Below are 108,907 nucleotides of genomic sequence, written 5' to 3'. Positions count from 1 at the left end.
GTTTCCCTGACGTTTCGACGGCTTATTTTGCCTATTCCACCAGGCTGCTCGCCGAAATGGCGCAGGTGCTTGGAAAAGCCGAGGAGGAAAGGAAGTATCGGGAGCTCTATGGAAAAATCAAGCGTGTGTACAATCAGTATTTTATTAAAGAAGACGGTCAAATTCTTGAAGGCAGGCAAGCGCCGAATGTCCGAACGCTTGCATTTGATTTAGCGGATGATAATAAAAAGCAAGCCGTTGCAGACAGCTTGGCGCAATTGGTCAGGCAGCAAGACTTTCATCTGAATACGGGTTTCCTGTCGACGCCGTTCATTCTTCAAGTGCTGGCGGATTACGGATATGCGGATATTGCTTTCAAGTTGCTGGAGCAACAAGCGTGCCCGTCATGGCTGTATGCCGTCAGCAAGGGAGCGACGACGATCTGGGAAAGCTGGAGAGGAATGAAAGAGGACGGCGAGTTCTCGGGATCGCTTAACCATTATTCGTACGGAGCCGTATGCGATTTCCTCTTCGCGGGCATAGCCGGAATCCGTCCGGTTTGGGACGTGCCGGGCTATAAGCACTTTATTTTGAAACCATTGCATGGGGGAACGCTTACGCAAGCTTCCGCTACGTTCGAATCTCTCTACGGGACTATTGGGTCGAGCTGGGAAAAGACGGGACAAGAGATCGCCTATCGATTCGAAGTGCCGGCCAATACGACAGCGACGATTATGCTTCCGGGCAATGAAGACGACCTGAAGAATGGATTCGAGAATTTCCAGGATGCGCGTTTTGAAGATGGACGAATCCTCTTTACGGCGGGAAGCGGCGAGTATCGCTTTACCATTTCTGCGCAAAATTCATGAATGAACACATCTTGTGACCTGAACAAGTCGCGAAAGCGTTATCAGAAAAGTCGTCAAAGTGTTAGTCGGCAATAGGGGCATAGCGATACGATGTAGGTGTAAGCTAACGATAAATGAGGGGGATTGCAATGAGAAAGAATTTGAGATTTATTGTTTTGACACTTGCAGCGGTCATGTTGATGGGGTTGTTCAGCGCATGCTCGTCGTCTAACAACAACGAAAAAAACGCTGCAACAAACAATCCGTCGAATACGGGCCAGGAGTCCGGCGGCAGTTCGAACGAAGCAATAAAAGATCCTTTCGAAATCACGCTTGCGTTGCCAATCATTGGAGCAACTCCGGCTGATATTGGGTTGGTTCAAGAAGAAATGAGCAAGATCACGAAAGAGAAAATTAACGCAACCGTAAAGATTTTGCCGATCAGCATTGGCACATGGACACAGCAAATGAATTTGATGTCATCCAGCGGCGAGAAGCTGGACTTGTTGTTCGAATTTGGCCAAGGCTACAGCGCCGCTATGGCAGCAGGGAAAATTATTTCGCTGGACAGTCTCTTGGATCAATACGGCGCGGGCATCAAACAAGCGATTGGGCCCGAATATTTGGCAAGCGCTAAGCTTAAAGGAGAAACGTACGGCGTACCTGTATACAAGGACTATACAACCGGAACAAATTCGATCCTCATGGACAAAGCGCTGGTGGAAAAACATAAGATCGATGTAACCTCCATCAAAGGACTCGATGATCTGGATCAGGTATTTAAGACGATTAAGGAAAACGAGCCCGGCATTGTACCGTTTGCGGTAGGGTTATCCGTTCCTTCGGATAAGTATGGCGAATATGACAGACTGGGTAATCGATTTGGAGTTCTGCCTGGATTCGACAACGGGCTTAAGATTRAAAACATATTTGAGTCCAAAGAGTACGAAGACTATTTGAACAAGATGCATAGCTGGTTTAAAGCGGGCTATATCAACAAAGACGCGGCTACAAGCCAAATCAACGGTACGGAAATGGTTAAGGCGGGCAAAGCCTTTTCTTACTTCGATGGGCTTAAGGTCGGCGGAGCGGAAGTACAAAGCGCGGCAGCAGGCAAAGAACTCATCGCTGTACCGATTTCGTCGAACACCTATGCGACAACAACCGATGCAACGGCGGGATTGTGGTCAATCTCCAACAATTCCAAAAATCCTGAAAGAACGATGATGTTCTTGGACCTCATGTATACGGATAAGGATCTTACCAATTTGTTCTTATGGGGCATTGAAGGCAAACACTATGTGAAGGTAAACGAATCCACGATTGATTATCCGGAAGGCGTAGAAGCGACGACGGTAGGATATTCCCTTCAAACCTGGATGGTTCCTAACCAATCCATCGGCTATATTCGGACGACTGATTTGCCGAATGTATGGGAATTAACAGCAGAAGCGAATAAAAACGCTATCAAATCGAAAGCGCTTGGCTTCGCATTTAATTCGGAGCCAGTAAAGAACGAAATTACAGCACTCCAAAATGTCGTTGAACAATATAGAAAGGCCCTGGAGTCGGGAACGTTCGATCCGGCAGACAAACTTCAAGAGTACAAAGAGAAGCTTAAGTCGGCAGGGATTGACAAAGTCATCGCGGAAAAGCAAAAGCAGTTGGACGAATGGGCGGCAACCAATAAATAATGTAAGTTAGAAAAGTTCTACCTCTAAGTCACCGCAGGGCTTAATGGGGACGCTCCAAGCGTCATTCATTAGGCCCTCTATATTTTAAATAAAAAGGGGAATAAGCTATGGCATCATTTAAAAATCCGGTTATCCCGGGCTTTCATCCCGATCCCAGCGTTTGCAGGGTCGGAGAAGATTACTATCTGGTCACGAGCTCCTTCGATTATTTTCCGGGCATTCCGATCTTTCATAGCAAGGACTTGGTAAACTGGCGTCAGTTGGGGCATGTGTTGTCAAGAGAGAGTCAACTTCCGCTCAAGGGTATGCTCCCGCAGGGATATTCCCAAGGGATTTATGCGCCAACGATTCGTTATCACGACGGGCGCTTCTACGTCATTACAACGAACATTTCCATCCATAAAAGCTTCTATGTGTGGGCGGAAAGTCCGGAAGGGCCTTGGTCCGAGCCGATCTATCTTGAAGGATGGGGCGGCGTAGATCCGTCCTTGTTATTCGATGAAGATGGCAACGTGTATTTGACGGGTACGGCCAACTTTTATGGGGAAAGCGCAGGTATTTACCAAGCGGAGATCGATATCGCAAGCGGGACATTATTAAGCGAGCGGCGGCTGATATGGGAAGGTACGGGCGGAAGCCACCCCGAAGGTCCACATTTGTATCGGATTAACGGGTGGTATTATCTCATGGTGGCCGAGGGCGGAACGGAATACGGACATATGGAAACGATCGCGCGGAGCCGCAGCCCGTATGGTCCGTTCGAGAGCAATCCGGCGAATCCGATCCTCTCCAATCGAAGCACGCCGAAGCCGATTCAGGGGACGGGGCATGCCGATCTCGTTCAAGCAGCAGACGGCAGCTGGTGGTGCGTGTTTCTGGGCATCCGGCCGGTCGCTAACGCGAAACGTCATATCCTGGGACGAGAGACGAATTTGGCGCCCGTCACTTGGTGCGAAGAAGGTTGGCCGGTTGTCGGCAATGATGGCAGAGCTGAGCTTGAGCACGATGCCGGAAGCTTGCCGCTAGGAGATTCTGCCGAGTGGGTAGACCGGGATGATTTTGATTCGGACAAGCTGCGGCCGACTTGGAATTTCTACCGGAACCCCGTCCCGGAATCGTGGTCTCTGATAGACCGGCCGGGATGGTTGACGCTCAGGGGGCAGCCTTGCACCTTGAACGACAAAGAATCAYCGGCGTTCGTCGGCCGCAGACAGCAGCATCTCAATTGCGAGGTCAAGACGCTGATCGAATTTGGGCCGGCGGAAGAAGGCGAAGAGGCCGGACTTACCGTATTCATGAACGAGAAATTCCATTACGAGGTTGCCAAGACGATGAAGGACGGCAAGCCTAAGCTTGTCCTTAGGCGCCGTGTCGGAAGCATGTCGCTTCTCGAAGCGGAAGTGGATTACGACGAACCGACGGTTATTCTCGGTGTACAAGCGAACGAAGTAATATACACGTTCACGTATGCTGCTCCCGGCAAGGAACCCGTCATGATTGGCAAGGGAGAGACAGCTTTCCTCTCCAAGGAAGTCGCGGGCGGCTTTACCGGCGTGTTCTTTGCGATGTATGCGACCGGGAATGGGAGAAACTCGCATGAACCGGCTCATTTCGACTATTTCAACTATGCCCCTTTGGAAGATAAACCGATGGATTTTTTCACGATCATGTCATTAGCTTAGCGAATAACATTGATTCCCGTTCTTTCATGAACGGGAATTTTTTTGGTTTGCCGGATTGACGACTTCGGCTTGGGAAGTCGTGAAACCGTTAGCGGATTAGTCGCAATAACGTTAGTTGGCCCTACGGGAATTGAATATGATGAATGAGAGAGTATAGACAACACTTGAGAGGAGAAATTCAATATGACAAGTCGTTTTCCCGATGGTTTCTATTGGGGGGCCTCGACGGCCGCTCATCAGGTAGAAGGAAACAATACCCACTCCGATTTTTGGCTTATGGAAAATTTGGAGGGATCGATTTTTAAGGAGCGTTCAGGCAGCGCCGTAGACCACTATCGGCTGTTCAAGGAGGACATTGCGCTGCTCTCCTCGTTCGGATTGAATTCGTACAGGTTCTCCATCGAATGGGCGAGGATTGAACCGCAAGAGGGGCGTTTCGATCCGGCAGCCATTGAACATTATCGGGACGTATTGTTGGCATGCAAAAGCTCGAATGTAACGCCGATAGTCACGCTGCATCATTTCACGACGCCGCAATGGCTCATTCGCGCTGGCGGTTGGGAGTCGTCTGAGACGCCTGCCCGTTTTGCTCGTTATTGTGCCCATGTCATGAAAGAATTAGGCGAATGGATTCCATACGTTTGCACGATCAATGAAGCGAACATTTCTATCGGAATTGCGAAAATCATAAAGCGGCATCAATCCGGGGGAGGCCAAGCCCAGGTTGGCATCAATACGGACAATATGAGCCAGATGCAAAAATATTTCATGGCTTTAGGGCAAGCATTCGGCGTACATCCGCAAGAGGTGCACTCTTTCCTCGGTCCTCGTACGGAGAAAGGACTGGAGATCATCTTCAAGTCGCACACGGAGGCGAGAAGCGCGATTCGTCAGGTGAGCCCGAATACCCGGATCGGATTGTCTTTGTCGCTGTACGACATTCAATCGGTCCCGGGCGGGGAAGAGCAGGCGGCTGAAGCCTATCACGAAGAATTCCTGCAGTTTCTTCCGTATCTGGCAGATGACGATTTCTTTGGTTTGCAAAATTATACCCGTATGGTATACGGGCCGGATGGTCTTCTGCCGGTTCCCGAGGACGTTGAAAAGACCCAGATGGGGAACGAGTATTATCCGGAAGCGCTTGGGGGAGCCGTTCGTTTCGTCTCCAAGCATTTGAAGCAGCCGATTATGATTACGGAAAACGGAATCGCGACGGACAACGACGAGCGCCGTATTGCATTTATCGATTACGCATTGAAAGGCGTACAAGCTTGTATTTCGGAAGGAATCCCGGTCATTGGTTATATGCATTGGTCTCTGCTCGATAATTTCGAATGGCAGCTCGGCTTCTCGAAGACGTTCGGATTGATCGAAGTGGACCGGTCAACGCAAGAACGAAAGCCCAAACCGAGTGCGTATCATCTAGGAAGCATCGCTAGGAATAATTCAATATAAGAGCATTAGAAGCCGGATCCTGGAGAGGATCCGGCTTCAAAATTAAGCGGGGGGAAAAGTCGTCAAACCGTTATCGAAAAAGTCGTCATTCCGTTAGTTGGCCGTGCGGTCATCCCGTATGATAAGGATAGTCAGAAATAGAAAACAGATGAACAGGAAGGGGAACGACAATGGCACAAGCCTCCGCGGTAAATGCCCAAAAAGCCGTAAAGAAACCAATGAAAAGGAAAACCCAATATCGGAAATATGCGCCGCTTCTGATTATGATGATTCCAGGTCTTCTTTACATTCTGATCAACAACTATCTCCCAATGCTCGGGATCGTCATCGCATTTAAGGACGTGAACTTTGCCAAAGGCATTTTGCAGAGCGATTGGGTTGGACTCGCCAACTTCGAGTACCTGTTCAAGACTACTGATGCGTACATCATCACGCGCAATACGATTCTCTATAACCTTGTGTTCATTATTCTAGGAACGGTGCTTTCGCTGGCCACTGCGATTCTGCTGAACGAAATCAAGAGCAAGGTGCTGGTAAAGACGTACCAGAGCATCATCACGCTGCCGCATCTGATATCCATGGTTATCGTCGGTTATCTCGGATTCGCTTTCTTAAGCCCGGATACGGGGTTCCTTAACCGAACGGTACTGCCATGGCTCGGCATCGAGGAAGGGATTTCGTGGTATACGGAAAATAAGTATTGGCCTTGGATTCTGACCTTGGTCCATTTCTGGAAGGCCATTGGGTATTCCAGTATCGTATACTTCGCAGCGCTTCTTGGCATTGACGAAGAATATTACGAGGCGGCCAGACTTGATGGCGCTACCCGTTGGCAGCAAATTCGTCACATTACGCTGCCGATTATTGTACCGGTCATCACCATGCTGACGCTGCTAAACATCGGACGGATTTTCTACTCCGACTTCGGATTGTTCTATCAGGTGCCGATGAACTCCGGGGCATTGTTCGAAACGACTTCCACGATCGACACTTACGTCTTCAGAGGACTGATGGGCTCAGGCGACATCGGAATGTCCACGGCGGCGGGCGTCTATCAATCGATCGTCGGCTTTATCCTCGTCATCGTGGCGAATCTTGTCGTAAGGCGTTCAAATAAAGATAATGCTTTGTTCTAAGGAGGTCCTGACATGAAAAACGAAGACAGATTTATAACCTGGTTTAGCCATATTTCGATGTTTCTATTCGCTGCGGTTTGTCTCATTCCGTTCCTGCTGCTCATTTCGGCATCCTTGACGGATCAGAATGCGATTACCGCTCACGGTTATTCCTTCATTCCTCAAGTGTTCAGTACGTCGGCTTACGAATACTTGCTGGACAGAGGCTCAGACATCGCGAGAGCTTACGGCATTACGGTATTCGTTACGGTCTTCGGTACCGTAGTCGGGTTGGCCATTACGATATTGCTGGCTTATCCGCTATCCAGAAGAGAAACGCCGCACCGAAATCTGCTCATGTTCATTATTTTCTTTACGATGCTGTTCCATGGGGGGCTCGTGCCCTCGTACCTGGTGTACGCCCAATTGCTCGATTTGAAAAACTCGATTTGGGCGCTTATCGTACCTGGGCTGCTCACGAACGGTTTTTATATCATGATGATGCGAACGTTCTTTCAGACGACGGTGCCGCCGGCGTTAATCGAATCGGCACAGCTGGACGGAGCTAATGAGTACCGGACGCTTTGGTCCGTTATACTTCCGCTGTCGACGCCCGTCATCGCGACAATCGGCTTGTTTACCTGCATTATGTACTGGAACGACTGGCAGAACGGGATGATTTACATCACCAACCCTGAGCTGTTCAGCGTACAAAATCTGCTTAACCGAATTATGCAAGATATTCAGTTTATTACGACCAATTTGAGCGCTAACGCGGGCGAGGCCATGCAGCAGATGCCGACCGATTCGGTTAAGATGGCCATTGCGGTAATCGGCGTGTTGCCGATACTGGTCGCCTACCCGTTCTTCCAGAAGTACTTCATTAAAGGAATTATGATCGGTGCCGTAAAAGGGTAAGATCGCAAAAGAGGTCCAAACGCCGCAGCCTTGCACGAGGTTGTGGCGCTTGGACTTTCATTTCGTATAAGATGGAGGAAACTGATTAAGGAGCTAGGAGCATGAAGATAAACGGATTGTTGCGGCAACGGGGTTCCCTGAATTTCAAGTTGATCTTAAGCGTGCTGATCATGACGGGACCGCTGCTTGGCATGCTGATATATAACAACTTTTATGCGATTGATGTCGTTAGGGAGCAGGTCGCGGATTCGTATAAAAACATGCTGACTCTATACATGAATCAGATCGATTCCGGATTATACGATGTGGATGCCTATTTGAACTCCATGTTATCGGGCATTGATTTGGTTTCTCTTGATCAGGCCGAATCGGATGCGGATTATTACAGTTCGAAGGTGTATTTGTTTAATAAATTGAGCAAGGATATTCCTTTATACGATTCCTTAAGTTCTTTTTTCGTTTATGCGGATAAAAGGCAGGAGCTTATGGATGTGAATAAGACGCAAAATTTAACGTTTGAGGAAAAGGATCACATTCAAGAGTATGTCTCCGATCTGATCCGATCCGGCAGCATTCCGGGTAATTCAACGCAAAGATGGCATTACGCCCGGATTGGGCAAAACGATTATTTCATCGATATCGTCCGATCCGGCAGCGTGTATTTGGGCGGCTTGGTGAGAACCGACCAAGTGCTGGCGCCCCTCCAATCTCTTCAGATCGGAGAAGGGGGGAGCGTATTGCTTGCGAATGACGAAGGAGAACCGATTACGGACACGGAGCTTGTCGACGAGAACGAAATCCGGTTGCACCAAAGCGAAGGCGACTATTATTTGACCGGTTCCGACCGGAAATATTTGATCGTCGATTCGGCTTCCGTCAGAGGCAACTTCAAGCTGGTTGCCGTCATACCGGATCACCACATCTTGGATAGACTGCCGTATTTGCAAGGAATCATATGGTTCATTACCGCATCTTCCCTGCTTTTTATTCCGATGGGACTATATTCCATCAGACAGGCCATACTCGTGCCGTTATACAGGGTCCTTATCTCGATGAAGAAGGTCCGAAGCGGGGATTGGAGCGTYAGGGTCGACATGCAAAAGGGCGGTTCGGAGGAGTTCAGAATACTCGGAGAATCGTTCAACTCCATGATGACGGAAATCGAAACGCTTCGCGTCAACGTTTATGAAGAACAGCTAAACAAGCAGAAGGAAGAGCTGCAGCGGCTGCAGTTGCAGGTTAACCCTCACTTTTTCCTAAATTCGCTTAATATCGTTTACAATTTGGCTAAGGTCAAAAATTATGAATTGACGATGAAATTGACGCGGTCATTAGTTCACTATTTCCGTTACATGTTCAGAAGCAATACGACATTCGTCCCTTTGAAGGATGAGCTGGAGCACACCCGCAACTACTTGGGAATTCAAGCGTTGCGTTTTCCGGAGAAACTGAAGTGGTCCATTGAAGCTCCCGACTACTTGACGGATACGCCGATTCCTCCACTCGTCATTCAGTCGTTCGTCGAGAATTCGATTAAACACGCGGTTACGATGGACAGGCTCGTCCATATTTCCGTAAGGATCGACTTTCTGGACGAAGACAGCGAAACCTGGGTGCGAATCAGCATTAAAGACACGGGCAGCGGATTCGGCAAAGAGGTGCTTCGCGAACTGCAGGCGGGCAGAAGCGTCGAAAACGAACGAGGAGAGCATACCGGAATATGGAACGTTCATCGACGTCTGAATTTATTGTATGGAGATTCGGTATCCATTCGTTTCGCTAACGATTCGGAAAGCGGCGGCGCGACTGTATTCATTATTATCCCGATTAATCCCCTGATGGAGGTAAAGCAATGAATGATCACTTGCTCATCGTCGACGACGAAATTCATGCCATTGAGGGCGTTAAGGCGGATCTCGATTTGCCAAAACTCGGAATCTCGGAGCTATATACCGCCAATAATATTAGGCAAGCGAAAGAATGGTTTGAAAGCGCAAGAATCGATATTCTGTTATGCGATATCGAGATGCCGCAAGGGAACGGTCTGGAATTGCTGACCTGGGTAAGGGAGCATTATCCGCACACGGTCACGATATTTCTAACGAGCCATGCCGACTTCAAATACGCGAGAGAAGCGCTAACGCTTGGCAGTCTAGACTATTTGCTTAAGCCGGTGCTGGCGGAGGAGCTGGAGATCGCGATTCGAAAGGCTCAGGCCGTAATCGACAAGAACAGCGAAAACACCCGTAACGTCAAATTCCATCAATTGTGGCAGAAGCATCAATCGTTCATCATCGAACGCTTCTGGTTGGATCTGATCCATCATTCAATCCCCAGCCATCAAGCTGCGATCCGGGAGCAGGTCGAGCAGCATCATATCCCTATTACGGAGGATTCGGTGTTCTTTCCGATCTTGATTTCCATCCAGCGCTGGAACAAAGAAATGAAGCGCAGAGACGAGAAAATTTTGGAATACGCGCTTAAAAATGCCGCGGAAGAGATGATTATCGGAAGCCACGATAACGGAATCTGTTTTCAGCTCGACAGAGGGTTGCTGCTCGTGATCCTGATGTCGGAAAGGGACATCCCCTGGAACGAGGAAAGAATAAGGGAAGCCGCGGGTCTTTATGTGGAGTCTTGTCATCGCTATTTCTATTGCAACCAATCCTGTTATTTGGGACGTTCCGCGGAAGCGCATGAGATGGCCGGAATGGTCGCGGCGCTGCGGGAGCGTGATCGGAACAACGTTGCATACTTCAATCGAGTACTGCCTCTCGACCGTGCTGTGCAAGCGGATTACCCGGCTGAGCTGCCTGAACTCGGCGCTGTGTCTTCTTTATTGAAGTCAGGTACGAAGGAAGCCGTCAAACACGAAGTAGAGAAATACATCGACAAACTCGTGAGCAACCATGAGATCAATGCGGAAACGCTGCATCAATTTAATCAAAATTTTATCCAGGTTCTGTATACGTTTCTGAACACGAATGGCATACAGGCTCACCAGTTATTCGGGGATGAACTGTCAAGACGCTTATCGGAGCTGGCTGGGCGTTCCGTTACCGATATGATTGCCTGGGTTCATCATGCCGTCAACAAAGCCATGTATCAAGCGGATGCGGTCAAGGAAAACGATACGGTCGTTCTAACCGTTAAACGGTACATTGCGCTCAACATGGATCAAGATTTGTCGCGAGAGACGATCGCTGAGCAGGTGTATTTGAATCCTGATTATTTATCCAGAATTTTCAAGAAGGAAACGGGATACTCCATTTCGGATTACGTCCTATTGGAAAGGATAAATAAAGCGAAGGAACTGCTGCTCCAAACGAGCGTGTCCGTCAGCGCCATCGCTTCTTCGGTCGGATATACGAACTTCTCCCACTTTGCAAAAATATTCAAAAAATATGTAGGAACAGGGCCGACGGAATTTCGTAATCAGCCCGGTTAACCAAGGAAGAGGCTGTCGCTTAATGCGGCAGCTTCTTTTTCTTAGGCGTCAGCCGTTTACGATTGGTCGTGAAAGTGTTATTCAGCATGTCGTCTAACCGTTAGTCCTCCCAAGAGCGAGAAGATATGATGAAACAAAGTGGCGATTCTTCGCGGGATGGCGGAGTCGTAAATACCATTAATCTACATGAAGAGGGGAATTTACATGTTGAATCAAGTGATGCAAAGAAAAGAACATCTGCTAGTCGATCAAGGAAGACCGTTTATTATGTTGGCGGGAGAAGTCCATAATTCAAGCTCGTCATCGGCTGAATATATGGAACCCATCTGGGAAAAAGCTGTCAAGCTCGGCCTGAACAGTTTATTGTTGCCCGTGACCTGGGAAATGGTTGAACCCGAAGAAGGCGTATTCGATTTCAGACTGGTGGACGAGCTGATCGGCCAGGCGAGAAGGCATGGGATGAGAATTGGCTTCTTGTGGTTTGGCGCCTGGAAAAACGCGCAGTGCTATTATGCTCCTTCATGGGTCAAGACGGATATGGAACGCTTCCAAAGAGCAGAAGTCGAGAAAGGCAAGAAGAAGACCAATTTAAAGGATTTCCATGGGATGTCCTATACGACATTGTCCTATCTTTGCGAAGCAACGAATGCGGCTGATGCCAAAGCGTTTCGGGAATTGATGTTGCATATCAAACAAGTGGACGAAAAAGAGCAGACGGTTATTATGATTCAGGTAGAGAACGAACCGGGGCTGCAAGGGGCGGCGAGAGAACACTCCGATGCGGCCGACGCCTTGTTTGAAGCGGATGTCCCGCAGCTGTTCGTCGATTATATGAATACGCAAATCGGGACCATGGCCTCGGATGTGCGCCAGGCCGTCGAGAGTGGCGCGAAGAGCGGCAACTGGCAGGCAGTGTTCGGAGATGTGGCGGAGGAACTATTCAGCGCGTATCACGTTKCAAGTTATATCGATAAAGTAGCCGCCGCAGGCAAGGAGATTTATTCCCTGCCTATGATGGCCAACTGCTGGTTGGACAAAGGTCAGAAGGCCGGGAAGTTTCCGAGCGGCGGTCCGGTATCTCGCGTGATGGAAGTGTGGAAATACTGCGCGCCTCATGTGGATGTGATCGCACCGGATATTTATGTTCAAAATTTCTGCGACGTGTGCGACGAGTACGTCAAGATGAATAATCCTCTCTTTATTCCAGAGACGGCGACCCATAGCTACGCAGGCCCGAGGCTCGTTTATGTGGTTGGGCATTATCATGCGCTCGGATTTGCACCGTTCGGTTTTGAAGATATGGGAGAACCGTTCACGGCCATCGACAGCTATCTGTTCGGGGTGGATGTTTCCGACCCTATGTTGAAAACACCGCAAAACGTAGAGGAATACTCATGGTATAACAAAACGATTAACAGCATGATGCCGTTATTGACGGAAAAATACGGAACATCGGATTTGCAGGCCGCGATCGTCGAGCGTCCGGAACGGGACATGTTGATGTTCGGGGAGTTTGGCTTCAAAGTACTGATGAATATGCCCCTTTTGACTCGGAAAGACGGAGTGTGCCTTGTGCTGAAGAGGGCCGCGGACGAGTTTTATATCATTGCCAACGGCTGTGCCGTCTTCCCGTTCTCCGCAAATCCGGCAAAGCCTAACGTAGATATTTTATCGCTGGAGGAAGGTCGTTTTGAACAAGGGAATTGGCAAATGACTCGGAGGCTGAATGGGGACGAGGTTGCGATCATGCGGTATGAGAAGCCTACGTTGCTGAAAATCAAATTGTTCGGCTACCAATAAAGAAGGCGCAGAAGTCGTGAAAGTGTCATTCGAGATGTCGTCTAACCGTTAGTCCGGCTTGGATCAAAGGGATATCATTATAGTTAGCAAGCAAACTATCGCATGACTTAAGGAGGTGAATACGACAATGAAATTCGATCAAAATTCCAAAGTAGGAGATTTGTTGGCGAATGATGCGGCGAAAGCCGTGGTGGACAAGCATCTCCCTGGATTTTCGACTAATCCGATGACCGGAATGGCTGGAGGGTTCTCGCTAAGCCAATTGGCAGCATTCCCGCAAGCAGGCGTGTCTGCGGAAACACTGGCACTCATCGTTGCCGATTTGGCTGCTATTGAACAATAAATGATAAATAATCGGGTATTTCGATGTGTCGGAACTAAGGAGGTTGAATAGATGAAACTTAAGGGTAAAGTAGCGATCGTCACGGGAGCGGCATCGGGGATGGGCAAAGCAATCGCGGAGCTCTTCGCCGAAGAAGGCGCGAAAGTGGTCGTTTCCGATGTGAACGTCGATAATGCCGGCAAAGTGGTCGAGGGAATCGAAGCGAAAGGCGGAACGGCTATCGCGGCGGCAACCAATGTCGCCGTCGAAGAAGACGTTCAGCGCTTGATCGACACCACGGTTCAAACGTACGGAACGGTGGACATTCTTGTCAACAATGCCGGCATCATGGACAATTTCGTTCCTGCGGGGGACTTGACGGACGAGCTATGGGACAAGGTGTTCGCCGTGAACACGACTGGTCCGATGCGGACGACGCGGAAAGTTCTTCCTATCTTCATCGGCCAGAAGAAAGGCGTCATCGTGAATATCGCTTCGGCCGGCGGCTTGTTCGGTTCCCGGGCTGGCGCTGCCTATACCGCTTCGAAGCATGCCGTCGTCGGATTTACGAAGAACGTCGGTTTCCAGTATGCGACGCACGGCATTCGCTGCAATGCGATCGCGCCAGGCGCGGTCGCTACGAATATCGCAATGTCCTTAACGGCACCGAATCTGTTCGGCGCGGAGCGCGCGCAGATCGGCATGGGCATCAACCCAGGCTTAGGTCAACCGGAAGATATTGCGAAGGTTGCACTGTTCCTGGCTTCCGACGATTCCAGCTTTGTCAACGGCACGACAGTTACCGCGGATGCGGGCTGGACGGCCTATTAAACGAGGAACATCGTTCCCCTTAACGAAGGCAGGCGCGGAATCCGCTCCTGTATCGTAAGGGGATTTTTTTCAAATATAAGAAAGTAGAGACAARGTCTCTGAAGGAGCGAATAGAATGAGAAAGATCAGTCCGATCAATGATGGATGGCGTTTTATACGCAATAATGAAGAGCTGGCTGAAGCCGTATCTTACCAAGACGACCATTGGAGCGTGGTGCGTCTCCCGCACACCTGGAATGCGGTCGACGGGGCGAACGGATATGAATATTACCAAGGCGCGTGCTGGTACAGAAAGGAGCTCGTCCTTGATTCTTCCGATGAGGGAAGGAAAGTATTTATCGAATTTAACGGTTCTAATAGCATAACCGATGTCTATGTGAACGGACGGCATGCGGGTCAGCACAAAGGCGGTTACTCCACCTTCAGGTTCGACATTACAGAGGGCGTTACTTTCGGAACGAAGAACGTGATCGCCGTTAAGGTCGATAATACGGTCGTAGACGACGTATATCCTCAGAAGGCAGACTTTACTTTCTACGGCGGCATTTACCGCGACGTGAACATCATTGTAACGAATCCGGTTCATTTCGACACGATGGATTACGGTTCGAGCGGCGTTTATATCGTGCAGGAACAGGTGTCGAAGGAAAAGGCCCATCTCAAAATCGATTCCAGATTGGTAAATGACAGCGACGAAGAGAAAAAGGTTAGACTTTGGGCAAATATTGCGGATGCAGATGGAGGCAGCGTAACTTATGCTGCCAAGGAAGTCGTCTTGGCCGCAGGCGAGGCAAGAACGGAAACGCTGGCTTGCGTCATCGACAATCCGATTCTCTGGCACGGAAGAAAAAATCCCTATATGTATCAGGCAACGGTTTCAATGACTAGCTTTAACGATACGGTGGATGAAATCGCGATTCCGTTCGGCGTTAGGTACTTTCATGTCGACTCGGAGAAAGGTTTCTTCTTGAACGGCGAGCATTTGCCTTTGCATGGCGTATCGAGACACCAGGACAGAAAAGATATGGGCTGGGCTATAACGGAACAAGAGCAGGTCGAAGACATGGAGTTGATTAAAGAAATCGGCGCGACTTCGCTTCGGCTCGCCCACTACCAGCACAGCCAAACCTTTTACGATTTGTGCGACAAGGAAGGCATGGTCGTATGGGCGGAAATACCTTTCATTTCGATTATGTCTCAGAACGAAGTGGAAGGGATTAATGCCAAGCAGCAGATGCTGGAACTGATCAAACAAAATTTCAATCACCCTTCGATCATATTCTGGGGGCTGCAAAATGAAATCCAAATCGGCGGAGAGCGTCCGGAGGTTAGGAGGCTCGTTAAAGAGTTAAACGAATTGACCAAAAAAGAAGACCCTACTCGACTGACGACGATGGCCAACGTTTTATTCGTCGACGAGAGAGACGAATTCAACCGCATGACGGACGTTGTCGGCTACAATAAGTATTACGGCTGGTATCACGGCAAGACAGAAGATTTTGATCCGTGGATAGACAAGTTCCATGAGATCAATCCCGACAGACCGCTATGTATTTCCGAATATGGCGTAGAAGGGATCGTGCAATACCACAGCGCTGAGCCCAAGGTGAAGGACTACACGGAAGAATACCACGCGCTGTATCATGAGGTTGCTTGGAAAATTTTCGAGAAAAAACCGTTCCTTTGGGCAACGTATGTATGGAATATGTTTGATTTTGGAGCCAATATAAGGGACGAGGGCGGAGTCAAAGGGCGGAATAACAAAGGGCTGGTCACCTACGATAGAAAGATTAAGAAGGATGCTTTCTATATGTACAAAGCTCATTGGTCCGACGACAAATTCGTCCATATTACGAGCAAGCGCTTTGTGGATCGGGCGGAGGACAGCATACAGGTTAAGGTCTATTCAAATTGCAATAAGGTTACGCTTTATTTGAATGGCGAAGAGCTGCAATCTATATCGAGTGAAGAGAAGGTCTTTGTCTTCGAGAATGTCGTACTGGCAGAGGGCGTGAATGAAATCCGTACAGTGGCAAGTGAAAATCTTGTAACCTATCAAGATATTGCTCGGTTTAGCAGGGTGGAAGAATCAAATGCAAGTTATGAGGCGCCGCAGGTTTCGGACCAAGGGAAAGAAGCCAAAAACTGGTTCGAGCTCCCCGAAACGAGCAAGGAAGAATTAGCGGAGTTACAGATTACAGACGATGTGTATTCCACTCGTTGCACCTTTAAAGAGTTGTTCGCGAATAAAGATGCGGAAATCGTCCTGAATAAGTATATTGGAGAAGGTTTCAGGGACGTGCCGCAATACCCCATGATGCAAGGCTTTACGATTGACATGCTGGCAGKCATGGCGCCGGAAAATTTCCCCGACAAGCTCTTATTCGCCATTAATAAAGAACTCACCATTATAAAAAAAGTGTAGTTCTGAATCGAAGGCTGAAGCGCTTTAATCGGGAGAACAAAGGTCTTGGCTAAGGCCAAGGCCTTTGTTCTTTTCAATCCAAATGATCTAACCTTGGCGTAAATTCAAAGTGGGGACTTGGAGAAATTTCTGGATCGCAAGGGCGCATGCACCAAGTACGCAAGACTGCTTTCCGGTTGCGGATAGTTCCATTTCGCGGTAATGACTGATTCGGGAATGCATATGTTGACGGATCTCCCCCAAAGAATTCGGGTAAAGGCGCAATAACTCGCTATCCAGCACGATGATCTCGGGATTGTAGATGTTGATAATGTTATTTAACCCGATGGACAGATAGTAAATATACGTCTTCATGGCTTCATGGACTTCGGTATCGCCTTCCTTTAGCCAACGATCTATTTGTTCATATGTAACAGCTGCGCCGTGCTTATCCGCTCTTAATTGCCCAAAGACACTTGCTTCGGAAGCGTATTTCTCCCAGCAGCCTTTATTGCCGCAACTGCATGGGTGACCGTCCGGAACGATAATCATATGGCCGATCTCGCCGGCAAAACCGTCTTGCCCGCGGAAGAAAGCATGGTTAATCATCATTCCTAAGCCAATGCCTGAGTATAAGGTAACGCATAGTAAATTATCCGTTTCGTGATGGAAAAAAGTACGCTCCGCGAACGCGCTCAGATTGGCGTTGTTCTCCAAGTGCACCACGACCCCAAGCGTCTTCTCGAGATCGTTTTTTAACGCTACGTCATGCCAATCGAACGAAGGAATGTAGTGAATGACTTCTTCAGTCGATACGAGACCGTGAACGCCGATAACGATTCCGACAATACCATACCTGCAGGATGCATACCGTTCCTGGTAGGATCGAATCGACGTAAGGAGCAGGTTTAAAATGTCCTCATACAATGTCGATTCAAGCGGAATCGTATCCGTTGCTACGATCGAGCCTTGCAGATTGGCAACTGCGAACGTGACCCGTCCAAACTCCAAATCGATACCAAGCGCATAACCCGCCTCCGCATGGATAGAGAGCATGATGGGCTTGCGTCCGACGAGGTTGTATTCCATGTTCTTCTCTATGAGCAGCTCTTCATCCAGCAGATCGGAGACCTGGGCCGAAATGGTTGCTCGTGTTAAGGCGGTTGCCTTGGATAGTTCAGCTCGGGAGATCATTCCTTCTTGCAAAATATGTTTCATAATCAAGGATCGGTTCATTTTTTTGATATAGGATGCATCACCAGTAACCATCAATACATAATCCTCCAAATCCGAACGAATAGATAAGCTATCATATAGTATAACATGGAGCATGAAAAACCTACGACTAAAGGTAAAAGATAGAATTGACAATGATTTTGAGGGTTGATACATTATTACTATAATTAATTAGTTTAGTAAACGAATTAATTATGAACGCATAATGATCAGACGTCAATAACGATAAGATCAAACGTAAGTTGAGCGGACTAGAAAAGGAGCGAGATCATAATGGGGATTCTTCAGGAGCTTGTGAAAGATATTCCGATACCGAAAATGGCGAAGGTTAAAGTGAATTTCGACGAGACCCGTATCGATGATTTGTCCAATGAGTTGCTGCCAAAGCTGCAGCGCGAGGCTATTGCCGGAAAAGTAAAGCCTGGCATGGAAATCGCGATTGCAGTCGGAAGCAGAGGACTCGACAGACTCGCGGAGATAACGGCCGTTACCGTGAAGTTTCTGCAAGACGCCGGCGCGAAGCCGTTCATCGTACCTAGCATGGGCAGTCATGGCGGCGCGACGGCGGAGGGACAGCGCGAGGTGCTGGCGCATCTTGGTATTACAAAGGAGACGGTAGGCTGCGAGATCCGGTCATCGATGGAGGTCGTCAAGATTGGCGAGCTGCCTAACGGATTACCCGTATATGTCGATCAGTTCGCCGCTGCCGCAGACGGAATGGTTGTCATTAATCGAATCAAGCCTCATACGGCGTTCCGAGGCGAGGTGGAGAGCGGCATGATGAAGATGATAAGCATAGGGCTTGGCAAGCAAAAAGGAGCGGAAGCTTGTCACCAGCTCGGCTTTAAATATATGGCCGAGAACGTACCGGCAATGGCCAAGATGATTATGGAGCACAAACCGTTCTTGTTTGGCGTCGCCTCGGTCGAAAATGCGTTCGATAAAGTGGCTCTTATCGAAACGATGACCCCTGAGGAAATTGTGGAAAACGAGCCTGCGCTGCTCGTTCAGGCCAAGGCGCTGCTGCCTAAGCTTTATTTTGACCAGCTTGATGTTCTCATTATCGATCAGATCGGAAAAAACATTAGCGGAGACGGCATGGATCCGAACATTACAGGACGTTATCCGACGCCGTACGCGCATGGCGGACCTGACGTGAACAAAATGGCGGTACTGGATGTGACCCATCAGAGCGAAGGCAACGCCAACGGCGTTGGAACGGCCGATTTCACGACGCAACGGCTGGTAGACAAAATGGACCGCGAGAAAACGTATGCGAACGGCTTGACGTCCACAGTGGTCGCGCCGACGAAGATTGCAACGACTTTGCCGAATGACAGAGAGACGATTCAGGCGTCCATCAAGACCTGCAATATTTTACATTTTGAACAAGTAAGAATGGTACGGATCAAAAACACGTTGGAGCTTGGCGTTATCGAAGTATCCGAAGCGCTGCTGGACGACGTGCGGCGTCATCCCAAGATGGAAATCGTCCAGGATTTATACGAACTGCCTTTCGATAACGAAGGCAACTTATTTTAACGGTAGCGGGGGAGATAGGTAATGGTTAATTTGTTTGATTTGACGGGAAAGACGGCGGTTGTAGTGGGAGGCAACGGCGTGCTTGGTTCTTCTATGGCGGCAGGCTTGGCCGCTCACGGGGCGCATGTCGCAATCGTTGGACGGAACTATGACAAAGCGAAATCGGTGGCTGAAGAAATAGTCGTCGCCGGAGGTAGCGCAAAAGCTTTTCAAGCCGATGTCGGTTCCAAAGAATCGCTCCGCGAATTGTCCTCGGAGATTGATGCATGGACCGGAGGCTGCGATATTCTGGTTAACGCGCCAGGCAAGAACAGTCCTACGCCGTTCTTTGAACTGGAAATGGAGGAGTGGGACGACATTATGGACGTAAATCTGAAGGGCATCGTCCTTACCTGCCAAATTTTCGCCAAACGCATGATTGAGCAAGGACGGAGAGGCAGCATTATTAACATCTCGTCGGTTTCGTCGACAACGCCATTATCCAAAGTTTTCACGTATTCCGTGTCCAAAGCGGGCTTGAACAGCGTAACGCAATTTCTCGCTCGCGAGTTTGCGGAGCAAGGGGTTAGGGTGAACGCCATTATACCTGGATTTTTCCCAGCGGAACAGAATCGGAAAATATTAAGCGAGGAACGCGTCGCCTCCATTATGAAGCATACGCCGATGAACCGGTTCGGTACGCCGGAGGAGCTGCAAGGTGCGGCGGTTTGGCTCGCGTCGGACAAAGCATCGGGTTTTGTCACCGGAACGCTCGTGCGCGTTGACGGCGGCTTCGGCAGCATGACGATTTAGAGAGGAGACTATAAAGTGATTAAGGATAAATATGCTGCCCTGCAAGAGATCCTGCGCGAGATGGGGTCCGTCGTCGTTGCTTTCTCGGGTGGCGTTGACAGCACGTTCCTGCTGAAGGCTGCCGTGGAAACGTTAGGCGCGCAGCACGTTCTGGCTGTAACGGCCGATTCCGAGACCTATCCGACAAGCGAGCTGAAAGAAGCAGAGCAGCTGGCGGATTTAGTTGGGGTGCGTCACGAGATCATTTCAACCTCTGAGCTGGCAATTCCAGGGTACGCGGAGAACAATAAAAACCGTTGCTACTTCTGCAAAAGCAGCCTGTTCGACCACTTGCTTCCTTTGCTCGAAGAGAGGGGCTTCGCCAATATCGTTTACGGAGTCATCGCCGACGATATGAATGAGCACCGCCCGGGCATGCAGGCCGCCAAAGAAAGGGGCATTCGAGGACCGCTGCTGGAAGCCGGCTTGTACAAGCAGGAGATTCGGGAGCTGTCCAGCGCGTTCGGGCTGCCGACGTGGGATAAGCCTTCTTTCGCCTGCCTGTCGTCTCGAATCGCTTACGGCGAGACTATTACGAATGAAAAGCTGCAAAAGGTGGAGCGGGCCGAGGCTTATTTGAAATCGCTTCGGATACGTCAAGTTCGTGTGAGAACGCATCAAGAAATTGCCCGAATTGAAGTAGAACCCGGGGATATGGCGGTGGTTCTGTCCAACCACGAGGCAATCGTCGAGCGTTTGCAGGCATATGGCTATAAGTTCGTCACTTTGGATCTGCTTGGCTACCGGAGCGGCAGCATGAACAAGTCGCTTAACCTGTAAGCCGAATCCATACTCGATGATTTTGTCAAAAAGGAAGGTAATCGCATGTCTACTTATGTTATGGGACTCGATATCGGAACGACGAGCGTGAAGGCATGCCTTTTCGATCGAATCGGAAATCTAGTCTCCCATGGGGAACGGATGATTGTTACACAATATCCACAGCAGGGATGGGCACAGCAGGATGCCGCCAAGATTGAACGGTTGGCGGTTCAAGCCGTAAGGGAAGCGGTCAGCAAGGCGGCGATAGACAGAGAACAGCTTATAGCGATCGGCTTCTCCGCCGCCATGCACTCGCTAGTGCCTGTGAACGAGCAAGGACTGCCATTATCCCCCGCATACATTTGGGCGGACGGCCGAGGAACGGAGCAAGCCGATCGGATGACGGATGAGAAACGGAGCCGTCTGTATGCGAAGACAGGCACGCCAATCCATCCGATGACGCCATTCATGAAGCTGCTATGGATGAAAGAGGAGCATGACGAAGCGTACCTTCAGGCTTCGTACTTTATGTCAATTAAGGAATATGTCATTCATTGCTGGTTCGGCAAACGAATAATCGATTATTCGATGGCGTCGGCTACCGGCCTGTTCAATCCATCCGCCTTGGATTGGGATGAGGAACTGCTGGAGCTCGCGGGAATTTCCGCAGATCAGTTGTCGGAGATCGTACCTCCAACGACTTTATTGGGAGATCTTAAGGCAGATATCGCTGAACAAATGGGGCTATCGCCATCGGTATGCTTCGTAATCGGAGCTGCCGACGGCCAGCTATCCAATCTGGGAACCGGTGCGCTCTTGCCAGGCGAGGTGGCTGTAACGGTCGGAACGAGCGGAGCGATCCGGCAATTCGCTCGTGAAGCGAAAGTCAGTCAAAGCGGTGAGACGTTTTGTTATTCGTTCACGAACGATTCTTATATTATTGGCGGACCAACGAATAACGGAGGCATCGCTCTGCAGTGGTTGAAGCAATTGCTGAACGACTCTAGCAGCTACGAAAGTTTCCTTGCCGAGGCGGACCAATCTCCTCCGGGGGCCGAAGGTCTATTATTCCTGCCCTACATTAACGGCGAACGGGCTCCGCTTTGGAATCAAAGAGCGAGAGGCAATTTCTTCGGCATGACGATGACGCATGCGAAAGCGCATTATGTAAGAGCCGTTCTGGAAGGCATTACGTTCAATCTCTATCAAATCGGTCGGGCGCTGGAGAAGCTGGCAGGACCTCCGAAGCAAATATACGTGAGCGGCGGCTTGGCCCGTTCACCGATTTGGCTTCAGATGATGGCAGACGTATTTAACGCCGCGATCTACGTGTCGGAGAACCATCACAGCGCAGCATGGGGAGCAGCTTGGACGGCATTGGTTGCGATGGGGGAAGAAGAACGGTTCGAGGATATTAAAAACAATATTCCGATGGGAGAGGCCATTCTTCCTATTCGTGAGAACAGCTGGAAGTACAAAGAGATTTACGGGCGATACGAGGAATTGGCAGCCCGCATTGCGCCTTTATTCTAAGCCACTCATAACGCGAAGAGGTGAACAGCGTGCTGGAAAACATTTTAAAACAGGTGCAGGACGGAAGTATGAGCGTCGAGGAGGCGTCGAAGCGATTGACTCCGTTCGAAAATCTCGGCTTCGCGAAGGTCGACCATCACAGGAAAAAACGGCAGGGTTTCCCCGAAATCGTGTACGGCGAGAACAAAACCGCGGAACAGATTATCGGCATCGCAACCTCGCTGCAATCGCAAAACAACGAGGTGCTTATTACACGGATTACGGAGGAGAAAGCCGGTGCGATTCAAAGGGTTTGTCCAGATTATGTGTATGACAGGATATCCCAGCTTCTCTATTGGAGGAGCTCCGATCAATCAGTCAGCAAGCGTGAAGGATATATTGCGGTTATCGCGGCAGGGACATCCGATATAAGCGTCGCGGAGGAGGCGGCGGTTACGGCCGAGGTGCTTGGCAGCAACGTTCACCGTATTTACGACGTCGGCGTTGCAGGCATTCATCGTCTTCTGCATCATGCAGAGGAAATTCAGCAAGCGACGGTTTCCGTCGTCGTAGCGGGCATGGAAGGCGCGCTTGCCAGCGTAGTAGGAGGCTTGGTGTCTCATCCGGTCATAGCCGTCCCGACAAGCGTCGGCTACGGAGCTAGCTTTGGCGGTCTGTCGGCTTTGCTGACGATGCTCAATTCTTGCGCTTCGGGCATCAGCGTCGTCAATATTGATAACGGGTTTGGAGGCGGCTACAACGCCGCGCTTATCCATCAACTTATTCACAAAGGGGAGGGCAAGGAGTGAAAACTTTATATATCGACTGCTTCTCCGGCATTAGCGGAGATATGTTCATCGGCGCGCTGCTTGACGCTGGAGGCGACCTCGACTTGCTTCAGGAGGAGCTGAAGAAGCTTCAAATCAACAACGAGTACGAGCTTAAGCGGAAAACGGTCGTCAAAAACGGCATTACGGCTGTAAAATTCGATGTCCTGCTTCTTCAACAAGCAAATAAGGACGCACATTTACATGAGCAGACACATGAACATGAGCATTCACATAGTCACGATCATACTCATCATCATGATCACGATCATGACCACGATCACAATCACGACCACGACCACGAACATCTTCACACTCATGATCATCAATCGAATCAGGGCCATCATCACCATGAGCACCGGGCGTATAAGGATATCGTTCGCTTAATCGAGAACTCGGCTTTGGACGATAAGGTCAAGCAAACCGCTTTAGCAATTTTCCGGAAAATCGGGGAAGCCGAAGGTAAAATTCATGGCATTCCGCTAGATCGAGTTCACTTCCACGAGGTCGGGGCGGTTGATTCGATCGTGGATATCGTTGGGGCGGCCATTTTGATTCATCAGTTGCACATTTCGAAGGTCGTCTGCTCCGCCGTTCCAGTCGGCATTGGCAAAATTCGCATCGATCACGGTATCTATCCCGTTCCTGCTCCAGCGACGCTCGAGATGCTCAAAGGGATACCGATTGAGCAGTCGCACATTAGAGCCGAGCTAACGACGCCGACGGGCGCGGCGATTGTTGCGGTTCTTGGGGAAAGTTTCGGTCCAATGCCCTCGCTCAATGTAGAGTTCGTCGGCTACGGGGCAGGTACAAAGACGTTCCAAGAACAGCCCAACGTGCTTCGTGTCATGATTGGCGAATAATTGAAGTAGAGGAGCACGCCTGATGGGAAAGCAATTGCCGCCGCCGAACGAGCATACGGATAACGAGATGGTGAAGATGGAAGTCAACTTGGACGACATGCCTGGAGAGTGGCTTGGTTATGTCATGGATTTGCTTTTTGAGCAAGGGGCTAACGATGTCTACTACACGCCGATCTACATGAAGAAGAACAGGCCGGGCACGCTGCTTCAACTGTTATGTTCCGATCACAAAATTGACGAAATGAAAAACATATTGTTCCGCGAGACAACGACTCTAGGCATTCGTTATTACCCGTTGTCCGTTCATCGTTTGGAGCGGGAATTTGTCAGTGTTCAGACGGAATGGGGGCCGGTTACGGTCAAGAAAGGCATTTATGGCGGGGACGTCGTCCAGTGGGCCCCGGAATATGAGGAATGCAAGCATATCGCGAGTACGCATGGCATACCGCTGAAGAGCGTGTATGATGCCGTTCGCAAGGCAGAAGTTTAATTTGTAGAGGATCATCGCCTCTAGGAGGTACAGAATTTTGATTATGAGTTTGTTTTCCGCATTAATGGTTGGTTTTATTTTGGGAATCAAGCATTCCATTGAACCCGACCATATTATTGCAGTATCCACAATGGTAGGAAAAAGCAAGAAGCTCTGGCGCTCGACGTTAACGGGCGTTTTTTGGGGAATCGGCCATACTGCGACATTGTTCGTCGTCGGCATGGTTCTCGTCCTGCTGAAAGGGGACTTGTCGGAGAAATGGGCGATGTCGCTAGAATTTTTGGTAGGCATTATGCTCGTTTACTTAGGTGTGAAAAGCCTGATTCTAAAGAAGGGCTTAGTCTCGAAATCTACTAACGAAGCAAAGGGTTCATTATGGAAGGTGACGATCATCGGTTTCATACATGGCCTCGCTGGCAGCGCGGCGATGGTGATCCTAACCCTATCAACGGTATCGTCCGTATGGGAATGCGCCTTGTATATACTCGTATTCGGAATAGGAACAATCGCAGGAATGCTCGTCTTTACGACTATATTGGGCATTCCGTTCGTATACAGCAATCGTAATAAAACGTGGAATACCTCGTTAGCCCGAATAGCCGGAACGGTGAGCTTCCTGTTCGGACTTTACTATATGTACAATCTAGGGGTAACGGAAGGCCTATTTGAGGTTTGGCTAGGTTGATGGAGCTCTAGGAAAGTATCGCGAACCAGAAAAATAAAGGAGCAGGATGACTATGGATAAAGTATTTATGGATGAGGATTTTTTATTGGACACCCCAATAGCAGCTGCTTTGTATCATGAATACGCCAAACAAATGCCAATAATTGATTATCACTGCCATCTGAGTCCAAAAGAGATTTATGACAATAAGAAGTATCGCAATATGACGGAAGTTTGGTTAGCCGGGGATCATTACAAATGGAGATTGATGAGGGCTAACGGAATCGATGAACGACTGATAACCGGGGACGCTGCCGATTATGACAAATTTCTTGCCTTTGCGGAAACCGTTCCATTGATGATCGGCAATCCCATGTACCATTGGACTCACCTAGAACTGAATCGATATTTCGGTATCAAAGAAACACTAAATGCTAATACGGCTCCGATGATCTGGGAGAAAGCTAATGCGCTGCTCACCGAGGAGAGTCTTGGTGCAAGAGATTTCATCCGAAAATCAAATGTGCAAGTCATCTGCACGACGGACGATCCGACGGATTCACTGGAATATCATATCCAATTAAAGCAGGATCCTGCTTTTGATGTGAAGGTATTGCCAACCTTTCGTCCGGATAAGGGGCTTGACATTAACGGCGATCATTTTTTGGAATGGATCAGAAAGCTGGAACGATCTTCAGGCATTGCCATCTTCGACTATGAAGGTCTACTCTTGGCGCTTGAAAACAGAGTGGACTTCTTTCATTCTGCCGGTTGCCGAGTCTCAGATCATGGATTAAACGATGTTCACTTCGTCGGCGGAACCAAGGATGACGCGGCGGCGATCTTTGCTAAGTCGCTTGCAGGGGGAAAGATAGATCCAAACGAAGAGAAGCTCTATAAAACTGCTATTCTCGTCTATTTGGGAAATTTGTACGCTGCACGCGGTTGGTCGATGCAATACCATATGAATGTACTTCGAAATAATAATACGCCTGCATTTAAGCGGATGGGCCCTGATGCCGGTTATGATTCGGTTAACGAYAGTGCCATAGCCAAGCCGTTGTCCTGTTTGCTGGATGCAATCGAACGCGAAGGAGGTCTTCCGAAGACCATCCTGTATTCGCTTAATCCGGCACAAAATCACGTACTCGGGTCTATGATCGGCAATTTTCAGGGTGGCGGCATTGCCGGAAAAATACAGTTTGGGTCGGGCTGGTGGTTTAATGATACGAAGGAGGGGATGATCGCTCAGCTGAAATCGCTAGCCGAACTAGGGCTTCTCGGCCGTTTCATTGGCATGCTGACTGATTCGCGCAGCTTCCTGTCTTTTACCCGTCATGAATATTTTAGGCGCATTCTGTGTAACTTGCTCGGAGAATGGGTCAAAAAAGGCGAGTATCCCAATGATATAGAGCAGCTAGGGATGATCGTGCAAGATATTTGTTATCATAATGCTCAAGCGTATTTCTGTTTCGAATAGGACATTATAGGTGCTATTTTTTTGAAACGGGGTTATTCTGAATGGTGAAAATTGGACTAGCTTTGATATATAATAAGACAGATAAAGTTGAAGGGGGAGTTTGGATTGAATTTCGGTAGTGAAGAGAAAAATGCTGCGGAGATCGATGTCAGCAACATCAAGCGAGGGCCGATCGTCGCAGCGCTAATTATTGGGGCTTTCGTCGCGATCTTGAACGAGACGCTGCTCAATATCGCATTTCCCGATCTGATGGAAGAATTCAATATTGCGGATTCGACCGTGCAATGGCTGGCAACCGCCTATATGCTCGTCGTCGGCATGCTCGTGCCGGTAACGGCTCTATTGCAGCAGTGGTTTACGACCAGACAAATGTTCATTGGGGCAATGGTGCTATTTTTGATTGGTACAGTCATCAGTGCGGTTGCTCCGATATTTGATGTACTGCTCGTCGGACGCGTCGTTCAGGCGTTAGGCACCGGATTGATGATGCCGGTAATGATGAACGTCATTTTGATCATCTTCCCGCCGGAGAAACGCGGCGGCGCAATGGGCATGATCGGTCTCGTCATCATGACGGCCCCTGTAATCGGCCCGACCTTGTCGGGATTAATCGTTGAGCATCTATCATGGCGCTGGCTGTTTTACATGGTCATTCCGCTCGCCGTGTTCTCGGTAGCGTTTGGCTGGGCTTTTATGAAAAACGTATCGACCCTTACGAAACCGCGGATTGATATTTTATCCATTCTTCTATCGTGTATCGGCTTCGGAGGCATTGTATACGGATTCAGCAGTGCAGGCGAACGTGGTTCGTGGTCGGATCCGGTTGTGGTGTGGAGCTTGGTTGCCGGTGGTATCAGCCTTATCTGCTTCGTATGGAGACAGCTCGTTTCGAAGGAACCGATCATGGATCTTCGGGCTTTCAAGTATCCGATGTTCTCACTCGTTACTGTATTGATGCTGGTCATGATGATGTCGCTCTTCTCGACGATGATCATGCTGCCGCTCTTTATGCAGCAGGTGCTGCTATTAACCGCATTCGCATCGGGATTGGCATTAATGCCCGGAGGTATCATCAACGGGATTATGGCGCCGGTATCTGGTATTTTGTTCGATAAATTCGGTCCAAGAGTGCTCGTCATTCCCGGTATTGCGCTTATGTGCGTCGCGCTTTGGATGTTTATGGGTATTCAATCCGATTGGACGCAAGGCCGCATCGTATTTATTCACATCATCATGATGCTCGGCATGTCTTTGGTTATGATGCCGGCGCAGACGACCGGCTTGAATCAGCTGCCGCGTCATCTTTACCCGCATGGCACCGCCATTCTGAATACGCTGCAGCAGGTGGCAGGCGCGATCGGCGTAGCCTTGTTCATCAGCATCATGTCGTCGGGAGCCAAAGATTACATGAAAACATCTTCGGACCCAACCTCGCCGCTCGAAGGACTTCAATCGATGGTGGCGGGTTTGCACGACGCCTTCTTCATTGGTTTATGCTTAGCCATTCTGGCACTCGTGATTAGCTTCTTCATCAAGCGTACATACGCGCCGAAGGAAGAGAATACGGAGAAGTCTCCGACCGTTGTTAAAGAAAAATAAGCCAAAAAGCTCCGGCAAGCCTCATTCAAGCTTGCCGGAGCTTTTCTTTTTTACTATTCCTCAAGTTATAAGTGACATGTATTCGAATGCTGTCGTTCCATAAATGCTTTTAAAGTGTTTATTTAAATGGGTCAAATCAACAAAACCGCATGCAGCTACTGCTGAATTATTGCAGATGTACATCTTCTACCGCCATGGATTTGTGTGGCAAAGTCTCTAGCCGTCGGAATTACATTAAGGAAGATATTAGGCAGTGCTGAACTCGTTAGCGAGAATTCGGTGCTGTCTTTTTTATTGATTCGTCTTCGAAATTGAATTTTGATGCACAAAAGACGATAAAAAATTGCGATGTTTTAAGTGAATGATGTATAATGACTTACAACCGCTTATGGCATTATGAATAAGGAGGGAATCAGCATGTTTCAAGAAGAGCGGATAAACGCCATTATGGATCATTTGAAACAACATCAACGCATTGATATTAAGGAAATATGCCAAAAATTCGACGTGTCCCGCGACACCGCCCGTCGGGATTTATTGAAGATGGAAGAGCTTGGTCTCATCATCCGTACGCACGGCGGGGCCGTATTGCCCAAAAAAACGAAGGAAGTATACGAATATAAAGAACGTTTGATGAGGGAATCGGACGTGAAACGCGAAATTGGACGTTTTGCAGCTTCGCTTGTGAAAGACGGAGATTACATGATGATGGATGCATYAACCACGGTCCAATTCGCTGCGGAACATTTATCTGCCGAAAATATCGTTGTCGTGACCAATTCGATCGATATCGCAGATGTGCTGTCTAGAAAAAAAGCGGTAAGAACCAATTTACTAGGCGGGGAGCTAAATGCTCAGCATCGTTTTTTATTCGGGCAATCCACGCTTGATAAGTTATCCGATTATCAGGTCGACAAATTATTTCTTGGCGCATGCGGAATTACGGCTAATGGCTTGTCTTATCCGCATGAGGAAGATGGCGTTGTGAAGCGGGAGATGATCAAACGGGCAAGACAAGTCATTGTACTGGCCGATCATACGAAGTTCGGAGATCAAATGTTTTTCAAAATTGCCGACTTGGAATCGATTGATTTGCTGATTACCGACCAGAAGCCGAGTAGCGAAATGATGGAAAAGCTTGTTGAGCACCAGGTTGAACTATTAGTCGTTTCGGAGGTAGATAATGATGATTAAGCTGATTGTTAGTGATTTGGATGGTACGTTGTTAGACCATGCGCGTCAGATGAATAACAGAGACAGAGAAGCCGTCAGAACCGCAGTCGACGAAGGTTTCCAATTGTGCATTGCGTCCGGAAGGATGTACTCCGAAATCAAGATCGTGATGAATGATTTCAACCATAGGTATCACGCGGTAGGACAGAACGGCGCAACGGTGCATTCGCATGACGCCGAGCTGATGGCATCCTCGGTTTTTGAGCCAGAAGTATCCTCCAGGCTTCTTCAAGCCACAAGCGGCTATAAACAATTTGTGAATTTCGTTAGCTGCAGTGATGATAGCTACTATATGAAGAAGCGTACGGACGCCGTGCTTCCTTACGAAGCGCGTATATTTACCGCTGGTACCGAGCATGGTGATTTGGAGGCAGATTTGAAAGAGGACAAATTAAGATGCAGCAAGATCGCCTACTTTGGCGAGATTGATGAATTATACCGATTGAAGGCGGAATTGAACGATCAGTTCGCAGGTAAAATAGAAACGTTCATTTCCGACAAGGATTGTCTGGATGTCATGCCTCTAAACGTATCGAAAGGGATCGGCTTATCGGTTCTGATCAGCAAGCTGGGATTGCAGCCAAACGAAGTTGCTTGCATTGGGGATTCTTTTAACGATTTATCCATGTTTGCCTTAACGGAGCATAGTTACGCGATGAGCGGCAGCCACGTTGATATAAGGAACCAAGCAAGCCATATCGTAGATAGCGTGGCAGATGCTATAGATCAGATCAAAACCTATAATCGTGCATTTGAAGGAAATACCGAAATGGTATTGCCTCCAAATGCGTAGACAAACTCAGGCATCAACTATTGATTCCCGAATTTGAAGTTAGGATCATAGCCCTTCACCGTCTTCTTCGGATGTTGCCCGATCGCTTCGCGGTCCTCTTTAGGCAGATCGTCCATGCTAACGGTTGATCCGTCGGTTGTAATCAGATTACCCTTCGCATCGTATGGAAAAGCACTGATCCGACCGATCGACATGCGGCGAACTTGACGGCTCATAATCGAGAGCCTGCGGGTCAGCTTCGGAGGCTTAGGCGTCGTGTCCGTCATTTCTTCCGACTCTTCTTCGCCCGTGTCCATTGTCGCGGTCTGCGGTTCTTCGACGGTCTCCACGTGCATATGCGCGTTTTCCTGCACCGGATTGTTGACGCCGAAGTGCGGGCCCACATCCGGTACGTTGGCGTGGAAGCTGTTGGCCTGCTTGATGAAAGCTTCGAACACAGCGTTGTCATTCGGGTTCGAGGCAAGCTTGTCCCTTGTGATAATAAACAACTTTTGGGACTTTTCCATGTCGGTGATCAGTTGCTTTAACTCTTTGTCGGACTCTTTGCCGACTTGCTCTTGCTTGCGCTTGTCGATTTTCTCCTTGCCGGCCGTAATGAAACGGTCGGTCCATCTGTTGAAATCCGTGGCTGTTTCTTTACCATCCCTCAGTTTAAGGGCGTTGTTGCGAATATCGTTATAAGACATCCTGTGCGGCATGGCTCCGTTCATTTCCGCTAGTCCCGGCTTGCGGTAATCACCGATCTTGACCGGATAACCCGGATCGCGATTCGTCGAAGCGAAGGCGGCACGCTTGGAGGCGGTCGTAAAGCTAGGGCGCTTCACTTCCCATTCTGACGCCTCTTCTTCTTCTTCATCAGACTCCTCGGACTCCTCTTCAACATCAACGGATGACGGCTTAGGCTGCTCTTTTGGGATCGGCGTACCGGCATTGCTTTTCTGTTTTTTGATCTGCTTATCGACCGCGACTTCTTCCTCTTCCTCTTCGTCCTCATATACGTCTTCTTGGAGCGCGCGCTTCTTGGGCCCCATCAATTGCAAGACAGCTTGATTGCCGATCTGCTGCTGGAGTGCCAGCATGGAAGGCTTTAACTGCAAGGGGGAGGCCCCGTTCCTTTTCGTTGTAGATGTTTGCCCGCTCTTCGGGCGCTGGATCTCGGTATGCTTCAAGTTATCGAATCCTCCGTTTTGACGGCATATATTGACAATAGTTTACCTTGAGATGATGCTAATGGGCAACCGTCTCCGGTCCTTACCTTTCGGTGTTTTTCATGGTACGATGTTGTTCATGAAAATCCAATTCGACAATCAAACGATATCCTTTAACGTGCAATATGGAGCGAAAGCGAAGTTCTCGATTCAAATGGATTCATTAGGGCACATAACGGTTAAAGCCCCTAATGGTACAAGCGATGAACAATTAATGCAGGCAGTGAAACGTCATGGACGAGCGATTCTGGATAAGCTGGATGCGATAGAAGCGGCGCGAAATACGCCTCTGACGAGAGATTATGAGGAGGGCAAGTTTTTGCACCTGGGCCGCTATTACGAACTCCATGAGCTAATACAGACAGACGGGCTGAGCGAGGAAGAGCGGAAGATCAAGCTTAAGAAGTTCTATATGCTAAGCATCAAGAAGGTGATCGGCGAACGCATCAAGATCTATCAGCCCCAGCTAAAAGTAAAACCGAAGGCTTTCGATATTGTAGAATCGGCGACCAAGTGGGGAAGCTGCAGCTCTGACCGGAACTTGACCTTCAATTACCGATTGGCGATGGCGCCGATGGAGGTCATCGATTATGTCGTCATCCATGAGCTATGCCATCTGCTGCATATGAACCATGATCGCTCGTTCTGGAGACGAGTAGGAAGCATAATGCCCGATTATAAGGAGAAGGAGCAATATTTGGAGAGGCACGGGCAAGCAATGACGCTGTAACCGTGATGTCAGCAACAAACAAAAGGCAGCCAAGGCTGCCTTTTGTTTGTTGCTGTTACTTATTGGTACGCAAACCATAAATTAATTGTCAATTTCCATATCCCAACTGTAATTCCAATGTCCATTGGCATAATCCAAATAAATAAGGGCTTCATACACATAGGGGCCTTCCATTTCCCATTCCACAGTTTCACTCCATTCGAGCATACCGTGTACGACGGCTTCCTTCTCTCCGAGAAATACGATGCGCTCGTCGGTCAGCTTTACTCTTTCATCTGCGTAGGTATAATGTGCCTCCAAGCTTTGTCTCCAAGTGCTATGGTCGATCATGAAAGCATTCCAGTGATCGATAAAAGAAGGCGATGTATACTGAAGCGCGAGTTCAATATTTTCTTCGTTATGAGCCTTATAGTAAGTATGTATATCTGATAATACTGAGGCCTGCTCTTTATTATGYTGTTCCAAGATTACTGCTGCCGATTCATCTATGTCGGGAGGTAGTTCGTGAAGGAGCTCTACCACTACTTCTCTATAAATTTTCCATTGCCCGTTTTCAAATCGAATACTGTACCAAGTTACATTTGTAGTGTTTAGTACTTGATCGTTATCGGTATACGTAACCTGAAGCTCCGCTTCATGATCGGAAGCGTAATGGATATAGTCAATCTTAACGATAAAATTTCTGGTCGGAATTTCACTAATGTATTGGGCTGCATCGGCCTCATAATCAAAATTGCGATTGTAGTAGATAAGGGTATCATCCGTGAGCAATTTCGGGCTATTCGTCAAATAATACTTCGTAACTAATTCCCGTATGGCAAGCTCTTGACCGTAACCAAACTTCACCATAGTGACAGTGCGCTGTTGTTTGTCATAATCAACATTGTATTTAGTGAAATAGCTTAGTTGACGAATGGGGAGATAGACTTGTCCGTTTAGAATAGTACCCGTTACAGGTAAATAAAAAGCATCATCATCGAAGTAAATGGAATCTTCCCCGAAAACATACATCAGTTCTTTACCGTCTATGTTGCTCGAGACTTCCTTATCCGCAGAATTATATTGAACCGTATAGCCGAGCGCATTTAGAAAGGGGCGAAACGCAACATACATAACCCCTTTTTGGATATAAGCGTCCAACTCGCCTTTGCTCTCGTTATTGACAATCAATTGAATCGGTCTTTCGTTTGCGGCAACAATAACAGGTACTGCCGCTGCAATCAAACAAAGCGCAAGCATGGTGAACAAAAGCTTTCTGAGCATCGTCGTGGTCATCGTGTACTCCTTAATCATAAATTAATGGATGTAATTTTAAAGCGTATATTTCCAGTATACAGGATTAGGTATCGTTCTACTTAAAATCTTTAATAGGCATTGATTGGACTGCAAAAGCCTACATCCCCTCATATACGAGGAGGCGCCCTTATAAGAATATGGATATGTCAGTAGACAAGCAAGCCATATTCAGGAGGTGCAAGGCGTTTGATTCCTAATGAAGCACGTGTTGCAGGGGATGTTGTCGGCAAGCTGACGGCAGGGTATCAAGGATGGTTCAGCGCAAAGGGAGATCCGTCGCCATTCGACGGTTGGGTGCATTGGTCACGGAGAGGCGAGACGCCGAATGACACTGGCAACCTTACCTTTGACCTGTACCCCGATGTAAGCGAATACGAGCATCTGTACGAGACCGATTTGCCGCGCCTCGGCAACGGGGAACCGGCTAGGCTATTCTCGTCCTATGACGACCAGACCATCGATAAGCATTTCGAATGGATGCGGGAATACGGTGTCGACGTTGCTGCGCTGCAGCGCTTTGGGGCTAGCACAAGCGATGAACCGAATATTTGGCGGGCGAACAGAGACGGTGTAGCGGCGAAGGTGAAGGGAGCGGCGGAGAAGCATGGCCGTAAATTCTATGTCATGTACGACACTTCGGGCTTGAACGCAGACACCTGGACAGATGCGATCAAGCATGATTGGACGACGAACATCGTCGGGAGCCTGCGATTAACAGACTCTTCCTCTTATGCGAAGCAGGACGGCAAGCTGGTCGTATGCATCTGGGGAATGGGCTTCACGGATCGGCCGGGAACGGCAGAGGAGTCTGCTGAACTGATCGAATGGTTCAAGGAGCGCAATATGTACGTCATTGGCGGCGTACCGACGTATTGGCGAACGAGCACGGTTGATTCGAAACCTGATTTTCTCGATGCATACCGCCGATTCCATATGATATCGCCTTGGCTTGTCGGACGGTTCAACGGACTCGAAGAAGCCGATCAGTTCAAGACGGACCCGATCGAGCAGGATGTTAGCTTCACGAGCGAGAACAGTATCGATTATCAGCCCGTGCTGTGGCCCGGCTTCTGTTGGGTGAATCTGCATGCAGGCCCGCCGAATCAAATCCCTAGGCTGCATGGCGACTTCATGTGGAGACAAGCTTATAATGTCGCAAGTCTTGGGATCGAAACGGCTTATGTGGCGATGTTCGATGAATATGACGAAGCGACGGCGATTGCGAAGGCGGCAGTGAACGCGACGCTTGCGCCGGACAGTCCTTATTTCTTGACGCTTGACGCGGACGGCGTCGAAGTGTCGTCGGATTTCTATTTGCGCCTAACTGGCGATATTAATCGAATGCTCCGCGGGGAGCTCCCGGTGACCGAGCAGCATCCAACACCTCATACGAGCTAGTGCCTGGCCTCCATCCAGCTTGCCAAGAGTTGAACGCTATGGCAGTATAGAAGCATTGAATGAACTGCAGCGATGGAGGAATTGATATCATGAATGATTTGCCCAATTGCCCGAAATGCCATTCGGAATATACATACGAGGACGGAAATCTTCTCGTTTGCCCGGAATGCGCACATGAGTGGACGCTAGAATCGGCAGAAGATACGAGCGAAGATACGAAGATTGTGAAGGACGCTAACGGAAATGTGCTGAACGATGGCGACTCCGTATCCATTATTAAGGACCTTAAAGTTAAGGGCAGCTCATCCGTGTTGAAGATCGGTACGAAAGTGAAGAGCATTCGTTTGGTCGACGGCGATCATAATATCGATTGTAAAATTGACGGGTTTGGCGAAATGAAGTTGAAATCCGAATTTGTCAAAAAGATATAGGCTGGCAGCTCATAACAAGCCACCTATCAACAGCAAGAACTCCGACATGCCTACCGCTTGTCGGAGTTTTTTTATAAAAAACTTTTCATGATGTGTCGATTATACCGTTATTCGTTCGTCGACTTAATAGAAGCTTGAAAGCTGGAGAGGGGATTCCATATGAACACGATCATTTCAAAAGACGGTACGAGGATTGCTTATGACAGGGCGGGGCATGGTCCAGCGCTTATATTAGTAGCAGGAGCGTTCAGTTATCGAAAATTTCCTGGGCAGCTGCAGTTGGCGAATCTGCTGTCTGAACAGTTCACGGTATACAATTACGATCGCCGGGGACGCGGGGATAGCGGGGACACGCAGCCGTATGCGATTGAGCGCGAGATTGAGGATCTACAGACTTTGATTGATGAAGCGGGAGGTTCTGCCTATGTATATGGCTTATCGTCCGGGGCAGTTCTTGCGTTGCAGGCGGCGGCGAGCGGGGTGAGCATGAAGAAGCTAGTGCTGCATGAGCCGCCTTTTGTCGTTGATACGGCAGGCTACGTGCCGCCAAAAGATTTTGCGAAGCAGGTTAAGGAGCTCATTGCCGCTGATCGCCGGGCTGATGCGATTAACTATTTTATGACTAAGGGCATGGGTGCTCCTTCATTTGTTGTCGGTATGATGCGTATCATTCCGGGTGTATGGTCGAGGCTCATGGCCGTTGCTCACACGCTGCCATATGATGCCGCGTTGCTGGATGGCTACAACGAGGGCAATCCGCTTCCTGCCAAACAATGGAGCGGGGTCGCGATGCCGACGTTGGTGCTCGAAGGGACCGAGAGTCCGATCTCGCTGCGCCACGGTGCGCAAGCTTTGGTTCAAGTGCTCCCTAATGCGCGGCTGCTCAGTCAGAAAGGGCTTGGCCATACGAAGAAGCTTGATGCAAAACGGATTTCGAAGGAGCTTATAGCCTTTTTCGCGAATAAGAATTAGCCGCAGAATCGAGTTGCTTGCATTCCCTCATTTGCATCACATCTGGCTCATAATAGATCATAGACGGATGACGCGGGCTGAAATAATATGGAAGCATTCAGGGTCAATTGAAGTTGAACCGAGAGGAGCTAAGAATCTTGGAGAAGAGAGGATTAACCATATTGTTTCAAGGCGACTCCATAACGGATGCGAACCGGAACAAAGCGGAGGAGTCGTATCCGTATCTGGGGCACGGATATGCGAATTTGATCGCAGGCAGGCTTGGCTACCGGTTTCCGGAAGCGAACTGCCGTGTTATTAACCGTGGCGTAGGAGGGAATCGCGTCTCCGATCTTTATGCGCGTTGGAACGAGGATGCGATAAGCTTGAAGCCTGACATTATTAGCATACTGGTTGGGGTCAATGACGCATGGCGTATCATGAGCGGCCAACCATCGGGAGCATCGGATCGATTTGAGAGAGTATATCGGCATCTTCTTGACGAGACAAGGGAAATCATGCCGGATTCCAAGCTTGTTCTCTGTGAGCCGTTTATGCTGCAGACGGGGCTGATGGCGGACAAGTGGGAGGAAGGACGTAAACTTCTTGATTATTACGGAGGGGTTGTTCGCGAACTAGCCAATTCGTACAGTACGGTATTCGTTCCATTGCAAGCGCCGTTCGACAATGCGGCTGCAATGGCGGATGCAAGCTATTGGCTTCATGACGGCGTACATCCTACAGCGGCCGGACATGAGCTGATCGCGACGGAATGGCTGGGCGCGGTGGAGTTCAATCGTTTATTATAGTCATCTTCTGGTTAAGTTTTTGATTTGCAGCGTGAGCTCGTCTATTTGTTTTTGCATGCTTTCGATTTTTTCATCCTGCATTTTTAGATACTCGGTTTGTTCAGCATCATCTTGAAGTTCTTCTTCCAAAGCAAGCACCCCTGCGATTGTAGCCAAAACATCACCAAATGTAACGACTGCTCCAGCAATTAAGGTGAGCTGAGCGGCGCTAATTTCCGTTTTTTTTGAATTTTGACCGTTGCGATCGGGATTACCCTTGCTTTTGTTCAATGAATGGTCCTCCTTTGCATGGTTGGAACTATATAAGTTATGCTGAAACGAATTTGCATGTGTATGCCCTCTATAGTCAGGCAGCAGAACCTTGAGCGATCAAGGTTTTTTATTTTGCCTATATATCGACTTAAGCATCTTGGTATATTTGGCGCAAATAAATAAAATAAAAGTAAAATTTTTGCCGTAAATATATTGATATTTGGGTTAAATATTCGTAAAATTGGGTAAGCAAACGCATCCAAAACATCATGAGATTGCCGCAAAAGACAAAATCCGTGAAGGAGAGGTTTCAAGTGGGTGATTCAGCATTGATTACGGTATGACTTTTTTGTCGTCTGTTCGAAAATCTGCATCGCATGTCATGATGAGAGGATGAAGGAAACGATGGGATTGTTTTCGGGAAAAAAGAGTGCGGCGATTGTTTTATTGGTATCGATGCTGGGGACGTTAGGTCCGCTGCCCTTAAGCGGCAAGGCCGACTCGACCGTACATGCGGAGGATTCGTTCGAAAGGTACGGCAATTTTGAAGATTGGGAAGGCTCGGCGGTAAATCAGGCTGCGGTGAGCAACCGACTGGAGCTGATCAAAGCCGTGAACCGGGACGGGAAGCTTTATGTAATGGCGAAGGGCGAGGATATGGAGGCATCCAAGACGCTGTACATCAACGCGGACAATGAGGCGTCTACGGGGGAAAGCGTTCCGGGCTGGAAGGATTCTGCGGGGATTGATTACAAAGTCATCGATCGCGTCTTGTTTAAATACGACAATGGCAGTTGGGCAGCCCTGGGGGACATTATGCTCAGCGAGTCGGAGTCGGTTGCGGAATATGAAATCGACGGTGCGCTCCTCTCGGACGGGGGCGGTGTGACTTCCAAGATGAAACTCGGCTTAGCCTCGAACGGCTCGATGCTGCCTGAACTTGGCGAGCTGATGATGACGGTTCAGCCTCCTTCGCAGGGAGGGGCTCAATCGGAAGCGCCTGCCGAGCCGGCGGATCTGGCTATCGACGGGGACGGCTCGGAATGGGTCGACGTTCCTGTTCTACTGCAGAGCGCCGACGGCAAGACGACGGTGAAGTATTCGGCATCGGCGGACAGCTTGAACGTACTGATTGAAGGCAAGATCGATAACGGCGAATTTCCCGATCTATGGGAGCATCTGCTTATCGATACCGACCGCAATCCGGGGACGGGGAATACGATGTGGGCGTGGGCCGACAAGCTTGGTTCGGAGCTCCTCGTGCAATCGGGCTTGCTGTACCAGGCTGGCGCAAGCGGAAGCTGGACGCAGGCTGCTACAGGACTGCTCTATGAACGATCCGGCACGGGAGACGCCAAGACGATCGAGTGGAGCTTGCCGATTGCTGAACTGAATGTTGGCGCTGCCAAATCGGTACGTATCGCTTTCTTGAGCAATAGTTACGCGATGCCTGACGCCGCAGGCGATCCGATGGAAATCAGTCTTGTTTCCAAGCCGCGTATTGCCGTGGATGGAGACGGGGCGGACTGGGAGCGGGTAGCTCCGCTTGCCGTGACGGCGGACGGCCTCACTACGGTGAAGGCATTTGCCCGCGACGAGCAATTGTATGCGTTAATAACCGGTCGAATCGAAAACAGCGAATTTCCGAACATATGGGAGCACTTTTTTATCGATACGGATAAGAATCCGTCGACCGGCACGTCCTCATGGGCATGGGCAGGTAAGCTCGGCGCGGAGTTCCTCGTACAAACCGCTTTGTTATATGAATCGAACGGCAGCGGAGGCTGGACGCAGACGGCGGCAGCCTTCCCTTATCAAAGCACGGGCACTGGCGACGCCAAGACGATCGAATGGTCGCTTCCTTTGTCCGAGCTTGGCCTTGGTACGGAGCAGTCCATACATGCGGGATTCCTAAGCAATTCTTACGTAGCGCCAGACGCAAGCGGCGATCCGGCTATGATCTCCTTAAGGGAGAATGCCGTTTCCATCGTTGCGGACGGAAATGATGATGATTGGAACGAGGTAGAGACAGGTGCCGCCTCCAGCGCTTCCCCTTACGAGCTTCGTGCCGTGATGGACGAGCGGAAGCTGTACGTGAGGGTCATCGGCGACCGGCTGGACCTGAGAAACGCTTACTATATCGATAGCGACAATGACGATGCGACGGGGGAACCGTCTGCCTACTGGGCGGAAGGAGGCTTCGATTACAAAATCGAGAAAGGCTCTCTCTTTGCTTACTCTGAGCAAAACGGTCAATGGGAGGAGCGGGGGCCGGTCCATATCGCAGTAGGCGATAATTGGATCGAGATGAATGTGTACCTGGATCAGATCGGTCTGCCAGCAGGTCCTGCACCGATTGAGATTGGTTACATGAATCGCGGGATGCTGCAGCTGCCTGCGGCCGGGTCGCCGCCGCTTACCGTCGACAGCATCGTGCAGACGCATGAGGTGTCATCCGATGTATATTACCCGCGCCAGAGCTTCGAGCTGCTTAATAATCCGTATATGGGTTGGGTCGCCTGGGCGAAGGATGCCAATCGGCCTTACGGGACGCCTTACGAGCAACAGCATAGCCTCGTCTACGCGGGCATTACGTGGAGCGAGCTGGAGCCGGTCAAAGGTCAATTCGATTGGGAAGCGATCGAGCAGAAATATCAGTTCGATTATTGGTCATCGCAGGGCAAGCGGATCAATCTGCGGATCGTGTTGGATACCCCGACGTCAGACCCCGCGCATATGGATATCCCTGATTGGCTCTATGATTCGTTAGAGGCCGAAGGCAATGCAGGGACTTGGTACGATACGGCAGAGATCGGCTCCGGCTTCAGTCCGAATTACAACAGCCCGCTGCTGCTCGCCGAGCATGAACGGCTCATTGCCGCCGTCGCCGAGCGCTACGACAACGACGAACGGATCGCGTTCGTGCAACTTGGAAGCTTGGGGCACTGGGGCGAGTGGCATACGTGGCCGATTGGCTCCGGCGTTTTTCCAAAACTGGCTGTGTCGGATCAATACGTAGCGCATTACAGCGAGGCTTTCGCGAATAAGCAGATCGGAATGAGAAAGCCTTTTCCAATTGCCAGCGAGCAGCGGCTAGGTCTATTCAACGACGTATTCGGCATTAAGTCGAGCACGGATGAATGGGTGGGATGGACGCGAGGCGGCTGGACGGGTATTGGCGAATTCGTCGACGATCCCGCGGAAGCTGGCGACAAGCTGGCTGAATCGGCTATGCCGGACTTCTGGAAATACGCCTATTCCGGCGGTGAATTCGCCAATGGCAATCCGGAGAGTTGGATGACCGATGACGCAATGATGGAGACGCTCCGCCAGATGCGCGAGAGCCATACGTCATGGCTTGGTCCTTCTTCGCCGGCTCGCACGGCTTATGGAACGGATATTCAGTCCAACATCGAAACGATGCATAAGATGATGGGCTACCGCTACGTTATTGAAGCGGTGAAGCATCAACCTTCGGCGAAGCGCGGCAAGTCGCTGTCGATTCAAACGGTGGTGAACAATAAGGGCGTAGCCCCGTTCTATCAAGACTGGAAGCTGGAATACAGCTTGGCAGATGGGAACGGAGACGTCGTATTCAAGCAGTTGCAAGCTGCGGATCTGCTTGCATTGCTGCCAGGCAGGCATCTATTAAGCGACAGCCTAGATCTGCCGGCCACGCTTGCTGCGGGGCGTTACAAGCTTCTGCTTGCGGTGATCGATCCGGCTACGAACGAGCCGGGAATGAAGCTGGCCATTGAAGGCGAGCGCCCAGACGGACGTTACGAGGTGGGCAGCCTGCAAATCGTATCGTCCTCTAACGGCGGCGGAAGCGGCGAAGGGACAGGGGCGGTCGAGACAAACGATGACCTTGTGCAGCATATTAACGAACCGGTATTGACGGATAGTAAGCTAAATATAACGATGCCGGAGAACAAGACCAGCATTGAGCTGCCGCTTGGCGCTCCGTCGATGAAGGATAATCCGGCCATTGCGGTAACGCGGGGGGCTATGCGCTTCGAAATTCCAGGCGAGCTGCTTGCGCAAGCAAGAGGGCTTGCCGCTTCCGGGGCGAAAGCGGCGCAGCTCGTCATCGGCATCGCGAAGAAGGACGGAGCCGTAGACGAATTGGCAGCCTATGCCGCACGCAGCGGAGCTCGTCTGCGCGCTCCGGCAGAAGCATTCGTTTTCTCGATTGCGGTCAAGACGGGCAATGAGGTAAAGCCATTGTTCACTTACGATGAACCCGTTGTTATATCCGTTCAGCCGACAGGTGACTGGGATAGAGATCTCATTAATCTATATCGCTTCCGGGAGAAGGACAGCGACAGGTCTCTTGAAGCCGTATTTGCGGTACTAACGGACGGGATTCTATCGGCACGTATAAGCGAGCCGGGAGTTTACCAATGGTTGTCCTATGAGAAATCTTATCGCGATGTAGCGGCTGGTCATTGGGCTTCTTCTTCTATCGCGGCGTTAAGCGCGAAGCAAGTATTGAACGGCGTGAAGGAAGGCGTATTCGAGCCCGGCCGCGCCATTACGCGCGCGGAATTCGCGGTGCTGCTGGCCCGGCTGCTGGAGCTGAAACCAGCAATGGACGATACAGATGCGCCGAAGGCGTTTACCGATATCCCTCCTCATGCTTGGTATGCAGATAAGGTTGCCGCCGTTCGGTCGGCAGGATTGGTAAGCGGCGACAACGGCGCCGCATTCAGGCCTGGCGCAGCTTTGTCGAGGGAAGAGCTGGCCGTACTGCTTGTGAAAGCTGCGGAACGGGCCGCAGGCGGCAAATTAACGCTTCCCGTGTCGGGCGAGCGGAAGCTCCCTTATGAGGACGAAGGCAGCATCAGCATCTGGGCTGCCGATGCGGTACGCCAGGCAAGGGAGCTTTCCTTGCTGATCGGAGACGATGCGGGGTTCTTCCATCCCCAAGGCGGCGTTACGAGAGCAGAGGCTGCGCAAGCGGCATTGCATTTATTCATGTTTCTTCAGAAATAGACGATAGAGTAAGGCTGCCCGGTAATTGGAGGGCAGCTTTTTTCTTTATTGCCGCTACATATCAACCTCGTGCGCAAAAAACAAATCTTTTTGTCGTACTTGTCTAAAATTTGGCGCAAATTATGGTTACATTAGACAAAATGACGTAAATGCAAACACTTACATGACTTTTAATTTAGTATGTAATTTAACAAAAAATGCCCGTTATTACTCAGTTAATTCTCGGAAAACAATTTGGCGCAAATATAGCATAAATTCAACGCAAAAATTGTTGACTTGTTATAAAGGATACGTTATTATCAGAGCATGCAATAACGGTTGCCGCTAATACTTGTCAAATGCAAAGTGGAATTGGCGCAAATTCATAGTGGAGAGTGTGGACATGAGCAAACTTAGAATGGCTTTCATCGGTGTAGGAGATATGGGTTCGCATCATTGCATCGGCTTCGATCTGCTGCCGGAATGCGAGGTGAAGTACATTTGCGATATGAATGAAGCGAACGTCGAGCGCACGCTAGTCGAGTTGAAGAATGGGAAGCCCATCATTCTCGGCGACTATAAGGAGCTGCTGTCCAAAGATGATGTAGACGCTGTTGTCATCAGTGTACCGAATTACCTGCACCGCGAGGTGGCGGTTGCTTTTCTCGAAGCTGGCAAGCATGTGTTTCTCGAGAAGCCGGTTGCGCACTCGCTTGAGGATTGCGATGCGATCATTGCGGCAGCGGAACGTCATGACCGGATTTTGCAGATCGGCCTCGTCTACCGTTACTCGAACGTTTACCGTCGAATGGCCAAGGAATTGCAGGATGGCAGATTAGGCGATGTGAAGCTGATGTGGTGCAAGGAATTCCGCGATCCGTTCCCGCCAACGGAATGGTTCTACGATAAGAATAAGTCAGGCGGGGCTCTCGTCGAGAAGGATTGCCATCATTTCGATATTTTTAACTGGATGATCGGCTCTAAGCCGGTACGGGTATTCGCGACAGGCGGCCAGCATGTGATGAAGCAAGGAGAGCCGAATATGATCACGAACTCCTACAGCCATTATCCGGCGAAACCGATTGAGGACGTATCGATCGTCGACCATGCTTGGGTAACGATTGAATACGAGAACGGCAGCAAGGCCAATTTGGGATTATGTATGTATCTGAAGCCAAGAAACCTGATGGGCGACGGGTTGGAGATCGGTTTGATCGGCCAGAACGGCGGTCAAATGGTAGCCAAAAACGACAAGACGATCGACATCGTAGGCGGTCAGGATTATACCCGCGACCATCTAGATATCGACGTCACCTCGGATTCGATCATGGGCGGCCATACCGGCGGCCAGAGGCAGCGCATCGAGTTCGTGAAGAGCGTACTTGGGGGCGGCAAGCCTTTTGCTTCTGCTTATGTAGGGCGTGACGCGCTTCTTATAGCACTTGCTGCTGAGAAGTCGATCGTGGAAGAACGTTACGTCTATTTGAATGAATTAACGAGGTAAGGTGGTGCCTTGATGAAACACAGGCTGAGAAGATATGATACATCCGCTTTCTTCTTATTTATATCCCCTTGGATTATTGGGTTCACGCTCTTTTTCCTTCTTCCGTTCGGCACTTCCGTCTTCTATGCGTTCACGGATGCCAGACTTCCCGGTGCGGCGAATTACAACTTCGTCGGGTTGTCGAATTTCGTGACGATGCTTCAAGATCCGATTTTCGGCAAAAGCCTGCTGAACACCGCGTATTTCGTCATTATTGGCGTTCCCGTCGTAACGGCCGGCATGCTGCTGATCGCGCTGCTATTGAATTTGAATGTGAGAGGCATCGCGCTATTCCGTACGTTTTATTACTTGCCGACGCTCGTTCCGATTGTGGCCACGGTCATCATATGGCGGCTCGTATTCAACTCGGAATTCGGCTTTTTGAATGCGGGATTGTCTTTGCTCGGCATCGACAAGATCGATTGGCTTGGTGGGGAGAGCACGATTAAGCCGGTTATTATTATGCTTCAAGTATGGATCTCGGGCAGTGGCGTACTCATCTTTCTAGCCGCGCTTAAGAACGTGCCGAGGCATATTTACGAGGCGACGCGCATCGACGGAGCGAACCGGCTGCAGACGTTCTTCCGCATTACGCTTCCATTAATAAGCCCTTCGATTCTGTTCGTGGTCATTATCCAGACGATGTACAACTTTCAGATGTTCACGGAAGCGCTGCTGCTGTCCAAGGGCGGACCGAACTATGCCGCATACACCTTCGTTTACAACATTTATAAGTCGGCATTCACCGACCTGAAGTTCAGCATGGCCATGGCGCAATCCATCTTCTTGTTCGCGCTCATCTCGCTGGTCACATTCGTGCTAATGAAGCTATCCAATCGATTCGTATACTACGAAGGCGAGAAATAGGAGGTATACCGTAATGAGCGGACAAAGAAATCGCATACTTAACCAAACCGGCAAATATGTGCTGCTGACGATTACCTTGGTGCTATTCGTAGGGCCTCTCGCATGGATGCTATCAACAATGATGAAGACCAAGGCAGAAACCTACAAGGCGCCGCCGTCCTTGCTGCCGGAATCGGTCAACTTTGAAGCGTTTAACCGATTGTTCGACGTGCAGCCGCTGATGTGGAAGTGGATTCAGAACTCCTTTTCCATCTCCATTCTGGTCGTGATCGGCGCTGTCTTATCGAGCTCGATCGTTGCATACGGGTTCTCGCGGTTCTCGACGAGATACAAGGACCGGCTGTTCCCAGTCGTCTTAATGACGCTCATGATTCCGCCGTCCATTATGATGATTCCGTCCTATGTGCTGTTCACGAAACTGCATTGGATCGATACATGGCTGCCGTTAATCGTACCGGCTTGGCTGGGCGGGGCCTATTATATCTTCTTGTTCCGGCAGTTTTTCATGACGATACCTCAGGAGCTGGACGAGGCTACATACCTGGATGGCGGCAGCCGCTGGACGGTTTACGCCAAGGTCATTATGCCGCTGTCCAAACCAATTGTTATGACGACGATCATCTTTGCTTTCGTTAACTCTTGGCTCGATTTCCTGGGGCCGTTCCTCTACATCAAGAACAACGAAATGTTCACGCTAAGCGTCGGCTTGCAACTGCTGATCGGCCAGACGAGCCAAGATTTTCCGGCTCTGGCGGCAGGGGCGTTCATCAGCATCGTGCCGATCGGTCTCCTCTTTCTGTTCGCGCAAAGATATATCGTCGAGGGGGTGGTGCTCACGGGTTCGAAGGGCTAGGCCGCTTAAGCTTGAGGTTCGCAAGATGCTGCTGTTTTCACATTAATCTAAAGGGGAACTGGATATGAAAACGAACGGTAAGTGGTTGTTGAGTCTATTTACGTTGGTCTTATCGATGACTTTGGTTATTTCCGGGTGTGGCAACAACAATGGCGGCTCGAACGAGCCGACGAATGGGCCGGCGAATGGGCAGAACGATGGCAAAAACGCCGAGCAAACCGAGAAACCCGCAGAGCCCGTCACCATCACCTACTCGCAGTGGGGGACGGCGGAAGAGCTGCAGCGGACGCAAGAATTGCTGGATAAGTTCATGGAAGCCAATAAGAACATTACGGTGAAGCTTGAAGGCAAGGACTGGGGAAGCTACTGGGACGGCTTAACGGCCAATGCGGCCGGCGGCACGCTGCCGGACGTTTTCAAAACAAGCTTTGCGTTTATTGAGAAATATGCCGAGCTCGGCATTTTTAAAGAATTGGACGGACTGCTTGCTGAAAACAGCTTCGAGCTGAGCAACATCGACCAGAGCTTACTCGGATTGCATAAATACAATGACAAGCAGGTTTCCCTTCCGATCGATGCGAACGTCATCGTATGGTACTACAACAAAGCGATCTTCGCGGATGCCGCGAAAAATCCGAAGGGAGCGCCAGTTCCGTCGCTTGAGCCGACATGGGATGAAATCATCGACATCGCCACGAAGCTTACGCTTGACAAAAACGGCAAAAACCCGGGTGAAGAAGGCTTCGACGGCAACAATATCGCGCAATGGGGCATGTCCGTATCGCCGGGCTCGACGATGGACTGGTTCCTCGAGCCGCAACTGTGGTCTAACGGAGCGAAGCTGGTTACGGATGACGGTGCTCTGGCGCTGAATACGCCGGAAGCACGTGAAGTTATTGACTTCTTCATCGATGCGACGAAGAAGAAGATCAATACGACACCGGCCCAAATCGAAGGTCTTGGCGGCCAAGTGAACCTGTCGATTACGACCGGCAAGGTTGCCATGAACCCAGGCGGCAACTGGAATACGACGAACTTCAAGGAAGCGGGCATCGATTACGGCATTACGTACCTGCCGAAGTTCAAGGAGAACAAGACGGTCGTTCAACCGGCCGGCATGGCGATCTCAAGCAATACGAAGCATGAGGATGCGGCTTATAAGCTGCTCGCATGGCTGGCAGGTCCGGAAGGACAATCGGAGCTGGCGAAGCAAGGCTACTCGATTCCGGCCAACAAAGCGGCTGCCGAAGCTTACATCACAACGGTTGGGGAAGCAAACAAAATATTCCTCGACGCGCAGCAATTCGGCATTATCTCCCCATTCACGGCTAAGAAGACCGATCTTGTCTGGACATATGGCGAGCAATCGCTCAAAAATCCGTTGGCAGGCGATGGGGACGTCGATGCGGCGATCAAAGATTTGGAATCGAAAATGAAATAGTAACGCAAGTGATGATGAAAGAGAAAGAAGCGTGTTTTACGCTTCTTTCTCTTTTTTTGGCTTCATGCGAAAAGCTTGTTCAGCCGTTTCACCTTGACTATTGACTGGCTGGGTTATAAAATAGATTTGCCGCAACTTATTTTTTTGTTGCCGCAATTATAGAGGCTTTTATCGAAATCGATGCAGGATAGAGAGGAAAGTAAGATGGCGAAGCTAAAGGACATAGCCGAGCAGGTGGGTGTCTCCATCTCAACGGTATCGAGAGTGATGAAGAACGATTCGACCCGTTCCGTCAGCGAAGAAACGCGGAAGCGGATATGGGAAGTCGCCGAGAAAATCGGTTACAAGGCGAATCGTTCGGAGAAGAGCAATAGAAATGATTCGAAGAACAACATGGTTCATATCGGCTGCGTCGTTGCCATACCTCAGAATAAATACAATAATCCGTATTTCTCGGTCATTTTGGAAGGCGTGGAGAGGGCTCTTACCGAAGCGGGCATAAGGCTGGAATTCATCTACAGCATCGAGAACCAATCGGACATCCAACAGCTGCAATCGTTAGTGAAGGAGCACCGCATCGACGGCATGATTATCGTGGAGCGGATTGACCAGGATGCCTACGAGTGGATTAAGAAGCATGTTAGAGCTGTCGTTGGCGTCGATTTGTCGGACAAGACGCTGCCGGTCGTCTGCTATGATCGCGAGTTGGCCGCGAAGGAAGCCGTGCAGCATCTCATTAAACAAGGCCATAAGCAAATCGGTTATATTGGCGGACCGGAGCTGAACGACGACTTCCGTTTGGAGAAACGTTTCGTCGGCTTCAAGAGCGCGATGAACGAAGCGGGTCTGCCCGTAGATGACAACTGGATGATCGATGTCAAATGGGACGTGTCCCTCAGCTACGAGATGACGAAACTAGCCTTCGAGAAGGATGGTTATTCGCCGACGGCGATATTCGCGGCAAGCGATATGATGGCAATCGCGGCAATGCGTGCGGCAACCGAGAGAGGGCTGCGCGTTCCGGAAGATATTGCGGTCATCGGCATCGACAATATTGAGATATCCGAGTTTACTTCGCCTCCGCTCACGACGATTCATGTGCCTAAGGTCGAGATGGGCATGTACGCCGTTAAGCTGCTGCTCGATTACTTAGACAATCAATATTCACTCCCGATAAGGATGACCATTCCGTACCGAATGATCCATCGCCGTTCTTCGGAATGGAAGCCGTCGGGTCATTAGGCCGCGATTAACAAAATAACCCTGCTCCAAGACTAAGCGTCCGGGCAGGGTTATTTGCGTTTTGGTGCCGATGAGGTGTCCAGCCTTACGCGGGCTTTGGCCGTTCGCGCATAATCCGAGGGCGACATGCCGGTCGACTTCTTGAAGTCGCGGGAGAAATAATGGATGCTGCTGTAGCCTAGTATGGCGGCGATCTCCGTGTAATTGTAATGCTGCTCGCGAATGAGCGACTTAGCCTCTTCAATCTTCAGCTGCTTGAAATATTCGATCGGCCCCGTGCCGGTCCGGGAATGGAAAATCTCCTTCAGCCTGCTCTTGCCGAGATGCATTTCCTTGCACAGCTGCTCCAGCTTCAGAGGCTCCTGCAGGTGCTCGCGCATGAAGGCGATCATTCGCTCGGCCATCTGCTCCTCCGTATTCTCGGTTTGGAACGAGGCCGGCTTGCGAGCTGCGGAGGAGGCGTCGCGGAGATCTCCCTCGTCCTGCTGGCGAATGAGCTGAATCAGCAGCATTTCCAAATAGTTTCGCATGACTTGTTCGCTGGCGAACGGCGCCTCCGGATTGCTGATGAGCTCATGGGTATGCGAGCTGTCATAGGGCGGCTCGAACGAGTGAAAGCCCTCCTGCAGCAGCAGGGACAGCAGGTTGCGTTCCTTCGTGCCCAGCCTAATTAGCTGGTTCTCGAATCTAACCATGTGGGGCGAGGTGCATTCGAAGGACAGAACGAACAGATTAGGCGGCTTATGCTGCTGGCTGACTTGAACGGTATGAAACTCTTCCGGCTTATGGAAAATAATCATGCCCTGCTCCAACTGATGCGTGCGATCGTCTGCTTTTACCTCGACCGAACCTTTGTCCACATAGAGAAACTCCCAGAAGTCATGCTGCTCCCCTTCGAACACGTATCCTTTAGCGAATTCAAAATAGTGAAACGAGATCAGCTTGCGAACCGCGATCATTTCCTTCAATGTATGCCTGGCGAATTCCATCTGCCGTCTCACTCCGATCCGTAGTGATTACTGTTATTTGCATTTTAACATATATCCGATTCGGCTTGTGCAAAACGAACGGCTTATTTGCTAAAGGCGAACGCCGGCGGACTTCTTATAATTAGCATTAAGAAGAGCTAGGGAGGTTGTTCGCGCGATGAAAAAAGGAATAAATATTTGGTCTTTCCCGTCAGGCATGAGCATCGAGGAGAGCATTGTGCTTGCGAAGGATGCGGGCTTCGACGGCATCGAGCTGTCGTTGAACGAGACGGGTGCGCTTAGTCTGGAGAGCACGGAAGCTGAGGTGCGCGCCATTCGCCGCTTCGCCGACGATACGGGCATTGCGCTGTCCAGCTTGGCCAGCGGCCTTTACTGGGATTATCCGCCGACGAGCGAGCGTCCCGAAATTCGGGGCAAAGCGATCGATATCGCGAAGAAGCAGCTGGAATTCGCCGCGGTTCTGGGCGTCGATACGATTCTGATCGTTCCCGGCGCGGTTGGCGTCGATTTCATACCGAATGCGGAAGTCGTGCCGTACGACCGCGCTTATGACAATGCGCTGGAAGGCTTCACGAAGCTTGCGAAGACGGCCGAAGCGGTGAACGTATCGATCGGCATCGAGAACGTATGGAACAAGTTTCTGCTGTCGCCGCTTGAGATGCGCGGCTTTATCGATACCATCGGCTCGCCGTTCGTTGGCTCTTACTTTGACGTAGGCAACGTGGTTTACTCCGGCTATCCGGAGCATTGGATCTCGATTCTGAACAAGCGGATCAAGAAGGTTCACTTCAAGGATTACCGCAGACAAGCGGGCGGACTTCATGGATTCGTCGATTTGCTGGCTGGCGACGTGGATTACCCTGTCGTTGTCGCGGCGCTTGAGTCGATCGGCTATGACGACTACGTGATTGCCGAGATGATTCCTCCATATACGCATCATACGAAACAAATCATCTATAATACGTCGGCCGCGATGGACGCGATCTTGGGAAGGACGGTACGCTAATGCTGAATATCGGATTGATCGGACTTGGATTTATGGGTAAAACGCACTTGGAGAACTATCTTCGTCTGGAGCGGGAAGGCGCGCCGATTCGCGTCGTCGCCTTGTGCGACGTAGATGAAGCGAAGCTGAACGGCGGCGGAGGGGGCGGCAATATCGACACGTCCTCGGAGAACGAGATCGATTACGGCCGCTTCAGCAAGTATACGTCGGTGCAGCAGATGCTGGACGCCGAGCAGCTTGACTTCGTCGACATTACGCTGCCGACGTTCCTGCACCGCGACGTGACGATACAATGTTTGGACAGCGGCGTACATGTGTTGTGCGAGAAGCCGATGGCGATGAATGCCGAGGAATGCGACGCGATGATCGAGGCTGCCGCAAGAAACGGCAAGCAGCTTATGATCGGACAATGTCTGCGATTCTGGCCGGCTTACGTATATTTAAAGGAGCTTGTGGAGAGCGGCAAGTTCGGCAGCGTAACGAGCGGCTACTTCTATCGCGGCGGCGGTACGCCTTCATGGGGACCATGGGTGCTGCAGAAGGAGAAGGGCGGCGGCGCGCTCCTTGATATGCATGTGCATGATACGGATACGATCAACTGGCTGTTCGGCAAGCCGGAGGCGGTATCCTGCTACGGCCGCAATGTCATACCGGGCAGCGGGTATGATATCGTAAACACCACTTATCGCTACGACGACAACAAAATTATTTCCGCGCACGTCGATTGGACGCTGAATGGCGACTTCGGATTCGAGATGGGCTTCAAAGTAAACTTCGAGCGCGGCAACATCCAGTTCGACGGTGCCGGCGTCAAGGTGAATCCGAATGATAGCGCCGGCTTCAGCCCCGAGCTTTCTGCCGACCAAGGCTATTACTATCAACTCAAATATTTCGTAGAGTCGCTTGCGGGCGAGCTGCCAATCGATACGGCGACTCCTGACAGCACGAAGGGCAGCATCGAGATCGTAACGGCGGAGCTGGAATCGGCGGATAACCGCGGCGCTTGGGTCGATGTTCCTTAATTACGAGCCTCATGCTGCGACGGTGACGCCGGCACCGCATTACTTGAGCTGGAAGCGAGTCGACTCCCAGCATCCCGATTACCATCGGAGCGATAGCTTTGGAACGATAATCGTTGGATGATCCTCTGGATTTATACGTGTCACTGGTGACTGGATTTCATCCAGTCTAATTGGGCCAAATCGCATGTTAAGTGACGCTTGAGTGGAAAACATACAGTCAAAATCGGTATTTCTAGCCCCTAGTAACCCTCTCGCGTCCATTTGACTGCACAAAATCCAATCAAACTCTGATATCTTCTTGGTACTATGCCTTTTGATTGTACAAAATCCAATCTAAAGGCTAGTACACCTCTAAGAGAGTCGTCTTTTCCGGATTTACAAACGAAAGGACCTGGGCCTCCACTATAAAGTGAAGGCCCAGGTCCTTTTACTGGTTACTATTTCACGGACAGCAAGCTTGTTGTGATAAAGTCCAGCTGCGCTTCAAGCGACACTGGATCATTGTACGTATCTGCTGCAGGATTCAGTTGGAACACGTTGCCTGCTTTAACGGCAGGTAGGCTGGACCAGAGCGCGTTGTCATAAACAACTTTCGGATCGCTTGTATCGCCGGACCAAGGGCAAGTGAAGATGATGTCGCCCGCATAAGTAGGGAGAACCTCCAGCGAGATGGACGCCCAGCCTGTGCCGCTGTCGATCGCTTCTTTCTGAGCAGTTGCCGGAGCTTTCAGGCCGAATTCGCCGTAAATAATTTCTCCGCCGCGGCCGTAGTTATGTCCGAATACATACAGACCTTTCGAATAAGGGTTTAGGATCGATACGGTCTTGTCGCCAACAGCTTCTTGCACCTGCGGCTTCAGCTCATTGATTTTAGTCTCCCACTTCTCAACCCATGCTTTCGCTTCGGCTTCTTTGTTCGTCAGCTTGCCGAAATCGACCATTTGATCCTTATAGTTCAGCTTGCCGTATTGTACGGCAACGACTGGAGCAATCTCCGCTAGGCTTTCAAGACCTTCCGTACCTACATACGCAATGATGAGGTCAGGATTAAGCGCCAAGATTTTCTCAGGGGTAGGCTCGCTGCCAAGATTCTCGACACCGTCTACCTTTCCGTTCAGATAAGGGTTTTGCAATGCGYCATCAAGCGCTCCGACGAGCGGGGCATCCAGCGCTACGAAGTAGCCTGTATAGAAGGCAGTCAGATCGACGATCCGCTGTGGATTTTTTGGAACTTCTACGTCGCCGTTGCCAGCTGTGAACGTGACCATCTCCGCTTCGCCTGTTGCGCTATCGTCAGCAGGAGCTGCTGTTGGCGCAGTCGTAGGCGCTGGCGAAGCGTTGCCGGAATTGTTGTTGTTCCCGCAAGCTGCGAGTACGAAAGTGACAGCCAAAGTGAGTACRAGTAAAGCGTAAAAGGTTCTGTTTTTAAACAAAGTAATTCCACCCCTATTTAGTTGATATTGATAATCGTTATCACTATAACATGAGTTTTATAAATTGGCAATTACTTTGTTAAAATAATTTCAATCGATGATTTTGCCGGTTATCGTATGTCCTATAATTGACAATAAGGGTCCGATTCTGWCTACTTATTTGTTTTCCTTAATTATTCGGCTGTGAGGGCTTGCCGTTTCCGTTATAATTATTTTTAAAGATTCGTAAATGGATGCTTGGGGGACTGTCATGCTGAAAGTGATGATTGTCGAGGACGAACCTCTTATTCGCGCGGGATTGAAGGCGTATTTTCCTTGGAATGAATTAGGCATCGGCACGATCGTGGAAGCCGAGAACGGCAAGGAAGGGATCGCAACGGCGCTGAAAGAATGGCCGGACCTCATCATTACGGATATACGCATGCCGGAGATGAACGGTCTAGAAATGATTGAACAGCTCAAGCCGCTGCTTCCTAATGCGGTTTTTATCATTTTAACGGGGTACAGTGAGTTTCAATATGCGCAAGACGCGATACGTCTCGGAGTGGTCAAGCAATATTTGCTGAAGCCGCTCGAATACGAGCCAAGCATGAAAGCGCTGACGGAATGCATTCATCTCCTGCAGCAAAGCCGTGAAGAACAGCAGGAGAAGCAAGCATGGCAGGCAGCTTATGAAGAACATACGAAGTGGAAGGAAAGCGAAATCGTCAAGCAAATCCTGGAGGGAGTAGATCCCGATGAGGTTGGAGCGCGCCTTCTAGAGAATGATGTTATGCAGCGGCAACCGCTGTCGCTTTGCGTACCGATTGCCRCAACCTGCTTCTCTCGCAATAATATCGCGCAGGGACGCAAATGGCGGGTCTCGGCCGAGCGTCTTGTCGCTGAAGCGGCTGCAGCGACCGGACGGATGCAGCGGCTGATGGTTTACACGAGCAGGGGCAGACTGTATATGCTTCTCGTCATGGAACAGTTCGAGGACAAAGAGGAAGGGCTTGAGCGGCTAAGGGAGCAAATCGTAATCTCGCTGGAACGAGTGAATGCCGATGCGACTGCAGCTTTGTACATGGCTATGGGACATGCTTCCTCCGACGTATCGAAGCTAGCCGACAATCTCCATGCTGCAGCCAAAGCGCTGCTGGGCAGATTCGCGGAATCCGAGCGATGGCTCATCCGAACGGAGCGATCTATCGAGGCTCCAACACAAGCGGGAGCAGCCGACAAGGTCATTCAATTGAGGCCGGACGATCGGAATGCGCTTCTGGCCTGCTTGGAGCAGGGTGACGGCGCTGCCGTCAAGGCGTTCATGGATCGGCTTTGCGCCCAGTCCGCCGAGGCGTTGCCTTATGTGAGCGGCGATCAATGGCTCGCATTCTTGCAGGAGATTATTAGCGTTACGCTGCGATTCGCGCATAAGCAAGGTTTTCCGATGGAGGGTGTATCCAGCGACAAGCTGCTGGAATTGACTTTCGTCGACGATTTTCGAACGTTGGACGCACTATTCGGCTACTTGGCGGCGTGGGTCATTCATCTGAATGATCTGTACAGCAAGATGAACCATCCCGTACAGCAAGAGAACCTGATCTTCAACCAGATTAGGAGCTTTATCGAGAATAATCTTGATCAAGATATTACGCTCCAAATGGTAGCTGATCATTTCTTCTATAACCCTTCGTACTTGAGCCGCTTATTCAAGTCGAAGCTGAATCAGAACTATCTTAGTTTCGTGACCGAGATACGGATCGCCCATGCGAAGAAGCTGCTGGAGGATCCTAACCGTCTCGTTACCGAGGTATGCACGATGTGCGGCTACAGGAGCTATAAACATTTTGTGAAAATGTTCCGTTTCGTCGCCGGCATGACGCCGACCGATTACCGCAAGCAGCTTGGCATACTTTACTAGTGAATAAGAAGGGGCAGCCCCAAGGTCGATTTGACCCATTGGAGCTGCCCTTATTGTCCGCTATGCCTCCCTTATCCCGGAACCTGCTCCTTATCCCTTCACGGCACCCATCGTAATGCCTTGCGTGAACGCCTTCTGGAACAGAAGGAAAATCGCGATCATCGGAATGGAAGCGAATGCCGCTCCCGCCATTAATACGCCGTACGGCGTCGTATATTCACCTTTGAGTGTAGCAACGCCAAGCGGCAGCGTCATCATAGGCGTGGAACGAATCATAATGAGCTGGCTGAAGTAGTCATTCCAAGCATTGATGAACGTGAAGATCGCGAGTGCGCCTAAAGCCGGCTTCAGCAGCGGAAGAACGATGCTGTAATAGAGCCGCAGCTCGGAGCAGCCGTCCATCTTCGCCGCCTCCAGCAGCTCGCCGGGCAGCGTCTGCGCGAACTGCTTAACCAGGAAGATGCCGAAGGGCCAGCCGATCGCCGGCAGGATAAGCGATTTGTAATGATCGATCCAGCCGAAATCGGCAATCATCGTAAAGAGCGGAACGAGAATGACCTGCTTCGGAAGCGCCATAGCGGCGACGAATAAGGTGAAGATGATCGCCCGTCCGGGAAAACGTTTCTTCGCCAGCACATAACCGGCCATAGAGGCAACGATACATATGCCTACCATTTCCGCCGCCGCGATGAAGAAGCTGTTGAACGTCCAGCGCCACACAGGATTTTTGAACAAGCTTACGAAATTGTCCAAGGTCGGCTCAAGCGGAAACCATTCGGGCGGTATGGCTACCGCCACATTCTGCACCTTGAACGCGCCGGTTACGATCCAGTAAAACGGGAAAATAAAGAATAGCGACAGAACGATCAGGAGGATATGCGATAACAGATAGCCCGGCGTCAGCTTGGCGAGCCACTTCGGTTTTTTGCTTGCGTTGCCGATGCTTGGGCTATAAGGCATGTGTTCGTAAGTTTTCATTTGCGTCTGGCCTCCTAGTACTCGACATCGCTGCCTAGAAATTTGAATTGCAGGATCGAGATGATGCCGATGACGACAGCCAAGATCATCCCCATCGCCGAAGCGATGCCGAACGAACCGAGCATGAACGCCTTCTCGTATACGCCGTACATAACGGTCGATGTGGCATAAAGCGGGCCGCCAGCGGTAAGCAACTGAACGATGGCGAACGTTTGGAACGTATTGATCGTCGTAATGACGATAATGTACAGGTTGGTCGGCATAAGCATCGGCCATACGATTTTGCGGAAAATCTGTCCCGGAGTTGCCCGGTCGATCTGAGCGGCTTCGATATACGAAGTCGGGATGTTGCCAAGCGCGGCAACGTACAGAATGATCGGCTGGCCGACCGATGTCGTGACTAATACGGCGATAATTGCGTACAACGCCGTTCTTAGATCGCCTAACCAGGCAATGGGCTCCGCGCCGAACAGGCTTGTAATGAAATTCAGGATGCCGTAGTTCGGATCGTAGATGGACGCCCATACGACGGTGATGCTGACGACCGAGGAGACGGCCGGCAAGTAGAAGACGCCGCGGAAGATCGAGCGCGTGAATTCGCTTTTGGTATAGATCGTATTGGCCACGAAGATCGAGAATGCGATGACGACAGGAACGGTGATCAATACGATGAGAATCGTGTTTTTCATCGCTTTCAGGAACGTCTTATCTTGGAATAATTCTGTATAATTGCCAAACCCGATGAACTCGAACCGGTTCAGCGTGTAGTCGAACATGCTGATATAGATGCCCTTCAGCATCGGGTAAGCGACGAATAGAAGGAAGAAGGCCATTGCCGGAAGCAGGAACAAATAGCTGACTAGCCATTCGCGCCATACGAGACGTTTGGATTTCAGGACCGCTGCGAACATGTGTGATCTCTCCTTACCTCGTGATAGAAAGGGAGCAGCGCACATGGCGTGCGCTGCTCCCGGGAACGCATCGTTATTTACTTCAATTCGGACTTGGCTTTGGTGATCGCTTCATTCGCTTTGGAAGCGAAGTCGTCAAGCGCTTCTTTGCCTGTCGCTTGTCCTAATAGAACGCTTTGCAGCGCAGGGAACCAGTGCGTGCGAATCTCGGCGTAGCCGTCCGCGATCGTCGGCGGAGCGGTGATGAATTTGCGGGCAACCTCCGCATAGGCGTATTCAGGATCGTCGTACAGACCCGTGATCGAATTGCGGACGGACAAGCCGCCGGTTTGGATCAGGTTCTTCTTGCCGTACACTTCATCGTTCGCGATGAAGTCGATTAACGTTTTCGCAGCTTGAATTTTCGCTTCATTATCGTTGTTGAAGATCGCCATGCCGCCGAGGTAAGGCTCAAGCTTAGGTGCGGAACCATCGAGCGTAGGGAACGGCAGCAGCACTTCTTCGAACTCGGCTTTCTTAAGCGTTGCATTCTGCGCTTTCAATACAGCCGAATAGTTAATCGAGAACGCTACCTTACCTTGCAGGAACAAATCATTGACGTCCGATGCCGCAAGCGCAGCCGAGCCGGAAATGATCAGCTTGTCCTTCTGAGCCTGGGCGATCCAATCGAGCGCAGCACCGGCAGCATCGGTATTGATCGCGACAGCGCTATTGYCATCATTGAGGAAGCTGGATAAACCAAGGTTAGCGATATATGCCCTAGTGCCTTGGTCGCCGGCTTGAGACTTCGCGAAGAAGACGGACGGGATGATGTCAGGCGCTTTCTCCTTAACGGCTTGAAGCGCCGCTTTGTATTCGTCGAAGCTCCAGACGCGGTCAGGTCTGTCCAGCGGGAGCAGATCGAGAGCGCCGATTTTCTCGAATACCGTCTTGTTCACGGCCATCGAGAATGGAGCGGTATTAATCGGGTACATAACCGTTTTGTCGCCGACCATGGATTGTTTCCAGAATGCTTCGGATATATCGCCGCGCACTTCGTCTGTAATCATGTCGTCGAGCGGCGCGAGCAGTCCTTTTTTGCCCCAGTCGATTACACGGCCCGGGGCGTCGTAAATGACATCCGGCGCGGAGTTGGACGCGATCGCGACATTCAGCTTCTCAGGTCCGCCGTCAAACGTAATCATCTCGAGATTTACTTTGATTTCGGGGTGCTTCTCGTTGAAAGCCGCGATGATTTGTTTCTCGTATTTGCCAACCTCACCGTCGAGCGCTTGGAAGTTGGGAAAGTTCCACCACGTAATCTCTACCGGCTCAGCGGCTGGCGGTTCGGCGCTGCTAGGCGCTGCGGTACTGGTTGCATTCGGTTCTGCCGTTGTCTTGGTGTCGGATCCATTGTTGTTGGAACTGCAGGCTGCCAAAAGCATCACGAGCATGATGGTGATCAAAAGTGTTGCCTTCTTTGTTGGTGCTGCCATTCAAATTCCCCCTGCCATTATTTAGAATGAACAAGTGAAGCGGATTCATTCCTTGCCATTAAGCATAGTCGATATGAAAAAGACTCAAAATCCCTCGATTTTGACATTGGACGTCTCGTTTTTTACCATCTATAGCAGTTTCTCTTACTACATGAACGGTTGTAATCTATATTAGCATTGCGGGCGTTTGAACTGTACAATGGGCGTTAAGGAATTCATAAACATGAGGGTTGTGGTCATTATGGGCGGCTTCAAACGATTATCCCGCTTGTTCCAGATGAAGCATGTGAACCATCAAATATTCGTCTTGATGATCTGCATCATTACGCTTCCGCTTACGGTGATGTCGGGCATCCTCTATTTTTTCTCGCTGCAGACGGTTAAGAACGAATATCAGAACAGCGCCAATCTTATTCTTAACAATTTGTCCTTTAACATCGATCAATATTTGCAAAGCATCGAGACGGGCACGCTCACCGCTCAGCTCGACAGCCAGCTCCAAAGCTCGCTAACCCACTGGTCCGAAAACCAAGACCCCGATCCAAGCGATATCAGCATTAAGTACGGCAGCGTAGTAGAGCAGTTCATTAGCCGGATCGAGCTGACGATCAAGAACGTCGATAGTGTGCAGGTTTTTGCGGGCAACCGCGTGTTTTATTCCGCCGACTTCAATCAAACCGACTATAATGCCGAGCATTTCTATGAGCAGGAATGGTATAAGCAAACGCTTGAGTCCAAAGGCAAGGCAGTGCTGTTCGGCACGCATGCCCCGTTCCAGCGCATCGATTCGCAGGAATCTGTCATCTCGATTGCCCGGGTCATCAACAAGACGGGAACGAGGGAGAACCTCGCGGTCATTCTCGTCGACATCCGGCTCGACTCGCTGCGCGAAATATTAAGCTTATCCGAAAATACGAATCGGAAATTTCATATTGTTGACAATAAAGGTCAGATGGTTTATTCCTCGAGCGATGACGGAACGCAGGAGCTTACCGATCTCGGAGCAGCCGTCGTGAACAACGCGCTTCAGAACGATACGGGCAATTTCTATGCAACGATAGACAGAACGCCCTCTTACTTGAACTTCGTGACCTCTTCCTACTCGGGCTGGAAGGTCGTTCAATACATTGACGAGCAGGATATGACCAAGGATGCGACGTTGTTTCGTAAAATATTGCTCGGCGTAGCGTTCAGCTCGCTCGCCACGGCGCTGCTGTTCTTATTCCTGTTGTCCGCACGCGTTACCAAGCCCATTATTTCGTTAAGCAAGCAAGTCAGAGCGGTCGGCCTCGGCAAATTCGATGTCGATCTGAGTACGGATCGGCAGGACGAATTCGGCGTGCTGTACAAGGGCATTCGCAAAATGGTGGAGGATTTGCAGGATCATATCGAGCGCTCCTCCATGACGATGGCCCAGCAGAAGGTAGCGCAATACGGCGCGCTCAAGAGCCAAATCAATCCCCATTTTCTCGCCAACACGCTCGAATCGATTCAGATGAAAGCGATACTCGCCGGTCAGCGCGATATTGGCGAAATGATTGGTCTCCTGGGCAGACTGTTCCGCATCCATATCCAGACCGGCAAAGATATCGTGACGCTGCGCGAGGAATTGGAGCATACTCGCTTGTATGTCAAAGTGCAGCAAATGCGCTTCGGCGACCGATTCACCTATTCGGAGACGATCGAGCCCGGGACGGAGGCGCTGCCGGTGCTTCACTTCACGCTGCAGCCCATCGTGGAGAATGCGATTGTACACGGCTTGGAACGTATGAGCGGACAAGGAAAGCTGGAAATTGCCGCATATGTCGCCGATCAGGCGCTGTGCATCGAGATCAAGGACAATGGGGCGGGCATGGAGGAGCAGCAATTCGCGGCACTGCGCCAGCGTCTGCGTGAAGCCGCGACGGATACACTGGACAGCGAGCACATAGGGGTGCAAAATGTGAATGATCGCATCCGCTATTATTACGGCGATTCATACGGCCTCTCGATCGACAGCAAGCTTGGAGAAGGGACGAAGGTTATCCTTCGTTTGCCTGCATCGAAGGCGATACAGCAATAAGGGAAAGCCTCGCCGGCGTCGGCGAGGCTTTTTTTGTTATGCGCCAATAAACAATTCGTCGGCAATCATTTCCAACCGTATCCCTCGTTTTTGACAAAGTCGGGCTCTGTTTTTACCTCATCGCCGAATCGCGACGCAGCGCGATTTTTTTGTGTTACAACGTTAGCAAGGGACTTACATGGGGGTCCTGTCAGCTTGAAGGAGATAGGTCGGGCGGGCCGCGCAGCGTTTTGGAGGAAATTATTTTCAAGGGCAAAATCTTAAAGAAAATAATTTACACTCCTTGCGCCAAGCGGATGCCGCTTATCTTCACTCTATGAACAATAGGAGGAATTACAGTGAGCCAGCAAAAATTTCACGGCATCATTCCCGCTTTCTACGCCTGCTATGACGATGACGGCAGCGTATCGAAGGATCGGACGGAGCAACTCGCGTCCTACCTGCTTAGCAAGAAAGTGCAGGGCGTCTACGTCGGGGGAAGCTCGGGAGAATGTATTTACCAGGACCTCGAGGAGAGAAAAGCTGTACTGACTTACGTCGCGAATCACCTTAGAGGCAAAATGACGCTTATCGCGCATGTGGGAGCTCCTTCGACCAGAGACAGTATCGCGCTCGCTAAGCATGCCGCAGAGCTTGGGTATGATGCGCTTTCCGCGATTCCGCCGATCTACTTCAAACTGCCTGACAGCGCTGTCATCAACTATTGGAACGACATCATGAACGCGACATCGCTTCCGTTTATCATTTATAACATTCCGCAGACGACGGGTTACACGCTGACACCGGCTGTATTCCAAAAGCTGCTTCAGAACGAGAAGGTCATCGGGGTGAAAAACTCCTCCATGCCGGCGCTTGATATCGAACGGTTCAAAAAAACAGGCGGCGAAGGCATCATCGTATTCAACGGTCCTGACGAGCAATTCGTCGCAGGCCGGATGATGGGAGCGGACGGAGGAATCGGCGGCACGTACGCCGCAATGCCGGAGCTTTTCCTGCAAGCGGACGCACTGCTGAAGGCAGGCAAGTTCGCGGAAGCGACAAGCCTTCAAAGCGCGATCAACGATATCATCATCGCATTATGCTCMTTGAACGGTTCGATGTATGCCGCCATCAAGGAAGTGCTGCGGGCTAGAGGCGTTAATATCGGCGGCGTCAGAGCGCCGATGCTCGGCTTAAGCGGCAATGATGGCGAGCGCGTTCAAGCCATCGTAGCGGATATCGATAAGGCAATTGCAACCCACGTCAACTAAGCAAGGCAACGCAAACAATCAATCAGATTAAGGGAGAGATATATTCGGATGAAGAGTAAACGTTTCCTTACAACATGTTTTGCGGCACTTACGACAATGGCATTGATCGTTGCAGGATGCTCGGGCAATAACGGTAACAATGCCGGATCGAACGGCGGCACGGGAGGCAGCGGCGGCAAAGAGAAGGTCGAAATATCGGTCTGGCTCACCCCGCAATGGAAAGGCGTGCTTGACGCATCCGAGGACGGTGCCGATTACGATAGCTTCATGAAATACGCGGCAGAGAAATTCACGAAGCAATATGACAAATACAACGCGACCGTTAAGGTTGAGGTTATCGCCGGCGATCAGCGCGACCAACTGCTTAACGTTAACCTGAACGGCGGAACCGCGCCGAACGTCTTCTTCGAAAGCTCGTTCGCCATGGGCGACTACGTTCACCGCGGAGCGCTAGTGCCGCTGACGGACATCGTCGACGACGCTGCCAAAAGCGACATTTCGCAAGGCTACTGGGACTCGGTAACGTACGGCGACGATATTTACTTCTACCCGTTCCAGAACAACCCGGGAACGCTCGTGTACAACGCGGACATGTTCAATGCGGCTGGACTGGAATCGTTCCTCGGCGGAGAAAACGAAATCAAGACGTGGACATTGGCCGAATACGAGCAAATTCTTGAGGCGCTGAAAACGAAACTGCCGAAGGATCAATACTCCAACGCTTACCCTATGGCGCTTTTTGCAATGAATAACCAAGGCGACACATGGAATCTTTCATACCTTAGAATGTTCGGAAGCTCGTTCTTCGATCAGGATAGCAACATTATCTTGAATGACGACAAGGGCTACAAAGCGGCTGCATGGCTGAAAAAAATATACGAAGCAGGTTATACGAATCCCGRCGCGGAGTCGGTATCGTCCAACGATGCGAACGCGATGTTCCAAAATCAGCAGCTCGCGATCAGCTTCACGAACCCGATCTTGTTTAACGGCATCAAAACCAATATGGCAAACGGCACATCACCTAAGTTCGATATGAGATTGGCGAACATCCCTTCTGAGGGCGGAGATCCGCTCACGTTCACTTACGTGGTAGGCGCAAGCGTATTCCAATCGGACGACGCGAAGAAAACGGAAGTAGCGAAAGATTTCGTGAAGTTTTTCTCCAGCGACGCTGAGCTAGTGAAGTCGTCCAAAAACGGCATTCCAGTGCGCTCGTCGGTTGTAGAAGAGCTGAGCAGCGAGAACCCGTTCTTTGCCGCTTATGACGCGAACTCGAAATACGTATTCAGCTTCAGCGGCAACGTTCCGGGCTACAGTCAACTGCGCGAAGCGCTTTATCCGGAGCTGCAGGCGCTGCTTATGGGAGCGAAGACGCCGGAGCAAGCGATCAATGATTACGTGGCGAACGGCAATAAAGTGATTCAAACGAACAAAGAAAACTCGGTCATTTACCAGTAATCTACCTATCATCCATCATCGATCATCGATAGACAAATAAACAATACATGATCAGCGGCCCTGCGTTGCAAGCAAGGATGGGCCGCCGATCAGAAAGGTAACCACCATGCGCATTCGGAATAGTTTTGTGAAAGAGAACCTTACCGGTTATTTGTTTATTTTGCCGCAAATGTTGATTTTCCTTGTGTTTCTTGTGTACCCGATATTGGAAGGCATCAGGCTTAGCTTGTACAAGATTAATTACAACAATGAAACGTTCGTTGGATTTGACAACTACGCGACGTTGTTCAGCGATCCCGTCTTCTTCAAAGCGTTAATCAATACGGTCGTGTTCGTCCTCTTCATCGTCTTGCTGACGGTAGGCTTCGCCTTGTTCGTCGCATCCGCCATTTTCGATAAAAACGCTAAGTACGTTTCCTTCATACGGGGAAGTTATTATATACCGGTCATGGTCTCCATGGTTGTCATGAGTATGGTCTGGAGCTTCTTGCTGAACCCGGCCAACGGGCTCATCTCGTATTTGACGCGCGAGGCGGGCATGGGCAATATTAATCTCCTCGGCAATCCGCAGACGGTGCTGCCCGTCATCATCTTCGTTACGTTCGCGGGCAACGTCGGCCAAGCGATCATTCTGTATATCGCCTCGATGATCGGCGTGTCGAAGGATCTTTTCGAAGCCGCCGAGGTAGACGGAGCGAGCCGCTGGCAGGTCATTATGAAAATATTGATTCCGTCGGTTCAGCCGACGACAATCTATATCACGATCGTTAACATCATTGCGGTGCTGAAAATTTTCGTCGTCATCCAGCTCTTAACGGGCGGCGGTCCGAACAACGCTTCGGTCACCCTGATGTATTACCTGTACAACAACGCCTTCAAGTACAACCAGCTTGGCATAGCTTCCGCGGTCGGCGTTATTATGTTCGCCATCACCCTGCTGCTGTCCGTTCCGCAGCTTAGAGCCATGATGAAGCAGAAGTAGAAGCGAGGAGTCGATACATGATGACGCAAACGAAAAAAACGAAGAAAATAGAAATGTTCGACTTGGTATCGAATATAGTCGTCACCGTCTTTGCCATTGTCAGCTTATTCCCTTTATATTGGCTCATTACAAGCTCGCTCAAGAACAGCTCGGACGTCGTGAAGATGCCGCCGGATTGGTGGCCGACTTCCGTTACATTTGCCAATTACACCGATATTTTTCAGAATCAGCCGGCGTTAAGATGGACGTTCAACAGTATTTTCACGGCGGGCGCTACGACGCTGCTCGTCATTGCCGTCGGGTCGATGGCCGCTTACGCCTTTTCGAAAATCAATTTTAAAGGCCGGACGACTATCTTTATTATTTTCATTTCCAGCTTAATGATTCCGAAGGAAATTATGATCGTCCCGCTGTTCCGAATCATTCAGGATTTCGGCATGGTCAACAGCTTTAACGGCATGATCTGGCCGAACGTGGCCGGCGCCTTCGGCGTCTTCCTGCTCAAAGGATTTTTCGACAGCACGCCCGACGCGCTGCGGGAAGCAGCCAAGATCGACGGGGCCGGCGAGTGGCGGGTGTTCATGCAAATTATGCTGCCTATCGTCAAACCGGGCATCGGCGCTCTGTTTATACTGAATTTCGTACAAATTTGGAACGACTACCTGTGGCAGCTCGTCATCGGCCAAGAGAAGAACATGAAGACGCTCATGGTCGGCACGGCGACGCTGATGCAGGATTTGAATCCTAACTTCGCATACAAGATGGCCGGCGCTTCCGTGGCTGCCATTCCGATGCTGCTTATCTTCGTGTTGTTCCAGCGGTACTTTACGTCCGGAGCTACGGCAGGCGCAGTGAAAGAATAGCACTTAAATCGAATATAGATGGAGATGCAACTTATGACTAAGAACCCTCTATTGGAACAAATTCAAGGCAAGCTGGTCGTGTCCTGCCAGGCGCTGCCGGAGGAACCGCTTCACAGTCCTTTCATTATGGGCAAAATGGCGTACGCGGCATTTCTTGGCGGGGCGTCAGGCATCCGGTCGAACAGCGTGGAAGATATTAAGGAAATCAAGACGCGCGTCGGTCTGCCGATCATCGGCATTATCAAGCAGGTGTATGAAGGCTCGCCGGTATTTATTACGCCTACAATGGCCGAGGTTGATGCGCTGTGCGAGGAAGGCGTCGACATTATTGCGATGGACGCGACGGATCGCGTAAGACCGGACGGCTCGACGATCGAGGAGCTGTTCCCGCAAATCCGGGCGAAATATCCGAATCAGCTGTTTATGGCCGACTGCTCCACGTTCGAGGAAGGCGTGAAGGCGGCGGAGCTTGGCTTCGACTGCGTCGGCACGACGCTAAGCGGCTATACGGCAGCGACGCAAGGAAAGTCGCTTCCCGACTTTGAATTAGCCGAGAAGCTGGTTAAAGCGTTGTCCGTTCCGGTTATTGCCGAAGGAGGCATCTCTACGCCGGAGGAATTGCACCGGATGGTTGATATCGGCGTATACTCGGCGGTCGTAGGCTCCGCGATTACGAGGCCGATGGATATTACGAAACGCTTTATGAAAGCGATGGAGTAGAAGACGATGAAGATTTTAGCTGCGGATATTGGCGGAACGAATACGAAGCTATGCCTTTGCGACGAGACGGGGCATATCGAGAGGTTCAACGAATATGCGACCGAGAGCGGCAAAGGCGGTCCGCATGTCGTTCAGCGATTGATGGAGCATATGGCGGCATATGAGGGTTATGACCGTATCGCGATCAGCACGGCAGGGCAAGTGAACGCCGAGGAAGGTTATATCGTTTACGCGAACGCCAACATTCCTCATTATACAGGCATGCAGGTTGCGAAAATCGTCGGCGAACGGTTCGGCGTTCCGGTCAAGGTGGAGAACGATGTCAATGCGGCGGCGCTCGGAGAAGCCTGCTTCGGTGCAGGCAAGTCTTACCCGCATTTTCTTTGCCTTACTTTCGGCACCGGCATCGGCGGCGCGATCGTGATCGGGGGGCGGCTATACAAAGGCGCGGATGGCGTAGCAGCGGAATTCGGGCATATGTTCACGCATCCGCTTTCGGATGCACCTGCCAGCTCTGCGGGTATGATGCCCTATTACGAGCGATTCGCCTCGACGACGGCGCTCGTCAATCTGGCGCAGCAGGTCGATCCCGATTGCGTGGACGGCAGAACGATTTTCAGCAAAGTCAATAATGGCGATGACAGGCTGGCGCAGCTGCTGAGCGGTTGGATCGACGAAGTCAGCATCGGCCTTGCGTCCTTAATCCACGTATTCAATCCCGCTGCGATTGTCGTTGGCGGCGGCGTTATGGAGCAGCTCGAGCTAGTACGGCAGGTGGAGGCCAGAACGAAGGAACTCGTGATGTCGAGCTTTAGAGGCGTCCGCATCCTGCCCGCGCAGCTTGGCAATAAAGCCGGCGTTCTGGGAGCCGCATCTTTGTATGTAAGTTAGTGTTAGGAGGGAGCAAATTGCGCGCGATCAGTATCTTTTCGACGATTCAATCGAGCTATAACCGCTTCACGAATACGGAGAAAAAAGTCGCCGACTACATTCTTGAGCATGCCAAGGAAGTCGTCTACATGTCGATAACCGATCTGGCCGATGCATGCGGCGTAGGCGAATCGAGCATTTTTCGCTTCTGCAAGTCGATCAGCTTCAAGGGCTATCAGGAGTTCAAAATCGACCTTGCGCATAGCACATCGGTCGACAACGAAATCCCGCAGCTCTCGGATCAAGTGCTGATGCACGATTCGCTTGAGGAGGTAGCGTCCAAGGCACTAGCCAGCAATATGAACGCGCTGAATGAAACGTACAAGCGAATCGAGTTCACGGAAATAGGCAATGCGATCGAACTATTGATCGAGGCGAACAGGATTCATTTTTTCGGCGTCGGATCATCCTTAATGACTGCGTTAGAAGCGAACAACAAGTTCATGCGCATTACGAACAAGACGGTATGCGCCTTCGATTCCCATCAGCAGGTTATGTCGGCCTCGCTTATGACGGATAAGGACGTGGCGGTTATTATCTCTTATTCCGGTTCAACGAAGGATTCGATCGAAGTCGCACGCAAGGCGACGGAGCGGGGAGCGGCGGTAATCGTCATTACCCGGTTCGTTAAGTCGCCGCTTACCGCTTATTCGGATATCACGCTGCTCTGCGGGGCCAACGAAGGTCCGCTTCAGGGCGGTTCATTGTCAGCGAAGCTGTCTCAGCTGTATTTACTTGATGTTCTGTACATCGAATACTTCAAACGCACGTATCAGGATTCCATCGTGAGCAGGGAAAATACGTCAGCCGCGGTCGCGGTTAAGCTATTATAAATTTTTGCGATTCATTCTTCTACAAAAGCTATATTGGATATCTGCATTAACTTTCGCAAAAACATCCTATAAATTTACATTTAAACACGAAGTTAGTGCAAAAATCCAGTATAGCCCTATCACTGACCGAAAACGAGCAAAGTTAGTGCAAAAATCCAATATAGCGAGTATTAGGTTAGGTACATTAGCGAGGAGGAAACCCAATGATTATGGGATCATTAGCTTCGAATAAGGAGCATGTCGCGGGAGGTTATGCCGTTATTGCGGAGGCGCTGGAGCTGCTTAAGCAAACGGTGGAAAGCGGCGAGCCGCTTGAAGGCCGTGTCTCGTTCAAGGAAGACCTATTCTACGTCAACTTCATGGCATTCGAGTCGAAAACTCGTGAGGAGCAGGTTGCCGAGAAGCATGAGCAATTCATCGATATTCATTATTTAATAGAAGGATCGGAGCAGATCGGCTGGTCGCCGCTGCGCGAAGGGGTGCTGCCCACGCAGGCGTATGACGAGAAGTCCGATTATGCGTTATATGCTCCTCAACCGGATGAGGTCGTCCTCGCCATGCAGCCGGGCATGTTCGCCGTGTTTTTCCCAGACGATATCCATCGTCCAGGAATGGGCGACGGCTCGCCGATAAAGAAAGCCGTAGTGAAGATTCATAAGGATCTGCTCCTTGAGCTTGCGTAGCTGCATGAAGCTCATGATCGGCGCGGTCATCTTTACTTTGTTTTATTCGGTGGGGATGTGGATCAAACAATGGCTCAACATACCGCTGCCAGCTAACATAATTGGTCTTCTATTATTAGTAGCCGCTTTGTTCGCGAAGGTCATCAAGCTGTCCTGGATCGAGGATTGCGGCCGGATTGCGCTGAAGCATATGGGTTTGTTTTTTATCCCGTCGATTGTTGGCACGCTTGCGTTCGCGAAGCTTATGGCTCCGCAATGGCTGCCTATCTTGACGAGCATCGTTGCGGGGACTTGGCTTGTGATGCTCGTTACCGGCGTTGTAACCAAATATAGCGTGAGAAAGGAGCGATCCGCTGATGAATCCCGCACATTGGCTCAATAATCCGATGTTCGGCATAGTCGGCACGCTCCTTGTTTACTTGCCGAAGAAGATGGCGCTGGATGCACCCGCTCGTTGTCTCCTCGGTGGTGTTAATTGCCCTGCTCACAATGGGCCGAATTCCGCTTGCTTTCTACCAGTCTGGCGGCGACTGGTTAAGTTATTGTCTTGGACCGGCTACGGTAGCTTTGGCCGTTCCGCTCTATAAGAATGCCCGCCGAATCAAGGAGGCGCTGCTCCCCGTGCTCGCCGGTATCACGGCAGGCTCGCTCCTATCGGTGGCTTTCACCGCGCTCCTTCTGTCGCTGACGGGGAGCCCCGAGGAATTGATCCGGTCGATGCTGTCGAAGTCGGTATCGGCACCGATCGCGATGGAAATCGCAAGAAAGGCAGGCGGCATTCCTGAGCTTAGCGCGTCCTTCTCCGTGCTGACCGGCCTCGTCGGAAGCGTGACAGGTCCGGCCGTGCTGCGGTTATGCGGCATTCGCGGCGATATACCGCTCGGCACAGCGGTGGGCGCTAGCGCGCACGGCATTGGCACCGCGCGAATGATCGCGGAATCCGAGTCGTTGGGCGGCGTCAGCGGATTTTCCATGGCAGCGGCCGGGATCATTACCTCCGTGCTCATGATTCCGATATACTGGATTGTTTAATGACAGCCTCTCTTCTGTATGGGGGATTATGGCGGTAAAATTGGAGGATCTAAGGAACTCAGAAACGCTTATTATTGAATTCGAGAGGGTATTCGGTTTGTAACGAATCTAGGAGTGGCTATTTTACCGAGATGGCACTCGTATGCAAGGAACAGAGGCGAATAAGAGTTTCTAGATTCGTTAAGGATGACGATCAGAGGAAAACGAGCAAATAAGATGTTTACGGTTCGCTATTGTAATCGAAAAGCTCAAACGGGCTAACTGTTGATAGGGGTTAATAATTAGCCGCGAAAAAAAAGGTTGCATTACCGACCGCCACCATGATAAGATACTACTTGTCTTGTTACGCGGAGCTGTGGTGTAGAGGCCTAACATGCCTGCCTGTCACGCAGGAGACCGCGGGTTCGAATCCCGTCAGCTCCGCCATTTATATTACACATGTTTGAGCAGGAGCTTGCCTCCTGCTCATTTTTGCATACATAGGCAAGGAGGCTTAAGGCCGCCATGAGAGGACGATTCGCCCCGACCCCATCGGGGCTGATGCATATCGGAAATGCAAGAACCGCTTTGCTCTCCTGGCTGCAAGTTCGGAGCGCAGGCGGCACATTCGTTATGCGAATGGAGGACGTCGATACGTCCCGTTCGCGGGCAGAACTGGCCGAGCTTGCGCTGAAGGACCTGCGCTGGCTCGGCCTGGACTGGGACGAGGGGCCCGATGTCGGCGGGCCGCACCGTCCTTATACGCAGAGCGAGCGCCTCGCCATGTACGAGGCGGCGCTCGCCAAGCTGGAGGAAGCAGGGAGGTTATATCCCTGCTTCTGCAGCCGTGCCGAGCTGGCCGCGGTTGCCAGCGCGCCGCACGGTCTTGGCAGCGAGGGGCCGGCCTATCCCGGCACATGCCGCTGCCTTTCACCGGCGCAGCGGGCCGAGCGCGGGCTGCTCAAGCAGCCTTCGCTGCGCTTCGCCGTTGACGAGCAACCGGTCGGCTTCGAAGACGGCGTCGCCGGGCCGCAGCACTTCCCGCCTGGAGCGGGCGGCGACTTCATCGTGAAGCGGGCCGACGGCCTGTTCAGCTATCAGCTCGCGGTCGTCGTCGACGATGCCGAGATGGGCATCACCGACGTGCTCCGCGGCGCGGATCTGCTCGATTCGACGCCGCGGCAGCTTCAGCTCTACGAGGCGCTCGGTCTGCAGCCTCCGCGCTTCGCCCACGTGCCGCTGCTGTTCGGCACGGACGGCAAGCGGCTCGCCAAGCGCCACGGAAGCATCTCGCTCGCCGCGCTGCGCGAGTCCGGCACGGCGCCGGAGAAAGTCGTCGGCTGGCTGGCTTCGGTCAGCGGCCTCATCGACAATCCCGAACCCGTTCGTGCCAGCGAGCTGATCCCGTATTTCCAGCTCTCGCATGTCCCGCGGACAGGAATAACGGTAACGGATGACAGGTTAGCAAGTCTGCTGGGCTAATGAAATAAAGCCATAGGGAATAAAGAAGAATGGAATTTCTTCTTTGTTCCCTATGGCTTTTTTACTGGAAAAAAAGGCTCCTCTTGCGCCAATGGTCACTAGAAATCTAGCGAATTATCGCGTTTTTTGTCTTTTCCCGTTCAAATACTAGGTAAATTATGCTAGAGTTTATATAGGAATCATTTGGAATGTAAGGAAATGAAAAAATGCAAAGCAGAGGTGTATTTGGGATGAAGAAGCTTTCCTTGTTAGTTCTGGCTTGCCTGCTTGTGCTGACCGGCTGTTTCGGAGGCAACGGCGCAGAGGATGCCAACAACGAAGGAGATACGGCGAAGGTTGAACAGCAGAAGGACGATACGCCGTTCCAGGGCGGTACGGTAAAGGAATTGAAGCAGAAGTTCGGTTCCTCGCAGGATAAAGCAATTATGCCTTTGTACAATGTAAAGCAGGACGAGATATTTACGTTTCGGTTCCAGACGAATCTGTCTTCGCTTACGCCAACCGGCTATGTGGACGAGGACCAAAAGATCATATCGGTCCATACCGATATTAAGGCGCTCGATGCAAGCAAGATCAGCGCATTGGTAGCGCTGGAAGAAACGGAGGACGGCAAGACGGTCGCCCGAGTAGAGCCAATTAACGGCGTTCTGGCATTGGATTCGAATCCGAAAGGTCTGGATTGGGGCAGCGCGCCGATCTACTATATCAAGATCAACTTTGATATGGATGCGACCGAGCCAACCGAGCTGGAGACGCCGATCATTATTCCGTTCACGATCAAGACTGAGGTCGCAACGCCCACGCTGCATCATGAGATTTTGTCGGACGGACGTCTAAAGCTCGTATGGAATGCCGTGGAAGGCGCCGACAGCTACAACATCTATCAGATCGAGAAGCCGGATGATCTCGAGAATTTCACCAATACGCCGATCAGCGCTGCCGAAACGGGATATGATTCCTTGTATCCGTTCATACAGGCGACGGTGAAGGATACGTCCTTTATGGATTGGACGAACGATGGCGACAACGGGCTCGGATATTTTGGCGACAAACAAATCATATACGAGCAGAACGTGCTCGTTAGCGGCGACTACTTCATCACGGCGGTGAAGGACGGCAAGGAATCGCTGGCAAGCAACTACGTATCCAGCGCGAAGCTCGGCGGACAGCTTCCGAGCCAGCTTGTTGACGATTCCTTCAAGCTCGTGGACAACGTCGACCAACTGCCGAAAAAGACGAAAGTGAAGATGATCGACGGATCGGAGAAGGATTACAACGTTATTTACCATACCGACGGCATCGTGCCGGACATGTTCGACGATGCCGTCATTCCGTACAACATTCAAGGAACGGCCCTTAAAGGTGACGCCACGATTTCTAATATTACGAAGGATGAGCTTGCTGCGCTTGGCGGCGCCGATCAGGAGAACACGACCTCTGCCCGGATGGATCCAGAGAACGAGACGGACTACGTACCGGCGCCGGACGTGCCGACGATAATCGATACGGGCTCGCAGGCGCCATCGGAAACATCCGACTCGCTTGTCGAGGACCAGAAGAGCAATACGGAGAAGATCGTCGAAGAAGCGAATAACGACGAGCTGCCCKCCGTACCGGAAGACGTTCCGATCAACGCGGATACGGCATTCGAGACGTATCTTGCCATCAACTTGCTGGCAGGCAACGAAGCGATCTCGCTAAGAGCGTTCCCGGAGGCGCAGAATTTCGAGACGATTACGGACACGCTTCTCGAGGTGATGTACCAGAACCCGCTCATTATCGGCATCGATGCTTGGGGGTATGACTACAAGAAATTAACGCTTGGCGTTCGATACAATGACAACCCGGAGGAAATCAAGAAACAGCAGGAAGAGATCGTAAACGAAGCTTCGAAGATCGTAGCCGACATCATTAAGGAGGGCATGTCCGACGAGGAGAAACGCGAAGCGATCTACCGTTACTTGGCGGACAACACCAAATACGACGACGCGGCGCTGAAAGCAGCCGAGGCGAACGACTTTCAGGGCGACCTGGACGAGCAATTCGACGATTCGTTCACGACCTATGGCATTATGGTCAAAAAGGTTGGCGTATGTATGAGCTATGCTTATTCGTACAAGCTTCTGAGCGACCTCGCAGGCTTGGAGTCGATTGTCGTAACCGGAGATGCGAACGGCGTTCYCCATGCATGGAACAAGGTGAAGATCGGCGACGAGTGGCTGCATGTCGACGTTACGAATAACGATAGCGACAGCAGCCTAGGCTTCCGCTTGCTGTACAACTCCAACGACGATTCGGCCGTTGCCGTTAACTCGATTGTTTCCGACGAATACTGGGTGAACACGGAAATCGAGCAGTTCTACGGCAAAGACAATTCCAACGATTATTACGTAGTGAACAAGCTGGAAGCAAGCACGCTGGATGATTACAAAAAGATTCTAGTTGGCAAGCTGGCGGCAGGCGATTCGATCGTTGTCATTCGTTATACGGGCGACTACGATGAAGACGCCTTCTACTCGGCGATCGGATCGGCGCTGCAAGAGAGCGCGCCGGACAAGCTGGAAACGGCCCAATTCGCCGCAATGGGCAACTATATGGTCGTATTCGCTGACAGCGCAGAGTAACAATAGATAGGAAGGATGGGAGTGGGCTTACGCCTCCTCCCATTTTTTTCGGAAAAACAGCTGATACGCTTTGGTCGTGATAATCTTAATGATCATATAAACCGGGATAATGATCAGAATGCCGATGATGCCGGCCAAATCGCCGCCGATAAGGACGAGGATGATCGTCGTCAGCGGATGAATGTCGAGCTGCCTGCCGTACACGTAGGGCGCAATCAGATTATCCTGAATTTGTTGCGCCGCGGTAATGATGACGACCGACCAGATTGCGGTTGTCGGCGATTCGATAAAGGCGATGATGACGATCGGGATCGAGGATAGGAACGAACCGATAAACGGAATGAAATTCAAAATGACCGCTACGACCGTCAGCAAAAGCGCATAGGGCAAATCAATGATCAGAAATCCGATATACATGAGCACGCCAAGCGAGAGATTAATGATCACCTTCCCGACGATAAAGCTGCTCAGCGCTTCGTCAATATTGGATACGACCTCAGCGGCATCCTTGCGGAACCGAAGCGGAAAGCCGGTGATGACGGCTCGGCCGAAACGGTCCCCTTCTTTCAGCATATAGAACAGAATGATCGGGAAGATGATGAGAATAATGGCTATATTCGAAAACAGGGCAAACATGCCGGTTATGTAATTGCTCACGAACGTATAACCTTTGTTCAAATATTGCGTGAATGCGCTGAGCGGGCTCCGATCATCAGGGATGAATCGGGACCACAGCTCGTTTCTTTCCAGCTCCTTGGCTTGCTCGTTAAGCGTATCGAACAGACTCGGCGCATTGTCGACGAGCATCGTTAATTGGGTTCGCAGCGGAGGCCACACGAGAATGCCGAATACAACGAACATAAGCGCGATTGCCGCATAGATAAGCAAGATCGCCAGCGGGCGTTTTATTTTGTAGCGTTCCATTTGGTTAACGAGCGGCCGTAGCAAATAATAAAAGAAAACGGACAGCATAAGCGGGATCGTAATGACGGTAATCAACGATACGATTGGCTTGAATATGAAGTTGACCTTGGCACCCAAATAAACAATGACCAGAAAGAGAATGATGGAAATGCAATATCGGTTGAAATCGTTCAGCTTGGTCATGCAATCCCCTCCGGCTTTTTAAAGTAACCGTACCCGATTACGAAACATTTGAAACGTGCAGGCCTATGCTTGCAACCGAGCCGCATGGCTTACAAGCGCCCATATAAGCGGATCGGGTGCGATGAACCCGGTTGCCGCTTTGTGAGTTATCCGCTCACAAAACAGGAAATTTACCGTGAAGCAATTTCTCTTTTTTGACCAGCTCCGCGCCGTTATGATGGGACTACAAACCAATCGGATCGAGGTGATAGGACGAATGGGGATACCTATCGGCAATCAAATGCTGCGTGCGGCCATATCGGTTATCGGTTTCCCGCTTACGTTCATGCAGGCGGCTTTGTCGCAATATGAGGGAGATAAGCATAAGCCGCAGGGTGAGCTTGTTCGAGTCGGTCCTCGCAGCTTGCATGCGATCGTAAGCGGAAAGAGCAATCCAGCTTGCCCTACCGTGGTGTTGGAAGCGGGCATGGGCGGCTGCGCCTTGGATTGGTCGCTCGTTCAGCCTAAGCTGTCTACCTACACCAAGGTATTGTCGTATGACCGTGCCGGCTTCGGCTGGAGTACAGGTACACTGGAGAGGCCGACTTGCAAGCATTATGTAGAGGATTTGCGTGGACTGCTGAGTGAGCTGAAGCTGACCCCTCCCTATTTGCTCGTAGGGCATTCGTACGGGGGGATGATCATGCGTATGTTCGCGGCTGAATATCCGGACGAGGTTGAGGAAAGCGCTGCTCAGCTTGTCCGGTCACGGCCTTTGCGAGCAGATATGCCGATAGCCGTGCTGACGGCTGCCAATCAGACTGAGGAATGGCTGGAGGGGCAGAAAGTACTGCTTCAATTGTCGAAAGAAACACAGCATACGATTGTGGAAGATAGCTGGCATGCGATACAGATTCATAAACCGCAGTCGGTAATCGACGCTGTTGTTCGCCTTCTTAACGCTCTCGTCTAAGCTATGAAAAGTAGCGTTATATGGTCTTTCCGATTCGTTTATACTGGAGCTAGAGGCGTTCATTAAGATGGAGGTGGGTGCTGCCGTGATAACCAAACAAGAGGTTCAAAGCTTTGCGCTAGCTTTACCCGAGGCGCACGAGATGGAGCATTGGGGAAAGCCGTCTTACCGGATCGGCAGCAAAATTTTTGCGGTCGTTCAGGAAGACGGCGTAACGCTAACGGTGAAAACAACGGGAGAGGATCGCATCATCTACACAGACATGGATTCCGCAGCCTATTCCATACCTGAATCGTTCTCGAACATGAACTATATGCACATTCATATGACAAATGCGGATCCGCGCGAGGTGAAAGGGCTGCTCGTCAAGGCTTGGAGCAGCATCGCTCCGAAGAGGGCGATTAAGGCGTATAACGAGCTAGGCCTCTCATTCTGAAGCGGCAAACCAGTGGCTAGGAGTTGCAAGCGTCGCAGGGATTTTCGTATAGGCGTCGCCCCTCGCTGCATTCATCTGGGCCTGCGTTAGGAAAAGGGTCTGGGACAAGTCTGTGCCGCGAATATCGGTATCGCGGAGGTCGGCGCCGATGAGGTCGGCCGCTCTCAGATCCGCGTCCCGAAGGTCAGCCGCAATGAGGTAAGCACCCCGCAGGTTGGCGGCTCTTAGATCCGCGCCTCTGAGCTTCGCTCCCATGAGGTCGGCACCGCGTCCCGCTTTCTTAGGATGCTTGGGCGGCGTCTTGCACTTGCGCAGCGCATGCGCCCGTACTTGCTCGCTGACTTGGAGCAGCAGTACGTTCACGTCTGCCCGATGCTTCGGGATATCGATCGCTAACACATCGTTTGGCGCCATATACGTAAGCCGTTCCGTTTCTTCGAACGCGGAAAGGAGCGAGCGCTGGAGGACACTGTCGTTGCTCTGCAGGCGCAGTGCCTCCGCCAAGTACCAGAGGAGCTCGTGAAGCTGCCACATGACCGGGAACACCTCGTACATTTGCTTCGCCGTAGCCGGCGCATTGCGCCAACTGACTCCGCCGTAAGTGATTTGGGACACCTTTTGGCCGGCACCGAAGCAGTCGTATACCGTACATCCTCTGAATCCTGTCTGCCTGAGCGTCCTGTGAACGCCGCAACGAAAGTCTTCGCGCAGGCTCGGACAAGCCTGTCCGGCGCTCTTGTCCATCCCGAAATCGATCGAAGCCGAGAACGGAAGCGATACGCAGCATAGACCGAAGCAGCTCTCGCAATCGGCTTTCAAAACTATGGAATGGGCCATCAAGTGATGCTGGTCCTCGTTATGGTCATTGAGCAACATGGAGAAACTCCCTCCGCTAAAGTGTCATCGTTTTACTATTTTAACAGATTTGCGGGCTTTATGCGCTTTGTTGCCCTTCATTGCACAATCTGCAACTAATAGGCTCGTATTAGCGCATTAGAAGACTCCCGTTGCAGAAAGTATAGTCAACACGCCCGACGAAAGCGATGAGAAACAAATAACCCCATTCTTCCAGAATGGGGTTATTTGTCGTTGCGCGCAAAGCAATCATATCTGTTTTCTCCTGTAATCCCAGCTTCGTTGACGGGTGTCTCGTGTCTCGCTCAGGCGGGATAATAGAAGCAACCACTACGTGAAGGAAGTGACTGAAGTGAGGTTTGGAGCCTGTTACTACCCGGAGCATTGGCCCGAGGAGCGATGGCCGCTCGACGCGCGGCTGATGCGCGAAGCGGGACTTAATGTCGTGCGAATCGGTGAATTCGCTTGGTCTAAGTTTGAGCGGAGAGAAGGCATGTATGACTTCGAGTGGCTCGATCGGAGCATCGCCGTACTTGAATCCGGAGGCATTAGCGTTATTCTCGGTACGCCTACCGCCACGCCGCCCAAGTGGCTGATGGATAAGCATCCCGACATTTATATGCAGGATTATAAAGGCGATGTCAGAGGTTTCGGCAACCGCAGACATTACTGCTTCAACAACGAAACCTATCATTGCTATGCGCAGGATATAACGAGGCGGATGGCCGAGCGTTATGCGAACCATCCGAACGTCATCGGCTGGCAGATCGATAATGAATTTGGCTGCAACGAAACGGCTSGCTGCTATTGCGGCAATTGCAAGACGGCGTTCCATCGCTGGCTGGAGCGGAAATATGAAGGCGATATCGACGCGATGAACGAAAACTGGGGGACGGTGTTCTGGAGTCAGACGTACAACGAATGGCATGAAGTGACGCTGCCGGGTTATGCGCCTTTCCATCTGCATAATCCGGGACTCGTGCTCGATTATCGCCGCTTCGCCTCTGATTCGGTCGTGAAGTTCCAGAAATTGCAGCTCGATATTTTGAAGCGGCTGGCGCCTAATCAACCAATAACCCATAACATGATGGGCTCGTTCAACGAGATCGACGGGTACAAGCTGTCGGAAGAGCTGGATTTTGTTTCGTGGGACAATTATCCGAATCTGCATTTCAGCGAGGCGACGGATCCGAGCAAGGCGGCTGCCCAGCATGATATGACCCGCGGCCTGCGCAACGAACCGTTCTGGGTAATGGAACATCAAGCCGGCCCTCCGGGCGGCGATATTTTGTTCCAAACGCCGAAGCCGGGCGAGCTGCGAAGATGGACGTACCAATCCGTCGCTCACGGCGCGGACGCTATCGTCTATTTCCGCTGGCGCACCTGTTTGTTCGGCGCGGAACAATTCTGGCACGGCATCCTCCAGCATGACGGCTTGACCGGAAGACGCTACGAGGAGGTCAAGCAGACAGGCGCGGAGCTGCACCGGATTATGCCTAAGCTGCTCGGAAGCGGCTCAGGGGCAGAGGCAGCCATTATCCGTTCCTTCGACAACGAATGGGCAACTGAAATCCAGCCGCTGCTGCCGGGCTACAGCTATATGAATCATTTGTACTCCTATTATCGCTATTTCTACGACAATCGTATGCCGGTGGACATCGTCTCGGATGAAGTGGATTTCAGCCGCTATAAGCTTATCGTGCTGCCTCATTATATGATGGCCAGGCCCGATATTGTAACGAAGCTATACGCTTATGTTTGCGCCGGAGGTACGGCCGTGCTCGACTATCGCGCCGGCTCGAAGCTGTGGAACAACCGTATGGACGATAAACCATTGCCAGGCGTGTACAGAGAGCTTGCCGGTATTCGCGTTACGGATTACGGAACGTTGCGGCCTAACGAGCGGCGAGCGCTGTTGCGAAGTGACAACGTCTCCCCAATAGGACAGGGCCAAGGAAGCACTTGGTTCGATGTGATCGAGCTGGAGTCGGAGTCCGCGGAGTCGTTGATCCATTACGCCGACGACTATGTGGAAGGCAAGCAGGCTGCTGTCCGCAATCGTTACGGCAGCGGGCGCGCCTATTACATCGGCACGGATCCCGACAGCGATACGCTCTATGCTCTCTTGGACCAAGCGGCTGGGGACGCCGGAATATCGCCGATTGGCGGAATAACAGCGCCGCCTGGCGTTGAGGTTACGCGGCGCCGTACGGATGAGGGAGATGTCCTCTTCGTTATGAATCACAGCGGCGTTCCGCAGCCAATCGTGCTGGAGCAATCCTTCTACGAGCTTGCCTGCGAGCGTTCGATTGCCCCTGGCAGTATGCAGCTGCAGCCTGAAGACGTGCTCGTTTTGGTGCAAAGCGAACCTGCCGAATAAGGTGTCGAATCTACCGTTTGTGGGGCGATCACAGCTGATTACTCTGGTTGTTGGTCCCCCATGGCGGCYGCATAATTAAGAAAAAAGCCGCTGCACAAGCACAGATGTCGTCATCGTGTTGTCACAGATAGGATAGAAAGGAGAATCGCATCATGAGAAGTATGACCAGCCAAACAGAGAATAAAGCGGCAACGGCGACCGCCAATCGCAGCAAAGGACGGAACTTCCTTCAGAAGGTCGTCAGGCAGCGCCAACTGATCGTTATGGCATTGCCGTTCGTCGTACTCGCCGCTATTTTCTCCTACGGCCCGCTCTGGGGATGGGTTATGGCATTTCAAGATTACAAAATTGCAAAGGGCATCATGGGGAGCTCCTTCATAGGTTTCGACAAATTCGCCGAGCTGTTCCGGGACGAGCAATTTTATCGGGTGCTAAGGAACACGCTGGTAATGAGTGTACTGAACCTCGTTACAAGCTTCGTAGGCGCCGTCGTGCTTGCCTTAATGCTGAACGAAGTGCGCAGCACCAAGTTCAAAAAGCTCATTCAGACGATCACGTACATTCCGCATTTCGTGTCTTGGGTCGTCATTGCCAATATCGTAATGATGTTTCTCTCTCCGGACGGGGGAATGCTCAACGAACTGCTTATGGGGCTTGGCATCATTAAAGAGCCGATCTACTTCATGGCTAAAGGCGAAAACTTCTGGATCATCCATACGATCTCGAATTTGTGGAAGGAGCTTGGCTGGAATACGATCATCTACTTGGCCGTTCTAGTCGGACTCAACCCGGAGCATTACGAGGCAGCGGACGTGGACGGTGCAAGCCGATTGCACAAAATGTGGTATATCTCGATTCCAGGTCTCATGCCTACCGCTATTCTGCTGCTGACGATGAATGTCGGCTGGCTCATCAACAGCGGATATGAATCGCAATTCGTGCTTGGCAATCCGGTCGTCTACGATTATTCGGACGTGCTCGATCTATACGCACTGAGGTATTCCACGCAATTAAGCGATTATTCGTACGGTATGGCGATCAACATGTTCAAGACCGTCGTCAGCGTATTGCTCATACTCGGCGTTACGTATTTATCCAAAAAATGGAATCAAAGCCGATTGTTCTAACTTGAGGCCGATTCAAGAATAGAGGTGATTCACAATGGCAAAGCACGAGACTTGGAGAGACGGCCTATGGAATGCGTTCAATTATGTCGTGCTGCTGCTGTTCGGTCTGCTAACGCTGTATCCGTTCGTCAATCTGCTTGCGATCTCGCTGAACGACGGACTGGATTCGCTTCGAGGCGGCATTTACTTATTCCCGCGGGAGTTCACGCTCTACAATTACGGAGCGATTTTCCAAAGCGATGGTCTGCTGCAAGCGGCGGGGATTTCCGTAGCGAGAACGCTCATCGGCACGTTTTTCGGCGTTATCGGAACGGCGATGATCGCCTTCACGCTCAGCCGCAAAGATTTCGTATTCCGCAAGCTGCTGAACATCATTCTCGTTTTTACTATGTTCGTCAACGCTGGTCTGCTTCCTTATTACTTGCTCATTCGCGATATCGGCTTGATGAACAACTTTGGCGTTTATATTTTCCCGATGCTTATAAGCGCATATAACGTCATCATCATCCGCAGTTATTTTGAATCGTTGCCGGATGGCATTATCGAATCGGCCAAGATCGACGGCGCAACCGACTTCCAAACGTTGTTCCGAATCGTAATTCCGGTCAGCATGCCGGTTATCGCTACCGTGTCGTTATTCATCGCGGTTATGCACTGGAATTCGTGGTTCGACAACTATCTCTACACAAGCAGCACAGAGAGTCTGGATTTGTTGCAATTCGAGTTGATGAAGATTTTGCAGACGACGGAAGGCCAAGTGCTTAACGGCAATAACGCCCTAAGCATGGGCAGCAAAGGAATGGATCCCGATGCGACGAGGGCCGCTATGACGATGATCGTTACCGTGCCGATCCTATGCGTCTACCCGTTCGTTCAGAAATATTTTGTCAAAGGCATTATGGTCGCTTCCATGAAAGAATAGCTGATTGCGAAAAAAGTGATATCGATATCGAGCGGAATATTAATTCCGTTGATATAATCAAACTAATCAGTGACAGGGGGATGTCGGATTTGAAAACGAAAAGGACACGCAGCTTATGGGTGGTCATGTTATCGCTTGTCATGCTTGCTTCCATGCTTGCAGCGTGCAGCGGCAACAATAACAAAGGGGAAAACGAGCCTGCTCCAGACAACAAGCCAGCAGCAACGAACGACGCGGGCAAGGAAACGGATGCGCCGGCACCGGATTTATCGCCCGTTACGTATTCCATTAATACAGCCGATGACAAGCTGAAATGGGAAACGCCGATCAATGCCAAAATTACGGAAAAAACAGGCGTTTCGCTGAAATACGACCTGACGGTCGGAGACCAGTTCCAGCGTTGGGATCTATGGCTTGCGAGCAACGATTATCCGGATATCGTCGTATTGGACGCGAAGTACACGCTTCGCTACAAGGAAGCAGGCGCTATCATTCCGCTTAATGATCTGATCGACCAATAMGGCCCGAACATCAAGGAGAAGTTCGGCGACTATTTGAATCTGTTGAAAGATGAAAACGGTGACATTTATTCGCTCTACTCCGTTAAGAAAGCGAAGGAAGCTCAAGCGGATACAAAAGGTTCCTTCATCGTGCAATACGACGTGCTGAAGGAAGCAGGATATCCGGAAGTGAAAACGTTCGACCAGCTGTATGAAGTCATCAAAGCCTACAAAGACAAGCATCCGCAAATCGACGGCAAAGACACGATCGGCTTCGGCGCTTATATGAACGGCTGGACGATGAAGATTGCGTTCAACAACCCGGTTATTTGGGCGAAAGGCTTGCCGGACCACGGCAACTATACGATCGACGATAGCGGCAACGTGAGCTACAATCCAGTATCGCAAGATACGAGAGAATATTATAAATTCCTGAACAAGCTGTACAACGAAGGACTGCTCGACAAAGAAGCATTCTCGCTTGACGAGAAAGGTTTCCAAGCGAAGGCGGCTCAAGGCCGCGTGCTCGCTGCTTACGCACCAGGCTGGATGATGGGCGAAGCCGAGCAATCGCTGCGCGCAGCAGGCAAGCCGGAGAAGGCGTACGCTTACCTTCCGATGTATTTTGACGCCAATACGGTGGATCATTCCAACGCGATTACGCCTACAAGCGGCGGCAACTTCCAATGGACGATCTCCAGCAAAGCGAAGAACCCTGAGCGTATTATCCAGTTCATCGACTACCTGTTCTCCGATGAGGCGCAAGTACTCACGCAATGGGGTATCGAGGGCGAGGACTTTACGGTTGAGAACGGCAAACGCGTTATCAATCAAGAGCTAGTGAAGCAGCGTACGGTTGATCCGGACGTGGACTACAACCGCGGCTTCAAGAGCGTAGGCACAGGGGACTTCTACTGGTTCGGCATCGGCCACGGCGCGAAGCTTGCCGACGGCGACTATGCAACCCCGATGACCAAGGACGTCGTGGAGCTTGGTTACGACGACATGACCAAAGAAGTGCTGGCTGCTTACAAGAAGCAAGTATGGGCCGACTTCCTTCCGCCGGTTGAATACGTGCCGGGCTTCCTATGGCAGCTGTCTCCGCCGGAATCGACAAAGGTCGAAGAGCAGAAGATGGACGACACATGGCGTAAAAACATTCCGAGCATCATCATGGCGAAAAACGACGGCGAGTTCGATTCGGCATGGAACAGCTTCGTCGAGCAAATGGGCAAAGCTGGCGTAGATAAAGCGAACGCCGCCTACACCGAGCTATGGAAAGCATTCCTTGATAAATACAACAAGTCGTTAGGGCAATAGTTAAATGAATCTAAGCGCATACTCCTTGCCCGCGTACGATGCGGCACAAGGAGTATGCGCGTTTGCGCCCTAATGAGTTAGGGACTAAGCAGCCGCGGCGGGGAGAGGATGGGGCAACGTGAAAATACGTACGAAGCTGATCGCAGCGAACCTGTTCATTGTGCTGTTTCTGCTTGGCTCCCTTACTTACGTACTCATGAAAAAAAGCACCGATATGGCGTATGAATCGATCGTGGAGAACAACCGATTATCACTCTCCCAGGTCGGCAGCAATCTCGATAATAAACTGCTCTCCTACGAGGAAATCGCCAACACGCTGTTTCTGAATACGGCGCTCGATGAAGCGGTGGAACAGGAATATCCCGATCTTCGCGACGCCTACACCGAATATTTCAATTACTATCAACCGTTCGTTTCGGCGGTACAGACGACGAAGGATATTTATCATCTCTACCAATATACGAATAACCCGTCGTTCATCTTCTCGAATATCTATTTGATCGACGAGGATATTAGGGACAGCGATTGGTATCAGAGGACGCTGGATAGCCGGATCGGCGGTATATGGACGGAGCCGTACCCGAATCCGGTGGACAAAGAACCGCTTTTCAGCTTCCGCAAGCGGATGAATAACTTCAAACCGGAGTCGGAGAGGGTCGTATCCGTAGAGATCAAGCTGAAGGTGCTGCTCGATCTCGTAAGCGAGGAAAGCAAGAGCAAACGTTTCTTGTTTCTGTACCCGGACGGCTCGGTGCTTGTCGATACGACCAGCAAAGATGGAGAGCCCGCATCCGAACCCGAAATTCCGCAGAAGAGCCGCATCATGCAAGAGGATGCAGGCAGCTTTAATTATAAGGAAGGCGATGAGACGTATCAGCTTCTCTTCATGACCCTCGCCTCCCGCAATTCGGTCAAAGGAATGAAGGTCATTACGTACGTCCCGATTACGGAAATCATGCCGAGGATCGACCAACTGCGGTCGCTAGCCATTCTGCTTTTTATCATCGCGTTCCTGTTGTCTGTATTGCTTATCTCGCTGCTGTCCGTTCAGTTGACTTCGCGGCTCACCGAGCTGTCGATCCGGATGAAGCGGCTGCATAAAGACAATTTCGAGAGCTTCGTGGACGTTCGAGGCCGCGATGAAGTCGCCCAGCTTGGCGAAATGTTCAATCTGATGGTACGAAGGCTTCGCGACTTGATCGGCGAGGTGTATCAATCGGAGCTGAACCGGAGAGAGAACGCGCTTCGCACGAAGGAAGTTGAATTGTATGCGTTGCAGACGCAGATCAACCCTCATTTCCTGTTCAATGTGCTGAACATGATACGCGGGAAGCTGCTAATAGCCGGGGACAGGGAAAATGCGAAGATCGTCGGCCTGCTGGCCAAGTCGTTCCGCATGATGCTGAAACGAAGCGGGCAGACGATACCTTTGGAGGACGAGCTCGGCTTTATCGATATTTATTTGCAAATTCAACAATATCGGTTCGGAGACAAGTTTTTGTATGCGATCKAAACGGATGCTTCGACTAAGGATGTTCAGGTTCCGAAGCTCTGTATTCAGCCGATCGTCGAAAATGCGGTTACGCATGGCATTGAGCTAAGTCCAGTCCAGTCCATTATCCGCATTAAGACGAGCGCTCAGGATGGCAAGCTGTATATCGTCGTAAGCGATGACGGACTTGGCATACCGGAAGAGCGGCTGAAGGAAATTCATGGCTGGCTGCAAGAGGAAGACGGGCTTGCGAGCGACGAGCATATCGGGATGCGCAATGTACACCTACGATTGAGACAAATGTACGGCGAAGGCTTCGGTCTGCAGGTTACAAGCGTATATGGCCAAGGTACGGAAGTAACGATGACGATTCCGCTTGAAGCGCAGGAGGGTGAATAGGATGTATGACGTATTGATCGTAGACGACGAACCCGTGGCAAGACAATCGCTTCGCTACTTGATTGATTGGGAGCAATACGGCTTCGTCATCCGAGCGGAGGCCGAGAACGGACAGCAAGCACTGTCGCTGCTTAAGGAGCATACGTTCTCGCTCGTGCTGACCGATATTCGCATGCCGATCATGAATGGACTTGAGCTTATCGCACGAATGAAAAGCTTTACCGCCGATACGGACGTCGTCGTATTAAGCGGCTATGACGACTTCGAATATGCGCGCGAAGCGATGAAGCTTGGCGTGAAGGAATATTTGCTTAAGCCGGTCGATGAGGAGGATCTGATTGAGCTGCTCAAGCGAACGGCAGCGAGCATTGCCGAGGCGCGATTATCCGAGCGCCAGCACCGGCTTGGCATGTCGGCCATCCGCGATCAGTTTCTGCGGAAGCTGACGCATGGCGGCATGAACAGCAAGGAATATGAGGAGCAGCTGTCGCTGCTGGAGATGGGACGATTGCCAGAGCGATACTGCTGTCTAATTGTGGAGCTGGACTTCGTCTATGGCAAAGCGAGCTTCTCTAGTGACTCCGAGAGTGTATTGTCGGAGAGAGACGTCGAGTTGAAGCGTTACGCGGCACGCAATATTAGCGAAGAGGTGACGGGCGGGCTCGGATTTCTGTTCGAGGAGTCGGAGGAGCGATACGGCATCCTCTGCGCAGGTGAGCCCGGGGAGGTGACGCCTTCAACCGTGCGCGAGCTTGCGGAGAGGCTTTCCCGTTCGGTGAGCCAGTATGCGAAAGAAACCGTTACGATCGGCATAGGCACGATCGTCGACGGCTTCCAAGATGCGCCGGCATCGTTTGCGGCTGCTGAGCAGGCGCTTGACCGCAAGTTTCTGACGGGAGCCGGTACGATACTGGAAGGTCGGGACAACGAGCTCCTGGATAACGATATGGATCGCGAGCAATTTCAGATGTTAGCCGCCGAGCTGATCGAATTCATTCGTTGCGGCGACAGTGCAGCGGCACATGAAACGCTTGCGGCGCTGTGGCAAAGCTTCCAAGGGGGCGGCGTGCCGGCAAATCAAGCTAAACTGTCCGTTGTGGAGCTGTTCGTACAGCTCTACCGCATCGTGCGCGAGTCGGGAGCAAGCCATGAAGGTTTGTTCGATCATGCGTTAGGCGATTATGAATCGGTCATGCAGTGCAAGACGATGGCGGAGCTTCTAGCGATTACGGAACGCAAATGCAAAGATGTATGCGCGCTGCTCATGAGAGGCAAGGAGCTGCGTCCGAACAAAATCGTGGACGAAGTGAAACGCCTCATCCAAGAGCAGTATGGAGGTAACGTGAGCTTGAAGAGCGTTGCGCAGCAAATTTACATGAATCCGAACTATCTCGGCAAGCTRTTCAAAGCGACCACGGCTATGACCTTCAACGATTATTTGCTGCAAATACGAATGGAAAAAGCGAAGGAGCTGCTTATTCAGAGCGACTTGAAAGTATACGAGATCGCGGAGACGGTCGGTTATAACGAGCTCGATTGGTTCTATAAACGGTTCAAAGCTTATACAGGAGTCAGCACGAGCGAATACCGCTCTGCGCGCTGACGAAGGAGGAGCAGGAGATGGAAGAGAACAGAGCATGGACGGCCAGCTGGATATGGGCTGAGCATGATAATTCGGCAATAGCCGGCGGGGATCGTCCTGAAACGGTGTTGTTCCGGCGGAGCTTCGAGGTTCCCGTGCAAGGAGAGGGTTACCGGCTCATGGTTCGCGTATCGGCGGACAGCCGTTACCGGTTGTACTTGAATGGCGAATCGGTTGCGCAAGGTCCATGCAAAGGCGATGCCAATACGTATTATTACGAGACGCTCGATCTGACAGACCGCTTAAACGCTGGCTTTAACGTGCTAGCCGCGCGGGTTATGCGCTATCCGGCATCGGCTAGAGAGAACGGGGCAGAATGGGGGCCGGCATCGGCGTGGCGTTCCGGGGCCGGCAGTTTTCTTCTGGAGGGCAGCTTGGAGGATGGCGACGGCGAGCGCTTGGAATCGCTGGATTCGAGCGATAATTGGAAAGCGCTTCCCTTGCCATATGAGGCCCTTCAGCTTCAGCCGGAAACGTATACTTTGTTTATCGGCGGGGGCGAGCAGGTTGACGGTGCGAAGTGGCCCTTCGGCTGGGAATCTGCTCCGTATGATGATGCGGGCTGGAAGCAAGCAGCCGTCATTGCACCTACGCATGATAAGATGTACGGCAGCTTAAGCAAGTGGCAGCTGACGCCTAGGCCGATTCCGCTCATGCGGGAGGCGGAGTGCGATTTCACGGCTATCGTTCAGGGAGAAGGATCGGGTCGTATATGGTCTCGCACCACGCTGAGCGGGGGCGATCTCGGAAGCTTAACGGTGGCTGCGGGAGAGGAGCTATGGCTTGAACTGGAAGCCCCGGAGTTAATGGCGGGTTATCCGCGCTTAGCGCTGTCGGGCGGTAGAGGTGCGCATGTCACGCTGTTGTATTCCGAGTGCTACGAGTATCCGCCGGGGCCGAACGGACAACGAAATAAAGGCGTGCGCGATGAGCCGGATGGCAAGGCGCTGTACGGCTTTACAGATGAATATACCGCTGCAGGCTATGGGAATCGGGATGGTGCTGAGATTTACGAGCCTTTTCATAGACGTGCATTCCGCTACATTAGACTTCAGGTGAAAGCTTCGGACGAAGCGCTTGTGCTGGAGCGAATCTCCATACGCCGAACGGGATATCCGATGGAGGAAATCGGACATTTTGACGCATCAGATGCAACGTTAAAGCCGTTATGGAACATCAGTCTGAACACGCTGCGTAACTGCATGCACGAGTCGTACGAGGACACTCCTTTTTACGAGCAGATGCAATATGAGATGGATACGCGCCTGCAAGCGTTGTTCACGTATCAGGTTAGCGGCGATGATAGGCTGGCGAGAAAAGCGATCTACGATTTCCATAGCTCAATTACGCCAAGCGGCATGCTTCAGAGCCGTTATCCGTCAGTCTCGCGGCAGATTATACCGGGCTTCGCGCTGTTCTGGGTCATGATGGTCCATGATCATTACGCACATTTTGCAGACTATGCGCTCGTTCGCCAATATCGCTCGACTATCGATGCCGTACTTGGCTGGTTCGAGAATCGTATTGATTCGACCGGACTTGTGGGGATCATGCCCGAAGCGTATTGGTCGTTCGTAGATTGGACGGAAGCGTGGAGGCACAATGCCGGAGCTCCTCCTTCAGGCAAGTCTGGGCCGCTGACGGTGTATAACCTGATGTACGCGGACGCGCTTGAGAAAGCTGCGGAGCTTAATGAAGTGACGGGCAGAAGAGACACGGCAAGCGAATATCGCGAACGCGCAGATCGCATTCGTATAGCGGTAAGAGCACATTGCTGGTCGCCGGAGCGGGAATTGTATCGCGATAGCCCATCCTCTGAGGATTATAGCCAGCATGCGCAAATTTGGGCGGTGCTGACGGGAACGGCTTCAGACGGAGAGGCTCAAGGGTTGATGCAGCGGATGCTGAACGATAATAGCTTGCCGAAAGTTACGCTTGCGATGTCTTATTATTTGTTCCGCGCGCTTGAGCGGACTGGGTTATACGATCATACCTTCCAGCTATGGGATGCATGGCGCGAGCAAGCTGATCTTAATCTGACGTCTTGGGTCGAAGATCCGGTCTCGGTGCGCAGCGATTGCCACGCTTGGGGAGCGCTGCCGCTTTACGATCTGCCTGCCTCCGTGCTTGGCGTTAAGCCGTTATTGCCGGGATATGCAGCAATCAGCATCACTCCGCATACGGGTACGCTGCAGTGGGCTTCYGGCAGCTGTATGACGCCGAAGGGAGAAGTGGCCGTGAAGTGGGCCATCGAAGCTGGCCGCTTCCGTCTAACGGTTAACCGTGCGGGGGATACGCCGGTTCATGTTGAATTGCCAAGCGGCGAGAAGCTCCTATTTACGGAGAAAGGCCCAATTGTATGTGAATGCATAATAATGCCAGCCAATTATACAGACAACGATAATACGGAAGGGGCGAATAGGGCATGATCCTTGGTGTTGCCTATTATCCAGAGCATGAGCAGCCGGAACACTGGCCGATTGATTATAAGAAAATAAAAGAAGCGGGTATTACGCAAATTCGAATCGCGGAATTTGCTTGGGCGGTATTGGAGCCGCGGGACGGCGAGTTCGATTGGGAGTGGTTGGACCGCTCCATTGAGGAAGCGGCAGCCTGCGGATTGGAAGTTGTGCTCTGCACGCCTACCGCTTGCCCGCCGATCTGGCTCGTTGAGAAGCATCCGGATGTCCTGCCCGTGAATCGCAGCGGGGCTACCGTCCGCTTCGGGGCAAGACAGCATCGCTCTTACTCTTCTAAGCATTATGTGGACTATTCCATGCGCATCGTAACGAAGATGGCAGAGCGCTATGGCAGCCATCCGGCTGTCGTAGCATGGCAGCTCGACAATGAGTTCGGCGGCGAGACAAAATTCGATTTCGGCGAGTGTTCTCTGGAGGCGTTCCATGCGTACCTAGCGGAAACATATGGCACGGTAGAAGAGCTTAACCGCCGCTGGGGTACGGTGTTCTGGTCACAGCGTTATGAGCGGTTCGATCAAATTCCGCTTCCGGCGAAGATCGACGCCGATGTAACGATGTGGCAGAATCCGAGTCTAGAGATGGCTTTCGCCAAGTTCTCATCTTTGTCCATCGTCAACTATGCGAGGAAGCAGGCCGAAGCATTAAGGCCATTTATTGACGGCCGGCCGATAACGACGAACGCGTTCATGTTCCGCTGGGGCGACAGCGTCGACTGGTCGAAGCTATTCGACGGGCTGGATGTCGTAGGCATGGACATCTACAGCGACAAGCCGCATGAGATTGCTTTCTACGGAGACGCATGCCGAGGCGTGCTGCAGCGTCCGTTCTGGATGATGGAATACGGCACGGGCTCGCGCAACTTGATCAGCGAGATGGAGCTGCTGAAGGACCGCGGCTGCAGCCGGTTTTTCCTGTTCAAGGCGAAGCCGTTCCCATGGGGACAGGAGCAGGGCGGGGGACATCCCGAGCTGCTGACGCTGACGGGTGAGCCGTCCGCCAACTATGGTGTCGTGCGTGACTACACGGAGCGTCACCTCGATTATATCGAGCCGACGGAAGCGCAAGCTGCGCCAATCGGCCTTTACTATCACTTCGAGAGCTCATGGAGCTACCGGATCTCGGTATCCGATCATATCGCATATGCCGATTACATGGTAGACACCGTTTATCGTTCGTTATACGACGAGACTCGTTCGGTCGACGTACTATATACGCCAGAGCATATTGGCGATCATAAGCTGGTCATCGTACCGCTGCATCTGCTTCATGACGCCGCGCTGGAGCAACGTTTGTCAGAATACGTACAAAGTGGCGGTCGTCTCATCGCGACGACGGACTTGTTCCGCAAAAACGGCGACAACGTCTTTTTGACTCAGGTGCCAGAACTGTACGGCAGCGTATTCGGATGGAACGCGAATAACTTCGTTACCGATTCGATTCGCGTACGACCAAGCGGCGGCGTCTATACCGAGAACAGATACGGCGAAGGCAAAGCATGGTTCGTCGCGCGAGACACGTCAGTCGAAGAATGGCAAGCACTCATTGCGAAGGCATTATTATAAGTGGAACAGAGGTTGCGAAGCTGTGGATGCTTCGCGGCCTCTTTTTTTGCAAGAAATACGGACACACACGCTGCACCAAAACCTCAGCAGAGCCCTGAGGTGCTAATAGTGTCTTTTTGGGCCACTAATGGGAATGTAGCAGTGGAATTGCCTCATTTAGTTCGATTTTAGGCCGTTAATGGAGCTGATCTCCGATGTATGGTCTAATAAGCCGAATTAGTTTGACGAAATGCCGTTACACGCACAGCCACGCCGTCTGCTCGCCCACGCAACCGTCGGTTTCGCCATCCATAAGCTGCATTTCCCATCCTATTGCCCTCAAGTAAACTAGATTTGTGCGAATAGGATGAATTCCCCATCCTATTCTATCCGCCACGCCGCCTGCTCCCCCACCATTGCCACTTTCACCAACCATAAGCTGCATTTCGCATCCTATTCTCCTCAAGTAACCTAGGTTTGTGCGAATAAGCTGGGTATCACATCCTATTATGGATGGCTACACAGCTTTGGCGGAGGTTGCGATTTAGTTCGGTTCAGGGCTACGTAAGTAGTAACGACGAAATACCACTATTGCGTTGTACAGCACTTCTACAGCCCCTTACTCTAGACGGCAGTTAGCTCGTAATGATCAATGGTTTCTCGCTAGCACCCAAATGAAACTAAACCGCTCTAGCTGAATTCCAAATTACCGATTTCAAAATTTTAACAAATGATATAATATAAAGGTGGTTAGGGATGGCGTTCATCGGAGAGGTGGCAACAGCATGAGGGACAGAAGGAAATGGGGTCTCAATCGGATACTATTTGTTTCGGGAATCGGGATGCTGGCATTGTTCATCGGTGCAACGGTCTACTTAAACACGCGTGGCCATGATCAKCCTTACGCACTAACGATTTACGGCGACCATCCCGAGAGGCATCTTATCCAGATTAAAGATACGCAGCATTTAATTCATACATACGGCTTCAACATTCCGGACGAACGCGTTGCTTTGAATCTAGATGGATCTTATTACGTATTGTTAGAGCGAAAGAACAGAGAGTTAGTATTCATGACAGACGAAATAAGTACGTTAAATGATTTTTTGAATGCTAACCGTGTTGGCCGAAAATAAATAGAGGCGGGGGCGTTTCGATGAATGAGGTTTTACTTCCTTACGTGCAAGGGTTTGAGCCAACCGGTAATTTACGTTCAGATATTAAGCGGTTTTTCGAGCTGAACGACGATCGGGACACGCTGGATCATACATACAAGGTAGCCGGAGTTGCGCAGAGGGTGGCTGAACGATACGAGGCCGATCCGAGGAAAGCCGTAACAGCGGCGCTGCTTCATGACATCAGCAATGTCATTCCCGTTAACGCCATGATGGAAACGGCTGAGAAGCTGGCGATCCCAATCCTCGACGAGGAAAGGAAGTACGACCGCATCGTTCATCAGAAGCTGTCGAGAGCGATGGCGGCCGAACTGTTTCATGTCGAGGACGAGGAAATCCTGAATGCGATCGAATGCCACACAACGCTCAAGGCAAATTCTACGCTGCTCGATAAAGTGCTGTTCATCTCGGACAAAATGGCATGGGAGCTTCCCGGCGACCACCCTTACCTGCAGAGCGTCAAGGACAAGGTGAACAACGACCAGCTCATCGAAGGCATCTTGGTGTATCTCGATCACCTCTGGGACAACCGGGCGAACATGAAGCTCGTCCATCCTTGGCTGATCGCGGCTAGGGAGGAACTATCGAATGACGAGTTCAAAGGATATTAGGTAGCGGCAAAAGCCGGCTGATCAGAGGGGCTGTATGAAAGGCCTCTCTGATCAGCCGGCTTTTGTTCATGTTATTGCTCCGTCACGGCGGGAGAGACAAGCTCAAACACGCTAAGATCGGGTTTCGTGCGGACGAACTGCGATACGAAATTCATTAAGTAAATCAGAATTTGCTCCGGATCTACATCCCACTGCTTCTGAATAAGATGTCCCCGCATCGCCATTCGCAGCATCATGCTGATGATCGTATTCTGAATCATCGTCTCGAGGATGTTCGGATCGAAGGAAGGCTGGATCGAGCCGTCGCTAATGCCTTCTTCGATGGCGGCCTTGAAACGCTCCCCGCGATCCTCCATCGAGTTTTTGTACCGTTTGCGAAGCTCCTCCGAAGGAAATGAGTTTCGGTAGAAGTGATCGAACAGCCCGATGAACCGCAGATGGTCGGGATGCTCGCGGTAAAGCAGCAGCCAGCCGTTCAGCATAATGCTTAGTTTATCCGCGCCAGTCTTGCCGGAATCGCCGTCCACCTGAAAATAATGCGAGATTTCGTTCATGATTTTGATCTGTATTTCAAACACGATTTCATGTATCGAATTAAAATATTTATACATCGTCACCCGGCTGATCCCCGCCTTGGCCACGATATCCACCATCGTAATTTGGGACATATCCTTCTCCAAAAAAATTTCTCTAGCAGCCTCAAGGATTTGATCCCGACGTTTCACACGAAGGTCGTCTAACTCCTCTTCCCATGTTTTCAAAGCGCTCCAGCCTCATTCCCGCAACGGTTTATAGTGTTATTCATTCGCGTCAGTTACTGCCAACTCCTCTTTCGAACCTTATTATAAGCGTTATTTCGACAAATATGAACACATAATAAATAGGTGTTTACAAGTTGTTAACTAGGTTGTATGATGATGAAGTCGGCTGTAAAGCCGAGTAATCTTATAGGATATTTGTCTACCGGACAGCCGGAGACACAATGCGAAAATATTGCCTGATGGCGATAGCTTTGTATTGTGTTTTTTTTATTTAGCCGCATATTCGATATTGGAATCGGAGCGGCAGACTACAATGGTGGAGGGTTATGTATGAGTAATCGCAAATCGAAAGTGAATTTGTTCAAAAGGTATGTACCGTTAGGCATCGCGGCGTTATTGTCGGTCGCCCTGTTCGCAGGCTGCAGCAATAACGCCAACAACGAGCCTCCTGCAGTAAACAAAGGGGAAGCAACCAATTCTCCCGCGACGTCAGAGCCGGCCAAGGGCGAGAAGGTTTCGTACCGCATCGGAGACGTCATTAATCCGGAGCAGGTCAACAACTTTAATCCTTACTTGAAAACAGGCAATTATCGTCCATTGTTCGATTATGTGTATGACGCGCTTTATTACTTCAATCCTGTCAAAGGTGAACTGATCAATCGGCTCGCGGCAGATAGCGGTACATGGTCCGAGGATCAGAAGACGTTTACCGTGAAGCTGAACACGGCTGCGAAGTGGCATGACGGAGAAGCTTTCACGGCCGACGATGTTGCGTATACGTTCCAAGCGTTGAAGGATCATGCCGTGCTCGATTCTTATCAGTTATGGAGCGACACCCGTCTAAGCAGCGTGACGGCAAGCGGTTCCGATACGGTCGTCTTTCAATTGAACAGCCCGTTCCCTTCGCTCAAGAACTACCTGACCACGGTTTATATCGTACCTAAGCATTTGTTCGAGAAAGAGGATCCGGCGACGTTTCTGAACAAAACGCCGATCGGCACAGGAGCTTTCAAATTCAGAAACATCAACGAAAGCGCGATTTTGCTCGATGCCAATACGGACTTCTTCTTAGGAGCTCCGCAAATTACCGAGCTCGTTCTTCAACGGTTCAAAGATTCGCCGGCTATTACGCTAGCGCTGCAAAAAGGGGAGATTCAAGGGACGACAGGCGCGATCGCGATGCCGAGTCTTCCGAAGCTGCTCGAGAACAAGGATAACAAACTGCAGCAATTCCCGGGTCTGTCCACCTACGCGGTCATTATCAATAACGACAAGCCGGGCTTGAACGACGCAGCCGTCCGCAAAGCGATTCAGCAAGCAGTCAATCGCGAGGAAGTCGTAGAGAAAGGCGAGATGGGAGCAGCCACGCTCGGCAATCCTGGATTCCTGTCCCAAGGCTTCGGCAGTCTGGTTGACGAGAGTCTAACATCCGATCCTTCGTTGCAGTTCAGCATCGAACAAGCGAGCAAGACGCTAGAGAATGCAGGCTACGCGAAGAACGGCAAAGGCATCTACGAGAAAGACGGCGTTAAGCTATCCTTCGTGTACTATATGGCGGCTAACGCTCCGGCGCAGAACAAAGAAGGCGCGATGATCACCGATTGGCTGAAACAGGCGGGCATCGAAACGACGATCAAGATGGTGACTTGGCCGGAGCTTACGAGCCTTGCGATGTCGGGCGATTATGATTTGATTCAAAACGGGATTACCGTTCCTCCGGATCCGCAAGCCGCGCTCGAAGTGTTCCATAGCAAAATGACGGCGCCCATCGGCGAGAATTCTCCGGGACTTAACTGGGCGAGATTCAGAGATGAGCAAGTGGACGGATGGCTGGACGAAGCCGCTTCAGCGAATGCGGAGCAGCGTGCGGAGTTGTACAAGAAGGTACAGGGAAGAGTCGCCGAGCTCGCGCCTATCGTTACGCTATACAGCACGGGCAAGACGCCATATAGCGAAACGGCATTCACGAATTACGACACGAATGTTCCGGCGACCTCCGTCATTTCGCTAGCGAAGGTCACGAAGAAATAAAGAGGAGCTGTACCGATGAAGATTCAATTGTCCTACGTCATCAGGAGAGTCGCGTTCGCAATCGCGACTCTCCTCGCGGCGATCGTCATGAACTTCCTGCTGCCAAGGCTCATCGGCGGCGATCCTGCGGAAATGATCGCTTCGACGACCGCGCTTGGCTCGGCCGAGATAGCGGATGAGCTGCGAAAGCAGTTCGGACTCGACAATCCGAGCCTGCTCCATCAGTTCGGCAGCTATATAGTCCAATTGTTCCAAGGCAATCTAGGCATTTCCTATTTCAATTACCCGGTGCCCGTCAAGGACGTTCTCTGGAACGCCTTGCCGTGGACGCTGGGTACGGTTTTTATCGCCACCTTGCTGAGCTACGGAATCGGCTGGCTGATCGGCGTCAAGGGCGCATTGAAACCGGGCTCGTGGTTCGATAATTCGGCGCTCGGCGTCAGCTTCTTCATCAACTCCGTTCCGTATTTTTGGATCGGCATTATTCTTATTCTTATTTTCGGATACAAGCTGGATTGGTTACCGATGGGTCAGGCGATTCCTGTCGATTACGATACGCTTTCCCCGATCCGCAAGGTCGGTTCCATCGCCTATCACGCCGTATTGCCGATCGTTTCGCTCGCTCTGGCATCGGTTGCGAGCCATATTCTCGTGCTTCGCAACAATTTGATCCGGGTTTTATCCGAGGATTACATGGTGCTCGCGCGGGCCAAAGGTCTGTCATCGAGAAGACGTGTTTTCCACTACGGAATCCGTAACGCTTTCCTGCCTTCGTTTACGGGATTTATGTTGTCGCTCGGTCATGTCGTCGGCKGGGCGATCACGATGGAAATCGTATTTTCCTACCCCGGAATAGGGATGCTCACCAATAACGCGATATTGAATCATGACTATCCGTTAATCCAAGGTGCATTTCTCGTTATTGCCGTATCGATCATCGCCGTTAATTTAATCGCCGATTTGATTTATCCCTTTATTGACCCTCGCGTCAATCTGAATTAGGAGCTGAACGGATATGAAGACCAACTCCCCGGTGGAAGGTTCCCGCGCATGGAACGGCAAGCAGCTGTCAGGGCTCGCGATTCTCGCTTTTTTTGCGATTGCGGCGTTCATCGGGCCGCTGCTTGCCCCTTATAACAAAAACGACATTGAATTCGAAGCGTGGCTCAAGCCCTCCGCGAAGCATCTGCTCGGTACAGATAGCTATGGACAGGATTTGTTCTCGCAGCTCATATACGGCACGCAAACCTCTTTTCTGGTCGGCATTCTGGCGGGAGCCATTACGACGGTCATCGGCGTTCTCGTCGGACTTACCGCCGGGTTCTACCGCAAATGGGTAAGCGATGCCTTGATGTTCGTCGTCGACTTGCTGCTCATCATTCCGGTCATCGCGCTTATGATCATTCTGGCTTCGTTTCTGCCGTCCATGGGACTCACGAGCATCATTCTCGTCATCGGTCTGCTCAGCTGGCTGTACATGGCACGAAGCATCCGCAGCCAGACGCTGTCGGAGAAGCAGCGCGGTTACGTGGAGGCGGCGCGGGTCGTCGGGATGGGCAATTTCAAAATCATGACGACGGAAATATTGCCGAACCTATTCCCGATCATCGCGGCCAACCTGGTCAGCGTAACGACGCAGGCGGTGCTTGCGGAGGCCGGGCTAAGCTTTCTTGGCATCGGCGATCCGCGGAGCGTAAGCTGGGGCACGATTCTTACGCTGGCGCATACCAACAACGCCATTATGTACGATGCGTGGTGGTGGATTGTGCCGCCGGGCGTAGCGATAGCGCTATTTTGTTTCGGCTTCGTGCTGCTCGGCAACGGTACGCTTGAGCGATTCAGGGCGAAACGGGGCGCGCAGCAGCATTTTTCTTGAAATACAGGAGGCGATACGCATGGGTTTACTGGACGTTAGCAATTTGCAAGTGGAATACGAATCGCCGCGGGGAATGTTCAAGGCGGTCGATGGCGTAAGCTTCTCCATCGAGCGGGGAGAAATGTTTGGGCTAGCCGGCGAATCCGGGTGCGGGAAGTCGACGACCGCTTACGGCATCAGCAGGCTGCTGCGTCCGCCCGCACGACTGGCAGGAGGCAGCATCGTCTTCGACGGCAAACCGCTCACGAGTCTTACCGAAGCCGAGTTTCGGCCGTATCGTTGGTCGAGAATTTCGGTCGTGCTGCAAAGCGCGATGAATAACCTAAATCCGGTGATGAGGATCGGGAACCAACTAACGGATGTGATACTTGCGCACGGGGCGGGCGTATCCGTGCGCGATGCGCTCCGCAGAGCGGAAGAGCTGCTTGCTCTCGTAGAGATGCCCAAGGAGAAGTTGGCCAGCTATCCGCATGAGCTGTCAGGCGGCATGCGCCAACGCGTCGTTATCGCCATGTCGCTGGCGCTGCTGCCGGAGCTTATTATTATGGATGAGCCGACGACCGCGCTCGATGTCGTTACTCAGAAAGGGATCGTGAGCCGTATTGTCGAGCTGAAGAAGGAGCTCGGTTTTTCCGTTTTGTTCATTACGCACGATTTGCCGCTTATGCTGGAAATTTGCGATCGGATCGGCATCATGTATGCCGGCAAAATGGTCGAGGTTGGCAGCGCGGAGCAGCTGCTCGGCGGGGCTCGCCATCCCTACACGCAAGGACTGCTTCGCTCCTTTCCTTCCTTGTCGGGGCCGAAGGTGCGAATCGAAGGTATACCGGGCTCGCCGCCGAATCTCGTCGAGCCCCCGGCAGGCTGCCGCTTTCAATCGCGCTGCCCGCATGCGACCGATGTTTGCTCTTCGCTTGAGCCAAGCGCAATCAACGACGATAGAGGGATGGTAGCTTGCCATCTGTATGGATCGGGGGAGGGTAACCATGAAGCCATTGCTGCAAGTCAATCGCGTTAGCAAAGTATTCGAATCGGGCTCTTTCCTGCAGAAGAAAAAGTTCAGTGCGGTCAGAGACGTAAGCTTTACGCTTCACAAGGGCGAAGTGCTGGCGATTGTCGGAGAATCCGGCTGCGGCAAAAGCACGCTCGCCAGAATGATCGTGAACTTGATCGATCCGACGAGCGGCGAGATTTTGCTGGACGGCAGTCAGACAAGCAGGAAATCAAAGGACCGCAAGGCGGTCGCGAAAGACCTGCAAATGATTTTTCAGGATCCGTTCGAAACGATGAATCCGAATTACCGCGTTCAAGACGTCATTGGCCGTCCGCTTCAACTGCATGGAGAGCAGGGCGATATTCGGAAGAAAGTGCTGGGGCTGCTCGCGCAAGTAGGTCTGACTCCCGCCGAGGATTACATCGACAAGTACGCCTCCCAGCTATCCGGCGGCCAGAAGCAGCGGGTCATGATCGCCAGGGCGCTAGGCATTAATCCGCGTGTCCTTGTCGCCGATGAGCCGACATCGATGCTGGATGTATCCATAGGAATCGACATTATGAATTTAATGCTGGATTTGAAAAACGACTATGATCTTTCCTTGATATGGATCACGCATAACTTGGGAAGCGCAAGATATATGTCCGATAGAATCCTTATCATGTACGGCGGACAAATCGTCGAGAGCGGAGAAACGGAGCAGATTATTTCAAGTCCGCAGCATGCTTACACGCGGACTCTGCTGGATGCTTCGCCGAATCCATGGGGAAGGGAAGAGAAACGATGAGCAAACCGAATATTATCGTTATTTATTGCGACGACTTGGGGTATGGCGATCTGGGCAGCTACGGCTCCGAGCATATCCGCACGCCTCACCTCGATCGGCTGGCGGAAGAGGGAGCCAGGTTTACGAATTGGTATTCGAACTCTCCCGTCTGTTCCCCGTCTCGCGCGTCGCTGCTGACCGGACGTTATCCGGTACGGACGGGAGTGGAGAGTATCTTAAGCGGCAAACGCGGAACAGCGGGCTTGTCGTTGGACGAGAAGACGATCGCGTCGCTGCTGAAGCCGCACGGCTACCGCACCGGATTGTTCGGGAAGTGGCATCTCGGCGTAACGCCGGAGCAGAATCCGAATGCCCACGGCTTCGACGAGTCGTTTGGTTTCCTGGCTGGCTGCGTGGATTATTATTCGCATATTTTTTATTGGGAGCAGCAGAGGGGCGTTAATCCTGTCCATGATCTATGGCATAACGGCAAGGAAGTATGGAGCAATGGCGGATATATGACCGAGCTTATTACGGAAAAAACCGTCGCCTTCATTGAAGCGGACGGCAATGAAGGCCATGATGAGCCGTTCTTCGCTTATGTGGCTTATAACGCTCCCCACTATCCAATGCATGCGCCGCAGAAATACGTAGATCGTTATCCGGATCTGCCTCCGGATAAGCGTATTATGGCGGCGATGATCTCCGCGGTGGACGACGGTGTCGGCGAGATTGTCGACGCTTTGCGCAGAACCGGGCAATATGACAATACGATCATATTTTTCTCTAGCGACAATGGACCGTCGACGGAGTCGCGCAATTATTTGGACGGCACGGAGGATCTTTATTACGGCGGTTCTGCGGGAATATTCCGCGGACACAAAGGCAGTCTGTTCGACGGAGGCATTCGCGAGCCCGCTATTCTTAGCTATCCGGCGCTGCTTGGACGCGGCGGTATTGTCCGACATGAGCCTTGCGCCATGATGGACGTCGTTCCGACGGTTCTGGAGCTTGCGGGAATCGAACCGCCTGTGCACCATTTGGATGGCAAGAGCATCGTGCCGCTGCTTGGTCAGCCGGGGGAACAGCATCACGAGCGGTTATTTTGGTCATACGAGGGGCAACTAGCCGTTCGCGAAGGCAAGTGGAAGCTTGTGCTTAACGGCAAGCTCGATTTCGGCCGTCAGGCGCCGGATGCCGTTCATCTATCCGACCTCGAGCATGATCCCGGCGAGCGCAACAATTTGCGCGAGCAATACCCCGATAAGGCTCGGGAGCTGGAAGAAGCCGTTACGCGCTGGTACGACGAGCTCCGGCGTCAGGAGGGAATTTAGATGGATTACCCGATCAAGCGGGAGCTTACTGCTGCTAGCGGAAATGCCGCAGCTGGCAGTTGCTGCTGCCAAGTCGGCAGGGGCACAGAAGCTGTAGCTTACGAAAGCAAGACGAGCGATAACGAATTCGGCAAGATGTCTGCTGGTGTTCCGCATGAAGGGATGGTGCTGCTGAAGGGCGGTTCTTTCCTGATGGGAACGGAGGACCGGGAAGGCTTTCCGGCCGACGGGGAAGGACCTATCCGCGAGGTGACAATCGATCCTTTCTACGTCTCTCCATACGCAGTGACGAATGCGGAATTTGCTGCCTTTGTCGCCGATACGGGCTATCGGACGGATGCCGAGCGATTCGGCTGGTCATATGTATTCCATCTGTACGTGACGAAGGAATCGGATCAGGAGGTACGCAGTACGGCCCAAAGCACCCCATGGTGGTGGGTGGTAGAAGGCGCGGATTGGCAAAGTCCGGAAGGAAAGGGTTCGCATATCGAACAAAGGATGAACCATCCGGCTGTTCATATTTCTTGGAACGACGCGGCTGCGTATTGCGCCTGGTCCGGCACGCGCTTGCTAAGCGAAGCGGAATGGGAATTCGCCGCGCGCGGCGGGCTAGTACAGAAGCGTTATCCGTGGGGAGATCTTCTGAAACCGGATGGCGAGCATAGATGCAACATCTGGCAGGGGAAGTTTCCGTACAAAAATAATGCCAGCGATGGCTACGAAACGACGGCGCCCGTGGATGCCTATGCTCCAAACGGCTATGGCCTATACAATATGGTCGGCAATGTATGGGAATGGTGTTCCGATTGGTTCAGCCCGTCTTCGCCGGTGCATGATGTGCGCATCAATCCGCAAGGACCAAGCTCGGGGAAGACGAGATCGACCCGCGGCGGCTCGTATTTATGCCACAAGTCGTATTGCAATCGATACCGCGTCGCGGCTCGAAGCTCGAACAGCCCGGATAGCTCGGCTGGCAATATGGGGTTTCGGGTCGGAGCAAGCGAGAGGAGCAACGGGAAATGAAGGCTGTAATGGTCATGTTTGATTCGCTTAACAAGCATATGCTGCCGAACTACGGCTGCGAATGGATCAAGGCCCCTAACTTTGAAAGGCTGTCGGAGGCGACCGTCACGTTCGATAGCTGTTATGCGGGCAGCTTGCCTTGCATGCCGGCGCGCAGGGAGCTGCACACGGGACGGCATAATTTTTTGCATCGCAGTTGGGGGCCATTGGAGCCCTTCGACGATTCGGCAATCGACGTTTTACGGAAAAACGGCATATATACCCATCTGTCCACGGACCATACGCATTATTTCGAGGACGGAGGCGCCACTTATCACACTCGCTTTAACAGCTGGGAGTATGCGAGGGGGCAGGAGGGCGATCCGTGGAAGGGCAATGTGCAGGATCCCCATATCCCCGAGTCGCTATCGGGACCAAAGATCGGCGGCTTATGGCGTCAAGATTGGGTGAATCGCGCTTACTTGGATACGGAAGAGAAGCAGCCGATTGCCGTAACCTTCGACAACGGCATCGAATTTATCGAGACGAACCGGAATCAGGACAATTGGTTTGTGCAGATTGAGGCTTTTGATCCCCATGAACCGTTTTTCACTCAGAAGAAATACAAGGATTTGTATCCTCATCTCTATGACGGCAAACATTTCGACTGGCCGGATTACGGCAAAGCCTCGCAGCAGCCGGAGGAAATTCAGCATGCGATCTACGAGTATGCGGCTTTGCTCAGCATGTGCGATACGTATCTGGGCAAGGTGCTGGATGTTTTCGACCGGCATAATCTTTGGGAGGATACGATGCTGATCGTCAACACCGACCATGGCTTCCTATTGGGTGAGCACCGATGGTGGGGCAAAAACATTCAGCCGTTCTACAATGAAATCGTCAATCTTCCGCTCTTCGTGTGGGACCCGCGCCATCAAACGAAGGGAACGCGAACGGATGCGCTTGTCCAGACGATCGATATCGCGCCGACGCTGCTTGAATTCTTCGGGAMGCCGATCCCATCGGATATGCAGGGCAAGCCGCTTAGCGGAGTTATCGACGGGAAAGATGGGGACCACGGGACGAAGCTGCGGGAAGCTGCTATCTTCGGCATGCATGGCGGTCATATCAACGTAACCGACGGCAGATATGTCTATATGCGGGCGCCGCAGCGCTTCGATAATGGGCCGCTTCGCGAGTATACGCTGATGCCGACTCATATGCATAATCGATTTGGGGCTAACGAGCTTGCCGATTTACACTTGCGCGAGCCTTTTGCGTTTACGAAGGGCTGCCGAACGTTGGAGATTGAGGCGCATACGTATTTGAATCCCTACTTGCACGGGACGCTGCTCTTCGATCTGGAGGTTGACCCACGCCAGCAAACGCCAATCGTGGATGAAACGACTGAAGCTAGGATGATAAAGCTGATGGCGGATTTGATGCGGGCCAACGATGCCCCGCCGGAGCAATTCGAACGTATCGGTATTCCATTGAACGGAATTGTAGAGAAAGAAGCTTTGAAGCTGGAGAAGGAAGCTCGGAAGCGGGTGTATGAAGCGGACTTAGGACTTGGCGAACAATGGACGGAGCGGGGGAGAGCGGCTTATTTCGCCGTACAATGCTTGGTCCCCGCTTCGGTTCGGGTTACGCTTCAAGATGGCATTAAGGCTTATGTCCAATCTGCCGGGATCATGAAGATCGATGAGGAGATAATCGTTAAATGGATATCGTCATTCGGGACTCAAGGCGAGCCATTAATAAAGGCGCTTAACATGCTGGTGTTGTAGAAGCTATTCTTCTGTCTTAGGATTGACCGCCTTCACGTATTTGCCTGGAGCTGCCTCAATGGCGATGGCGTCGCTCGTATCGATCTGGTCGATCGACCAAAGCTTCGTTCCCACTTCGTATTCGGTAGAAAAATTATTAGGCGTCGCTCCAGATTCCGTTAGTGATGTATATTGAATCTCGCCGATTTCTTCACTTGGCATGATCGCTTCAGCGAACGTAATTCTATAAACGGTATTGTTCCATTTGACTAGCGCATAAGGGAAGGAAGCGAATGACTTTGTTACGCTCTTCTTTAGGGTCTCTGTACTGCTATTGTCTGCCATAGCGGCGGCAGCGCTGGGAGCTTCGGCGGAATCGTCAGCCCGACTGGCGGTATCGCCGTTCGAGCAAGCGCTAGTCAAAGCGATCAGTAGAATTAATATTAGTTTTTTCATCTTGTTCACCTCATCCTCTAAACGCATGGTTTGGCCTAGATGTTGCATATTATTGGAAAACAGAAAGAACCGCCTCTGCAAGCCGAGAGGCGGTTCTTTGTTCCTGCAGCGAATCTACTTTATCTTCTTCTGATCCAGCTTCTTGCTCGATGCAATGTTCGCATAAGAACTAGAATCGGCTACATAAATGCCGTCGTCTTCATTGATCGGAATATACGTTCCATCAGCCATCTTGCGCAGGAATAGAATGACCTCTTGTCCTTTCTTCAGGTAGGTGGACATATCGGAGAATACAGTAACATCCCCGTCCGTTCCTCCCATTTGCGATAAGGTAATCGGTTGGTCGGATTCGTATTCGCCCTTCAGCACTTCGAGAACGCCGACGTTAACATCTGTTTTGTAATTCTTGTAGTCGCCTTTCTTATATTTGCTTCCTTTCTCTTTCACGACTTGGCCGCGTACAACGAGATCGGCCGCTTCGGTGAGCGAGGCTTCGTCCTCGTAATAGACGGACCAGGATGGATGAACGTAGACGCCGTCTGCCAGCGCTTCGGATTCGATGCTCGATTCGTCAAGCGCGAAGCTCGATTGGAGCGGGTACAAGCCGTTGACGACAGAGATATCATTGGCGGAAGGGTTGAGCGCTCTTGCCGTTGTGCCGTTCGAGTTAAACGTGTAAGGATGCATAATAGAGGTCGTCTCCACGACGGACGTATGCTCGAGACCTAGCGAATGTCCGACTTCATGCGCGGCAACGGCAGTAATTATGCTGCTCGTATACTTGCTCTGCGAGGTATAATACGTATTAATATTCAAAGTCGCTTGCGATATAATGCCTCCGTCTACGGTGAATGTGCACAGCCCATCCCACGTGGCCATCGATGTGTTCACATTGACCGCATAATAGGTACTGCTCGTTCCAAGCGTTGTGCTTATGTTGAAGTTCGTGTTGGTTTTCCATTTGTTAGCGCCGGCTGCCCATGGCGTAGTGGCGCTGCTCGTGTTGACGTACATCGTTTTCGTACGGCTTGCCCATTTGCCGAAAGAGGTGACGGTTGCGGATGCCGGCGTGCTGTTCACGAGCAAGGTTACTACCGTTAGTACGGCGGCGATACTGACTAGCATTCTCTTTTTACGCATAAATAATTACCCTCCTCAATGTGTGTAGCGATTCATGCATTCTGTAAAAATAACCAAATCTATCCTATTAACGTGTCGATATATGATATAGTTGCAACAAAAAGGAAATTTGATCGGGCGGCAAATGATCCAATAGTAGCGGTTCAACGAATGGGAGGCGGGCAGGAATGGAGAAAGTTCGATTAACGAAGCCTACAGAAGCCTTGAGGGATGCCTATATGGCGTACTATATGGAATGGCAATTGAGCGGCGAAGACGCTGTTCCGTGGGTCGTCAGCAAGGATCCTTCTGATTTCGATGGGATGCTTAAGTGGTATGAAGAGCGGGAGAGGGGAGAAAACCTGCCTGAAGGATGGGTGCCGGATTCTACATATTGGCTTGTAGGAGAGCAGGGGCTGCTGCTTGGCGTTGTTAACATCAGACATGCTTTAACTCCTTTTTTGTTAGAGAGAGGCGGTCATATCGGATATGGGATTCGTCCTTCGGAGCGAAGAAAAGGTTACGCCGGCGAGCTGTTGCGGCTTTCCCTAATTGAAGCGAAGCATCTAGGCATCAACCGCGTTCTTGTGGTATGCGACGAAAGCAATACAGCCTCTGCCAAAACGATTCTAAAAAACGGCGGCATCCCAGATCGCGATTTTGTGGAAGAAGACGGCAACGTAATTAGAAGGTTTTGGATCGACAATGAATAAGCCGAGCGTTACGGAGGTTGTAGCTTCCGTTCTGCCCGGCTTTTTTTCGTTACTTGTGATTATGCTTTTAAATAATCAATGAATACTTTTCTGAGAATGGCCAACTGATGATCGGACTCCAGGTCGGACTCCAACAGCATAATGTTTTTCTGAGAGGACAGCTTCTTGGAAAATAATCCGAACGTATTAACGAGCGTCGTCAACGTCTCGCGAACCGGAAGATCGGATCGGACAGAACCGTCAGCGATGCCTTGCTGGATAATCTTCGCATATTCACGCGATACACTCCGGTTCAAGGCGTTGAATTCCAAAATATCTTCAAGCGGCTCCGTGGAATGAGAGGCGTAGCTCTCAAAATCAGCCATAAACTTTGCGCTGGGGTTGTTATGGTCCTCGATGAAGAAGTCGAACAACACCTCGTGCTTCTCCAGGCAGTTCATTGGAAGCGCGGCGATCGCCTGGAAGCGCTCGTAGATTGGCTCCAGCAGCTTGGAGGCGACGGCAACGACAAGCTTCTCTTTTTTGGCAAAATAACGGAATAGTGTCGCGATGCCGATATTCGCTTCGCTCGCAATATCCTGCATTGTCGTTTTCTCGATTCCCTTCTTCGTGAACACGCGCTCCGCTGCATCGATGATTGTTGCTAATCGGTGCTGCTTGCTGTCATAACGTTCCTTCTCGTATCTTTCTTTTGGATCCATGAGCACCTTGTCCTTTTCCGTTCTTCGCACCTGTATTTCTAGCTATTATACCGATAGGGGCATCCTGTAAGCAAGATACAATTGAGTTCTGAATCGTCATATGATATTATATGAATCATAGTGATAGTAATACTATCACAACTTGCTTTCCAATAGATCATCTTTAGTGAAAACACTCGTGAAGGGGAGAGATGAGCATGACTAGATTATCGAATAAAGTAGCAATCGTAACGGGAGCCGGCAGCGGCATGGGACGCGAGGAAGCGCTCTTGTTCGCAAGCCAAGGGGCGGCTGTCGTAGCAACGGATATTAATGAAACGGCGGTTCAAGCGGTTGTAAGCGAGATCGTTGCAAGCGGCGGACAAGCGATTGCTTTCGGACATAACGTTGCTTCAGAGGATGCATGGGTCAAAGTAGTGGAAGGCGCGATAGCCGCATACGGCCGCATCGACGTTCTCGTCAACAACGCAGGCATCTCGCTGGCGATCGGCTTACTGGATACGACCGTCGAGCAATGGAATAAAGTAATGGCAATCAACTTGACGAGCACCTTCCTTGGGATGAAGCATGTCGTTCCGCATATGCAAGCGAACAAGGGCGGTTCTATAATAAATATTTCCTCTATCGCAGGTCTGACGGGCAGCAGCGGTGCTGGCGCGTATACCGCATCCAAAGGCGGCGTTCGGATGTTGACCAAAGCGGCAGCAGCCGACTTCGGCAAAGACAATATTCGCGTCAATTCGGTTCACCCTGGCTATATTGAGACACCAATGAGCTCCGAGCACGTGAACAACAAGCAAATGCTGCAATGGTTCTTGTCGCAGACGGCGTTGCCGAGAGTGGGACAAGCTTCCGAGGTCGCGCAAGCGGTGCTGTTCCTTGCTTCCGATGACGCATCGTATATTACAGGCGTCGAGCTGCCGGTGGACGGCGGCGTAACGGCGAAGTAAGCAGGTTTAAATAACGGGATGGAGCAGATATTATATCTGCTCCGTCCCGTTTCTATTTGGGGCGATTGCCCTCTAGACTCACTTAGGATCCTCGTTTCATTGCACATTATGCAACCAGCACGCGGCATAAGTGCTCCTAAGCTAAAGTCCGTTGCAGGATGTGCAACGACAGTCAACTCTTCCTTTCAATCCCCTCATAATCGACGACTTCAACGCGCGTGAAACCATAAGATTCTTATACTTTCGACCCTCCGTTTATTATATATAAATCAATTTGTAATCGCTTTATAATTCGATGTGAGATGGAAAGATATTTCATATCAGGGGGATAAAAATGAAAAGACTAGGTTTATTTAGCGTAAGCGCTGCATTGGTTGCGACGTTGGTTATGTCCGGCTGCGGAAGCGCCGGGAACAATTCAAACACGAATTCGACCATTTGCTTATGCTGCTGCGAAAATTCGGAATGCGCAATGATCAGCCGTCGTTATCCCAGTATTATGATAAACTAAGGCCCGTCGTACAGTGGATGGAGAATAACTGCGCAGCTAACGTTGGACTTCCCGAAATCGTGGAGCAAGCTCAAATGAGTGTTTCTTACCTGAATGAACTGTTCCGCGACGCCTTCGGCATGAGCCCGTATTCCTTCCTCATTCAATTGCGAATACGGGAGGCCAAAAAAATTATGGTCCATAATCCAAGCATGGCGCTTAAGGATGTATCTGCAAAGGTTGGTTTTAACGACGTAAGCCATTTTGTCGCAACCTTCAGGAAGAAGGAAGGCGTGACCCCAGCTAAGTACAGAGAGCTGCACATTGCTGATTAGTGGCGCATATGGATGGGGCTTGTTATGGCTTGACTGTTAATTAATTTGTGAAGCTGCTCTTGCATATAGGACGGTGAATACGGAAAGCCGTTCTCGATCCAGTAGAAGATTAGACCGTGCAATGAGCTTACGCTGTAGACCGTGAGCAGCTCTTGATTGATTTCGTTGTTCATCTGCTCCATATCTGTGATGGACAATTGCTGTAGGACGCGATACATTCTGTCCTTAATGACATGGAGGACGTCGCTGTTTACTAAGGCGCTATAGCTGGAAGCCCGTGTATGGATATGCTCGAATATTTTGATCGCGTTCGCCGACATTTCGGCAACATGAAATACTTTGACCTGCTCGTAAGGTGACCGATACGCTTGCTTGAATTCATCCATCAGCTCGTCAATGATCTCGTCAAGCAGAGCTTCCTTATTATCATAATGAGCGTAGAACGTGCCGCGATTGTAATTGACGAGCTCGACGATTTCCGTGATCGAGATAGAGGACAATTTTTTCTTCGTCATTAGTGATAACAACGCCTGCTTCAGGGCATCTTTACTTCGTACAATCCTGCGGTCAAGCTTGGGCTTGGACACTTGCACCTTGCAACACGTCCTTTTTTTTGCAGCGTTAACGAACATACGAGGTCTCATTGTTCATTACTGAACAAACGGCCGGCGATTACTGATTGTTCGTCCATTTAACCTTTATTATACTAAAAGTATCATGTGGTGTGATGTTTATCCTGTCGCATGATTGCTAATGTTGAGCGGTTTCGATGAATAGAGCATGATCAATTAAGCAAACGGAGGATGAAGCATGAAACTATCAGGCAAAGTAGCTATTGTGACGGGTGCGGCATCGGGAATGGGCAAAGCAATTGCACAATTGTTTGCGGCAGAAGGCGCTAAAGTAGTCGTATCGGATATTAATGTGGAGGCGGCCGGCAAGGTTGTCGATGAGATCGTAAGCAAAGGCGGAACGGCGCTTGCGCTGGCAACGAATGTCGCTAAGGAAGAAGATATTCAGAACTTGATCGACACGACGGTGCAGCAATACGGCACGCTGGACATTCTTGTTAACAACGCGGGCATTATGGATAACTTCGTTCCGGCTGCTGATCTGACGGACGAGCTGTGGGATCGCGTCTTCGCGGTGAATACGACAGGTCCGATGAGAGCGACACGCAAAGCCTTGAAAATCTTCCTCGAGAAAAAAAGCGGAGTCATCGTCAATATCGCTTCTGCAGGCGGATTGCAGGGTTCTAGAGCGGGCGCGGCTTATACGGCTGCTAAGCATGCCGTAGTCGGCTTCACGAAAAACGTTGGCTTCCAATACGCGAATGAAGGCATCCGTTGTAACGCGATTGCGCCAGGCGGCGTTATTACGAATATTAGTTCCACGCTCACCGCTCCGAACGAGTTCGGCATGGGCCGCGCGATGGCCGGCATGGGCATTAACCCGCGCGCGGGCGAGCCTGAGGAAATCGCGAAGGTTGCCTTGTTCCTCGCTTCCGATGACGCAAGCTTCGTGAACGGCACGGTCGTTACAGCAGATGCAGGTTGGTTGGCTTATTAAACATACAGTCAATACATGAAATAGCGGTCCCAATTCGGGGCCGCTATTTCATATGCTAATGTATTATAAAACATAATAACCAATTAATAATTGCGATTACCCTTTGATTACAGATTAAGTTTTATAATACATTAGCATATGAAATAGCGGCCCCGAATTGGGAC

General features: G+C 51.1%; 94 protein-coding genes, 1 tRNA gene and 1 pseudogene. 77 read left to right on the top strand and 19 right to left on the bottom strand.

Annotated elements, in window-relative coordinates; genetic code table 11:
• The 12 genes from AB4Z33_RS08995 to AB4Z33_RS08940 form a co-directional block, all read left to right on the top strand.
• Positions 1 to 848: alpha-L-rhamnosidase-related protein (locus AB4Z33_RS08995; RefSeq protein ID WP_442049608.1), on the top strand; the 848-nt coding region annotated here is incomplete at its 5' end.
• 128 nt (positions 849 to 976) lie between these two features.
• Positions 977 to 2,521 (top strand): extracellular solute-binding protein, encoded by a 1,545-nt coding sequence (locus tag AB4Z33_RS08990; protein ID WP_442049607.1) that lies wholly within the window; start codon positions 977 to 979, stop codon positions 2,519 to 2,521.
• Between the two features lie 107 nt (positions 2,522 to 2,628).
• Positions 2,629 to 4,203 carry a glycoside hydrolase family 43 protein gene (locus AB4Z33_RS08985; RefSeq protein WP_442049606.1) on the top strand — a complete coding sequence of 525 codons (1,575 nt, stop codon included), beginning with the start codon at positions 2,629 to 2,631 and terminating at the stop codon, positions 4,201 to 4,203.
• 183 nt (positions 4,204 to 4,386) lie between these two features.
• Complete coding sequence (locus AB4Z33_RS08980) at positions 4,387 to 5,658, top strand: glycoside hydrolase family 1 protein (RefSeq protein ID WP_442049605.1); 1,272 nt, start codon at positions 4,387 to 4,389, stop codon at positions 5,656 to 5,658.
• A 218-nt stretch (positions 5,659 to 5,876) separates the two neighbouring features.
• The gene (locus tag AB4Z33_RS08975) at positions 5,877 to 6,794 is read left to right on the top strand and encodes an ABC transporter permease (RefSeq protein ID WP_442049604.1); all 918 of its coding nucleotides are present in this window, start codon (positions 5,877 to 5,879) and stop codon (positions 6,792 to 6,794) included.
• 12 nt (positions 6,795 to 6,806) lie between these two features.
• Positions 6,807 to 7,691 carry a carbohydrate ABC transporter permease gene (locus AB4Z33_RS08970; RefSeq protein WP_442049603.1) on the top strand — a complete coding sequence of 295 codons (885 nt, stop codon included), beginning with the start codon at positions 6,807 to 6,809 and terminating at the stop codon, positions 7,689 to 7,691.
• Between the two features lie 101 nt (positions 7,692 to 7,792).
• Positions 7,793 to 9,547 (top strand): histidine kinase, encoded by a 1,755-nt coding sequence (locus AB4Z33_RS08965; protein WP_442049602.1) that lies wholly within the window; start codon positions 7,793 to 7,795, stop codon positions 9,545 to 9,547.
• Entirely contained in the window at positions 9,544 to 11,139 is a 1,596-nt protein-coding gene (locus AB4Z33_RS08960) for a response regulator transcription factor (protein WP_442049601.1), read from the top strand. Before AB4Z33_RS08965 ends, AB4Z33_RS08960 begins: the two co-directional genes overlap by 4 nt.
• Positions 11,140 to 11,343: 204 nt before the next feature.
• Positions 11,344 to 12,939: a GH35 family beta-galactosidase gene (locus AB4Z33_RS08955; protein WP_442049600.1), complete on the top strand. Its 1,596-nt coding sequence runs from the start codon at positions 11,344 to 11,346 to the stop codon at positions 12,937 to 12,939.
• 127 nt (positions 12,940 to 13,066) lie between these two features.
• Positions 13,067 to 13,282: a hypothetical protein gene (locus AB4Z33_RS08950; RefSeq protein ID WP_442049599.1), complete on the top strand. Its 216-nt coding sequence runs from the start codon at positions 13,067 to 13,069 to the stop codon at positions 13,280 to 13,282.
• A 51-nt stretch (positions 13,283 to 13,333) separates the two neighbouring features.
• Positions 13,334 to 14,092 (top strand): SDR family oxidoreductase, encoded by a 759-nt coding sequence (locus AB4Z33_RS08945; RefSeq protein ID WP_442049598.1) that lies wholly within the window; start codon positions 13,334 to 13,336, stop codon positions 14,090 to 14,092.
• A gap of 115 nt (positions 14,093 to 14,207) precedes the next feature.
• Positions 14,208 to 16,517 carry a glycoside hydrolase family 2 TIM barrel-domain containing protein gene (locus AB4Z33_RS08940; RefSeq protein WP_442049597.1) on the top strand — a complete coding sequence of 770 codons (2,310 nt, stop codon included), beginning with the start codon at positions 14,208 to 14,210 and terminating at the stop codon, positions 16,515 to 16,517.
• 87 nt (positions 16,518 to 16,604) lie between these two features.
• Here AB4Z33_RS08940 and AB4Z33_RS08935 read toward each other — a convergent pair whose 3' ends face one another.
• On the bottom strand, positions 16,605 to 17,765 hold the full coding sequence (locus tag AB4Z33_RS08935; RefSeq protein ID WP_442049611.1) for an ROK family protein: 1,161 nt from the start codon (positions 17,763 to 17,765) through the stop codon (positions 16,605 to 16,607).
• Between the two features lie 240 nt (positions 17,766 to 18,005).
• Here AB4Z33_RS08935 and AB4Z33_RS08930 point away from each other — a divergent pair, with 240 nt between their 5' ends.
• The 10 genes from AB4Z33_RS08930 to AB4Z33_RS08885 all read left to right on the top strand — a co-directional run bounded on the left by AB4Z33_RS08930 (position 18,006) and on the right by AB4Z33_RS08885 (position 28,302).
• The gene (locus tag AB4Z33_RS08930; protein WP_442049596.1) at positions 18,006 to 19,274 is read left to right on the top strand and encodes a lactate racemase domain-containing protein; all 1,269 of its coding nucleotides are present in this window, start codon (positions 18,006 to 18,008) and stop codon (positions 19,272 to 19,274) included.
• A gap of 21 nt (positions 19,275 to 19,295) precedes the next feature.
• Complete coding sequence (locus AB4Z33_RS08925) at positions 19,296 to 20,066, top strand: SDR family oxidoreductase (RefSeq protein ID WP_442049595.1); 771 nt, start codon at positions 19,296 to 19,298, stop codon at positions 20,064 to 20,066.
• 15 nt (positions 20,067 to 20,081) lie between these two features.
• The gene (larE, locus tag AB4Z33_RS08920; RefSeq protein ID WP_442049594.1) at positions 20,082 to 20,885 is read left to right on the top strand and encodes an ATP-dependent sacrificial sulfur transferase LarE; all 804 of its coding nucleotides are present in this window, start codon (positions 20,082 to 20,084) and stop codon (positions 20,883 to 20,885) included.
• A gap of 45 nt (positions 20,886 to 20,930) precedes the next feature.
• On the top strand, positions 20,931 to 22,400 hold the full coding sequence (locus AB4Z33_RS08915) for a gluconokinase (protein WP_442049593.1): 1,470 nt from the start codon (positions 20,931 to 20,933) through the stop codon (positions 22,398 to 22,400).
• Between the two features lie 29 nt (positions 22,401 to 22,429).
• Entirely contained in the window at positions 22,430 to 23,188 is a 759-nt protein-coding gene (larB, locus tag AB4Z33_RS08910) for a nickel pincer cofactor biosynthesis protein LarB (RefSeq protein ID WP_442049592.1), read from the top strand.
• Positions 23,185 to 24,069: a LarC family nickel insertion protein gene (locus AB4Z33_RS08905; RefSeq protein WP_442049591.1), complete on the top strand. Its 885-nt coding sequence runs from the start codon at positions 23,185 to 23,187 to the stop codon at positions 24,067 to 24,069. Before larB ends, AB4Z33_RS08905 begins: the two co-directional genes overlap by 4 nt.
• A 22-nt stretch (positions 24,070 to 24,091) precedes the next feature.
• Entirely contained in the window at positions 24,092 to 24,559 is a 468-nt protein-coding gene (gene larC, locus AB4Z33_RS08900; RefSeq protein WP_442049590.1) for a nickel insertion protein, read from the top strand.
• A gap of 37 nt (positions 24,560 to 24,596) precedes the next feature.
• A complete protein-coding gene (locus tag AB4Z33_RS08895; RefSeq protein ID WP_442049589.1) occupies positions 24,597 to 25,244 on the top strand; it encodes an urease accessory protein UreH in 648 nt (215 codons plus the stop codon).
• Positions 25,245 to 25,296: 52 nt separating this feature from the next.
• Positions 25,297 to 26,703 (top strand): glucuronate isomerase, encoded by a 1,407-nt coding sequence (gene uxaC, locus AB4Z33_RS08890; RefSeq protein ID WP_442049588.1) that lies wholly within the window; start codon positions 25,297 to 25,299, stop codon positions 26,701 to 26,703.
• Positions 26,704 to 26,844: 141 nt separating this feature from the next.
• Positions 26,845 to 28,302, top strand: a complete 1,458-nt coding sequence (locus AB4Z33_RS08885; RefSeq protein WP_442049610.1) for a DHA2 family efflux MFS transporter permease subunit — start codon at positions 26,845 to 26,847, stop codon at positions 28,300 to 28,302.
• Between the two features lie 60 nt (positions 28,303 to 28,362).
• Here the strand turns inward: AB4Z33_RS08885 and AB4Z33_RS08880 are convergent.
• A pseudogene (locus AB4Z33_RS08880) lies at positions 28,363 to 28,467 on the bottom strand (AraC family transcriptional regulator); the annotation flags it as partial.
• A 252-nt stretch (positions 28,468 to 28,719) separates the two neighbouring features.
• On the opposite strand from AB4Z33_RS08880, the gene AB4Z33_RS08875 reads away from it, so the two are divergent.
• A complete protein-coding gene (locus tag AB4Z33_RS08875; RefSeq protein ID WP_442049587.1) occupies positions 28,720 to 29,496 on the top strand; it encodes a DeoR/GlpR family DNA-binding transcription regulator in 777 nt (258 codons plus the stop codon).
• Positions 29,486 to 30,328: an HAD family hydrolase gene (locus AB4Z33_RS08870; protein ID WP_442049586.1), complete on the top strand. Its 843-nt coding sequence runs from the start codon at positions 29,486 to 29,488 to the stop codon at positions 30,326 to 30,328. The genes AB4Z33_RS08875 and AB4Z33_RS08870 overlap by 11 nt, the downstream gene beginning before the upstream one ends.
• 17 nt (positions 30,329 to 30,345) lie before the next feature.
• On the opposite strand, the gene AB4Z33_RS08865 is transcribed toward AB4Z33_RS08870, so the two are convergent.
• A complete protein-coding gene (locus tag AB4Z33_RS08865; protein WP_442049585.1) occupies positions 30,346 to 31,497 on the bottom strand; it encodes a hypothetical protein in 1,152 nt (383 codons plus the stop codon).
• 118 nt (positions 31,498 to 31,615) lie between these two features.
• Between AB4Z33_RS08865 and AB4Z33_RS08860 the strand changes: the two genes are divergently transcribed.
• A complete protein-coding gene (locus AB4Z33_RS08860) occupies positions 31,616 to 32,266 on the top strand; it encodes a M48 family metallopeptidase (protein WP_442049584.1) in 651 nt (216 codons plus the stop codon).
• An 81-nt stretch (positions 32,267 to 32,347) separates the two neighbouring features.
• Here AB4Z33_RS08860 and AB4Z33_RS08855 read toward each other — a convergent pair whose 3' ends face one another.
• Positions 32,348 to 33,541 carry a stalk domain-containing protein gene (locus tag AB4Z33_RS08855; RefSeq protein WP_442049583.1) on the bottom strand — a complete coding sequence of 398 codons (1,194 nt, stop codon included), beginning with the start codon at positions 33,539 to 33,541 and terminating at the stop codon, positions 32,348 to 32,350.
• A gap of 207 nt (positions 33,542 to 33,748) precedes the next feature.
• Here AB4Z33_RS08855 and AB4Z33_RS08850 point away from each other — a divergent pair, with 207 nt between their 5' ends.
• The 4 genes from AB4Z33_RS08850 (at position 33,749) to AB4Z33_RS08835 (ending at position 37,151) form a co-directional block, all read left to right on the top strand.
• The gene (locus tag AB4Z33_RS08850) at positions 33,749 to 34,960 is read left to right on the top strand and encodes a glycoside hydrolase family 71/99-like protein (RefSeq protein ID WP_442049582.1); all 1,212 of its coding nucleotides are present in this window, start codon (positions 33,749 to 33,751) and stop codon (positions 34,958 to 34,960) included.
• Between the two features lie 89 nt (positions 34,961 to 35,049).
• Positions 35,050 to 35,391, top strand: a complete 342-nt coding sequence (locus AB4Z33_RS08845) for a zinc ribbon domain-containing protein YjdM (protein ID WP_442049581.1) — start codon at positions 35,050 to 35,052, stop codon at positions 35,389 to 35,391.
• A gap of 159 nt (positions 35,392 to 35,550) precedes the next feature.
• The gene (locus AB4Z33_RS08840) at positions 35,551 to 36,363 is read left to right on the top strand and encodes an alpha/beta fold hydrolase (protein ID WP_442049580.1); all 813 of its coding nucleotides are present in this window, start codon (positions 35,551 to 35,553) and stop codon (positions 36,361 to 36,363) included.
• A gap of 137 nt (positions 36,364 to 36,500) precedes the next feature.
• Positions 36,501 to 37,151 (top strand): SGNH/GDSL hydrolase family protein, encoded by a 651-nt coding sequence (locus tag AB4Z33_RS08835; protein ID WP_442049579.1) that lies wholly within the window; start codon positions 36,501 to 36,503, stop codon positions 37,149 to 37,151.
• Here the strand turns inward: AB4Z33_RS08835 and AB4Z33_RS08830 are convergent, their stop codons facing one another.
• Positions 37,152 to 37,421, bottom strand: a complete 270-nt coding sequence (locus AB4Z33_RS08830; RefSeq protein ID WP_442049578.1) for a hypothetical protein — start codon at positions 37,419 to 37,421, stop codon at positions 37,152 to 37,154.
• 387 nt (positions 37,422 to 37,808) lie between these two features.
• On the opposite strand from AB4Z33_RS08830, the gene AB4Z33_RS08825 reads away from it, so the two are divergent.
• The 6 genes from AB4Z33_RS08825 to AB4Z33_RS08800 all read left to right on the top strand — a co-directional run bounded on the left by AB4Z33_RS08825 (position 37,809) and on the right by AB4Z33_RS08800 (position 48,323).
• Positions 37,809 to 42,398, top strand: a complete 4,590-nt coding sequence (locus AB4Z33_RS08825; protein WP_442049577.1) for an S-layer homology domain-containing protein — start codon at positions 37,809 to 37,811, stop codon at positions 42,396 to 42,398.
• A gap of 382 nt (positions 42,399 to 42,780) precedes the next feature.
• Positions 42,781 to 43,881: a Gfo/Idh/MocA family protein gene (locus tag AB4Z33_RS08820; protein ID WP_442049576.1), complete on the top strand. Its 1,101-nt coding sequence runs from the start codon at positions 42,781 to 42,783 to the stop codon at positions 43,879 to 43,881.
• Positions 43,882 to 43,893: 12 nt separating this feature from the next.
• Positions 43,894 to 44,787 (top strand): carbohydrate ABC transporter permease, encoded by an 894-nt coding sequence (locus AB4Z33_RS08815; RefSeq protein WP_442049575.1) that lies wholly within the window; start codon positions 43,894 to 43,896, stop codon positions 44,785 to 44,787.
• A gap of 13 nt (positions 44,788 to 44,800) precedes the next feature.
• Positions 44,801 to 45,640, top strand: a complete 840-nt coding sequence (locus AB4Z33_RS08810; protein ID WP_442049574.1) for a carbohydrate ABC transporter permease — start codon at positions 44,801 to 44,803, stop codon at positions 45,638 to 45,640.
• A gap of 64 nt (positions 45,641 to 45,704) precedes the next feature.
• A complete protein-coding gene (locus AB4Z33_RS08805; RefSeq protein ID WP_442049573.1) occupies positions 45,705 to 47,081 on the top strand; it encodes an ABC transporter substrate-binding protein in 1,377 nt (458 codons plus the stop codon).
• A 204-nt stretch (positions 47,082 to 47,285) separates the two neighbouring features.
• Positions 47,286 to 48,323: a LacI family DNA-binding transcriptional regulator gene (locus AB4Z33_RS08800; protein WP_442049572.1), complete on the top strand. Its 1,038-nt coding sequence runs from the start codon at positions 47,286 to 47,288 to the stop codon at positions 48,321 to 48,323.
• A 50-nt stretch (positions 48,324 to 48,373) separates the two neighbouring features.
• On the opposite strand, the gene AB4Z33_RS08795 is transcribed toward AB4Z33_RS08800, so the two are convergent.
• Complete coding sequence (locus tag AB4Z33_RS08795) at positions 48,374 to 49,312, bottom strand: AraC family transcriptional regulator (protein WP_442049571.1); 939 nt, start codon at positions 49,310 to 49,312, stop codon at positions 48,374 to 48,376.
• Between the two features lie 157 nt (positions 49,313 to 49,469).
• Here AB4Z33_RS08795 and AB4Z33_RS08790 point away from each other — a divergent pair, with 157 nt between their 5' ends.
• Genes AB4Z33_RS08790 through AB4Z33_RS08780 form a run of 3 tightly spaced genes read left to right on the top strand, consistent with a single transcriptional unit; the run spans position 49,470 to position 51,461 of the window.
• On the top strand, positions 49,470 to 50,318 hold the full coding sequence (locus AB4Z33_RS08790; RefSeq protein WP_442049570.1) for a sugar phosphate isomerase/epimerase family protein: 849 nt from the start codon (positions 49,470 to 49,472) through the stop codon (positions 50,316 to 50,318).
• Positions 50,318 to 51,340: a Gfo/Idh/MocA family protein gene (locus AB4Z33_RS08785; protein WP_442049569.1), complete on the top strand. Its 1,023-nt coding sequence runs from the start codon at positions 50,318 to 50,320 to the stop codon at positions 51,338 to 51,340. The genes AB4Z33_RS08790 and AB4Z33_RS08785 overlap by 1 nt, the downstream gene beginning before the upstream one ends.
• Positions 51,330 to 51,461 (top strand): carbohydrate-binding family 9-like protein, encoded by a 132-nt coding sequence (locus AB4Z33_RS08780; protein ID WP_442049568.1) that lies wholly within the window; start codon positions 51,330 to 51,332, stop codon positions 51,459 to 51,461. The genes AB4Z33_RS08785 and AB4Z33_RS08780 overlap by 11 nt, the downstream gene beginning before the upstream one ends.
• Positions 51,462 to 51,777: 316 nt before the next feature.
• Here the strand turns inward: AB4Z33_RS08780 and AB4Z33_RS08775 are convergent, their stop codons facing one another.
• Positions 51,778 to 52,773, bottom strand: coding sequence for an ABC transporter substrate-binding protein (locus AB4Z33_RS08775; protein ID WP_442049567.1), 996 nt, complete (start codon positions 52,771 to 52,773; stop codon positions 51,778 to 51,780).
• Between the two features lie 250 nt (positions 52,774 to 53,023).
• On the opposite strand from AB4Z33_RS08775, the gene AB4Z33_RS08770 reads away from it, so the two are divergent.
• Positions 53,024 to 54,673 (top strand): response regulator transcription factor, encoded by a 1,650-nt coding sequence (locus tag AB4Z33_RS08770; RefSeq protein WP_442049566.1) that lies wholly within the window; start codon positions 53,024 to 53,026, stop codon positions 54,671 to 54,673.
• A 90-nt stretch (positions 54,674 to 54,763) separates the two neighbouring features.
• On the opposite strand, the gene AB4Z33_RS08765 is transcribed toward AB4Z33_RS08770, so the two are convergent.
• From AB4Z33_RS08765 to AB4Z33_RS08755, 3 genes are all read right to left on the bottom strand, one after another.
• Complete coding sequence (locus AB4Z33_RS08765; RefSeq protein ID WP_442049565.1) at positions 54,764 to 55,651, bottom strand: carbohydrate ABC transporter permease; 888 nt, start codon at positions 55,649 to 55,651, stop codon at positions 54,764 to 54,766.
• A 14-nt stretch (positions 55,652 to 55,665) separates the two neighbouring features.
• Entirely contained in the window at positions 55,666 to 56,562 is an 897-nt protein-coding gene (locus AB4Z33_RS08760) for a carbohydrate ABC transporter permease (RefSeq protein WP_442049564.1), read from the bottom strand.
• 77 nt (positions 56,563 to 56,639) lie between these two features.
• Positions 56,640 to 58,037, bottom strand: a complete 1,398-nt coding sequence (locus AB4Z33_RS08755; RefSeq protein WP_442049563.1) for an ABC transporter substrate-binding protein — start codon at positions 58,035 to 58,037, stop codon at positions 56,640 to 56,642.
• Between the two features lie 223 nt (positions 58,038 to 58,260).
• Here AB4Z33_RS08755 and AB4Z33_RS08750 point away from each other — a divergent pair, with 223 nt between their 5' ends.
• From AB4Z33_RS08750 to AB4Z33_RS08685, 14 genes are all read left to right on the top strand, one after another.
• Positions 58,261 to 60,099, top strand: coding sequence for a cache domain-containing sensor histidine kinase (locus tag AB4Z33_RS08750; protein ID WP_442049562.1), 1,839 nt, complete (start codon positions 58,261 to 58,263; stop codon positions 60,097 to 60,099).
• A gap of 338 nt (positions 60,100 to 60,437) precedes the next feature.
• Positions 60,438 to 61,349: a dihydrodipicolinate synthase family protein gene (locus AB4Z33_RS08745; protein ID WP_442049561.1), complete on the top strand. Its 912-nt coding sequence runs from the start codon at positions 60,438 to 60,440 to the stop codon at positions 61,347 to 61,349.
• A gap of 48 nt (positions 61,350 to 61,397) precedes the next feature.
• Positions 61,398 to 62,810 (top strand): ABC transporter substrate-binding protein, encoded by a 1,413-nt coding sequence (locus AB4Z33_RS08740; RefSeq protein WP_442049560.1) that lies wholly within the window; start codon positions 61,398 to 61,400, stop codon positions 62,808 to 62,810.
• 127 nt (positions 62,811 to 62,937) lie between these two features.
• Complete coding sequence (locus AB4Z33_RS08735) at positions 62,938 to 63,792, top strand: carbohydrate ABC transporter permease (protein ID WP_442049559.1); 855 nt, start codon at positions 62,938 to 62,940, stop codon at positions 63,790 to 63,792.
• 17 nt (positions 63,793 to 63,809) lie between these two features.
• Positions 63,810 to 64,655 carry a carbohydrate ABC transporter permease gene (locus tag AB4Z33_RS08730; RefSeq protein ID WP_442049558.1) on the top strand — a complete coding sequence of 282 codons (846 nt, stop codon included), beginning with the start codon at positions 63,810 to 63,812 and terminating at the stop codon, positions 64,653 to 64,655.
• A 24-nt stretch (positions 64,656 to 64,679) separates the two neighbouring features.
• Positions 64,680 to 65,375: an N-acetylmannosamine-6-phosphate 2-epimerase gene (locus AB4Z33_RS08725; protein ID WP_442049609.1), complete on the top strand. Its 696-nt coding sequence runs from the start codon at positions 64,680 to 64,682 to the stop codon at positions 65,373 to 65,375.
• Between the two features lie 6 nt (positions 65,376 to 65,381).
• The gene (locus AB4Z33_RS08720) at positions 65,382 to 66,266 is read left to right on the top strand and encodes an ROK family protein (protein WP_442049557.1); all 885 of its coding nucleotides are present in this window, start codon (positions 65,382 to 65,384) and stop codon (positions 66,264 to 66,266) included.
• A 17-nt stretch (positions 66,267 to 66,283) separates the two neighbouring features.
• Positions 66,284 to 67,138, top strand: coding sequence for a MurR/RpiR family transcriptional regulator (locus AB4Z33_RS08715; RefSeq protein WP_442049556.1), 855 nt, complete (start codon positions 66,284 to 66,286; stop codon positions 67,136 to 67,138).
• 203 nt (positions 67,139 to 67,341) lie between these two features.
• Positions 67,342 to 67,821 carry a YhcH/YjgK/YiaL family protein gene (locus AB4Z33_RS08710; protein ID WP_442049555.1) on the top strand — a complete coding sequence of 160 codons (480 nt, stop codon included), beginning with the start codon at positions 67,342 to 67,344 and terminating at the stop codon, positions 67,819 to 67,821.
• Between the two features lie 4 nt (positions 67,822 to 67,825).
• Positions 67,826 to 68,203: a CidA/LrgA family protein gene (locus tag AB4Z33_RS08705; protein ID WP_442049554.1), complete on the top strand. Its 378-nt coding sequence runs from the start codon at positions 67,826 to 67,828 to the stop codon at positions 68,201 to 68,203.
• Between the two features lie 59 nt (positions 68,204 to 68,262).
• Positions 68,263 to 68,853 carry an LrgB family protein gene (locus tag AB4Z33_RS08700; RefSeq protein ID WP_442049553.1) on the top strand — a complete coding sequence of 197 codons (591 nt, stop codon included), beginning with the start codon at positions 68,263 to 68,265 and terminating at the stop codon, positions 68,851 to 68,853.
• A gap of 349 nt (positions 68,854 to 69,202) precedes the next feature.
• Positions 69,203 to 69,279: transfer RNA gene (locus tag AB4Z33_RS08695), tRNA-Asp, on the top strand.
• A gap of 78 nt (positions 69,280 to 69,357) precedes the next feature.
• The gene (gene gluQRS / locus AB4Z33_RS08690; protein WP_442049552.1) at positions 69,358 to 70,314 is read left to right on the top strand and encodes a tRNA glutamyl-Q(34) synthetase GluQRS; all 957 of its coding nucleotides are present in this window, start codon (positions 69,358 to 69,360) and stop codon (positions 70,312 to 70,314) included.
• A 230-nt stretch (positions 70,315 to 70,544) separates the two neighbouring features.
• Positions 70,545 to 72,938 carry a transglutaminase domain-containing protein gene (locus tag AB4Z33_RS08685; RefSeq protein WP_442049551.1) on the top strand — a complete coding sequence of 798 codons (2,394 nt, stop codon included), beginning with the start codon at positions 70,545 to 70,547 and terminating at the stop codon, positions 72,936 to 72,938.
• 27 nt (positions 72,939 to 72,965) lie between these two features.
• Here AB4Z33_RS08685 and AB4Z33_RS08680 read toward each other — a convergent pair whose 3' ends face one another.
• Positions 72,966 to 74,045, bottom strand: coding sequence for an AI-2E family transporter (locus AB4Z33_RS08680; protein WP_442049550.1), 1,080 nt, complete (start codon positions 74,043 to 74,045; stop codon positions 72,966 to 72,968).
• 214 nt (positions 74,046 to 74,259) lie between these two features.
• Here AB4Z33_RS08680 and AB4Z33_RS08675 point away from each other — a divergent pair, with 214 nt between their 5' ends.
• Together AB4Z33_RS08675 and AB4Z33_RS08670 are read left to right on the top strand one after the other, a co-directional pair.
• Positions 74,260 to 74,997, top strand: coding sequence for an alpha/beta fold hydrolase (locus tag AB4Z33_RS08675; protein ID WP_442049549.1), 738 nt, complete (start codon positions 74,260 to 74,262; stop codon positions 74,995 to 74,997).
• A gap of 85 nt (positions 74,998 to 75,082) precedes the next feature.
• Entirely contained in the window at positions 75,083 to 75,433 is a 351-nt protein-coding gene (locus tag AB4Z33_RS08670) for an MmcQ/YjbR family DNA-binding protein (RefSeq protein ID WP_442049548.1), read from the top strand.
• Here AB4Z33_RS08670 and AB4Z33_RS08665 read toward each other — a convergent pair.
• A complete protein-coding gene (locus AB4Z33_RS08665; RefSeq protein ID WP_442049547.1) occupies positions 75,425 to 76,309 on the bottom strand; it encodes a pentapeptide repeat-containing protein in 885 nt (294 codons plus the stop codon). The genes AB4Z33_RS08670 and AB4Z33_RS08665 overlap by 9 nt on opposite strands.
• Positions 76,310 to 76,418: 109 nt before the next feature.
• On the bottom strand, positions 76,419 to 76,541 hold the full coding sequence (locus tag AB4Z33_RS08660; RefSeq protein WP_442049546.1) for a hypothetical protein: 123 nt from the start codon (positions 76,539 to 76,541) through the stop codon (positions 76,419 to 76,421).
• An 81-nt stretch (positions 76,542 to 76,622) separates the two neighbouring features.
• Between AB4Z33_RS08660 and AB4Z33_RS08655 the strand changes: the two genes are divergently transcribed.
• The 8 genes from AB4Z33_RS08655 to AB4Z33_RS08620 all read left to right on the top strand — a co-directional run bounded on the left by AB4Z33_RS08655 (position 76,623) and on the right by AB4Z33_RS08620 (position 90,112).
• Positions 76,623 to 78,668 carry a beta-galactosidase gene (locus AB4Z33_RS08655; protein ID WP_442049545.1) on the top strand — a complete coding sequence of 682 codons (2,046 nt, stop codon included), beginning with the start codon at positions 76,623 to 76,625 and terminating at the stop codon, positions 78,666 to 78,668.
• A 152-nt stretch (positions 78,669 to 78,820) separates the two neighbouring features.
• The gene (locus AB4Z33_RS08650) at positions 78,821 to 79,795 is read left to right on the top strand and encodes an ABC transporter permease (RefSeq protein ID WP_442049544.1); all 975 of its coding nucleotides are present in this window, start codon (positions 78,821 to 78,823) and stop codon (positions 79,793 to 79,795) included.
• 34 nt (positions 79,796 to 79,829) lie between these two features.
• Positions 79,830 to 80,717: a carbohydrate ABC transporter permease gene (locus AB4Z33_RS08645; RefSeq protein ID WP_442049543.1), complete on the top strand. Its 888-nt coding sequence runs from the start codon at positions 79,830 to 79,832 to the stop codon at positions 80,715 to 80,717.
• 89 nt (positions 80,718 to 80,806) lie between these two features.
• The gene (locus AB4Z33_RS08640; RefSeq protein ID WP_442049542.1) at positions 80,807 to 82,537 is read left to right on the top strand and encodes an extracellular solute-binding protein; all 1,731 of its coding nucleotides are present in this window, start codon (positions 80,807 to 80,809) and stop codon (positions 82,535 to 82,537) included.
• A gap of 118 nt (positions 82,538 to 82,655) precedes the next feature.
• Complete coding sequence (locus tag AB4Z33_RS08635; RefSeq protein WP_442049541.1) at positions 82,656 to 84,428, top strand: cache domain-containing sensor histidine kinase; 1,773 nt, start codon at positions 82,656 to 82,658, stop codon at positions 84,426 to 84,428.
• A 1-nt stretch (position 84,429) separates the two neighbouring features.
• Positions 84,430 to 86,031 (top strand): response regulator, encoded by a 1,602-nt coding sequence (locus AB4Z33_RS08630; protein WP_442049540.1) that lies wholly within the window; start codon positions 84,430 to 84,432, stop codon positions 86,029 to 86,031.
• Positions 86,032 to 86,048: 17 nt separating this feature from the next.
• Positions 86,049 to 88,499, top strand: coding sequence for an alpha-L-rhamnosidase-related protein (locus AB4Z33_RS08625; RefSeq protein WP_442049539.1), 2,451 nt, complete (start codon positions 86,049 to 86,051; stop codon positions 88,497 to 88,499).
• Positions 88,496 to 90,112 (top strand): beta-galactosidase, encoded by a 1,617-nt coding sequence (locus AB4Z33_RS08620; protein ID WP_442049538.1) that lies wholly within the window; start codon positions 88,496 to 88,498, stop codon positions 90,110 to 90,112. Before AB4Z33_RS08625 ends, AB4Z33_RS08620 begins: the two co-directional genes overlap by 4 nt.
• A 235-nt stretch (positions 90,113 to 90,347) precedes the next feature.
• On the opposite strand, the gene AB4Z33_RS08615 is transcribed toward AB4Z33_RS08620, so the two are convergent.
• Complete coding sequence (locus AB4Z33_RS08615) at positions 90,348 to 90,488, bottom strand: hypothetical protein (protein ID WP_442049537.1); 141 nt, start codon at positions 90,486 to 90,488, stop codon at positions 90,348 to 90,350.
• A 388-nt stretch (positions 90,489 to 90,876) separates the two neighbouring features.
• Between AB4Z33_RS08615 and AB4Z33_RS08610 the strand changes: the two genes are divergently transcribed.
• Complete coding sequence (locus AB4Z33_RS08610; RefSeq protein WP_442049536.1) at positions 90,877 to 91,227, top strand: hypothetical protein; 351 nt, start codon at positions 90,877 to 90,879, stop codon at positions 91,225 to 91,227.
• Between the two features lie 20 nt (positions 91,228 to 91,247).
• Positions 91,248 to 91,877, top strand: coding sequence for a bis(5'-nucleosyl)-tetraphosphatase (symmetrical) YqeK (gene yqeK, locus AB4Z33_RS08605; RefSeq protein WP_442049535.1), 630 nt, complete (start codon positions 91,248 to 91,250; stop codon positions 91,875 to 91,877).
• A 71-nt stretch (positions 91,878 to 91,948) separates the two neighbouring features.
• Here the strand turns inward: yqeK and AB4Z33_RS08600 are convergent, their stop codons facing one another.
• Positions 91,949 to 92,638 (bottom strand): TetR/AcrR family transcriptional regulator, encoded by a 690-nt coding sequence (locus AB4Z33_RS08600; protein ID WP_442049534.1) that lies wholly within the window; start codon positions 92,636 to 92,638, stop codon positions 91,949 to 91,951.
• A gap of 330 nt (positions 92,639 to 92,968) precedes the next feature.
• On the opposite strand from AB4Z33_RS08600, the gene AB4Z33_RS08595 reads away from it, so the two are divergent.
• From AB4Z33_RS08595 to AB4Z33_RS08560, 8 genes are read left to right on the top strand one after another with little or no spacing between them, the layout of a single operon-like run.
• Positions 92,969 to 94,669 (top strand): ABC transporter substrate-binding protein, encoded by a 1,701-nt coding sequence (locus AB4Z33_RS08595; RefSeq protein WP_442049533.1) that lies wholly within the window; start codon positions 92,969 to 92,971, stop codon positions 94,667 to 94,669.
• Between the two features lie 15 nt (positions 94,670 to 94,684).
• A complete protein-coding gene (locus AB4Z33_RS08590; protein ID WP_442049532.1) occupies positions 94,685 to 95,671 on the top strand; it encodes an ABC transporter permease in 987 nt (328 codons plus the stop codon).
• A gap of 13 nt (positions 95,672 to 95,684) precedes the next feature.
• On the top strand, positions 95,685 to 96,545 hold the full coding sequence (locus AB4Z33_RS08585; RefSeq protein WP_442049531.1) for an ABC transporter permease: 861 nt from the start codon (positions 95,685 to 95,687) through the stop codon (positions 96,543 to 96,545).
• Positions 96,546 to 96,564: 19 nt separating this feature from the next.
• The gene (locus tag AB4Z33_RS08580; protein ID WP_442049530.1) at positions 96,565 to 97,563 is read left to right on the top strand and encodes an ABC transporter ATP-binding protein; all 999 of its coding nucleotides are present in this window, start codon (positions 96,565 to 96,567) and stop codon (positions 97,561 to 97,563) included.
• Positions 97,532 to 98,326, top strand: a complete 795-nt coding sequence (locus tag AB4Z33_RS08575) for an ABC transporter ATP-binding protein (protein ID WP_442049529.1) — start codon at positions 97,532 to 97,534, stop codon at positions 98,324 to 98,326. Before AB4Z33_RS08580 ends, AB4Z33_RS08575 begins: the two co-directional genes overlap by 32 nt.
• Positions 98,323 to 99,639, top strand: a complete 1,317-nt coding sequence (locus AB4Z33_RS08570; RefSeq protein WP_442049528.1) for a sulfatase family protein — start codon at positions 98,323 to 98,325, stop codon at positions 99,637 to 99,639. The genes AB4Z33_RS08575 and AB4Z33_RS08570 overlap by 4 nt, the downstream gene beginning before the upstream one ends.
• Positions 99,640 to 100,662: a formylglycine-generating enzyme family protein gene (locus AB4Z33_RS08565; RefSeq protein ID WP_442049527.1), complete on the top strand. Its 1,023-nt coding sequence runs from the start codon at positions 99,640 to 99,642 to the stop codon at positions 100,660 to 100,662.
• Positions 100,659 to 102,431 carry a sulfatase-like hydrolase/transferase gene (locus tag AB4Z33_RS08560; protein WP_442049526.1) on the top strand — a complete coding sequence of 591 codons (1,773 nt, stop codon included), beginning with the start codon at positions 100,659 to 100,661 and terminating at the stop codon, positions 102,429 to 102,431. Before AB4Z33_RS08565 ends, AB4Z33_RS08560 begins: the two co-directional genes overlap by 4 nt.
• Positions 102,432 to 102,434: 3 nt before the next feature.
• Here the strand turns inward: AB4Z33_RS08560 and AB4Z33_RS08555 are convergent, their stop codons facing one another.
• Entirely contained in the window at positions 102,435 to 102,866 is a 432-nt protein-coding gene (locus AB4Z33_RS08555; protein ID WP_442049525.1) for a hypothetical protein, read from the bottom strand.
• Positions 102,867 to 102,980: 114 nt separating this feature from the next.
• Positions 102,981 to 104,006 (bottom strand): matrixin family metalloprotease, encoded by a 1,026-nt coding sequence (locus AB4Z33_RS08550; protein ID WP_442049524.1) that lies wholly within the window; start codon positions 104,004 to 104,006, stop codon positions 102,981 to 102,983.
• A 167-nt stretch (positions 104,007 to 104,173) separates the two neighbouring features.
• Here AB4Z33_RS08550 and AB4Z33_RS08545 point away from each other — a divergent pair, with 167 nt between their 5' ends.
• Positions 104,174 to 104,698, top strand: coding sequence for a GNAT family N-acetyltransferase (locus AB4Z33_RS08545; RefSeq protein ID WP_442049523.1), 525 nt, complete (start codon positions 104,174 to 104,176; stop codon positions 104,696 to 104,698).
• A 59-nt stretch (positions 104,699 to 104,757) separates the two neighbouring features.
• Here AB4Z33_RS08545 and AB4Z33_RS08540 read toward each other — a convergent pair whose 3' ends face one another.
• Positions 104,758 to 105,429 carry a TetR/AcrR family transcriptional regulator gene (locus AB4Z33_RS08540; protein WP_442049522.1) on the bottom strand — a complete coding sequence of 224 codons (672 nt, stop codon included), beginning with the start codon at positions 105,427 to 105,429 and terminating at the stop codon, positions 104,758 to 104,760.
• Positions 105,430 to 105,596: 167 nt separating this feature from the next.
• Between AB4Z33_RS08540 and AB4Z33_RS08535 the strand changes: the two genes are divergently transcribed.
• Positions 105,597 to 106,349: an SDR family NAD(P)-dependent oxidoreductase gene (locus AB4Z33_RS08535; RefSeq protein WP_442049521.1), complete on the top strand. Its 753-nt coding sequence runs from the start codon at positions 105,597 to 105,599 to the stop codon at positions 106,347 to 106,349.
• 444 nt (positions 106,350 to 106,793) lie between these two features.
• Positions 106,794 to 107,174 carry a helix-turn-helix domain-containing protein gene (locus AB4Z33_RS08530; RefSeq protein ID WP_442049520.1) on the top strand — a complete coding sequence of 127 codons (381 nt, stop codon included), beginning with the start codon at positions 106,794 to 106,796 and terminating at the stop codon, positions 107,172 to 107,174.
• Here AB4Z33_RS08530 and AB4Z33_RS08525 read toward each other — a convergent pair.
• A complete protein-coding gene (locus tag AB4Z33_RS08525; RefSeq protein WP_442049519.1) occupies positions 107,171 to 107,689 on the bottom strand; it encodes a TetR/AcrR family transcriptional regulator in 519 nt (172 codons plus the stop codon). The two genes, AB4Z33_RS08530 and AB4Z33_RS08525, sit on opposite strands and share 4 nt — an antisense overlap.
• 295 nt (positions 107,690 to 107,984) lie before the next feature.
• On the opposite strand from AB4Z33_RS08525, the gene AB4Z33_RS08520 reads away from it, so the two are divergent.
• Entirely contained in the window at positions 107,985 to 108,743 is a 759-nt protein-coding gene (locus AB4Z33_RS08520; RefSeq protein WP_442049518.1) for an SDR family oxidoreductase, read from the top strand.
• The last annotated feature ends 164 nt before the right edge of the window (positions 108,744 to 108,907 follow it).

The organism is Paenibacillus sp. 2TAB19, from assembly GCF_052115185.1.
In the GTDB taxonomy this organism is placed as follows: domain Bacteria; phylum Bacillota; class Bacilli; order Paenibacillales; family Paenibacillaceae; genus Pristimantibacillus.
Note: the sequence above shows the minus strand (reverse complement) of the source record. Positions and strands in the feature narration are given on the sequence as shown.

What these genes read in the sequence shown, in the direction of transcription:
- AB4Z33_RS08980 (WP_442049605.1), top strand. Translation starts at nt 4,387, where the DNA reads ATGACAAGTCGTTTTCCCGATGGTTTCTATTGGGGGGCCTCGACGGCC.
- AB4Z33_RS08975 (WP_442049604.1), top strand. Translation starts at nt 5,877, where the DNA reads ATGAAAAGGAAAACCCAATATCGGAAATATGCGCCGCTTCTGATTATG.
- AB4Z33_RS08970 (WP_442049603.1), top strand. Translation starts at nt 6,807, where the DNA reads ATGAAAAACGAAGACAGATTTATAACCTGGTTTAGCCATATTTCGATG.
- AB4Z33_RS08960 (WP_442049601.1), top strand. Translation starts at nt 9,544, where the DNA reads ATGAATGATCACTTGCTCATCGTCGACGACGAAATTCATGCCATTGAG.
- AB4Z33_RS08950 (WP_442049599.1), top strand. Translation starts at nt 13,067, where the DNA reads ATGAAATTCGATCAAAATTCCAAAGTAGGAGATTTGTTGGCGAATGAT.
- AB4Z33_RS08945 (WP_442049598.1), top strand. Translation starts at nt 13,334, where the DNA reads ATGAAACTTAAGGGTAAAGTAGCGATCGTCACGGGAGCGGCATCGGGG.
- AB4Z33_RS08935 (WP_442049611.1), bottom strand. Translation starts at nt 17,765, where the DNA reads ATGGTTACTGGTGATGCATCCTATATCAAAAAAATGAACCGATCCTTG.
- AB4Z33_RS08930 (WP_442049596.1), top strand. Translation starts at nt 18,006, where the DNA reads ATGGGGATTCTTCAGGAGCTTGTGAAAGATATTCCGATACCGAAAATG.
- AB4Z33_RS08925 (WP_442049595.1), top strand. Translation starts at nt 19,296, where the DNA reads ATGGTTAATTTGTTTGATTTGACGGGAAAGACGGCGGTTGTAGTGGGA.
- AB4Z33_RS08915 (WP_442049593.1), top strand. Translation starts at nt 20,931, where the DNA reads ATGTCTACTTATGTTATGGGACTCGATATCGGAACGACGAGCGTGAAG.
- larC (WP_442049590.1), top strand. Translation starts at nt 24,092, where the DNA reads ATGGGAAAGCAATTGCCGCCGCCGAACGAGCATACGGATAACGAGATG.
- AB4Z33_RS08870 (WP_442049586.1), top strand. Translation starts at nt 29,486, where the DNA reads ATGATGATTAAGCTGATTGTTAGTGATTTGGATGGTACGTTGTTAGAC.
- AB4Z33_RS08860 (WP_442049584.1), top strand. Translation starts at nt 31,616, where the DNA reads ATGAAAATCCAATTCGACAATCAAACGATATCCTTTAACGTGCAATAT.
- AB4Z33_RS08845 (WP_442049581.1), top strand. Translation starts at nt 35,050, where the DNA reads ATGAATGATTTGCCCAATTGCCCGAAATGCCATTCGGAATATACATAC.
- AB4Z33_RS08840 (WP_442049580.1), top strand. Translation starts at nt 35,551, where the DNA reads ATGAACACGATCATTTCAAAAGACGGTACGAGGATTGCTTATGACAGG.
- AB4Z33_RS08825 (WP_442049577.1), top strand. Translation starts at nt 37,809, where the DNA reads ATGGGATTGTTTTCGGGAAAAAAGAGTGCGGCGATTGTTTTATTGGTA.
- AB4Z33_RS08820 (WP_442049576.1), top strand. Translation starts at nt 42,781, where the DNA reads ATGAGCAAACTTAGAATGGCTTTCATCGGTGTAGGAGATATGGGTTCG.
- AB4Z33_RS08815 (WP_442049575.1), top strand. Translation starts at nt 43,894, where the DNA reads ATGAAACACAGGCTGAGAAGATATGATACATCCGCTTTCTTCTTATTT.
- AB4Z33_RS08810 (WP_442049574.1), top strand. Translation starts at nt 44,801, where the DNA reads ATGAGCGGACAAAGAAATCGCATACTTAACCAAACCGGCAAATATGTG.
- AB4Z33_RS08805 (WP_442049573.1), top strand. Translation starts at nt 45,705, where the DNA reads ATGAAAACGAACGGTAAGTGGTTGTTGAGTCTATTTACGTTGGTCTTA.
- AB4Z33_RS08800 (WP_442049572.1), top strand. Translation starts at nt 47,286, where the DNA reads ATGGCGAAGCTAAAGGACATAGCCGAGCAGGTGGGTGTCTCCATCTCA.
- AB4Z33_RS08795 (WP_442049571.1), bottom strand. Translation starts at nt 49,312, where the DNA reads ATGGAATTCGCCAGGCATACATTGAAGGAAATGATCGCGGTTCGCAAG.
- AB4Z33_RS08790 (WP_442049570.1), top strand. Translation starts at nt 49,470, where the DNA reads ATGAAAAAAGGAATAAATATTTGGTCTTTCCCGTCAGGCATGAGCATC.
- AB4Z33_RS08785 (WP_442049569.1), top strand. Translation starts at nt 50,318, where the DNA reads ATGCTGAATATCGGATTGATCGGACTTGGATTTATGGGTAAAACGCAC.
- AB4Z33_RS08780 (WP_442049568.1), top strand. Translation starts at nt 51,330, where the DNA reads ATGTTCCTTAATTACGAGCCTCATGCTGCGACGGTGACGCCGGCACCG.
- AB4Z33_RS08765 (WP_442049565.1), bottom strand. Translation starts at nt 55,651, where the DNA reads ATGAAAACTTACGAACACATGCCTTATAGCCCAAGCATCGGCAACGCA.
- AB4Z33_RS08760 (WP_442049564.1), bottom strand. Translation starts at nt 56,562, where the DNA reads ATGTTCGCAGCGGTCCTGAAATCCAAACGTCTCGTATGGCGCGAATGG.
- AB4Z33_RS08750 (WP_442049562.1), top strand. Translation starts at nt 58,261, where the DNA reads ATGAGGGTTGTGGTCATTATGGGCGGCTTCAAACGATTATCCCGCTTG.
- AB4Z33_RS08730 (WP_442049558.1), top strand. Translation starts at nt 63,810, where the DNA reads ATGATGACGCAAACGAAAAAAACGAAGAAAATAGAAATGTTCGACTTG.
- AB4Z33_RS08725 (WP_442049609.1), top strand. Translation starts at nt 64,680, where the DNA reads ATGCAACTTATGACTAAGAACCCTCTATTGGAACAAATTCAAGGCAAG.
- AB4Z33_RS08720 (WP_442049557.1), top strand. Translation starts at nt 65,382, where the DNA reads ATGAAGATTTTAGCTGCGGATATTGGCGGAACGAATACGAAGCTATGC.
- AB4Z33_RS08710 (WP_442049555.1), top strand. Translation starts at nt 67,342, where the DNA reads ATGATTATGGGATCATTAGCTTCGAATAAGGAGCATGTCGCGGGAGGT.
- AB4Z33_RS08705 (WP_442049554.1), top strand. Translation starts at nt 67,826, where the DNA reads ATGAAGCTCATGATCGGCGCGGTCATCTTTACTTTGTTTTATTCGGTG.
- AB4Z33_RS08700 (WP_442049553.1), top strand. Translation starts at nt 68,263, where the DNA reads ATGCACCCGCTCGTTGTCTCCTCGGTGGTGTTAATTGCCCTGCTCACA.
- gluQRS (WP_442049552.1), top strand. Translation starts at nt 69,358, where the DNA reads ATGAGAGGACGATTCGCCCCGACCCCATCGGGGCTGATGCATATCGGA.
- AB4Z33_RS08680 (WP_442049550.1), bottom strand. Translation starts at nt 74,045, where the DNA reads ATGACCAAGCTGAACGATTTCAACCGATATTGCATTTCCATCATTCTC.
- AB4Z33_RS08675 (WP_442049549.1), top strand. Translation starts at nt 74,260, where the DNA reads ATGATGGGACTACAAACCAATCGGATCGAGGTGATAGGACGAATGGGG.
- AB4Z33_RS08665 (WP_442049547.1), bottom strand. Translation starts at nt 76,309, where the DNA reads ATGTTGCTCAATGACCATAACGAGGACCAGCATCACTTGATGGCCCAT.
- AB4Z33_RS08660 (WP_442049546.1), bottom strand. Translation starts at nt 76,541, where the DNA reads ATGATTGCTTTGCGCGCAACGACAAATAACCCCATTCTGGAAGAATGG.
- AB4Z33_RS08650 (WP_442049544.1), top strand. Translation starts at nt 78,821, where the DNA reads ATGAGAAGTATGACCAGCCAAACAGAGAATAAAGCGGCAACGGCGACC.
- AB4Z33_RS08645 (WP_442049543.1), top strand. Translation starts at nt 79,830, where the DNA reads ATGGCAAAGCACGAGACTTGGAGAGACGGCCTATGGAATGCGTTCAAT.
- AB4Z33_RS08620 (WP_442049538.1), top strand. Translation starts at nt 88,496, where the DNA reads ATGATCCTTGGTGTTGCCTATTATCCAGAGCATGAGCAGCCGGAACAC.
- yqeK (WP_442049535.1), top strand. Translation starts at nt 91,248, where the DNA reads ATGAATGAGGTTTTACTTCCTTACGTGCAAGGGTTTGAGCCAACCGGT.
- AB4Z33_RS08595 (WP_442049533.1), top strand. Translation starts at nt 92,969, where the DNA reads ATGAGTAATCGCAAATCGAAAGTGAATTTGTTCAAAAGGTATGTACCG.
- AB4Z33_RS08585 (WP_442049531.1), top strand. Translation starts at nt 95,685, where the DNA reads ATGAAGACCAACTCCCCGGTGGAAGGTTCCCGCGCATGGAACGGCAAG.
- AB4Z33_RS08580 (WP_442049530.1), top strand. Translation starts at nt 96,565, where the DNA reads ATGGGTTTACTGGACGTTAGCAATTTGCAAGTGGAATACGAATCGCCG.
- AB4Z33_RS08575 (WP_442049529.1), top strand. Translation starts at nt 97,532, where the DNA reads ATGAAGCCATTGCTGCAAGTCAATCGCGTTAGCAAAGTATTCGAATCG.
- AB4Z33_RS08570 (WP_442049528.1), top strand. Translation starts at nt 98,323, where the DNA reads ATGAGCAAACCGAATATTATCGTTATTTATTGCGACGACTTGGGGTAT.
- AB4Z33_RS08565 (WP_442049527.1), top strand. Translation starts at nt 99,640, where the DNA reads ATGGATTACCCGATCAAGCGGGAGCTTACTGCTGCTAGCGGAAATGCC.
- AB4Z33_RS08555 (WP_442049525.1), bottom strand. Translation starts at nt 102,866, where the DNA reads ATGAAAAAACTAATATTAATTCTACTGATCGCTTTGACTAGCGCTTGC.
- AB4Z33_RS08550 (WP_442049524.1), bottom strand. Translation starts at nt 104,006, where the DNA reads ATGCGTAAAAAGAGAATGCTAGTCAGTATCGCCGCCGTACTAACGGTA.
- AB4Z33_RS08545 (WP_442049523.1), top strand. Translation starts at nt 104,174, where the DNA reads ATGGAGAAAGTTCGATTAACGAAGCCTACAGAAGCCTTGAGGGATGCC.
- AB4Z33_RS08535 (WP_442049521.1), top strand. Translation starts at nt 105,597, where the DNA reads ATGACTAGATTATCGAATAAAGTAGCAATCGTAACGGGAGCCGGCAGC.
- AB4Z33_RS08530 (WP_442049520.1), top strand. Translation starts at nt 106,794, where the DNA reads ATGCTGCTGCGAAAATTCGGAATGCGCAATGATCAGCCGTCGTTATCC.
- AB4Z33_RS08525 (WP_442049519.1), bottom strand. Translation starts at nt 107,689, where the DNA reads ATGACGAAGAAAAAATTGTCCTCTATCTCGATCACGGAAATCGTCGAG.
- AB4Z33_RS08520 (WP_442049518.1), top strand. Translation starts at nt 107,985, where the DNA reads ATGAAACTATCAGGCAAAGTAGCTATTGTGACGGGTGCGGCATCGGGA.